Source organism: Corynebacterium provencense (assembly GCA_900049755.1).
Classification (GTDB): domain Bacteria; phylum Actinomycetota; class Actinomycetes; order Mycobacteriales; family Mycobacteriaceae; genus Corynebacterium; species Corynebacterium neomassiliense.
The window spans coordinates 578,279-689,225 of the sequence record LT160593.1 but is presented as its reverse complement, the minus strand read 5'-3'; the positions used below and the strand labels follow the sequence as shown (position 1 = coordinate 689,225).

At 66.2% G+C, this 110,947-nt stretch carries 98 protein-coding genes, 1 tRNA gene, 3 rRNA genes, 2 pseudogenes and 1 riboswitch (1 of these 105 only partly in view); of the genes and pseudogenes, 45 read left to right on the top strand and 59 right to left on the bottom strand.

The genetic code is table 11. The annotated features are described in order from the left end of the window. The first annotated feature begins 321 nt into the window (after positions 1-321). The 6 genes and pseudogenes from BN3906_RS09550 to BN3906_RS09525 all read left to right on the top strand — a co-directional run bounded on the left by BN3906_RS09550 (position 322) and on the right by BN3906_RS09525 (position 8,065). Positions 322-3,051: a DEAD/DEAH box helicase gene (locus BN3906_RS09550; RefSeq protein ID WP_261796949.1), complete on the top strand. Its 2,730-nt coding sequence runs from the start codon at positions 322-324 to the stop codon at positions 3,049-3,051. A gap of 17 nt (positions 3,052-3,068) precedes the next feature. Then, a pseudogene (locus BN3906_RS09545) lies at positions 3,069-4,315 on the top strand (M24 family metallopeptidase). Further along, positions 4,312-5,043, top strand: coding sequence for an SDR family NAD(P)-dependent oxidoreductase (locus BN3906_RS09540; RefSeq protein ID WP_066587658.1), 732 nt, complete (start codon positions 4,312-4,314; stop codon positions 5,041-5,043). The pseudogene BN3906_RS09545 and the gene BN3906_RS09540 overlap by 4 nt, the downstream one beginning before the upstream one ends. A 38-nt stretch (positions 5,044-5,081) precedes the next feature. After that, the gene (locus BN3906_RS09535) at positions 5,082-5,633 is read left to right on the top strand and encodes an FxsA family protein (protein ID WP_078057483.1); all 552 of its coding nucleotides are present in this window, start codon (positions 5,082-5,084) and stop codon (positions 5,631-5,633) included. Then, entirely contained in the window at positions 5,630-7,288 is a 1,659-nt protein-coding gene (gene lnt / locus BN3906_RS09530; protein WP_315969042.1) for an apolipoprotein N-acyltransferase, read from the top strand. Before BN3906_RS09535 ends, lnt begins: the two co-directional genes overlap by 4 nt. A gap of 3 nt (positions 7,289-7,291) precedes the next feature. After that, positions 7,292-8,065: a polyprenol monophosphomannose synthase gene (locus tag BN3906_RS09525; protein ID WP_066587655.1), complete on the top strand. Its 774-nt coding sequence runs from the start codon at positions 7,292-7,294 to the stop codon at positions 8,063-8,065. Positions 8,066-8,188: 123 nt separating this feature from the next. Here the strand turns inward: BN3906_RS09525 and BN3906_RS09520 are convergent, their stop codons facing one another. After that, positions 8,189-8,560, bottom strand: coding sequence for an RNA polymerase-binding protein RbpA (locus BN3906_RS09520; protein ID WP_066587654.1), 372 nt, complete (start codon positions 8,558-8,560; stop codon positions 8,189-8,191). 44 nt (positions 8,561-8,604) lie between these two features. Here BN3906_RS09520 and BN3906_RS09515 point away from each other — a divergent pair, with 44 nt between their 5' ends. Genes BN3906_RS09515 through BN3906_RS09505 form a run of 3 tightly spaced genes read left to right on the top strand, consistent with a single transcriptional unit; the run spans position 8,605 to position 9,929 of the window. Beyond that, positions 8,605-8,979, top strand: coding sequence for a hypothetical protein (locus tag BN3906_RS09515; RefSeq protein WP_066587639.1), 375 nt, complete (start codon positions 8,605-8,607; stop codon positions 8,977-8,979). A 56-nt stretch (positions 8,980-9,035) separates the two neighbouring features. Then, the gene (locus tag BN3906_RS09510) at positions 9,036-9,719 is read left to right on the top strand and encodes a YceI family protein (protein WP_066589689.1); all 684 of its coding nucleotides are present in this window, start codon (positions 9,036-9,038) and stop codon (positions 9,717-9,719) included. 24 nt (positions 9,720-9,743) lie between these two features. Continuing rightward, complete coding sequence (locus tag BN3906_RS09505; RefSeq protein WP_066587633.1) at positions 9,744-9,929, top strand: hypothetical protein; 186 nt, start codon at positions 9,744-9,746, stop codon at positions 9,927-9,929. 59 nt (positions 9,930-9,988) lie between these two features. Here the strand turns inward: BN3906_RS09505 and BN3906_RS09500 are convergent, their stop codons facing one another. Next, positions 9,989-10,846: a helix-turn-helix transcriptional regulator gene (locus tag BN3906_RS09500; RefSeq protein WP_066587630.1), complete on the bottom strand. Its 858-nt coding sequence runs from the start codon at positions 10,844-10,846 to the stop codon at positions 9,989-9,991. A gap of 99 nt (positions 10,847-10,945) precedes the next feature. On the opposite strand from BN3906_RS09500, the gene BN3906_RS09495 reads away from it, so the two are divergent. Both BN3906_RS09495 and BN3906_RS09490 read left to right on the top strand, forming a co-directional pair. After that, positions 10,946-13,357, top strand: a complete 2,412-nt coding sequence (locus BN3906_RS09495) for an excinuclease ABC subunit UvrA (RefSeq protein ID WP_261796948.1) — start codon at positions 10,946-10,948, stop codon at positions 13,355-13,357. 915 nt (positions 13,358-14,272) lie between these two features. After that, positions 14,273-14,599, top strand: a complete 327-nt coding sequence (locus BN3906_RS09490) for a hypothetical protein (RefSeq protein WP_147592901.1) — start codon at positions 14,273-14,275, stop codon at positions 14,597-14,599. Between the two features lie 90 nt (positions 14,600-14,689). Here BN3906_RS09490 and BN3906_RS09485 read toward each other — a convergent pair whose 3' ends face one another. Then, positions 14,690-15,574, bottom strand: coding sequence for a GDSL-type esterase/lipase family protein (locus BN3906_RS09485; protein WP_066587616.1), 885 nt, complete (start codon positions 15,572-15,574; stop codon positions 14,690-14,692). 122 nt (positions 15,575-15,696) lie between these two features. Between BN3906_RS09485 and BN3906_RS09480 the strand changes: the two genes are divergently transcribed. Together BN3906_RS09480 and BN3906_RS09475 are read left to right on the top strand one after the other, a co-directional pair. Next, positions 15,697-16,863, top strand: coding sequence for an aminotransferase class V-fold PLP-dependent enzyme (locus tag BN3906_RS09480; RefSeq protein ID WP_066589686.1), 1,167 nt, complete (start codon positions 15,697-15,699; stop codon positions 16,861-16,863). A 33-nt stretch (positions 16,864-16,896) separates the two neighbouring features. Continuing rightward, positions 16,897-17,235 (top strand): thiamine-binding protein, encoded by a 339-nt coding sequence (locus BN3906_RS09475; protein WP_066587614.1) that lies wholly within the window; start codon positions 16,897-16,899, stop codon positions 17,233-17,235. Between the two features lie 77 nt (positions 17,236-17,312). Here BN3906_RS09475 and BN3906_RS09470 read toward each other — a convergent pair whose 3' ends face one another. The 4 genes from BN3906_RS09470 to BN3906_RS09455 all read right to left on the bottom strand — a co-directional run bounded on the left by BN3906_RS09470 (position 17,313) and on the right by BN3906_RS09455 (position 21,211). Beyond that, positions 17,313-18,311 carry an isopenicillin N synthase family dioxygenase gene (locus BN3906_RS09470; protein ID WP_066587612.1) on the bottom strand — a complete coding sequence of 333 codons (999 nt, stop codon included), beginning with the start codon at positions 18,309-18,311 and terminating at the stop codon, positions 17,313-17,315. 179 nt (positions 18,312-18,490) lie between these two features. Then, positions 18,491-19,063 carry a hypothetical protein gene (locus BN3906_RS09465; RefSeq protein WP_066589685.1) on the bottom strand — a complete coding sequence of 191 codons (573 nt, stop codon included), beginning with the start codon at positions 19,061-19,063 and terminating at the stop codon, positions 18,491-18,493. A 174-nt stretch (positions 19,064-19,237) separates the two neighbouring features. After that, the gene (locus BN3906_RS09460) at positions 19,238-20,149 is read right to left on the bottom strand and encodes a class I SAM-dependent methyltransferase (RefSeq protein ID WP_261796947.1); all 912 of its coding nucleotides are present in this window, start codon (positions 20,147-20,149) and stop codon (positions 19,238-19,240) included. 6 nt (positions 20,150-20,155) lie between these two features. Continuing rightward, positions 20,156-21,211 carry an alpha/beta fold hydrolase gene (locus BN3906_RS09455; RefSeq protein WP_066587610.1) on the bottom strand — a complete coding sequence of 352 codons (1,056 nt, stop codon included), beginning with the start codon at positions 21,209-21,211 and terminating at the stop codon, positions 20,156-20,158. Between the two features lie 113 nt (positions 21,212-21,324). Between BN3906_RS09455 and BN3906_RS09450 the strand changes: the two genes are divergently transcribed. Then, on the top strand, positions 21,325-23,127 hold the full coding sequence (locus BN3906_RS09450) for a penicillin-binding transpeptidase domain-containing protein (RefSeq protein ID WP_078057338.1): 1,803 nt from the start codon (positions 21,325-21,327) through the stop codon (positions 23,125-23,127). A 19-nt stretch (positions 23,128-23,146) separates the two neighbouring features. Beyond that, positions 23,147-24,025: an HAD family hydrolase gene (locus BN3906_RS09445; protein ID WP_066587606.1), complete on the top strand. Its 879-nt coding sequence runs from the start codon at positions 23,147-23,149 to the stop codon at positions 24,023-24,025. Between the two features lie 7 nt (positions 24,026-24,032). Here BN3906_RS09445 and BN3906_RS09440 read toward each other — a convergent pair whose 3' ends face one another. Continuing rightward, the gene (locus tag BN3906_RS09440) at positions 24,033-25,457 is read right to left on the bottom strand and encodes an aminotransferase-like domain-containing protein (RefSeq protein WP_066587599.1); all 1,425 of its coding nucleotides are present in this window, start codon (positions 25,455-25,457) and stop codon (positions 24,033-24,035) included. Between BN3906_RS09440 and BN3906_RS09435 the strand changes: the two genes are divergently transcribed. The 4 genes from BN3906_RS09435 (at position 25,456) to BN3906_RS09420 (ending at position 29,703) form a co-directional block, all read left to right on the top strand. After that, the gene (locus BN3906_RS09435; protein WP_222705279.1) at positions 25,456-26,412 is read left to right on the top strand and encodes a DMT family transporter; all 957 of its coding nucleotides are present in this window, start codon (positions 25,456-25,458) and stop codon (positions 26,410-26,412) included. The genes BN3906_RS09440 and BN3906_RS09435 overlap by 2 nt on opposite strands. Before the next feature lie 255 nt (positions 26,413-26,667). Further along, positions 26,668-27,903 (top strand): pyridoxal phosphate-dependent aminotransferase, encoded by a 1,236-nt coding sequence (locus tag BN3906_RS09430; RefSeq protein ID WP_066589677.1) that lies wholly within the window; start codon positions 26,668-26,670, stop codon positions 27,901-27,903. Between the two features lie 214 nt (positions 27,904-28,117). Further along, positions 28,118-28,768 (top strand): DJ-1/PfpI family protein, encoded by a 651-nt coding sequence (locus tag BN3906_RS09425; protein ID WP_066587596.1) that lies wholly within the window; start codon positions 28,118-28,120, stop codon positions 28,766-28,768. Positions 28,769-28,869: 101 nt separating this feature from the next. After that, on the top strand, positions 28,870-29,703 hold the full coding sequence (locus tag BN3906_RS09420; RefSeq protein WP_066587593.1) for a hydroxymethylpyrimidine/phosphomethylpyrimidine kinase: 834 nt from the start codon (positions 28,870-28,872) through the stop codon (positions 29,701-29,703). 7 nt (positions 29,704-29,710) lie between these two features. Here BN3906_RS09420 and BN3906_RS09415 read toward each other — a convergent pair whose 3' ends face one another. The 4 genes from BN3906_RS09415 to BN3906_RS09400 all read right to left on the bottom strand — a co-directional run bounded on the left by BN3906_RS09415 (position 29,711) and on the right by BN3906_RS09400 (position 32,783). Further along, a complete protein-coding gene (locus BN3906_RS09415; RefSeq protein ID WP_261796945.1) occupies positions 29,711-30,700 on the bottom strand; it encodes a zinc-binding dehydrogenase in 990 nt (329 codons plus the stop codon). A gap of 99 nt (positions 30,701-30,799) precedes the next feature. Beyond that, positions 30,800-31,222: an organic hydroperoxide resistance protein gene (locus BN3906_RS09410; RefSeq protein WP_066587591.1), complete on the bottom strand. Its 423-nt coding sequence runs from the start codon at positions 31,220-31,222 to the stop codon at positions 30,800-30,802. Beyond that, positions 31,219-31,716 carry a MarR family winged helix-turn-helix transcriptional regulator gene (locus BN3906_RS09405; RefSeq protein WP_066587589.1) on the bottom strand — a complete coding sequence of 166 codons (498 nt, stop codon included), beginning with the start codon at positions 31,714-31,716 and terminating at the stop codon, positions 31,219-31,221. The genes BN3906_RS09410 and BN3906_RS09405 overlap by 4 nt, the downstream gene beginning before the upstream one ends. Before the next feature lie 122 nt (positions 31,717-31,838). After that, positions 31,839-32,783 carry a 2-dehydropantoate 2-reductase gene (locus tag BN3906_RS09400; protein ID WP_066587588.1) on the bottom strand — a complete coding sequence of 315 codons (945 nt, stop codon included), beginning with the start codon at positions 32,781-32,783 and terminating at the stop codon, positions 31,839-31,841. A gap of 45 nt (positions 32,784-32,828) precedes the next feature. On the opposite strand from BN3906_RS09400, the gene BN3906_RS09395 reads away from it, so the two are divergent. Continuing rightward, positions 32,829-33,329: a phosphoribosyltransferase gene (locus BN3906_RS09395; protein ID WP_066587586.1), complete on the top strand. Its 501-nt coding sequence runs from the start codon at positions 32,829-32,831 to the stop codon at positions 33,327-33,329. A gap of 20 nt (positions 33,330-33,349) precedes the next feature. On the opposite strand, the gene BN3906_RS09390 is transcribed toward BN3906_RS09395, so the two are convergent. Together BN3906_RS09390 and BN3906_RS09385 are read right to left on the bottom strand one after the other, a co-directional pair. Beyond that, positions 33,350-34,825 carry an amidase family protein gene (locus BN3906_RS09390; protein ID WP_066587585.1) on the bottom strand — a complete coding sequence of 492 codons (1,476 nt, stop codon included), beginning with the start codon at positions 34,823-34,825 and terminating at the stop codon, positions 33,350-33,352. Between the two features lie 37 nt (positions 34,826-34,862). After that, positions 34,863-36,578: an FAD-binding dehydrogenase gene (locus tag BN3906_RS09385; RefSeq protein WP_066587583.1), complete on the bottom strand. Its 1,716-nt coding sequence runs from the start codon at positions 36,576-36,578 to the stop codon at positions 34,863-34,865. Positions 36,579-36,777: 199 nt separating this feature from the next. On the opposite strand from BN3906_RS09385, the gene BN3906_RS09380 reads away from it, so the two are divergent. Next, a complete protein-coding gene (locus tag BN3906_RS09380) occupies positions 36,778-38,148 on the top strand; it encodes an MFS transporter (protein ID WP_066587580.1) in 1,371 nt (456 codons plus the stop codon). Positions 38,149-38,394: 246 nt separating this feature from the next. Beyond that, entirely contained in the window at positions 38,395-39,108 is a 714-nt protein-coding gene (locus tag BN3906_RS09375; protein WP_078057333.1) for a DedA family protein, read from the top strand. A gap of 12 nt (positions 39,109-39,120) precedes the next feature. Here BN3906_RS09375 and BN3906_RS09370 read toward each other — a convergent pair whose 3' ends face one another. Beyond that, on the bottom strand, positions 39,121-40,392 hold the full coding sequence (locus BN3906_RS09370; RefSeq protein WP_066587578.1) for a class I SAM-dependent methyltransferase: 1,272 nt from the start codon (positions 40,390-40,392) through the stop codon (positions 39,121-39,123). 344 nt (positions 40,393-40,736) lie between these two features. Between BN3906_RS09370 and BN3906_RS09365 the strand changes: the two genes are divergently transcribed. After that, positions 40,737-42,164: an NAD(P)/FAD-dependent oxidoreductase gene (locus tag BN3906_RS09365; protein WP_066587576.1), complete on the top strand. Its 1,428-nt coding sequence runs from the start codon at positions 40,737-40,739 to the stop codon at positions 42,162-42,164. A gap of 178 nt (positions 42,165-42,342) precedes the next feature. Continuing rightward, positions 42,343-42,439, top strand: a riboswitch (TPP riboswitch). Then, complete coding sequence (locus tag BN3906_RS09360; RefSeq protein ID WP_066587573.1) at positions 42,429-44,030, top strand: bifunctional hydroxymethylpyrimidine kinase/phosphomethylpyrimidine kinase; 1,602 nt, start codon at positions 42,429-42,431, stop codon at positions 44,028-44,030. It overlaps the preceding riboswitch by 11 nt. Positions 44,031-44,133: 103 nt before the next feature. Here BN3906_RS09360 and BN3906_RS09355 read toward each other — a convergent pair whose 3' ends face one another. Next, positions 44,134-44,703 (bottom strand): PaaI family thioesterase, encoded by a 570-nt coding sequence (locus tag BN3906_RS09355; protein ID WP_078057332.1) that lies wholly within the window; start codon positions 44,701-44,703, stop codon positions 44,134-44,136. 219 nt (positions 44,704-44,922) lie between these two features. Here BN3906_RS09355 and gnd point away from each other — a divergent pair, with 219 nt between their 5' ends. From gnd to BN3906_RS09325, 6 genes are all read left to right on the top strand, one after another. Continuing rightward, positions 44,923-46,371, top strand: a complete 1,449-nt coding sequence (gene gnd, locus BN3906_RS09350; RefSeq protein ID WP_066587571.1) for an NADP-dependent phosphogluconate dehydrogenase — start codon at positions 44,923-44,925, stop codon at positions 46,369-46,371. Positions 46,372-46,832: 461 nt separating this feature from the next. Then, positions 46,833-47,993 (top strand): DEAD/DEAH box helicase, encoded by a 1,161-nt coding sequence (locus BN3906_RS09345; RefSeq protein WP_078057330.1) that lies wholly within the window; start codon positions 46,833-46,835, stop codon positions 47,991-47,993. Positions 47,994-47,999: 6 nt separating this feature from the next. Then, positions 48,000-49,385 (top strand): hemolysin family protein, encoded by a 1,386-nt coding sequence (locus BN3906_RS09340; RefSeq protein ID WP_066587565.1) that lies wholly within the window; start codon positions 48,000-48,002, stop codon positions 49,383-49,385. Continuing rightward, on the top strand, positions 49,375-50,433 hold the full coding sequence (locus BN3906_RS09335) for a hemolysin family protein (RefSeq protein ID WP_066587557.1): 1,059 nt from the start codon (positions 49,375-49,377) through the stop codon (positions 50,431-50,433). The genes BN3906_RS09340 and BN3906_RS09335 overlap by 11 nt, the downstream gene beginning before the upstream one ends. After that, entirely contained in the window at positions 50,426-51,439 is a 1,014-nt protein-coding gene (locus tag BN3906_RS09330) for a 3-methyladenine DNA glycosylase (RefSeq protein ID WP_066587554.1), read from the top strand. The genes BN3906_RS09335 and BN3906_RS09330 overlap by 8 nt, the downstream gene beginning before the upstream one ends. A gap of 125 nt (positions 51,440-51,564) precedes the next feature. Next, positions 51,565-52,050 carry a hypothetical protein gene (locus tag BN3906_RS09325; RefSeq protein WP_066587552.1) on the top strand — a complete coding sequence of 162 codons (486 nt, stop codon included), beginning with the start codon at positions 51,565-51,567 and terminating at the stop codon, positions 52,048-52,050. On the opposite strand, the gene BN3906_RS09320 is transcribed toward BN3906_RS09325, so the two are convergent. The 4 genes from BN3906_RS09320 to secA2 form a co-directional block, all read right to left on the bottom strand. Further along, positions 52,047-52,607 (bottom strand): MerR family transcriptional regulator, encoded by a 561-nt coding sequence (locus BN3906_RS09320; RefSeq protein WP_066587550.1) that lies wholly within the window; start codon positions 52,605-52,607, stop codon positions 52,047-52,049. The genes BN3906_RS09325 and BN3906_RS09320 overlap by 4 nt on opposite strands. 262 nt (positions 52,608-52,869) lie before the next feature. After that, positions 52,870-53,637, bottom strand: a complete 768-nt coding sequence (gene ftsR / locus BN3906_RS09315; RefSeq protein WP_066587543.1) for a transcriptional regulator FtsR — start codon at positions 53,635-53,637, stop codon at positions 52,870-52,872. 113 nt (positions 53,638-53,750) lie between these two features. Then, the gene (gene odhI / locus BN3906_RS09310; protein WP_066589662.1) at positions 53,751-54,185 is read right to left on the bottom strand and encodes an oxoglutarate dehydrogenase inhibitor Odhl; all 435 of its coding nucleotides are present in this window, start codon (positions 54,183-54,185) and stop codon (positions 53,751-53,753) included. Between the two features lie 164 nt (positions 54,186-54,349). Continuing rightward, positions 54,350-56,665, bottom strand: a complete 2,316-nt coding sequence (gene secA2 / locus BN3906_RS09305; RefSeq protein ID WP_066587538.1) for an accessory Sec system translocase SecA2 — start codon at positions 56,663-56,665, stop codon at positions 54,350-54,352. Between the two features lie 206 nt (positions 56,666-56,871). Between secA2 and BN3906_RS09300 the strand changes: the two genes are divergently transcribed. From BN3906_RS09300 to BN3906_RS09285, 4 genes are all read left to right on the top strand, one after another. Next, positions 56,872-57,885, top strand: coding sequence for an alpha/beta hydrolase family protein (locus tag BN3906_RS09300; protein ID WP_261796944.1), 1,014 nt, complete (start codon positions 56,872-56,874; stop codon positions 57,883-57,885). Beyond that, entirely contained in the window at positions 57,878-58,378 is a 501-nt protein-coding gene (gene rraA / locus BN3906_RS09295; protein ID WP_066587531.1) for a ribonuclease E activity regulator RraA, read from the top strand. The genes BN3906_RS09300 and rraA overlap by 8 nt, the downstream gene beginning before the upstream one ends. A gap of 99 nt (positions 58,379-58,477) precedes the next feature. Beyond that, positions 58,478-58,551: transfer RNA gene (locus BN3906_RS09290), tRNA-Pro, on the top strand. Positions 58,552-58,630: 79 nt separating this feature from the next. Then, positions 58,631-59,575: a hypothetical protein gene (locus tag BN3906_RS09285; RefSeq protein WP_066587529.1), complete on the top strand. Its 945-nt coding sequence runs from the start codon at positions 58,631-58,633 to the stop codon at positions 59,573-59,575. Positions 59,576-59,590: 15 nt separating this feature from the next. Here BN3906_RS09285 and BN3906_RS09280 read toward each other — a convergent pair whose 3' ends face one another. From BN3906_RS09280 to BN3906_RS09265, 4 genes are all read right to left on the bottom strand, one after another. After that, a complete protein-coding gene (locus BN3906_RS09280) occupies positions 59,591-60,442 on the bottom strand; it encodes a transglutaminase family protein (RefSeq protein WP_066587527.1) in 852 nt (283 codons plus the stop codon). Positions 60,443-60,455: 13 nt separating this feature from the next. Beyond that, entirely contained in the window at positions 60,456-61,367 is a 912-nt protein-coding gene (locus BN3906_RS09275) for an alpha-E domain-containing protein (RefSeq protein ID WP_066587518.1), read from the bottom strand. Continuing rightward, a complete protein-coding gene (locus BN3906_RS09270; protein ID WP_066587516.1) occupies positions 61,361-63,007 on the bottom strand; it encodes a circularly permuted type 2 ATP-grasp protein in 1,647 nt (548 codons plus the stop codon). Before BN3906_RS09270 ends, BN3906_RS09275 begins: the two co-directional genes overlap by 7 nt. 128 nt (positions 63,008-63,135) lie before the next feature. Beyond that, complete coding sequence (locus BN3906_RS09265; RefSeq protein ID WP_066587514.1) at positions 63,136-64,584, bottom strand: amino acid permease; 1,449 nt, start codon at positions 64,582-64,584, stop codon at positions 63,136-63,138. A gap of 24 nt (positions 64,585-64,608) precedes the next feature. On the opposite strand from BN3906_RS09265, the gene mmuM reads away from it, so the two are divergent. Then, positions 64,609-65,619, top strand: a complete 1,011-nt coding sequence (mmuM, locus tag BN3906_RS09260) for a homocysteine S-methyltransferase (protein ID WP_066587512.1) — start codon at positions 64,609-64,611, stop codon at positions 65,617-65,619. A 103-nt stretch (positions 65,620-65,722) separates the two neighbouring features. On the opposite strand, the gene BN3906_RS09255 is transcribed toward mmuM, so the two are convergent. After that, on the bottom strand, positions 65,723-66,667 hold the full coding sequence (locus BN3906_RS09255) for an ABC transporter substrate-binding protein (RefSeq protein WP_066589657.1): 945 nt from the start codon (positions 66,665-66,667) through the stop codon (positions 65,723-65,725). A gap of 108 nt (positions 66,668-66,775) precedes the next feature. Between BN3906_RS09255 and BN3906_RS09250 the strand changes: the two genes are divergently transcribed. Together BN3906_RS09250 and BN3906_RS09245 are read left to right on the top strand one after the other, a co-directional pair. Next, complete coding sequence (locus BN3906_RS09250) at positions 66,776-68,329, top strand: helix-turn-helix domain-containing protein (protein ID WP_066587494.1); 1,554 nt, start codon at positions 66,776-66,778, stop codon at positions 68,327-68,329. 297 nt (positions 68,330-68,626) lie between these two features. Next, positions 68,627-68,839, top strand: a complete 213-nt coding sequence (locus tag BN3906_RS09245) for a hypothetical protein (RefSeq protein ID WP_066587491.1) — start codon at positions 68,627-68,629, stop codon at positions 68,837-68,839. 43 nt (positions 68,840-68,882) lie between these two features. On the opposite strand, the gene BN3906_RS09240 is transcribed toward BN3906_RS09245, so the two are convergent. From BN3906_RS09240 to BN3906_RS14145, 3 genes and pseudogenes are all read right to left on the bottom strand, one after another. Then, a complete protein-coding gene (locus tag BN3906_RS09240) occupies positions 68,883-69,188 on the bottom strand; it encodes a helix-turn-helix domain-containing protein (protein WP_066587488.1) in 306 nt (101 codons plus the stop codon). A gap of 5 nt (positions 69,189-69,193) precedes the next feature. Next, positions 69,194-69,535: pseudogene (locus BN3906_RS14150) on the bottom strand (type II toxin-antitoxin system RelE/ParE family toxin). A 134-nt stretch (positions 69,536-69,669) separates the two neighbouring features. Then, positions 69,670-69,909 carry a helix-turn-helix domain-containing protein gene (locus BN3906_RS14145; protein WP_261797031.1) on the bottom strand — a complete coding sequence of 80 codons (240 nt, stop codon included), beginning with the start codon at positions 69,907-69,909 and terminating at the stop codon, positions 69,670-69,672. 994 nt (positions 69,910-70,903) lie between these two features. On the opposite strand from BN3906_RS14145, the gene BN3906_RS09230 reads away from it, so the two are divergent. Beyond that, positions 70,904-71,212 (top strand): TroA family protein, encoded by a 309-nt coding sequence (locus BN3906_RS09230; RefSeq protein ID WP_066587484.1) that lies wholly within the window; start codon positions 70,904-70,906, stop codon positions 71,210-71,212. Between the two features lie 47 nt (positions 71,213-71,259). Here the strand turns inward: BN3906_RS09230 and BN3906_RS09225 are convergent, their stop codons facing one another. Next, positions 71,260-72,786: a helix-turn-helix transcriptional regulator gene (locus tag BN3906_RS09225; protein ID WP_066587482.1), complete on the bottom strand. Its 1,527-nt coding sequence runs from the start codon at positions 72,784-72,786 to the stop codon at positions 71,260-71,262. A 111-nt stretch (positions 72,787-72,897) separates the two neighbouring features. On the opposite strand from BN3906_RS09225, the gene BN3906_RS14140 reads away from it, so the two are divergent. Next, positions 72,898-73,899 carry an iron-siderophore ABC transporter substrate-binding protein gene (locus BN3906_RS14140; RefSeq protein ID WP_078057325.1) on the top strand — a complete coding sequence of 334 codons (1,002 nt, stop codon included), beginning with the start codon at positions 72,898-72,900 and terminating at the stop codon, positions 73,897-73,899. 104 nt (positions 73,900-74,003) lie between these two features. Next, positions 74,004-75,878 (top strand): siderophore-interacting protein, encoded by a 1,875-nt coding sequence (locus tag BN3906_RS09220; RefSeq protein ID WP_066587480.1) that lies wholly within the window; start codon positions 74,004-74,006, stop codon positions 75,876-75,878. Positions 75,879-75,928: 50 nt separating this feature from the next. Here BN3906_RS09220 and der read toward each other — a convergent pair whose 3' ends face one another. The 22 genes from der to BN3906_RS09115 all read right to left on the bottom strand — a co-directional run bounded on the left by der (position 75,929) and on the right by BN3906_RS09115 (position 100,147). Next, entirely contained in the window at positions 75,929-77,626 is a 1,698-nt protein-coding gene (gene der / locus BN3906_RS09215; protein ID WP_066587476.1) for a ribosome biogenesis GTPase Der, read from the bottom strand. Further along, the gene (gene cmk, locus BN3906_RS09210) at positions 77,623-78,357 is read right to left on the bottom strand and encodes a (d)CMP kinase (RefSeq protein WP_174217158.1); all 735 of its coding nucleotides are present in this window, start codon (positions 78,355-78,357) and stop codon (positions 77,623-77,625) included. Before cmk ends, der begins: the two co-directional genes overlap by 4 nt. Positions 78,358-78,383: 26 nt before the next feature. Further along, the gene (locus tag BN3906_RS09205) at positions 78,384-79,310 is read right to left on the bottom strand and encodes a pseudouridine synthase (protein ID WP_066589651.1); all 927 of its coding nucleotides are present in this window, start codon (positions 79,308-79,310) and stop codon (positions 78,384-78,386) included. 108 nt (positions 79,311-79,418) lie between these two features. Further along, positions 79,419-79,973 carry an SMC-Scp complex subunit ScpB gene (scpB, locus tag BN3906_RS09200; protein ID WP_066587470.1) on the bottom strand — a complete coding sequence of 185 codons (555 nt, stop codon included), beginning with the start codon at positions 79,971-79,973 and terminating at the stop codon, positions 79,419-79,421. A 136-nt stretch (positions 79,974-80,109) separates the two neighbouring features. Further along, complete coding sequence (locus BN3906_RS09195) at positions 80,110-80,919, bottom strand: segregation and condensation protein A (protein WP_066587467.1); 810 nt, start codon at positions 80,917-80,919, stop codon at positions 80,110-80,112. Continuing rightward, entirely contained in the window at positions 80,919-81,785 is an 867-nt protein-coding gene (locus tag BN3906_RS09190; RefSeq protein WP_066587465.1) for a ParA family protein, read from the bottom strand. The genes BN3906_RS09195 and BN3906_RS09190 overlap by 1 nt, the downstream gene beginning before the upstream one ends. A 209-nt stretch (positions 81,786-81,994) precedes the next feature. Then, entirely contained in the window at positions 81,995-82,933 is a 939-nt protein-coding gene (locus BN3906_RS09185; protein WP_066587460.1) for a tyrosine recombinase, read from the bottom strand. Further along, the gene (locus BN3906_RS09180) at positions 82,923-83,609 is read right to left on the bottom strand and encodes an NUDIX domain-containing protein (RefSeq protein ID WP_066587457.1); all 687 of its coding nucleotides are present in this window, start codon (positions 83,607-83,609) and stop codon (positions 82,923-82,925) included. Before BN3906_RS09180 ends, BN3906_RS09185 begins: the two co-directional genes overlap by 11 nt. Positions 83,610-83,614: 5 nt before the next feature. After that, on the bottom strand, positions 83,615-85,294 hold the full coding sequence (gene pyrG, locus BN3906_RS09175; RefSeq protein WP_066587454.1) for a CTP synthase: 1,680 nt from the start codon (positions 85,292-85,294) through the stop codon (positions 83,615-83,617). 47 nt (positions 85,295-85,341) lie between these two features. Next, positions 85,342-86,244: a copper transporter gene (locus BN3906_RS09170; protein WP_066587453.1), complete on the bottom strand. Its 903-nt coding sequence runs from the start codon at positions 86,242-86,244 to the stop codon at positions 85,342-85,344. Continuing rightward, positions 86,241-87,434 (bottom strand): putative cytokinetic ring protein SteA, encoded by a 1,194-nt coding sequence (steA, locus tag BN3906_RS09165; protein WP_066587452.1) that lies wholly within the window; start codon positions 87,432-87,434, stop codon positions 86,241-86,243. The genes BN3906_RS09170 and steA overlap by 4 nt, the downstream gene beginning before the upstream one ends. A 96-nt stretch (positions 87,435-87,530) precedes the next feature. After that, a complete protein-coding gene (gene recN / locus BN3906_RS09160; protein WP_066587450.1) occupies positions 87,531-89,261 on the bottom strand; it encodes a DNA repair protein RecN in 1,731 nt (576 codons plus the stop codon). Between the two features lie 54 nt (positions 89,262-89,315). Next, the gene (locus BN3906_RS09155) at positions 89,316-90,239 is read right to left on the bottom strand and encodes an NAD kinase (RefSeq protein ID WP_066587447.1); all 924 of its coding nucleotides are present in this window, start codon (positions 90,237-90,239) and stop codon (positions 89,316-89,318) included. Further along, positions 90,236-91,072 carry a TlyA family RNA methyltransferase gene (locus BN3906_RS09150; protein ID WP_066587444.1) on the bottom strand — a complete coding sequence of 279 codons (837 nt, stop codon included), beginning with the start codon at positions 91,070-91,072 and terminating at the stop codon, positions 90,236-90,238. The genes BN3906_RS09155 and BN3906_RS09150 overlap by 4 nt, the downstream gene beginning before the upstream one ends. After that, positions 91,072-91,257 carry a hypothetical protein gene (locus BN3906_RS09145; RefSeq protein WP_066587439.1) on the bottom strand — a complete coding sequence of 62 codons (186 nt, stop codon included), beginning with the start codon at positions 91,255-91,257 and terminating at the stop codon, positions 91,072-91,074. The genes BN3906_RS09150 and BN3906_RS09145 overlap by 1 nt, the downstream gene beginning before the upstream one ends. Further along, entirely contained in the window at positions 91,248-92,264 is a 1,017-nt protein-coding gene (locus tag BN3906_RS09140) for an HAD hydrolase-like protein (protein WP_066589648.1), read from the bottom strand. The genes BN3906_RS09145 and BN3906_RS09140 overlap by 10 nt, the downstream gene beginning before the upstream one ends. A gap of 7 nt (positions 92,265-92,271) precedes the next feature. Further along, positions 92,272-92,922, bottom strand: a complete 651-nt coding sequence (locus BN3906_RS15150) for a tetratricopeptide repeat protein (protein WP_237559580.1) — start codon at positions 92,920-92,922, stop codon at positions 92,272-92,274. Beyond that, complete coding sequence (locus tag BN3906_RS15145; protein ID WP_315969040.1) at positions 92,919-93,533, bottom strand: hypothetical protein; 615 nt, start codon at positions 93,531-93,533, stop codon at positions 92,919-92,921. Before BN3906_RS15145 ends, BN3906_RS15150 begins: the two co-directional genes overlap by 4 nt. A gap of 334 nt (positions 93,534-93,867) precedes the next feature. Beyond that, positions 93,868-93,984: ribosomal RNA gene (gene rrf, locus BN3906_RS09130) — 5S ribosomal RNA — on the bottom strand. A gap of 129 nt (positions 93,985-94,113) precedes the next feature. Further along, positions 94,114-97,188, bottom strand: a 23S ribosomal RNA gene (locus BN3906_RS09125). 325 nt (positions 97,189-97,513) lie between these two features. Then, a 16S ribosomal RNA gene (locus BN3906_RS09120) occupies positions 97,514-99,032 on the bottom strand. The 16S, 23S and 5S rRNA genes sit together here, the layout of an rRNA operon. A gap of 407 nt (positions 99,033-99,439) precedes the next feature. After that, the gene (locus BN3906_RS09115) at positions 99,440-100,147 is read right to left on the bottom strand and encodes an aminodeoxychorismate/anthranilate synthase component II (protein ID WP_066587433.1); all 708 of its coding nucleotides are present in this window, start codon (positions 100,145-100,147) and stop codon (positions 99,440-99,442) included. Positions 100,148-100,281: 134 nt separating this feature from the next. Between BN3906_RS09115 and crgA the strand changes: the two genes are divergently transcribed. Continuing rightward, positions 100,282-100,551, top strand: a complete 270-nt coding sequence (gene crgA, locus BN3906_RS09110) for a cell division protein CrgA (protein ID WP_066587431.1) — start codon at positions 100,282-100,284, stop codon at positions 100,549-100,551. Here crgA and BN3906_RS09105 read toward each other — a convergent pair. Both BN3906_RS09105 and BN3906_RS09100 read right to left on the bottom strand, forming a co-directional pair. After that, on the bottom strand, positions 100,514-101,173 hold the full coding sequence (locus tag BN3906_RS09105) for a rhomboid family intramembrane serine protease (protein WP_066587426.1): 660 nt from the start codon (positions 101,171-101,173) through the stop codon (positions 100,514-100,516). The genes crgA and BN3906_RS09105 overlap by 38 nt on opposite strands. A 105-nt stretch (positions 101,174-101,278) precedes the next feature. Then, entirely contained in the window at positions 101,279-101,815 is a 537-nt protein-coding gene (locus BN3906_RS09100) for a peptidylprolyl isomerase (protein ID WP_066587424.1), read from the bottom strand. A 157-nt stretch (positions 101,816-101,972) separates the two neighbouring features. Between BN3906_RS09100 and BN3906_RS09095 the strand changes: the two genes are divergently transcribed. Continuing rightward, the gene (locus tag BN3906_RS09095) at positions 101,973-103,292 is read left to right on the top strand and encodes a hypothetical protein (protein ID WP_066587421.1); all 1,320 of its coding nucleotides are present in this window, start codon (positions 101,973-101,975) and stop codon (positions 103,290-103,292) included. A 64-nt stretch (positions 103,293-103,356) separates the two neighbouring features. Here the strand turns inward: BN3906_RS09095 and BN3906_RS09090 are convergent, their stop codons facing one another. After that, the gene (locus BN3906_RS09090) at positions 103,357-104,343 is read right to left on the bottom strand and encodes an EamA family transporter (RefSeq protein WP_261796941.1); all 987 of its coding nucleotides are present in this window, start codon (positions 104,341-104,343) and stop codon (positions 103,357-103,359) included. 90 nt (positions 104,344-104,433) lie between these two features. On the opposite strand from BN3906_RS09090, the gene BN3906_RS09085 reads away from it, so the two are divergent. Continuing rightward, positions 104,434-105,333 (top strand): LysR family transcriptional regulator, encoded by a 900-nt coding sequence (locus BN3906_RS09085; protein ID WP_066587420.1) that lies wholly within the window; start codon positions 104,434-104,436, stop codon positions 105,331-105,333. 79 nt (positions 105,334-105,412) lie between these two features. On the opposite strand, the gene BN3906_RS09080 is transcribed toward BN3906_RS09085, so the two are convergent. Beyond that, entirely contained in the window at positions 105,413-106,474 is a 1,062-nt protein-coding gene (locus BN3906_RS09080; protein ID WP_066587418.1) for a helix-turn-helix domain-containing protein, read from the bottom strand. Next, positions 106,369-106,941, bottom strand: a complete 573-nt coding sequence (locus tag BN3906_RS14520) for a hypothetical protein (RefSeq protein WP_147592899.1) — start codon at positions 106,939-106,941, stop codon at positions 106,369-106,371. The genes BN3906_RS09080 and BN3906_RS14520 overlap by 106 nt, the downstream gene beginning before the upstream one ends. 72 nt (positions 106,942-107,013) lie before the next feature. Between BN3906_RS14520 and BN3906_RS09070 the strand changes: the two genes are divergently transcribed. Both BN3906_RS09070 and BN3906_RS09065 read left to right on the top strand, forming a co-directional pair. Continuing rightward, on the top strand, positions 107,014-108,027 hold the full coding sequence (locus BN3906_RS09070) for an ABC transporter substrate-binding protein (RefSeq protein ID WP_066587409.1): 1,014 nt from the start codon (positions 107,014-107,016) through the stop codon (positions 108,025-108,027). Continuing rightward, a complete protein-coding gene (locus BN3906_RS09065; protein ID WP_066587407.1) occupies positions 108,020-108,904 on the top strand; it encodes a siderophore-interacting protein in 885 nt (294 codons plus the stop codon). The genes BN3906_RS09070 and BN3906_RS09065 overlap by 8 nt, the downstream gene beginning before the upstream one ends. A 15-nt stretch (positions 108,905-108,919) precedes the next feature. On the opposite strand, the gene BN3906_RS09060 is transcribed toward BN3906_RS09065, so the two are convergent. The 3 genes from BN3906_RS09060 to BN3906_RS09050 form a co-directional block, all read right to left on the bottom strand. Further along, positions 108,920-109,891, bottom strand: coding sequence for an ABC transporter substrate-binding protein (locus BN3906_RS09060; RefSeq protein ID WP_066587405.1), 972 nt, complete (start codon positions 109,889-109,891; stop codon positions 108,920-108,922). Between the two features lie 30 nt (positions 109,892-109,921). Next, positions 109,922-110,713, bottom strand: a complete 792-nt coding sequence (locus tag BN3906_RS09055; protein ID WP_078057478.1) for an ABC transporter ATP-binding protein — start codon at positions 110,711-110,713, stop codon at positions 109,922-109,924. Between the two features lie 99 nt (positions 110,714-110,812). Further along, positions 110,813-110,947, bottom strand: the 3' portion of a protein-coding gene (locus BN3906_RS09050) for an ABC transporter permease (RefSeq protein ID WP_078057324.1). It continues 708 nt past the right edge of the window; 135 of the gene's 843 nt are visible here — the last part of the coding sequence; its start codon lies beyond the right edge, outside the window; it ends in the stop codon at positions 110,813-110,815.

Below are 110,947 nucleotides of genomic sequence, written 5' to 3'. Positions count from 1 at the left end.
CCCCCCGGCACAGAGAGCGGTGGCCCAGAGACCGGCAAAAGTGTGCCCCACCCGCCGTGCCCAGGTGAGCCTCAGGTACCCCGGGGCAATGTTGTTTGAGGGCGGTGGGGGCCTAACTCTAATCCCAGCCGAGGGATGTAAAAAAACCACCCGCCGCCCCGGGCGACGGGCCCGAACCCCCGGCCCCGCTCGAACCCCCCCGGCCTGTGCATGCCGCGCAGCACGAACGGTTCCGGGACACCCCGGGGACCGCGCCCGCCCGGTCCGGTCAGTCCGGCCCCCACGGCAACAGCGGGAACAGCTACACGTCCGGAAATCTCGATGACATCCTCTGACCCGGTGGACAACTCCACCGCAGCAGGGGTCCCGGCGGTACTTCCCGAAGCCGTGGCGTCCTTCATCACGCAGTATCCGTTCCCCCTCGACGACTTCCAGCTCCGTGGCGCCTGTGCGGTCGCCGCCGGACGAGGGGTCCTGGTGTGCGCCCCCACCGGGGCGGGGAAGACCGTGGTCGGGGAGTTCGCCGTCCACCTCGCCCTCCAACGTGGCGGGGTGTGCTTCTACACCACCCCGATCAAGGCACTGAGCAACCAGAAGTACCACGACCTTGTCGCGCGGTACGGACCGGAGAAGGTCGGCCTGCTCACAGGAGACACCAGCGTCAACGGTGACGCGCCCGTCATCGTCATGACCACCGAGGTGCTGCGCAACATGATCTACGCAGGCTCCGAACGGCTCGACAACCTCACCCACGTCGTGATGGACGAGGTCCACTTCCTCGCCGACCCTTCCCGCGGGCCGGTATGGGAGGAGGTCATCCTCAACCTCGACCCCTCCGTCGTCCTGGTGAGCCTGTCGGCGACGGTGAGCAATGCGGAGGAGTTCGGAGGCTGGCTGACCACGGTCCGCGGTGACACCGACATCATCATCACGACCCACCGTCCGGTCCCTCTCGACCAGTTCATGATGGTCGACCGGCAGATCCTTCCCCTCAACGACCCCGGTCACCCCGAGGAAGCCAACAGGGCCGTCCTCGCCGCAGCGGCGCGCGCGGAGGAGAAGGGCAGACGCACGGGACCGAAACGCACCGACGTCATCGCCCGGATGGGGGCCGCCGGAATGCTGCCGGCGATCTACTTCATCTTCTCCCGCGCCGGTTGTGACGGAGCGGTCCGTCAGCTCCTCGTCGACCGCGTACGCCTCACCACCGACGCCGACCGGGACGCCATCCTACGCACCGTCGACGACGGGGTCCGGGACATCCCCACCGGCGATCTCGGCGTCCTCGGCTTCCGCCAGTGGCGTCGGGCGCTGGGCAACGGCTACGCCGCCCACCATGCCGGCATGCTGCCCGCATTCCGCCACATTGTCGAGGACCTGTTCAGCAGGGGCCTGCTGAAAGCCTGTTTCGCCACGGAGACGCTCGCACTGGGCATCAACATGCCCGCCCGGTCAGTGGTGCTCGAGAAGCTCGTGAAGTACAACGGCGAATCGCACGTCGAGCTCACCCCGGGGCAGTACACGCAGCTCACCGGAAGGGCGGGACGCCGCGGCATCGACACCCGGGGCAATGCGGTCGTCCTGTGGTCCAGGGGACTGGACCCTCACGCCGTGGCACAGCTCGCCGGGACCCGGACCTACCCCCTGGACTCCACCTTCCGACCCGGCTACAACATGGCCGTCAACCTCATCGCCACCCGGGGATACGACGCAGCCCAGCAGCTTCTGGACCGCTCCTTCGCCCAGTACCAGGCTGCCGCACACGTGGTGGAACAGGCCTCCCGGATGACGCGCAGACGCCGTGACCTCGCCGGCCTGGAGAAGGACCTGGCAGGGCAGCTGCGGTCACAGCACACGGACCTGACGTCCCGGGACGTCATCGAGTACGCCGCCCTGCGCCGTGACCTGGCACTGGCGGAGCGGAAGTCGAAACTCGATTCCGGCAGCCAGCGGGAGAAGGAGATCTCCAACCTGCTGTCGTCGCTGAGTGTGGGCGACATCATCGCCCTGCCCACCGGCAACAACCCGGACGTCGCGGTGGTCGTACGGTCAGACTCCGACCACAGGCACCCACGGCCGTGGATCGTCGTGGAGGACGGCTGGTGCGGTCCGGTCGCCCCGGAGTCCTTCGGCAATGTGCCGGTGCCGGTCGGTCACATGAAGCTGCACAGGAACGCGGGACGCTCACCGAAGCGCAACGCCCGGGCGGTGGCGTCCAATCTGCGGCGTCAGCGGGTCGACAGGCCACGGAAGTTGAAGATGAAGGCCGGCGGCGGCTCATCACGCGAGGCGGCGGTTCTGCGGGAGAAGGTGCACATGCACCCGGTGCACTCGCTGCGTAACCGGGAGGATCTGGTGCGCCCGGCCGAGCGGGTCGTCGCCGCCCGCCGGACCCTGGACCGGGAGCTGGAGGCGGTGACCCCGGATTCAGAGACCCTGTCAGCGACCTTCGACCACATTCTCGACCTGTTGGTGGAACTGGACTACGTGGAGTACGCCGGTGATCCCTTGAGGGAGAACCTGCAGGTCACGACGGAGGGAGAGCGCCTGTCCCGGATCCACCACGAATCGGATCTGCTGGTCGCCCAGTGTCTGCGACGAGGAGTGTGGGACGATCTCGATCCGGCGGAACTCGCGGCAGTGGCCTCGACCGTCGTCTTCGAGAACCGTCGTGAGACCACCGGACGGCACATCACCGAGGTGCCGACAGAATCCCTGGCCACCGCGATATCCGCGGTGGGACGCATCCACGGTGAGCTGACCAGCGACGAGACCCGGCACGGACTGCCGTTGACCCGCGAACCGCAGACAGGTTTCGCCACCGCCGTACACCAGTGGACCTCAGGTGCCCCGCTGGACTACTGTCTGCGGGCGGCTGAGGCCGCCGGCTCACAGCTCACCCCGGGGGATTTCGTACGCTGGTGTACCCGGGTGATCGACCTGCTGGAGCAGGTGAAACGGACCGGCTACGCAGACTCCGTGAGAGCCGCCGCACGCAGAGCGGTTCCCGCGATCCGGCGTGGCGTGGTGGAGCTCGGAGCTACGTCGTAGTCGTAGAGTGGGGGACCATGACTGTCCCGTTCCCACTTTCCACCTACACCGCACGTCTCGACGCCGTCGCAGCGCTGCTCGGGCAGCAGCACATCGACGCCGCGGTACTCACCCCCGGTGCCGACCTACGGTTCCTGCTGGCCAGCGACATCGACACCCACGAGCGATTCTCAGCCCTCGTCATCACCCCGACCACCCGCCGCATCGTGGTGCCCGCCGTGGACGCCGGGGCACTGCGCGACGGGATCGCCGGACAGGCCGGGGTACAGGTCGTGCCGTGGACCGACGGTCAGGATGCACTCGAGCTCGCCGTCGGAGACCTTCACAGGCACGCCGCAGACGCCACAGTCGCGGTCTCCGGCGAGATGCCCGCCAATCACCTGCTGAACCTCCAGGCCCGCGGTCTGAGAACGGTCAACGCCACCGCGGTACTGCGGGACGTGTTCATGGTCAAGGACGCGTCCGAGATCGCGGAGCTGCGTCGGGCCGGGGCCGCCATCGATGAGGTGCACCGTCAGGTCCCCGGTCTGCTGCGCGCCGGCCGCACCGAGCGGGAGGTCGCCGGTGATCTGGAGAAGCTCATCCTGGCCGGACATGTGGCCGTGGACTTCATCATCGTCGGCTCTGGCCCGCACGGCGCAGACCCGCACCACGACTACTCCGACCGGATCCTGGAAGAAGGTGACATTGTCGTCATCGACATCGGAGGCACACTGGACTCCGGATACCACTCGGACTGCACCCGTACCTATATCGTCGGCCCGGTGGACGCCGCCCGCCCGGACCAGGCGGAGGCGTACCGCGTCCTGCGCCGGGCACAGCAGGCCGGGCTGTGTCTGGAGTTCAGCCGTGTTCTCTTCCGATCTGCTCTCTCTTATCCCCATCTAAATGTGTATAAGAGACGTACCGCGTCCTGCGCCGGGCACAGCAGGCCGGGCTGGACGCCGCGAAGCCCGGCATCACCGCCGGTGCACTGGACACGATCGTCCGCGACATCATCGTCGACGCCGGCTACGGCAGGTTCTACACCCACCGCACCGGCCACGGCATCGGCCTGTCAGGTCATGAGGAACCGTTCATCATCGCCGGCAATGAACTCACACTGGAGGAGGGCATGACCTTCTCTGTCGAGCCGGGGATCTACGTGCCGGGCGACTGGGGTGCCAGGATCGAGGACATCGTGGTGCTCACCGCTGACGGCTGCGAACCGTTGAATGTCACGACCCGCGACCTGGTCGCAGCAGGTGCAGGGGAGGGGTCATGAGCCGCATCGTCCTGTTCGGGGCGAGCAGCGAGATCGGCGGAGAGATCATCACCCGTCTCGCACCGGGCAATGAGATCGTGCTCGCCGCCCGGCGGCCTGAGTCGTTGACCGCTCTCGGGGACGCCTGCCGTACGGCAGGAGCTGCTGTCGTCGAATCTGTCTTCTTCGACGCCGACGATGTGGAGGCGCAGGCGTCCGTGATCGGGGACATCGAGTCCCGCGGCGCGATAGACACGGCAGTGGCCGCTTTCGGTGTCCTCGGGGACCAGGAGCTGGCTGAGCGCGACGGTCGCGAAGTGGCACGTGTGCTCCACACGGATTTCACGGCGCAGGCGGTGCTGCTCACCGAGCTGTCGGAACGGATGAGGGCCAGGGGGAGGGGCGACCTGGTGGCGTTCTCGTCGATTGCCGGGGCGCGGGTGAGGCGTCCGAACTATGTCTACGGTTCGGCGAAGGCCGGGCTGGACGGGTTCTGCCAGGGCATGCAGGACGCCCTGCGTGGCACCGGAGTGCGGTTGACGGTCATACGGCCGGGGTTCGTCATCGGCCGGATGACCGGGGGGATGGAGCCGGCACCGTTGTCGACGACACCGGACGTGGTGGCGGATGCCGTGGTCAGGGCGCTGCAGAAGGGGACTACCGATGTGTGGGTGCCCCGGTCGCTGGGACTGCTGGCCCGGGTCATGCGACTGGTGCCGCGTTTTCTGTGGCGGCTCGCACCACGGTGACACCGTACCTGTCCGGTGCGGCCGGTACAGTGGTCCGCATGCTCCGCCTCCTGTTCCTGGTCTATCCGGCCGTCGAAATCGTCACTCTCGTTCTCCTCGGACGATGGGTGGGGTTCGGCTGGGTCTTCCCGGCGCTCCTGCTCACACCGGTCATCGGGTTCCTCATCGCCAGGGCCCTGCTCCGCAGAATGCGGAGCCGTATCCCCTCCCAGCGCTCCGATCCGGCGAAGACCGACACTTTCACGGCAGAAGCCGCGGTGACGCTGCTCGCCTGCCTTCTTCTCGTCATTCCCGGGATAGCCACGTTCATCATCGGTCTCGTGGTGGCAGTGCCTCCGGTGAGAACGGTCATCGCTTCACGTCTCGGTCGTAGTCTGGGACTTCGCGTCATCTCCGTCGGTCAACGGTTCGCCGGTTCCGGGACCGGGATCTTCACAGGCAGGGGCCGAAATGACGGCGACGCCGGCTGGGGAGAGGTCATCGACCACCGCGCCGGGGAGGCCGGTGACGGCGGTACGGTACGTGACCGGGAGGATCCTCCGGGAGGTCACGGTTCCGGTACCACCGGGGACGCCGGTGACCCCCGGTGACCCGTTCCGGCCGAGGCGGATCGTCTGAGCCGGCAGGGGCGGCGAAGCCTGCCCTGAGATTCGCCGCACTGACTGCTGCAGCAGCCTTCGCCGGGGTCGCCCAGTTCGCCTCCTACCAGCCCACGGGGCTGTGGTGGGCGGCACCGCTCGGATTCGGCGTCCTCTTCCTCGCCGTCTACCGTGTCACCGACGGCGCCGGTCCTACCGGCTCCGCCACGCGGCACCCCACCCGGTGGATCCTGTGGTTGACCTGGGTCCAGGGACTGACCTGCTACCTGTTCCTGCTGCCGTGGGTGGGGGAGTACGTCGGCGCGATCGCCTGGATCGGTCTGTCACTGGTCGAATCCCTGTACTGCCTGCTCTTCGGCGCCGGACTGGCGTACCTCCTGCGCCACTGGCACCGTCATCCGCTGCTCCTGCTGGCCGTGCCCGCCTGGTATGTCGCAGTGGAGTGGCTGCGCGCCAACTGGCCGTTCGGCGGGTTCGGCTGGGCCCGTCTGGCCTGGGGTCAGCTGGGGGGACCGCTGGCACAGTGGATCAGTGTCGCGGGTCCCGCTCTGGTCGGGTTCGCAGTCGTGCTCACCGGTTTCGCACTGAGCCTGCTGGCGCACCGGCGGTGGGTCAGTGGCGCCGTCCCGGTCGCTCTGGCCCTCATCGGCGGTCTACTGATTCCTGTGGTCTCTCCGGTGTGGTCCTCCGGTGATGACAGTCCCACCCTCAACGTCGCCGCCGTGCAGGGCAATGTCCCCCGTCTGGGGCTGGACTTCAACGCCCAGCGCGAGGCCGTCCTGGACAATCACGTACGTGCGACCGAGCAGCTCGCCGCCGAGGTCAGGAACGGCCAACGGACACGCCCCGACCTGGTGGTCTGGCCGGAGAACGCCTCCGATGTCGACCCCTACCGTAACCCTGACGCCTACGTCCGCATCCAGGACGCGGCCGCTCAGATCGGTGCGCCGGTCCTCGTCGGGGCGGTGACCCGCGACGAGGAGGGGGACCGGAACGTGGTGATCGTGTGGGATCCGCAGAACGGCCCCGGCCAGCAGCACGTCAAGAAGTACCTCCAGCCGTTCGGCGAGTACATGCCGTTCCGCGACCTGCTGAGGCATGTCAGCCCCTATGTCGACATGGCGGGGAACTTCCTCCCGGGAACCGGCGACAACACGGTGGACGCCGCGGGGCAGACCCTGGCCGTGGCCACCTGCTACGAAGTGTCCTTCGACGGGGCCTACCGCGACGCCGTGCGCAACGGTGCGACGGTGTTCACCAGTCCCACCAACAATGCGACCTTCGGTTTCACGGACATGACCTACCAACAGTTGGCGATCAACCGTATGCGGGCGATCGAGTACGACCGTGCCGTGGTCGTCGCGGCGACCTCAGGGGTCTCCGCGATCGTCGAACCGGACGGTTCGGTCAGCCAACGTACGGAGATTTTCCGGCAAGGCATTTTGCAGGCGGATGTCCCCGTGCGGGATACTGTGACGTTGTCCGCACGTGTCGGGCCGGTGGCGGAGTGGGTGTTCGCCGCCCTCGGCTCCGCAGCAGTGGTGTACGCCTTCGTGGCTGCCCGCTCCGGCCGCTCCGGCCGCACTGTGGAAACCGCCCGTCCCGCACGACCGACCCGAACTGTCCGTCCGACCAAACAGAGGTAAGCAGTGGCACATCCCAGCGACAGAACCCTCGTCATCATCCCGACCTTCAACGAGAAGGAGAATCTGCCCCTGATCACGGGCAGGGTCCGGACCGCTGAACCGGAGAGGGTCGACATCCTCGTCGTCGACGACAACAGTCCCGACGGGACCGGGGACCTCGCCGACGAACTGGCTGCCGAGGACGGACACGTCCACGTGATCCACCGGGCCGGCAAGGGTGGTCTCTGCGGTGCCTATGTCGCGGGGTTCAGGTGGGGCCTGGAGAAGGGGTACGAGGTCATCTGCGAGATGGACGCCGACGGCTCCCACGCCCCCGAGCAGCTGCACCTCCTGCTCGACCAGATCGACAGGGGAGCGGACCTCGTCATCGGCGCCAGGTACGTCCGTGGTGGCCGCACCGTGAACTGGCCCTGGTACCGGTGGCTGCTGTCCAAGGGCGGCAACATGTACATCTCCCTGGCCCTGGGAGCCGGACTGTCGGACATGACCGCCGGCTACCGGGCGTACCGTCGGGAACTTCTGGAGCAGTTCGACCTGGACGAACTCTCGGGTGCGGGGTACATCTTCCAGGTTGATCTGGCATGGCGGGCCGTGCAGGCCGGGGCAGACATCCGCGAGGTACCGATCACTTTCACGGAGAGGGTGATCGGCGAATCGAAGCTTGACGGGAGCTTCGTCAAGGACAGTCTCCTCGAGGTCACCAGATGGGGTCTCCGGCACCGCCTCGAACAGCTCGGAAAGCTGACGGCGTCCCTGCGGCGCCGGTTCGGCCGGTAGAGCCGGCAGTTTCAGTTAGCAGCCGCCGGGGTCCCGCAGGGCGGTCCGGCCGGCCACCGGAACAGGCTGACGTTGCCGGCTCCGGCCCGCGGAGACCTCAGGAGCTCCGCTGACAGGGCCGGTCTACGACTGGGACTCCTGTTCCTTGAGAAGCTTCATCGCGTTTCGCCGGCGCTTGCGGAGAAGCTCGATGCGCTCCTCGAGGAGTACGTCGAGTTCCTCGATGGAACGGCGCTCGCGCAGCATGTCCCAGTGGGTACGCGGGGGCTTGACGGGCTTGGACTCCTGTCCTTCACCTTCAAGCAGTTTTCCCACCTGGCCGTTCTTGCACAGCCACTCGTTCGGGAGTTCGGCGTCATCGGCGAAGGGGACCTCGAAGATCTCCCCCGATTCGGTCCGGTACTTCGCCACGTTTCGGGGTGCCAGGTCATGGTCACGGTCCGTCTCATAGGAGACGGCGCCCATCCTGCTTCCGCGGAGAACGCGATCTGCCATCGCTGCATCATCCTTCCGGTCTCTCGCGTATTGTCAACCCCATAATGTTACCCCACATTCCCGATCCTTCCCACCGCAGCTCAGAACAGGTCACCCACTGTGCATGGTGCGGCAGGGAAGTCACCCAGTCCGGCAGCGGCCGCCGCCGCCGCTACTGCGGTCACTCCTGCCGGCAGCGGGCGTATGAGCAGCGACGGGACCTGGCAGGAACTTCTGTCCCCGCCGACGCTCTCATTCTGCCGCGCGCGGCGGCCGAGGAGCTCACCGACAGACTGTTCGAGCTGCGCTGCAGTGCCGAGGATGTCGCGGAGGCCGTCGCGGCGGGGGAGGACGCCGAATCCGTCGGTGCGCTGTGCCGTGAGCTGGTCGACCTCGCCCGGGCAGCGGAGAAGATCCGGGGCCGGGTCGATGAGCGATAACCGGTCTTTATGGACCGATGCGGGTCCGGGGGCCGGTGCCGGATAACATGGTCGGCATGCGTAAGGGACTTGTCACGCTGTTCGTCGTCGCAGTCATCGCCATGGCTGTCGGGTTGGTCGCACCCCCGGTGTACCGGCTCATCACCAGTCACGGACTGCAGACTGCGTCCATCGCCGACGGATCAGGGGAGCCCGCGAGCGTGGGAGTCGACGGTCACTGGTCGGTGATCCCCGGGGTGGGTGCGAACCGGTCCCAGGCCGGCTACACCTTCGATGAGGTTCTGCCGGGTCAGGCCAAGACCACTTCCGGACGCGGGGAGGGCGTCACCGGCGACCTCATCGTCAACGACGGCACCCTCACCGAGGGCACCGTCACCGTCGACGTCAACTCCATCGGCTCCGACATCGAGAAGCGCGACATCAACGTCCGGCGGCACATCCTCCAGACCGACCTGTACCCGGACGCCGTGTTCGAGGTCACGAAACCGGCAGACCTTTCCGCACTGCCGGACGACGGGACCGCGGCCACGGTGAAGCTCACCGGTGACCTCACCCTCCACGGTGAGACGAGACAGGTGTCGGCCGACCTCAAGGTTCTGAGGACCGGGGAGAACGTCATCGTCGAGGGTAAACTCCCGGTCGTGCGCAAGGATTTCGGGCTCCAGTCGCCGCAGTTCGTCGCCTCCCAGATCGCCGACGACGGTACCATCGACCTGCTGCTCGTCCTCGCCCTCAGCTAGCCGTACCGGAAACAGGAGTTACCCGTGGACCGCACTGTCATGGTCACCACCCGTTGGATACGGCTGGTGACACTTCTCGCTTTCATCGTCGTACTGCTCTTCCTCGACGGCTGGGTGCCGCTGGTGTGCGTCGCCGTGTGTGTCCTGTTCCTCGGGTTCACCGGCTGGCAGCTGTGGAAGCTGTACCACGACGAGAAGTACCTGAAATAGGAGGAGGGCCGGGGAGCGGCAGGAGGGTGCCCGGGCCTCCGGAACTTCGCCGCCACAGTTCACAGGGCACGTCCGAACCGTTCCGCGACTGCCGCCACAGCGCTCCTGAAGCCTGCCGGTCCGACCACGGTGAAATCGACGTCGCTGAGAAGGAGGACCGTCAGGAGCCACTCGTAGGAGTCCACGAGCGCGGTGTAGCGGGTGCCCCGTCCACCCTCGAGTGCCTCCAGGGTGCCGTCGACCCGGTGGAGCCGCGCTGCGGCGGTGACCGGGTCCGCGGACAGGTCCAGGACCACCTCTACCGTGCGCCGGCCCCTGAATCTCTCACGCAGCAGGCCGGTGGCGTCCTTCCCGGGCAGCGGGGCAGGGATGAAGCGGTTGCCGGTGACGGTGACGTCGTCGATCCGGTCGATGCGGAATGTCCGCCAGTCCCTGCGGTCGCGGTCCCATCCGTGCAGGTACCACCGGCCGTCGAGGAGCACGAGCCGGACGGGTTCCACAGTTCTGGCGGAGGTGGCGTCCCTGCCCCTGTGGGTGAAGGTCACCTCATGGTGTTCCTCGGCTGCTGCGGTGAGGACGGCGAGCCGGCTGTCGGGCACTCCGGGGACCCTGGTGTCGACCTCCACGGCGTCGGAGGTGGCGGGAGAGCCTGCCCACGTGGCGTCGGTTGCCGTGCCGTGCCGGGTCGGACGGACGGGGGGAGGAGCGCCGTGGAGTCGGCTGTCCGCGGAAAGCCGGTAGTGTCCGCCGGGTCCGGGTACTCCGACGATGTCGTACCCGACCTCCCTGAGCTCGGCGATGTCGCGCCGCAGCGTCCGGGCAGGGACGTCGAGCAGTGTGCACAACCGGTCCGTCGACCAGGGGGTCCCACCGGCCAGAAGGTCGAGCAGTCTGAAAAGTCGTGTTGTCCGGGTCACCGGTGAGCGTCCTTCACGGGGTGGGTGGGGTGGTGGCGGTTCGACCTGCCAGGAGACGAGGCCACTTTCCTGCCGCATTTCACCGTACCGTGTCTGACCATGAGAACCGGCACCTCTTCTGCGTCCTCCATGTCTCCTGCGTCTCCTGCGTCTTCGGCGTCTCCCGGCTCGCACTCTTCCCGCTCAGCCCTGCAACCTTCACCCCCTCCGGGGATCACCGTCTCGGGGGCACGGACCCGGAACCTCCGCGACATCGACGTCCATTTCCCTGCGCACGCGGTCACGGTGGTCACCGGAGTCTCCGGATCGGGGAAAACCTCCCTGGTGATCGACACTGTCGCCGCGGAAGCGCAACGGGCCACCGCCGCCGACTTCCCCAGTTTCGTGCGTACTCGAATGGCCCGGTTCCCACCGGCGGACGTCGACCGGATCGACGGTCTGACCTTCACCAGTGTCGTCGACCAGAGAAGACTCACCGGTAACGCCCGTTCCACGGTGGCGACCGCCGTTGACCTGGCCGTGCCACTGCGCATGCTCTTCTCCCGCTTCGCCTCACCTTCCGCAGGATTCTCGCCCGCGTACTCGCGCAATGATCCGTCCGGCATGTGCCCGCGTTGTGAGGGACTGGCGACCGTGACCGTCATCGACGAGGACGCCCTGGTCGACCCCTCAAGGTCACTGGACGCAGGAGCGGTACAGTTCCCCACCTTCGCGCCCGGGACGTACCGGTGGAGAAGACTGGTCACCTCCGGACTCTGCGATCCCGGCGTCCCCTGGGGTGAACTACCCTCCCACACCCGTGACCTGCTGCTCCACGCCCGCGACCTGCAGCTGGAGAGTCCTTTGCCGGGCTATCCCGCCCACGGGCGGTTCGACGGTGTCGTCCCCAGGATCCGTGACAGCTACCTGCGGCGGACGCCCACCCGGCTCAGCGCCGCCGAGCGGGCGGGACTGGACGCGGTGGTGAGCCGGACGACATGTCCGGAGTGCTCCGGGGCCGGCCTCAACGCCGCAGCAAGAGCCAGTCTCCTGTGTGGTGAGTCCATCGCACAGTGGTGTGCGATCCCGGTCGACCGGCTCCACGGACTTCTCGACCGCGCGGACGAGGAACTCGGCGAGGCGGCTGCACCCCTGACCGCGGAGATCTCACGCCGTGTGGACGCCCTGCTCACCGTGGGTCTTGGCTATCTCACCCTCGACCGTCCGACTCCGACACTGTCCGGCGGTGAAGCCCGGCGGATCAGGACGGTCCGGCATCTCGGCAGCCCGCTGACGGAGGTGACCTACATCTTCGACGAACCCTCCGCAGGCCTGCACCCTCATGACGTCCGCCGTCTGACGGGGCTGCTGGGCGAACTGAGGGACCGTGGGAACACGGTCCTGGTCATCGACCACAGTCCGGATGTCATTGCCGCAGCCGACCATGTCGTGGTCACCGGTCCGGGCGCGGGGAGCTCCGGTGGCCGCGTGACCTACTGCGGGCCGGCTGCATCGATGCCGTCACCGGACCCGGCTGTGGTGCGGTCCCGGGTGCGGACCCCCTCAGGTGCGCTGCCACTGGCCCATGCCCGGAGCAACAACCTCCGCGATGTTTCGGTCACGGTGCCCGAGGGTGTTCTGACTGTGGTGACGGGGGTTGCGGGCAGCGGGAAATCCAGCCTGTTCACAGTGGATTTTCCCGCCGCGTTCCCGGATTTCACGGTCGTGGGCCAGGAACCTCTGCGCGGTGGGCGGCGTTCGGATCTGCTGACGGTGACGGGCGTGGCGGACGCCGTGAGATCACTGTTCGCGGCGTCCTCGGGTGGGCCTGCGGCGTGGTTCTCCCGGAATTCGCAGGGGGCGTGCCCGGACTGCCACGGCAGCGGTGAGGTGCGTACGGATCTGGCGTTCATGGATGACCTGCGGGTCCGGTGCGAGGCGTGCGGCGGTACCGGTTTCAACGACCGGGCGCTGGCGACGACGGTGGAGGGACTGACCGTGGCTGATGTGGGTGGAATGAGCGCAGCAGCTGTCGCTGACCTGCTGGGGGAGAAGGACGCCGCGCGTCTGCGGTGGGTGTGCCGGGTCGGACTCGGTTACCTGGCCGTGGGCCGGACCGTCGACGGACTGTCCGGTGGAGAGCGGCAGCGACTGTTGTTGGCGCGGCATCTGGCGGAGGCTGTCGTCGACGGTGGTAGTGGCGGAAGTAGCGGAAGTGGCGGAAGTGGCGGAAGCGGTGCCACGAAGCCGGTGAAGATCATCCTCGACGAACCCATGACAGGACTGAACGCCAGCGACGTCGATCTGTTGCTCACCGTCTTCGACGACCTCGTGGAGGCAGGCGGAACAGTCATCGTCATCGAGCACAGTCTCCGGGCGGTCGCACGTGCCGACCATGTCATCGACATCGGCCCGGGGGCGGGGACGGAAGGTGGACGTGTAGTCTTCGAAGGGACTCCGGCCGATCTGTCGATATCCGGTACGTTGACCGGGCTCTGTTTGTCGGAGTACTTGAATGGCATGGGTGGCTGACATCATCATTTTCGTCACTGTGACGTAAGTGGGTTGTGGGTTCTCACCTGGACCGGGCATGGCTCAGAGCTTCCGGAGAGGGTTTTCCCCGTACCAGGGGTATCCGGAGCAGATGCCCCGGCCACTGTGAGTTTGACGCCACACCAGACTCAGCGGCACCCTCAGCGACACCCTCAGCCACCGGGACCTCATGAGGGCCGCAGTCTCGTGGCCGGGCACCGGACGCAGGACCGCCGAATCTGGCGTATCAGGCAGGGTGAGGTCCGCATCATGAGGTCCGCATCCGAGAAGCCCCACGAAACATATGCCAACCGGAGCGTCCGCGGGTTGTGACAGATGACCGCGGGTTATGTCGACAAAGACTCCGATGTCGACATAGCCCGCGGACGCCCGACACAAGCCGCGGACAGAATCCCACCACAAGTGGTGCTGTCGTGACGCAGGCACAACTGACACCGGTCAGCGGAACACCGGGGGTGCGGCACCGGCTCCGTCACAGTGTCGCAACCTGAGGTCACAGCCTGGGGTCACAGCCAGGCAAGGACGTCCACCACCCCACATCCCCGGTTAGCCGATAATATACATTATGACATTTCGACGTGTAGTAGTAGCCCGCAGCGACCATCGCTCCCACACCGCCTGTGGCAACATGCTCATCGCCGATCAGCGTCAGACACTCCCCGACCTCGCCGGTCAGGTGACAGCTCAGGTAACAGAAGACGGATCGCGACGACCAGTGACGGCAACCGGAGCGGCCCGGTGAGAACCGGCAGCCACCGATCTGCCGGCCGGACACGTGCCGGCCCCGGTTGCACCGCCGGAACACATGCACGTAGCGTGGCGGCAGACGGACAGCATCGCAGGAAAAGGACCTGCAGTGTTCTGAACCCGAGGACGTATCCCCAGGACGGCACCGTGACTGATGAACCGATCACCGGACCGAAGACTGAACCGATCACCGGACCGGCCGATGTACCCACCACTGACGTCGACATGATCACGATTCCACGTGTCAGGAAGTTCACGGGAGGTATGGGAGCCTGCGCACTACTGACGGTGTTCGCCACCGTGATGGTCCTGTACACCGTGACCGCGGATGAATCCGAGTGGGTTCAGGCAGCGGCACTGCTGGTCTCAGCGACCGTTGTGGTCCTGTTCCTACGGATCACCGGGGCTGGCGGATCCGGGCGCAGGAGCCCACAGCGTCGCCGGGAGGCGGGTTCCTCCGGCCCCGGTCACTGACCCCCCCGAAGCCCCCTCTGCCCCTGACCCCCGAAAAACATCCGTGCACCACCCGGCTCAACTCTGAAGCCTGCCGGGCACTACCCTGTGTCAGACCACTGAGCTGAGGACGTCAGCCATGTGCTGGGAACCCTTCAGTGACGGGTGGAAGATCATGTGGTAGTTCGGGGTTGTCGTGTCTACAACTCCGGCCACATATCTTTCCTGGTCAGGGGCGCAAGTGTCATGGCCACGGGAGGTGTCGATCATTTCGACGTAGGTCCCTTTGGCAGCCTGTGCGGCCGCGATCTGGTTCTCGCGGTTCCAGTTCTCGATGTCCCGCAGCAGCGGCACGGGGATTCCGGCCGGGTGGTCCGGGACAACGTTGACCGGGCAGAAGACCATGGTGTCCCGGTCGACTGTGGGCAGTGCACCGGAGATCACGATCTTGGCGTCAGGCGCCTTGGTACGGATTCTGTCAGCTGCAGTCCTGATGTCGGCGATGTAGTTGTCGCGGATGTTCGCGGGGTCGAGGATGTTCACCCCGTCGAGAACACCGAAGCCACCGAAGTTGTTCATCCCGATGGCCATGACGACTGTGGAGTCGTTGCGGATCACGCCGGCGGCGAGTGCTCCGTCGACTCTCCCCAGCATGCTGCGTGACGTCTGCGCGGTGCAGGACCAGTCGTCGACAGTTTTTCTGGTCTTCTCCCCCAGCAGGTGCGGCCAGTTGTCCGGAGCCTGCAGGCACCCGGCCGTACTCGGGTAGGGCCCGAGCACCTCGGAAACGCCGGGCACACCGCGGAGGGTGTTCTGGACCTGGTCCGGGTTGGCGGAGAAGGAATCCCCGAAAGTGACGATGTTGCCCGGCTGAGCGGTGGCGCTGGGAGCCACTGCGGCGGCGGCACCGCCGGCAATTCCCGCGATCGCGGCGAGTGAGAGAAGGGCACGCGTTCCGCGGCGACGACGGCTGTGGCGGGGAGCTTCAGATCGCAAAGTTCGGGCACTTTCTGTACGGATGAGTAGTGAACCTGAAGAATGGTAGCACAGTGAAACTTCATGTCACCAAGCTCCGGCTGGCCGGGTGGCACAGGCGGGGCTGTGCCAGAATAGTGGTCATGACACTTCCCCACGACGATATCGACCCTGACGGACTTCTGGAGTACTCGGTGGTGTTCACCGACAGGTCCCTCAACCACATGTCGGAACGGTTCGTCGGCGTCATGCAGGACATCATCTCGGTTCTGCGCGAGGCGTACGACGCCTCCGCCGTCGCTGTTGTCCCGGGTGGGGGCTCGTACGGAATGGAGGCCGTCGCCCGTCAGCTGGTGACCGGGCGTAAGACCCTCATAGTACGCAACGGCCTGTTCTCCTACCGGTGGTCCCAGATCATCGACGCCGGCCGCGTCACCGACGATGTCACGGTGCTCACGGCCCGTCAGACCGCTGACGCCACGACGGCTCCCTGGGTACCTGCCCCGCTCGACGAGGTGACTGCGACGATCCGGTCGCAGCGGCCCGGGGTTGTCATTGCCCCGCACGTGGAGACTGCCGCAGGTCTGCAGCTTCCCGAGGAGTATCTGCGTGGACTGGGGGACGCCGCGCACGAGGTCGGCGCCCTGTTCGTCCTCGACTGCGTGGCCTCGGGGTGCTCGTGGGTCTCCATGGACCGGACCGGCGTGGACGTCCTGGTCAGTGCGCCGCAGAAGGGGTGGAGCGGCACACCGTGCGCAGGGTACGTCATGCTCAGCGAGGCCGGGCGTAAGGCTGTGGAGTCCACCACGTCCACCAGCTTCGCCATGGACCTGAAAAAGTGGTTGAGCATCGCCGACGCCTATGTCGACGGTTCGACCCCCTACCATGCCACGATGCCGACTGACAGCCTCGCACACAATGCTGCCCTCATGACCGAGGCGCGGGACTTCGGTCTGGACAGGTTGAAGGACGCCCAGACTGAACTCGGTGGCAGAGTTCGCTCGCTGCTCGCAGACCGGGGTTTCATCTCCATCGTCGCCGACGCGTATGCCGCCCCCAGTGTCGTGGTGTCCTACACCGGGGACCCTGACATCGCGTCCGGTGCCGCTTTCAGGAGAGTCGGGATTCAGGTGGCGTCCGGCGTTCCGCTGCAGTGCGGTGAGCGCCCGGACTTCCGCACTTTCCGTCTCGGCCTGTTCGGTATCGACAAGCTCCGAGACATCGACGGTACGGTCGAGCGCCTCCGCAAGGGTCTGGACAAGCTCACACCCGCCACCGCCGCAGCTGACCGCTCCGGTACCGCCGGCTGAACACGTGTAACCGACTGCCGGAAAGGAACTGCCGTGCTGTTCTCGTTCTCCATCTCCCCTGCCACCACCCCTGACCCCGACGGATCAATGTCGGAGGTGGTTGCCCGTGCCGTCAAGGTTGTCCGGGAGTCCGGTCTGCCCCAGGAAACTTCGTCGATGTTCACCACGGTCGAGGGTGACTGGGACGAGGTGATGCCGGTGATCAGACGGGCGTGCGAGGCTGTCGCGGAGGTTTCTCCCCGGGTGTCCCTGGTACTGAAGGCAGATCTGAGGCCCGGCAGGTCCGGTGAGATCACCGGCAAGGTCGAACGACTCAACCGTGCGATCCGGGACAGCGACCGGGACGCCGGATCCGGCGATCACGCATCCTGACAGGGTCTCAAGAGCCCCGGTAGTGGCGGCCTGACCCGGTCGTGGCGTCCCGGACCCCGTGTCACACGGCTCTCCGGTCACTTCGTCACGAGGCCGTCCCCGTTGACGGAAGCTGCACTGTTCCGCTCGGTGAAGTAGTCGGCGGCCCGGACGGGCTCGTAGTGGACTCCCCCGCCGACCGGCGGCGCGAAAGGCTCGACGATCTGGTCCATGTCCGGTTCACAGAACAGGATGATGCTGTAGAGCTCCTCCTGCGGGGCCTCCTCCGGCGGGGCCAGCACCCGGTGCCTGGTGGACCTCCACCTGTCCCCCGTCCACCGGGCCAGCAGGTCTGCGATGTTGATGGTCATCGCGCCTTCAACGTACGGCGCCGGTGCCCATTCCCCGTCGAGAGTCTGAACCTCCAGTCCTCCGTACCCCGGCTGCCTGTCGAGAATGGTCACCAGCCCCCAGTCGGTGTGTGGGGCGATGCGGTACTGTCCCTGCTTCGCCCTGCCGACCACGGACAGTGCCGGATACCTGTTGATGTTGAAGGTGTTGGGGGAATCGGACGCCCTGTCGACAAAGTAGTTCTCGTCGAGCCCGAGGGCGGCCGCCAACATCTCCAACAGGTCGGTGTACAGGGCCCTTCCCTGCCCGATCCATGTCAGGACGAGGTCACGGAGCTCGGGGACCTCCTGCGGGTAGACGTTGGGACGGAAGAATTCCGCGTCCACCGCAGGATCTCCGGTGAGATGGTCACGTCCGAAGGTGAGGGTCTCCTTGAGGTCGGCCTTGTCCGGATCCACGGCCTCCCCGTAGTAGGAGTTCGCCTCGTCACCGTTACGGATCCAGCCACGACCGCCGACCCCGGTCCGGTACTGTTCCTTGACCTCGTCGGGCAGGTGGAAGAACGTCCGCGCCGCGGCGCGGAGCCGTGTCGACAGCTCCGGATCGATGCCGTGACCGGTGACGAGAAAGAACCCCGAGTCTTTCATGGCACGGTCAAGGCGTTCGGCCAGCTCCGCCTTCTGCCCGGCGTCCCCGGAACGCCATACTGAAACGTCGATGAGTGGGATATCAGGTGTGACGGGCATTCAGAACTACCTTTCTGAGGTGCAATATTTGCCGGTCATACTACTCAGATCATCCTCAATGGACAGTGGTGCCCCTCACACCCACCCCTGCTCCCGGGCAAATTGAGCTCCCCTCCCGACCGTCCGCTCAGCGGACCCTGCCGGACCGTCCGCTCAGCGGACCCTGCCGGACCGTCCGCTCAGCGGACCCTGGCGTTCTCGATCCTGCTGGGAGCGGTGTACGCGGTGATCCCGGCGCACAGGATGGCCGCCAGTGACAGCAGTGTCTGCCAGTCACCGTCGAGCAGTCCGCCGAAAATGACGTAGAACACGGCCGCAGCCACCGTCAGTGCGATGATCGCCGCATTGAACAGTCCCTCATTGCCCGTGCCGGAGACCGGGATGTACAGGAGACCGGCAAGGACGCCGACGATCCCGGACACCACACCGTGCAGGACCGCCGCCCCCGGCCCCTGGGCCACGTCATCGGTGACCACTGAAATCAACTGGTCGGCAACCAGAACGACTGCGAAGGTCACAATGGCGGCGAGAATGCCCAGCAGCACCAGGTTCACCGTCACCTTCTTCGCCTCGAACTTGCCGGCGATGAGGGTGGGCCCCTGCGCCTCATAGCCGTCGGAGTACCCGGGGTCGCCGTATCCTCCCTGCCGGTAGCCGGGATCCCGGTAACCGGACTGCGGGTAGTCCTCGCGGCGGTACTGCCGGGTCCGGTCGTCGTAACCGTCATTGCCGTAGGGGTACTGGTTACTCATCGGGACGTCGCTCTCCATCGGATCGGGGTCGGAACGGTTCGGACACTGCAGGCCCGTACACCCACAGGATACCGGGCACACTACCGCAGCAACATCACCGCAACCTGGAAGGACGCCGCGGACTACCGCAGCTGACCGCCCGTGACCTGCACCCGGGACAGCTGCGCGCGAGTGTCAGCGACGGACCAGGAGCTCTCCGTGGGGCATGACGAACACGGCGGAGGGGTCGTCCGCCCACAGTCTCCACCCCTCACAGATTCTCTCCACTGCGGCATCCACGTCCCCGTCACAGTCCCCGCCACAGTCCCCGTCACCGGAGTGCTGCACCCGCGCGAGCTGTCGACGGAAACGGTCCTCCCTGACCCGGTCGGACCAGTCGGCGGCGAACTCTTCGGCGGAGCTGCCGCCCGGGGCATGCGAATAGACCCAGGTCGACACGGTGTAGGTGAGTTCACGTAGATCGCAGCCGGTCTCCAGCGCCCACCGCAGAAGGTGGCGTCCCCCGTCCGGTTCTGCTCCGTCGGCCCGTGCGGCCGCACGGTATCCGCGTGACCATTCCGACATCCCCGGGAGCTCCGGGTACCAGGACATCGCCGAATAGTCGGCGTCCCGCACCGCGACAACACCGCCGGGGGCAGTGACGCGGAGACACTCCCTCATCGCGGCCACGGGGTCGGTGAGATGCTGGAACACCTGGTGCGCCACGACGACGTCGAAACTCCCCGCAGCAAAGGGCAGGTGGTAGACGTCACCCTGCATGAACCGGGCCCCGAGCCCCCGGGCCGCGGCGGCCGCGACTGCTGCCCTCAGCGGTACCGGAGTGTTCTCCACCCCCGTGACCTGGGACGCGGCACCACCGAGCCCGGCGACCACCCCAGCAAGGTCGAGGGTGACCGAGCCTGGCCCGCACCCGACATCGAGAACGCTGGAGCCGGCGGTGAGATACGGCAGCACATAAGCCAGGGAACCGGCCGCCGTGCGCCGGGAGTGACTGCGCAGCACCGCCTCTCCGTGGCCGTGCGTGTAGCCGTACGGGCCGCCCCGGAAGCCACGGTCGGACTTGCCGTCAAGCGGGATGTACGTCAACGGGGGCTACACTTCCGCGTCGAAGAGCTCACGGAGGTTGGCGTCGATCTGCGGGATGTACCCGGGGCTGAGGTTGAACAGGCCGAGGTGTCCGGCGATGTCGTCGATGACCCGCAGCTCACTTCCGGGGATCAGCTTCTGCTCCTCGGCGCAGTCGCGTACCGGGAAGAACATGTCCTCGCTGATGGGCATTACGAAAGTTTTCGCGGTCACTCTCCCCAGAGCAGCGGCGAGGTCACCTCCGGTGTGCCGCGAAACATCCCCGCGCTGCCACTTCCAGGCGTTGTTCAGCAGTGTCCCCGGGTCCATCGAGGCGAACAGCGGATCGAGGAAGTCGTCGATGACGGCGTCCACGGAGTCCAGCCCGAGGCCCCTCCACGCCTCCTGCTTCCACCATTCCGTGGACAGGCCCATCACCGCCCAGAGGTGTGACTGCCTGCGCAGACCGTCGGCGACGTCGGTGTGTGAGGTGTATTCGCCGCCGTTGTACCCCGGATCGGAGAGGATCGCCTCGTTGAGTGTGCGGGTGAACAGGAAGTCATGCGGCGTGTTCCTGGCCGTACCGGCAACCGGGGCGGCCCGCCGGACCTTGTCCGGGAATCGGACGATCCACTCGTAGGTCTGCTGTGCGCCCATGGACCCTCCGACAACGGCGAAGAGCTCCTCGATGCCGAACTTCTCCCGAAGCAGCCGTTCCTGTGCGACCACGTCGTCCCCGATACGTACGTGGGGGAACTTCGACATGGCGATGGACGGGTCGTCGGTGTTGGCCGGTGAGACCGACAGTCCGTTTCCGATCTGGTTGACGCAGATGATGAAGTAGCGGGAGGGGTCGAGGGCGTGGTCCTCCCCGATGTAGTTCTCGAACCATGCGGAGTGGGTGCCGGAGTACCAGGTGGGGATGAGGATCGCGTTTGAACGGTCGGCGTTGAGTTCCCCGGCTGTGGCGTAGGCGAGCCAGCAGTCTTCGATGACTCCGCCTTCCTCCAGTTCGAGGCGTCCGACGGACGCGGTCTCGTAGGGTCCCTGCTTGTCGGGTGTGTAGAAGTCGTTGTGCAGCATCGCCCGGTCCTTTCGGAGGTAATGTCAGTGTCGTCGACGAAAGTACACGAACTCGCGTTGTCCCGGCGGCAGGCCGCCTTGCAACTGTCGGCCGGGCACGGTCTACTGGTCCGATGAAGACAACCACGGTCCTGGCCACCGCCTCCGCTGTCGCTGTCCCTGTTCTCGTGCTTTCCGGGTGCGCGATGCCGTGGTCGGACTCCCCCTCCGACAAGTTCATCTCGGCGGTCAACGACGGTAACTGGGAGGACGCCGCGGCGCAGACCTCGGATCCCGCTGCGGCGCAGGCCTGGCTCAGCGACCTTGACGACAACATCGGTGACACCGGCCTGCACCTGGAGTCCGAGGATGACACCTCCACGGTGACCTGGACCGTCCCGGACGGCGACGAGACCACGTCCACGGGCACGCTGACCACCGGTGGTGAAGGCACAGTGACCTGGAGTCCGGCGATATTCGCCGACGGCCTCTCCCCCGACGCCACCGTCAGTTACTCCGACGACCGGAACTACGGTCTTCAGATCCTCGACCGGAGGAACACCGTCCAGATGACCTGGACACCGGTGACCGTCGTCACCGCGACGAGGGAGGCGGACATCACCCGCGTCGCCGAGGCGGTCCGCCCCGTGATCCCCGACTTCGACGTCGCCGACGCCGAGGCCCGGATCGCCGACGCCGGAGATTCACCGGTCGCACTGTTCTCCCTGCGGGCCGAGGATCTCGACCGGGTCGGAGCAGCGCTCACCGACCTGCCCGGTACCGCGACCCGGGAGGAGGGACGGCTTCTCGCGGACAGGGCGTCCTCCTCGGCGCTCGACGGAGGGCTCACCGACTACTGGACCCGGAAGCTCGACGAGTCCGCGGGGTGGACGCTGGCGGTCACGCACACCGACGGCTCACCCGGCCCGGTGATCGGCAGCAGGGCCGCCAGGCAGGTCGAACCGGTGCACACGACCGTGGACCTCGGAGTGCAGGCCGCGGCGAACCGGGCCGTGAATTCTGTGGAACTCCCGGCGTCCGTCGTCGCACTGTCAGTGTCCACGGGCGGGGTTCTCGCCGCCGCCCAGAACGGCGCCGCGGACGCCACGGGCACGCCCGCCCTCACCGGCCTCTTCCCTCCGGGGTCGACGTTCAAGACGGTGACGACGGCGGCAGCCCTGTCGAAAGGAACCGTCGGCCCTGACGACATCGTCGACTGTCCTGCGAGCGTGGACGTCGACGGGCGCACCATCCCCAACGACCACGACTTCTCCCTGGGGCAGGTGCCGCTGCACACCGCCTTCGCCCAGTCCTGCAACACCACCCAGGCCCTGATCTCCCGTGATCTCGGCCCGGAGGATCTGAGGGACACGGCCGCGCAGCTTGGACTCGGAGTCGACTTCACCGCGCCGGGTATGACCACGGTCACCGGTTCAGTACCGGTCACCGGTCAGGGTGCGGCCCGGGTGGAGTCGGCGATCGGGCAGGGCGAGGTTCTGGCGTCCCCCTTCGGTATGGCGCTGACCGGGGCGTCCGTCGCCGCGGGCGGGACAATGGTGACCCCTTCTCTTGTCCAGGGGGAGAGCACGGCGTCGGACCGGAACCCTGGTCCGGTCGACCCTGCTGTCGTGGACGAACTGAAGACGATGATGCGGGAGACGGTGGAGTCCGGGACCGCGGCGTCGCTCCGGGACATCCCGGGGCTGGGAGGCAAGACGGGTACCGCCGAGGTGGACGGGCAGGCGGCCCACGGATGGTTCGTGGGCATTGTCGGTGACGTCGCATTCTGCACCTTCATCGCCGGCGCGGACTCCTCTCTTCCTGCGGTGGAGCTCTCCGGCCGCCTGCTGCGCGACGGGGCCCTCGACGTCGCTCTCGACGGGGCCCTCGACGATTCTTCCGCCGGTTCCCCCGGTGAACCGGCCGTGGCACAGTAGGACCATGCACAGCAGGACCATGGACACAGGCACCGGAGGAAGTCTGACGGTCACCCCTCCTGCGGTCCCGTGGCGTCCCCGCCTGATCGCCACGGACCTCGACCGCACACTGCTGACCAGCGGGGGCGGGATCAGTGCCCGGACCCGCGCCGCCCTGGACGCTGCGGCGGACGCCGGTATCCGGGTGGTTCCGGCGACCGCCCGCAATCCGGTGGGACTGCGCCACCTGCAGCCGGTACTCGGCTTCGACGGGTGGGCATTGTGCAGCAACGGTGCTTTCGGGGTGCACCTGACCACCCGGCAGCTGCTCTTCGCCGACGAGATCCCGGCCGCGGTGCTCACGCAGATCATCTCTGCGGTGGACCGGCATGTCGACGGGGTGCGCTACGCGGTCGTCAGGGACGCCGGGGAGACCTTCGTCCCGTCGGAGGGCTACGCCGACCTGGCGTCCTTCGTGGACCACCGGCGGGATCCTGCGACGATGACCGGTGTCCCCCACCGGGAGCTGGCAGCGTCACCGGCGGTGAAGCTGGTTCTCCGGCATGCCACGCTCAGCGCGGCTGAACTCTACGGGACTGTCAGGCAGCTCAGTGACGCGGGTGAACTCGACGGTTCAGGTTTCGTGGTGACACTCTCAGGTGCCCCGTTCGTGGAGGTCATGGCCACGGGGGTGTCGAAGGCCGGAGGTCTGTCGAGGCTGTGCCGTCATTTCGGTGTGGACCGCACGGAGGTCCTGGCCTTCGGTGACGGACTCAACGACATCGAGATGCTGTCCTGGGCGGGCCGTGGAGTGGCGGTGGCCAATGCACTGGACCCGGTGAAGGACGCCGCGGACGGGATCACCGCCTCCAACGACGACGACGGGGTCGCACGGGTCATCGAATCGGTACTCGGCTGAACTTCCGTCACCGGAGGCAGTCCGCGATGACCCCTACCGCCTCGTCGTAGCGTCCGGGTTCGGGGCCGGCGAAGTTGAGCCGCAGGTACCTGCCTGTGGGCTCTGCGGGGAAGAGGTCGTCACCGCTGGCGACCATCACCCCCCGGGCCTCACAGTCTGCGACGAGCCTGCCGAGGTCGGTGGTGTCGGGCAGTCTGACCCACAGGTTCAGTCCTCCGGACGGCACCCGGTCGAGTACGGCCCCGGGCAGCCGGGAGCGTACGGCGGTCACCAGCAGGTCGCGCCGGTAGGCCAGTCGTTCGGGCAGGGACCTGCGGTGACTGCGCCAGGCAGGGGTACCGAGGACGTCGAGGGCCGCGGCCTGCAGGACAGGTGAGACGTACATGGCCGATGCTCCGACGTTGCCGAGTATGCGTTCGCGGACGGGGCCGCGGGCGATGACAGCTCCCACCCGCAGTGCCGGTGACAGGGACTTGGTGAGGGACCGGAGGTAGATCACCCGTCCGGAGTCGTCGGTGGAGGCCAGCGGGGGCCGGGGGTCGTTGCTCTCGGCGGCATCGACCGGGAAGTCCCTGGCCCAGTCGTCTTCGACGAGGAAGGCGGAGTGCCGTGCCAGGGTTTCGAGGACGCCCTGACGCACTCCGGGGCTCCAGACCACTCCCGTAGGGTTGGCGAACCGGGGCTGGGCGTAGAAGAGCCTGGCACCGGTCCGGGTGAGGATGCGGTCAAGTTCGGTGGGGTCGGGCCCGTCCGCTCCTCCGGGCAGGGGGACGCACCGCACCCCTGCCTGTCCTGCCGCGAGGACGGCACCCCAGTAGGTGGGTGATTCGAAGACGACCGGTTCCCCGGCCCCGGCGACGGCACGGAAGATCGCGGAGAGGCCGGCCTGGGTGCCGGGCAGCACGGTGACGTCGGTGGCGGTGACCGGGGTGACGCCCGGCGGTGTGCTGTCGGCGAGTTCCTGGGCGAACCAGCCGCGCAGCTCCTGGAGACCTGCCCGGGGCGCGGTGCCGACCGCCGCCTGGGAGCGGGCCGCTCTCACCAGTGCCTGCCTGACCGCTGTGACGGGCAGCAGGTCGGGGTCTGGGAATCCGTTGTGCAGTGCCACGGCGTCCACCGGGGTGGGCCGCAGGACACCGGCGGTTGCGGCGGAGCGGCCGGTGACCTCTCCCAGTGCTCCGACCTGCCAGGAGTAGTCGGTGGGCCGGACCCTGCGTGCCCTGTGTGCGTTGGCGACGAAGGTGCCGGACCCGGGGCGGGTCTCGATGAGGCCTTCGGCGCCGAGGGTTCTGAGCGCCTCCTGGACGGTGACGGGTCCGACCCGGTGGTCCCGGGCGAGGGTTCGGGTGGACGGCAGCCGGGTTCCCGGCGCGCGGTCCGCCACCCAGGTTCGGAGTTCCGCTGCCAGCCTCGAACTGCTACTGTCAGACATGAAGAATGATAATAGCGCTATTGCGCGTGTTCCGAAACTGCTATCGACTGAGTCGCCGGGGGTCGACGGTGCAGCTCCGCCGGGACAGCTGTCCCCCGGTGTGCTGTGGGGCTTACTGGGAGTCGTCGCCTTCTCGTTCACGGTTCCTTTCACCCGCATCGCCGTGACAGGCGGGCTCTCCCCTGTCTTCGTCGGGACGGGGAGGGCGGTGGTCGCCGGAGTTCTCGCCGTTCTCGTGCTCGGCGCGGCCGGGCAGCTGCGTGGCAGGCTGACCGGATCCCAGTGGCGTCGTCTGTTCCTGGTCGCCGGCGGCGTCGTGGTCGGATTCCCTGTCTGCACCTCCTTCGCTCTTCAGGATCTGCCGGCCTCGCACGGTGCAGTGACTGTCGCGTTGCTTCCCGCGGCGACGGCGGTGATCACCGTCCTGAGGACCGGTGAACGGCCGGGCCTCCGGTTCTGGGCCGCCGCACTGTGCGGTGCCGTGGTCGCGGTGACGGCCGGGGTCCTGCACGGCGGGACCGGTGGTGTCGCCACAGGGGATCTTCTGCTGCTTCTCGCCGTGGTGGCAGGCGGGATCGGGTACGCCGAAGGCGGTCTGCTGTCCCGGGAGATCGGCTCCTGGCAGACGATCTGCCGGGCCCTGGTCCTGGCCCTGCCGTTGACGACCCTGTGTGCCGTGCTGTCCCGGCCCGCCGACTGGTCCGTGGTGGACGGCCCGGCCTGGGCGTCCCTCGCCTATCTCAGTGTGGTGAGCATGTTCCTCGGTTTCTTCGCCTGGTACCGGGGGCTCGCGTACGGGCCGATGGTGCAGGTGAGCCAGATCCAGCTGGTCCAGCCGGTGCTCAGTATCGCCTGGGCCGTCCTGATGCTCGGGGAGCCGGTGTCGGCGGCCACCGTCCTCGCCGGTGCCGGTGTCATCGTCTGCGCCGCCACGGCCGTTCGCTCCCGCTCCTGAGATGCTCCCGGAAACAGATGTCCGGAAGCAGATGAGCGCTGAAATGCTCCTCCCCCTATCTCCCCTTATCTCCCCCTGTCTCCCCCCCCTGTCTCCACCGAAAGGTTCCCCGTGCATTCCCCCCGGAAAGTCCACCCGGTCCACCCAGTCCCCGCAGGTTCCGCACCCTCCGGCGTCCGTACCTCCCGTACCTCCCGTGCCTCCCGTACCGGCCGGACCGTCAGAACCGTCAGACAGTCGTCGAAGCTCCGCAACGTGCTCTACGAGATCCGGGGGCCGGTCGCCGACCGGGCCGCCGAACTGGAGCGTGACGGTGTCGAGATCCTCAGACTCAACATCGGCAATCCGCAGCCCTTCGGCTTCGCGGCACCACCCGGCATCGTGGCCGGCATGGCGCGGACCCTCGACATCTCACACGGCTACTCCGCCTCCCACGGTCTGCCTGAGGCGCTCGACGCCGTCATAGGCCGGTACTCCGCTGTTCCCGGTTTCCCCTCGCTGACCCGTGACAGGGTCTTCCTCGGAAACGGTGTGTCCGAGCTGATCACCATGACCTGTCAGGCACTGGTCGACGACGGCGACGAGGTGCTCGTCCCGTCCCCGGACTATCCGCTGTGGACGGCGATGGTCACCCTCGCCGGGGGAACTCCTGTGCACTACCGGTGCGACGAACAGGACGCCTGGAATCCGGACCTCTCCGACATGGAGGCCCGGGTCACCGAACGGACCACCGCAGTGGTGGTGATCAACCCGAACAATCCGACCGGGGCGGTCTACCCGCCGCACATCCTGCGCGGAATCGCCGACATCGCGCGCCGCCACGGACTCACCCTCCTCGTCGACGAGATCTACGACGCGATCATCTACGGGGACGCCACCGGAACAGCCACCGTCGCAGGACCGTCGTCGGGCCACACCAGCCTTGCCGCGGTCGCCCCGGATCTTCTGACCCTGAGCTACTCCGGTCTGTCGAAGTCCAGCAGACTGGCAGGGTACCGCGCCGGCTGGCTGGTGGTCACCGGTCCGACAGACCACGCCTCCGATTTCCTCCACGGTCTGAATCTCATGGCGTCGACCCGTCTGTGCCCCAACGTCCCCGGGCAGCAGGCCGTCATCGCGGCACTGGGCGGTGCCGGCACCGGGCAGGACGCCGACATGTCCGTGACCGCACTGACCGCACCGGGAGGACGCCTGCGTCGGCAACGTGACACCGTGACTGCGGCACTGGACGGCATGGACGGGGTGAGCTGTGTGACACCGGGCGGTGCGTTGTACGCCTTCCCCCGGCTCGACCCGGAGGTCCACGAGATCCGGGACGACGAGCGTCTGGTGCTGGACCTTCTGGAGCAGGAGCACATCCTGCTGGTCCACGGAACGGGCTTCAACTGGCCTGCCCCGGACCATCTCCGGATAGTCCTGTTGCCGGAGGAACAGGTCCTCGCCACGGCGATGGAACGCTTCGGCAACTTCCTGGCGTCCTACCGGCAGTAGCGGGAGGCGAGTTTAGCGGTGCCGGTGCCCTGCACCGGCGCCGGAATGTTCCGGACGGTCGTATGGTGGGCCCCATGATGTCCGGAAGAGCATGTCCCCCCTCCACGACCGGCTGTCCGTGTGCCGGCGGTGTGGGCACGACGACTGTGCCTGTCCCTGTCCCTGTTTCCGCCGCTGTCCGCGCCTCTGCCTCCGGGTGTGCGGTGGTTCGGCGGTGACGGCGCAGACGGTGTCCGTCGTCCTGTTCGACGGCTTCGAGGTCCTCGATGTCTTCGGGCCGGTCGAACTGTTCTCGCACGTTCCGGGGTGGACGGTCCGTTTCCTCGGACCTGTCGCCGGAGTTCCCGTGCGAGCGGCCCAGGGTGTCACGGTGACCACGGAGTCGGGGTTGTCCGATCTCACCGCCGACGGGGAGACGACCGACATTCTTCTTGTGCCGGGCGGGCCGGGGACCCGGCGACTGGTCGGGGACGCCGGTTTCCTCGACCTGCTGCGTACGACGGCGTCCCGGGCGGGGACGGTCGCGTCGGTGTGCACCGGTTCCGCCCTTCTCGCCGCCGCAGGTCTTCTGGAGGGCCGCCGCGCGACCTCGAACAAGCGCGCATGGGACTGGGTGACGTCCCAGGGCATCAGACAGGGTGGGGAGCTGACCGGTCGGGTCGACTGGGTCGCGCGGGCGCGGTGGGTGGCCGACGGGAACCTGTGGACGTCCTCCGGTGTCGCCGCCGGAACGGATATGGCGCACGCCCTCATCGCAGACCGGGAGGGACTGCAGGTGGCCGACAGCGTGGCCGCGGACATTGAACTGGAGGTCCACCGGGACCCGGGAGATGATCCTTTCGCGGTCCTGCACGGGCTGGTCTGAGCGGTGTCACACTCCGCCCACGCGCTGCCGTTGTCGAGTGGGCTCCCGGACAGTCCGGGGGGACCTCCGGATGCGTCGAGGAACTGCTCTAGAATTGCCCTATGACAAATTCCGTGACCGGCACCGGGTCAGGTGCCACTCCCCCGATCGCTTTCGTCGTCGCCGGGTCCGAGGCCACCGGCGGCGCCGGTTTCCAGGTGGACCTGAAGACTTTCCAGCAGCTGGGGGTGTACGGTGTCGGAGCCCTGTCCTGCATCGTCGCCTTCAACCCCGCCGACGGCTGGGCGCACCGGTTCCATCCGGTCGACCCCGTGATCATCGCCGAGCAGTTCGAGGCCGCTCTGGCAGCACACTCCCCCGAGCGGATGAACACCGCCAAGGTCGGCATGCTGGGCACTCCGGCGACGATCGACGTCGTCGCCGAGAAGCTCGCCGGGAGGGACTGGAAGAACCTGGTGCTCGACCCGGTGCTGATCTGCAAGGGACAGGAGCCCGGTGCCGCGCTGGACACCGACAATGCGCTCAAGGAGAAGATCCTCCCGCTGGCCACCGTGGTCACCCCCAACGTCTTCGAGGCGACGAGTCTGTCCGGCATGGACCACATCGACACGGTCGACGAGCTCGCCGAAGCAGCGAAACGTATCGGCGAGAAGGTTCCGTACGTCCTGGCCAAAGGTGGGGTCGAGCTTCCCGGCGAGGACGCCGTGGACGTGCTGTGGGACGGTCACGAGATCACCCGTTTCACCGCCCCGAAGATCGGTGAACAGCGTGTCTCCGGCGCCGGCTGCACGGTGGCCGCCGCGCTGACCGCGGAACTCGCCAAGGGCAGTGACATCCTCACGGCGGTCGACACCGCGAAGAAGATGGTGACCCGGGGTATCGAGCACCGGGTCAGTGCCAACACGCCCTTCGACACGGTGTGGCAGGGTGCGTGACTGAGGCTCAGAACCTCAGCAGTGTCTTACCGGTGCGGCCGGGCCGCATGCTCTCCTTCACCGCGTCGGCGACCCGTGCGGCGTCGAAGATGTCGGCCACCGGCAGTGCCAGCTGACCGTCGAGGACCCGCCGGATCAGCTCACCGAACAGGGACGCCTTCTTCGCGGGATCCATCTCGCGGCTGACACGGCTGCCCCAGAAGCCCCTGACGGTGATGCCGCGGAAGATGACGTCACTGTTGGGGACATCCATGACCGGTGACCCCATCGCCCCGAAGGAGACGAGATCCCCGCCGTCGGCGAGCAGTGACACAAGGTCCGCCGTGGCAGGTCCTCCGACAGAATCCAGTGCGGCGACGACCGGGGCACCACCGGTCACCTCAGCAGCCCGGTCCCGCCAGTTCTCCCCGTCGGTGGCGACGACGCCGTCGATGCCGAGTTCGGCCAGCTGGTCGACGGCGGACTGCCGTCGGACGAGGCCGAGGAGGTGGACGCCACGGGCTGCGGCGAGCTGTGCGAGATTCCGTCCGACCGCACCGTTGGCGGAGTTCTGCACCAGCCAGTCACCGGGCTCCAGCTCCAGGTGGTCCAGCAGACTCAGTGCACTGAACGGCATCGAGACCAGCTGGGCCGCCGACTCGTCGGAGAGTCCTTCCGGCACCGGGACGACCGCTGCCGCGTCAATGACGGCGTACCGGGCCCAGATTCCGAAACTGCTGCCGGTGGCCACCCGCTGGCCGGTGACCAGGCCCTCGACTCCGGGGCCGAGTGCGTCGACGACACCGAGTGCCTCAGTTCCCGCCCCGGAGGGCAGGTCCGGGATGAACCCGTAGGTACCGCGCACGGTCCACAGGTCGTGATTGTGGACAGGTGACAGGATGACCCGCACCCTCACCTGCCCGGGCCCTGGTTCGGGGACAGGACGGTTCTCGAGGTGCAGTACCTCTTCCGGTGCGCCGAACGTGTCGTGGACCACTGCTTCCATGGTGTCTGTCATCTTTTCCTCCGGTCTGCCGGTCCGGGCACTCTGAAAGCCCCGCCAGCGGTGATGTGTCTGAGAATGTGCGTTGAAGTCTGCCCGGCGGTCCGTACCGGACTAGTCGTCGGTGACGGTGACCGTGACCTCGATGTTGCCCCGGGTGGCGTTGGAGTACGGGCACACCTGGTGGGCGGCGTCGGCAAGTTCCTGGGCCTGCGCATGGGGCATGTCCGGGACCGTGACCTCGAGATGGACGGCGAGTTGGAATCCTCCGTTGTCGTCGGGACCGATGCTGACCCGGGCACCGACGGAGGTGTCGGTCAGTGTGACCTTGCGGGTTCTGGCGACCATCTGGAGCGCGGAGTGGAAGCAGGCCGAGTATCCGGCGGCGAAAAGCTGCTCCGGGTTGGCTCCGTCACCGCTGCCCCCCATCTCCCTGGGGACGGCCAGGTCCAGGTCGAGCCTCCCGTCTGTGGTGGTGACGTGTCCGTCGCGTCCTGCGCCGACGGCAAGTGCTTCGGCAGTGTAGAGAGTTTTCACGGTTGAGTTCCTTTCACGGAGGTGGGGGTGGTGTTTCCGTCGGCGTTTCCGTCGGCGGAGGACCGACGGGACATCTGCTCCGTCGAGTCGCACACCTCATGGAGGGAGCGGATCAGACCGGCGGCCTGTTCTGCGTCGGTGACGCCCATGGCTTCGCTGATCTTCCCGGGGATGTGGGCCAGTTCCTGTCGGAGGGCCGCACCCCGGTCGGTCAGCGCAACGGTGACGACGCGTTCATCGTCACTGTCGCGCCGGCGTTCCACGAGGCCGCCCTGTTCCAGTCGGCGCACCAGCGGGGACAGGGTTCCGGAATCAAGCTGCATCATCTGCCCGAGGGACCGGACCGACTGCTCACCGTGGCTCCACAGGATCACCAGCAGCAGGTACTGCGGGTAGGTCAGGCCCCACGGGGCGAGCAGTGTGCGGTAGGCGCGGGCCGTCGACCTCGCCGCCGAGTACAGCGCGAAACACACCATCTGATCTGTCACTCCCATGCCAGACATGATTGCACACAATTCGATTGTGCACAACCCTTTAGGGACAGTCGGCCGGAACACAGGTCAGTGACCGTACCCCGCCCGCCGTGCCCGTCAGCAGGGCCCGTCAGCAGGGCCCGTCAGTTCAGCCGCAGCCTGAGCAGACCGTCGACCAGGTCATGCACCGGAGTCTCCACACCGCAGGCGTCGCCGGCACGGATCACCGCCCCCACCTGGGAATCGAGCTCACCGGACAGACCGGCTGCAATGTCGCGCTGCATGGAGCTCGTGGCGTCCTCCGGCTGGGCGTCGCAGGACGCCATCGTCCTGTCCACCGCATCGCCGGCCAGCGGAACACCACCGGCATGTGCCACGGCATCCACCTCCTCCATCAGGGCGCGGAGACTACTCCGCAACGTCGTACGCAGCACACCCATCGGACGGTCCGCGACCGCCCCCAGAGCCCCGAAACAGGTGACGAACATGGCCTTCTCCCAGATGTCGCACCAGATGTCGTCACGGACGATCCCCTCGACACCGGCCCCGGTCAGCGCCCCGGCAAACGCGGTGAGCAGACTGTCACCGGAACTGCCCTCCCCCTTCCACAGTCCGACGGTGTAACTGGCCACCGGAGGGATGAAACGCACCTCCGCCGGGCCGGTGTGGATGAAGTATCCGCGGACCACCCCCGGCCAGGTCCGTTCCTCCCCGACCACATCGGCGACCAGCCTGTGGACCTCCACCGAATTCTGTGTCGTCGCGATCACCGGAGCGCCCGGAATACCCTCCACCATGGAGGAGATCTGGGAGCGCCGTTCATCCACGGTCGCCCCCGTCGCCTTCACCGCCAGCAGGACGACATCGAGCGGGCGGCCGTCCGCACCGACAAGCTGAGAGGCATTCTCCGCCGGCCGGGCCCGGGTGAACTCTGCCTCAGCCTCCCCCACCGTCACGCTGAGCCCCCGCGAACGCAGGCGGTCGAGCGCCTCGCCACGTGCCAGGACAGTGACCTCGTGACCAGCCTTCACCAGGGACGCGCCGAAGTAGGTGCCGACCGCTCCGGCACCGATGATTCCGATTCTCATGGCGCCCATCCTAGGCCCGGCGGGCACACGCTACGATGAGACCCCATGAGCGACGAACGCGAGATTCTCACCTACGCACTCTTCGGTGACGCCATCAAGGAACTTGCCCAGGAAATAGTGGACGACTACCGGCCCGATCTCATCCTCTCCATCGCACGCGGAGGCCTCCTCATCGGAGGGGCACTCGGCTACGCGATGGGCGTGAAGAACGTCTCGGTGATCAACGTGGAGTTCTACACCGGAATCGGTGAGACCCTCGACCAGCCCGTCATGCTTCCCCCGACCCCGGAGGCGGTGGACCTTTCGGGGATGAAGGTCCTCATCGCCGACGATGTCGCGGACTCCGGCAAGACCCTGGAGCTCGTCCAGCAGTTCTGCGCCGAGACCGTCACCGAATCCCGCACCGCGGTGATCTACGAGAAGTCCCGGTCGATCATCAAACCCGACTACGTGTGGAAGAAGACCGACCGGTGGATCGACTTCCCCTGGTCCTCTTTCCCCGTCATCACTCCGTCCGGCCTCCCCGCCGGTGGAGAGGCCAGCTGACAGTCCGGCTGACACGCCGGTCAGGCTGCCGCGGACTCGATCTCCGCAGCCAGGGCGACGATCAGCTCCTCGCCGGACACCCCGCCCGCCCCCGTCACCGGCGCCACCAGCTGCACAGACAGGGGAAGTCCGTCAGTTCCGGTCCCCAGCGGGACCGCCGCAGCCGGAAGCCCGGTGACATTCCACATCGCGGTGTAGGCCACCGGGCCTGACGCCGCGAGCAGGGTACGCACCGCCCCTCTGCCGACGATGGCGTCGGCGGCACCCGGCCGGTCGGGGACGGTGGGGGTCAACAGGACGTCAACCTCCCTCCACACCCGGTCGAGTTCGGCGGCGATTCGCGAACCGGCCCGCTCGGCGCGACGGTGCACCGGCCCGCGCACCCAGCTGCCCAGACGCACCAGACTGCGCGACCTGGCCTCCAGCAGTTCCGGGTGCTCCACGTCGGCGGCCTCAGTCCGGATCCCCGCGAAGAACTGGGGGATGAATGACGCCGTAGGGTCCGGGTACCGGGGATCGAAGAGGTCGACACTGTGACCCGCCTGCCTCAGGATGCCAGCTGCCCGGTGCACCGCAGCGGCATGCTCCGGGTGGAGCCTGCCCGTCGCCGCCGGTGCGCCGAGCGCCATGCCGATCCTCAGTCGGTCACGGTTGGCGGCACCCGTGTACGCGTCGAGGAAGCTCCCCGACGGTGGTGCCGTGTAGGCGTCACCGTCGACGTTCCCCTTGACGATGTCGTAGACCAGTGCACTGTCACGGACCGAACGTGCCAGCGGGCCCGTCGTACCCAGGGCGTGCCAGAGGTGCGGGTGAGGCGAGGCGGACACCCTCCCCCGGACCGGTTTGAGTCCGAAAAGTCCGCAGTTCGCCGCCGGGATCCTGATCGACCCGCCCCCGTCACCGCCCAGTGCGAGGGGGACCAGGCCGGCGGCCACCGCGGCGGCGGATCCGCCGCTGGAACCGCCCGGGGTCCTCGACTGGTCGTGGGGGTTGCGGGTCACCCCGTACCCCGAGGACTGGGTGTAGGGCCAGGCCCCGAACTCCGGCATCCGGGTCACCCCGATGATCACTGCCCCGGCGTCACGTAACCGGCGCACGACCAGGGCGTCCTCCCCGGCCGGGGTCGAGTTCGCCCTGGTGCCGAACGTCGTCACGACGCCCTTGACGTCGATCTCCGACTTGACCGCCACCGGTACCCCGTGCAGCGGACCCCGACGCTGCGGGGGAAGCTCGTCGAGAGTGCGGGCGGTCTCCAGGGCCTCATCGGCGAGGACGGTGGAGAAGGCGTTGAGGTCGCGGTCCAGTCGGGCGATGCGGGCCAGGGCCGACTGAATCCCCGCCACCGCGCCTCCGCCCGGCGCGCTGCCGGCGGAAGGGCCGGTGCCGCTGGTGCTGTCGCTGAGCGCGATGACCTGTTCGCGCCAGTCGTGGGCGTCGAGGGTGTGCCAGTCCACCGGTGCGGTGGCGGATGTCTGGGGTGTCCGGGAGTTCTCCATCCTCCGACCCTAGCCGCAGCGGGCACACCGCGCCGGGTCAGCGGCGCAGGACCCGGACCTGGACGGCCAGTGCCTCCCCGACTCTCTTCCCCGAGTGGATGCAACCGCCGAGGAACGTCCCCTCCAGGGCGTTTTTCCCGTGCATGCCGCCGCCGCCGAATCCGGCGACCTCCCCGGCAGCGTAGAGGCCGGGCAGTACTGAGCCGTCCGGGCGCAGGCACCGTCCCGACAGGTCGGTTTCCAGGCCGCCGAGGGTCTTGCGGGTGAGGATGCGCAGCCGCACGGCGATGAGGGGCCCGTGCCTGTTGTCGAGGATGCGGTGGGGTGCCGCGGCACGGACGATCTTGTCCCCGAGGAACTTGCGCGCGGTGTGGATGTAGTTGACCTGGGCGTCCTTGCTGAACTTGTTCTCGATCTGACTGTCACGGTCCTCGACCTGACGGCGCAGCCGGTCGACGTCGATGGTGGGCGCGCCGGGTTTCTCGGCGTGAGCGAGCTCGTTCATCCCGGTGACCAGGGCGTCAAGGTCGTTGGCGATGACCCAGTCCTCGCCGTGGTCCATGAAGTTCTGGACTGCGACGTGCATTCCCGGGCCGATCTTGCCGAGCAGTTTGCGGAACTCCTTGTCGGTGAGGTCCGGGTTCTGCTCGGACCCGGAGAAGATGAACTCCTTGGCGGCGATGGTCTTGTCGAGGACGAACCAGCTGTAACCGTGGCCGGTGCGTCCGATGTGGGACAGTGCCGCGAGATTGTCCGATCCGGGGAAGAGGTTGGTGGGCAGTCGTTGACCGGTGGCGTCGAACCACATCGAACTGGGGCCGGGAATGATGCGGATGCCGTGGTCGGGCCAGATGGGGTCCCAGTTCTTCATGCCTTCGGCGTAGGCCCACATGCGGTCGGTGTTGACGGTGGCGGCGCCGGCGTCCTCGGTGATGGCGAGCATGCGTCCGTCGACGTGGGCGGGAACTCCGCTGACCAGGTCGTCGGGGCACTGCCCCCACTGCTCGGTGGGCCAGGACCGGCGTACCAGGTCAAGGTTTCCCCCGATTCCTCCGGAGGTCACGACCACTGCCGCGGCCCGCAGGTCGAAGGTGTCCACGACCTCCCGTGGTGAGGCGACCCCGCGGGGCAGGTCGTCGCAGGGGCAGAGCACGCTGCCCCGGACACCGACGACTCTGCGGGTGCCGTTCCTGTCGGCTTCGACGGTCAGGCTGTCGACACGGTGGCGGAACGCGAACCTGACCCTGCCCGCCTTCTCCGCCTCGAGCAGTGGTTCACGGAACACGCGGACCACCTCGGGGCCGGTACCCCAGGTGAGGTGGAACCGGGGTACCGAGTTGCCGTGTCCGGAGGCGTCCCCGCTTCCGCGCTCGGCCCAGCCGACGGTGGGCAGCACGCTGAGGCCGAGTCCTTTGAGGTAGTCACGTTTCTGCGTCGCGGCGAAGTGCACGTAGGCGCGACCCCATTCCCGTGCCCAGTGGTCGTTTCCGCCCGGGCGGGTGTCGTCGTAGTTCGCGGAGTTCTCCCAGTCACGCCAGGCGAGTTCCTCGGAGTCTTTCACACCCATGAGCCGTTGTTCGGGGCTGCCGACGTAGAACAGTCCGCCCAGTGACCAGTAGGCCTGGCCGCCGAGGTTCGCCCGGTTCTCCTGGTCGAGGATCAGGACCGACAGCCCGGCGCGCTGGGCCTCGTAGGCTGCGACCATTCCGGCGAGTCCGCAGCCGACCACGATCACATCAGTTTTCGCTCCCATACACAGTCATCCTAAGGGGTGGCGGGACGCCGCGGAGCGGACGGTTCACATTTCCACGGGACTTCCTCCATCCCAACTTCTGGGAGATTGACGTCCACGATGTGAGAGTGTATCTTCCCGTCCATTGACTCTGTCGTTCCATGATGTGGGAATCCGACGGAGAGACACCTGACAACCGACAGAATTGCCCGAGCAGACAATGACCGACACCCTCCAGCAGAAACCGCCGTCTCCACAGACCCCTCCCCGGGTCAACGGCAACAGCCGCGGCCGCGTGATCATCGCGTCCACCATCGGCACCACCATCGAGTTCTACGACTTCTACGCCTACGCCACCGCGGCCGTCGTGGTTTTCCCGCACCTGTTCTTCCCCAAGACCGACAACGCCACCGTGGGCCTCCTAGCGTCACTGGCGACCTTCGGACTCGCCTTCGTCGCCCGTCCCCTCGGATCCATACTCTTCGGACACTTCGGCGACCGGATCGGCCGCAAGGCCACCCTCATCGGTGCCCTGCTGACCATGGGCATAGCCACGTTCATCATCGGATGCCTGCCCACCTACGACCAGGTCGGCCTGTGGGCACCCGCCATGCTGGCGCTCCTGCGTTTCTGTCAGGGCATCGGCCTCGGAGGAGAGTGGTCGGGGGCCGCCCTGCTGGCCACCGAGAACGCCGAGGAAGGTAAGCGTGCCCGGGCCGCCATGTGGCCCCAGCTCGGCGCCCCGTTCGGCTTCCTGCTCGCCAACGGTCTCTTCCTGCTGCTGGTGACCATCATGAACCACACCGACGGTGACGTCGAAGGTGACTTCCTGGCATGGGGATGGCGCGTGCCCTTCCTCTGCTCCGCTGTCATGGTCGCCATCGGCCTGTGGGTCCGTTTCAAGCTCGACGAGACCCCGGTCTTCCAGGAGACCCTCGACAAGGGCGAGGACGTCAAGGTCCCCACCGCAGAGGTCTTCCGGGTCGCCTGGAAAGAGGTCATCCTCGGCACCTTCGTGATGGTCTCCACCTACACGCTGTTCTACATCGTGACGACGTGGTTCCTCTCCTTCGGCATCGGTGACCGTGACAAGGGCGCCGGACTGGGCATCGAGTACGAGCACTTCCTCGTCATCCAGCTGATCTCCGCCTGCTTCTTCGTCGTCGGGATCCCGATCGCCGGGCACCTGGCCGATACCGTCGGTCGTCGTAAGTTCCTCACTGTGGCTTCCGTCATCATCCTGGTCTACAGCTGCGCCTTCCAGCTCTTCCTCGACCCGGACACCGCCACCGAGCTCACCGCGGGCGTCTTCCTGTCCATCGGCATGTTCCTCATGGGACTGATCTTCGGTCCCATGTCAGCGGTCCTGCCGGAAATGTTCCCCACCAATGTCCGCTACACGGGCTCGGGCATCGCCTACAACCTCTCCTCCATCCTCGGCGCCGCAGTCGCACCGTTCATCGCCGTGGCACTGGCCACCAACTACGGTCCCTGGGCCGTCGGCATGTACCTGGCGATCGTTACCCTCATCTCGCTGGTGGCGATCCGAATCATGCGGGAGACACGCGACATCGACCTCTACAGCATCTGACCCTCACCGTCCGGTCTCTCACCGTCCGGGCCTACTGACCGCTATAACACATCGGCGGTCCTCAACTCCCCCGGCAGACTCCAGAGGCAGACTCAACGGCCCCGGGGCAGCAGCCCCGGGGCCGTTGGCCTATTCTGGGTCACGTTTAGCTGACGGAAGGTGCCGGACAACAGGTCCCGGATCACGCTGCCGCCCACGGCGTCCGTCACCCTCCCGAACCCGCCTACCGAGTGAGGTCACCGCCGCATGTTCGATGTCGACAGCCTGTTGACCACGTTCGGACTCGCAGGGGTCCTGCTCGTGATCTTCATGGAGACCGGCGTCCTCATCGGTTTCATCTTCCCCGGCGACACCCTCCTGTTCACCGCCGGGATCATGGCCGCCTCCGACAACGCCTTCGCCCCGCTGTGGGCCCTGTGCACCGGAATTCCGCTGGCCGCGGCACTCGGCGACCAGCTCGGGTACTCCCTGGGACGCCGCTACGGGCCAGCGGCACTGCAGTCCCGGGTGCTCAACTGGATAGGCCCGGAGGCCGTCGCCAGGACTGAGGGGTTCTTCGACAGGTACGGGGCGGTGACCGTCCTGTTCGCCAGGTTCATCGCCGTTGTCCGGACCCTCAACCCCCTGGTCGCGGGAATCGCTGGGATGCCCCGCCTGGCCTTCACCTTCTGGTCCGTCCTCGGCTGTGTGATCTGGGGAGCGGGTATCACCTGTCTCGGCTACCTGCTCGGCGGCGTCCCGTTCATCCGGGACTACCTCGACCTCATCATCATCGCGGGAGTGTGTGTGGTGCTCGTCCCGGTGGTCGTCAAAGTTGTCCGGCTCCGGACACACTCCCGCCGGGAGCAGGACCGGATACGGGAGACCCTCGCAGCGCAGGACGGTACAGAAACCGACACGGCGACCGGCACGGACGCCGGGGACTCCACAGACGACATCACCGGCAGAAACGCGGTCTGACCCTCTGTCATGTCACGCCCCGGCGCGGCGCAGAACGTACTGGACACAGTCCAGGGCACCGGAACCGATCAGAGCCTCGTGAAGGGCCAGCTGGTAGTTCCACAGCCGCCGGTAGACCGGATCGAACCCGGCCGCGGCAGCCTGACGCTCCCGCGAAGCGAAAGCCTCCCGCCACAGTCCCAGGGTCAGCGCCGCATGGGAGCCGAGATGGATCTCCCGCACCAGCTCCAGGCCGACACGGTTGGCCTGCTCAATGACCCGCTCCACCCGGGGATACTGCAGCGCCGGCCACACGTAGGCCCTCATCACGTCGAGGCTCCTGTCCACGACGTCTCCGGGAATCACCTGGTCCGCCGCGGTCGTCAACGACTGGACCACCGCCGTGCCCTGCGGCGTGAGCATCCGGTGCACGGCGGCGAGGAAAGCCTCTGACCCCCTGTCCCCCAGGGTCTCCATCCGTTCCACGCTGAACACGGCGTCATAGCTGCCCGACCACTGCCGCGGAGACGGCACCGTCCCCCTCACCGTCTCCACACGCACGGCACCGCCGACTCCCGCGGCGTGGGCACGTGACCTGACGACTTCGGCATGGTCGGCGTCCGAGGTCAGCACGTCGGCACTGGCTCCGCGCCGGGCTGCCAGCACCGGCAGGGCGCCCCCGCTGCCGGGGAGCTCGAGAACCCGGTCCCCGGCCCCTACCCGGGCGATGTCCAGCATCAGGTTGATCCGGTTGACCTGGGCCGGATCGAGGTCTGCGCGGTCCACCTCCTCGGGGGCGTCCATCCAGGTCACCACCACCGGGGTCTGCCTGCCGTGCTGGGAGACCAGCCGTGTCGCGGAGGTCCTGGTGCCGGAGGCGAACAGCGCCGACCCCGTCGCCCGGGTGCCGCCCGCGTAGAGCTCGACGAGGGCGTCCGGGATCTCACCGTTGACGACGTGCCCGAAGTCACGTCTGCTCCTGCGTGACAGGAAACCCCCCAGACCGGTTTCGAGAGGGCGTGACATCAGTACCTGCAGTACCTCGGGGAGTGGTTCGGCGTCCCATTCCTCCGCCATGTACCCCTCAGCCAGTCCGAGCCACCCGTCGGCGACCATCCGGTCGAGCACGAGCCCGTCATGTACGAGGAACCTGGGGTGCCCGTCGCCGGCCAGGGACACACCGTGTTCACGGGTGAGCTCTTCGAGATGTTCCCTGATACGGGCGGCCCGTGAGCCGAGCAACGGTGCCTCCGGCCGGCGCACGAGATCCGGCCACCGCTCGGGGTCGATGAAACCCTCGGACACCGGCAACTCCTTTCAGTGTCGGCACCACCGGGGGCACTGACGGGGTGATCTCTCGCACAACAGGGGTGGTTTCCCCCACCCCTTGACAGGGCGGGAGGCACCAAACGGACATCAGCGGACGTGGCCGGCTCCGGAGACGTACCCACGCCCTGAACACCTCAGAACAAACCACTACACTAGTCGCATAACAACCGAGGTTGCCGTCAGACCGGCCGGCAGGGGACGTGTACCGCGTCATCGGACCGCCCGGACAAGGTGTGCAACCGACCAAGAATTCCGGGGACGTCCGGCCGCACCCCACACCGGCGCGGTCACCGTCCCCGAAAAGCGAGGAGACTGATTCCATGGCATCCACCCCGACCCGCCCCGCCGGCGGTCGCCACCACGTCGTCATCGTCGGAGCCGGTTTCGGCGGACTGTTCGCCGCCAAGAGGCTCGCGGACGCCGATGTCGACGTGACCATCATCGACCGCACCAACCACCACCTTTTCCAGCCGCTGCTCTACCAGGTGGCCACCGGCGTGCTGTCCTCGGGTGAGATCGCCCCGACCATCCGCCAGATCCTGCGGAAGCAGAAGAACACCCGGGTCGTCAAGGCCGAGGTCCGTGAGATCGACGTCGACGCACGGACCGTCACCGGTGACCTGGGCGGCCGTGAGGTCGTCCTCCAGTACGATTCGCTCATCCTCGCCGCCGGTGCCGGACAGTCCTACTTCGGCAACGACCACTTCGCGGAGTTCGCCCCGGGCATGAAGAGCATCGACGACGCACTCGAGATCCGGGCGCGGATCACCGGCGCCTTCGAGCGCGCGGAGATCACCACCGATCCCGAGGAGAAGCGTCGCCTGCTGACCTTCGTCATCGTCGGCGCCGGTCCGACCGGCGTGGAGCTCGCCGGCCAGGTCGCGGAAATGGCCCACCGGACCCTCCGCAACGAGTTCCGGGACATCGACACCGACTCTGCACGTATCCTCCTCGTCGACGGTTCGCCCCAGGTTCTGCCCCCCTTCGGCAAGAATCTCGGCAAGAAGGCCCAGAAGAAGCTGGAGAAGCTCGGTGTCGAGGTCGTCACCGACTCCCTGGTCACCAACGTCGACGCCGAGGGCGTGACGTGGAAGAGCATGAAGACCGAGAAGGAGACCACTGTCGGCTCCTACTGCAAGATCTGGTCCGCAGGTGTCGCCGCCAGCCCGCTGGGCAGGATGGTCACCGAGCAGATCGACGGGGTGGACGCCGACCGTGCAGGCCGCGTCCCCGTCGGTGACGACCTCTCCATCGAAGGTCACAAGGAGATCTTCGTCGTCGGTGACATGATGAGCCACGACCGTCTGCCCGGTCTGGCCCAGGTCGCCATCCAGGGTGGCCAGTTCGTCGCTGACGTCATCCGCGGTGAGGTCGAGGAAGGCCGCACCTCCCGTCCCGCGTTCAGCTACCACGACAAGGGCACCATGGCCATCGTCTCGCGGTTCTACGCCGTGGTGAAGATCGGTGACCGGGAGATCACCGGCTTCCCGGGCTGGCTCATGTGGCTCGCCGTCCACATGATGTTCCTGGTCGGTTTCCGTAACCGTTTCGTCGCCGCCTACAGCTGGGGGCTGAACTCGCTGTCGCCCAACCGGTGGAACCTGGTGGCGACCCGCCAGCAGCTTCACGGCCGCAACATCCTGCGTCGGCTGCGCGAACTCGAGGACGAGCAGGGTATCCGTTCCGTCATGGTCCGCGACAACCTCAAGGTCGGGGAGGGCCGCGACATCCGGCCCACCACCGACTGACATTCCCTGCCCGGCGGTGCCCGTGACCGTCTGAGCTGCCCCGGTGCCGTGGTCGTCCCCCGACGACCACGGCACCGGTTTTTCTGCCGTGCCGGGAACGCGACCGTCCGGTGGGGGGAGCCGGTCCGGACGGCGTGAGTGTCCGCCGCCGGTGGAGGCCCTGCAGGGTAGGATGGTCCACCGTGACACGGGGTGCGTCGCCCATGACGCTGAGATCACACCCGTCGAACCTGCTCTAGTTCGTACTAGCGAAGGGAATGTCAGATGACATCTTCACGCCCGGTCCTCCCCCTGCAGGGTTCCGTCCCCAGGGTCCTGTCTGTCGCAGGCACCGACCCCACCGGCGGTGCGGGTGTACAGGCGGACATCAAGGCCATCTGCGAAGCGGGTGGCTTCGCGATGACGGTGGTCACCGCCCTGGTGGCGCAGAACACCCACGGGGTACGCAGCATCCACACCCCCGACACCGGCTTCCTCACCGACCAGCTGGACGCCGTCTTCGACGACGTCCGTGTGGACGCGGTGAAGGTGGGGATGCTCGGCACCGCGGAGATCACCCGTACGGTCACCGACTACCTGCGTGCCCACCCCGTCCCGGTGCTCGTCGTCGATCCTGTGATGGTGGCCACCAGTGGTGACCGTCTGCTCACCCCGGACGGGGAGAAGGCTCTTGTCGGACTGTGCCGCCTCGCGGACGTGATCACACCGAATCTCGCCGAGCTCGCGGTGCTGTCAGGGACCGGGCAGGCCACGACGCTTCCGGAGGCCGTGGACCAGGGACGCCACCTCGCCGCTGAACTCGGTACCACCGTGATAGTCAAGGGCGGACATCTGACAGGCGGTGGAGCGGACAACGCCGTCGTCTTCCCTGACGGTGAAGTCCACACTGTCCCGGTGGCACGCATCGCCACCCACAACACCCACGGCACCGGATGTTCCCTGTCCTCCGCCCTGACCACCCGCCTCGCCGCCGGAGAGTCCGTGGCAGCCGCACTGTCCTGGGCGACCCGGTGGCTGACCGAGGCGATCCGCTACGCCGACGACCTGCATGTCGGCACCGGAAACGGCCCTGTCGACCACACCCACCGGTCGCGCCGGCTCGCCGCCGCCGCAGACACCACCCCCTGGCACCATGTCCCGGATATGCCGGCAGCCCTGGAAAAGCCCGGGGATCTGTTGTCCGGCCAGTTCGACGGTGCAGGCACCACCCGGAAACCCCCGCGTATTCCGGCTGCAGGTCCGTGGACGGCGGCCCTGTGGGACGCGTCGGCGCACATCCACAGGTCCGTCACGGACCTTCCCTTCATCACCGATCTCGGCAGCGGGACGCTGGACCGGGACGACTTCTCCTTCTACCTGGCGCAGGACGCCGTCTACCTGTCCCTGTACTCCCCCGCCCTGGCTTCATTGGCGGCGTCCGCCCCGGACCAGGAGTCCGCACTGTTCTGGGTGAAGGGCGCGGCGGAGTGTCTCGAGGAAGAGGCCGAACTGCACCGCAACTGGAACGGGGACAGCGCCCCCGCCCTGCCCTCTCCCGTGACCGGGGCGTACACCTCGCATCTCATGCGGTGTGTCAGGACCCGTGACCATGTCGTCGGCGCCGCCGCAGTGCTGCCCTGCTACTGGTTGTACGCCGAGGTCGGGCTGGAACTCGCGGCCAACTCACCTGCGGACAACCCTTATTCGGCATGGCTGGAGACCTACTCCGGCAGCGACTTCACCGACAGCGTCCGACAGGCTGTGGCACTGGTGGAGAAGGCGTTCGAGGACGCCGGTCCCGCAGCGCGGGCCGAGGCTGCCGTCGCCTACCTCGACGCCTCCAGGTGGGAACTGGAGTTCTTCGACCAGGCTTCCCGCCGACACTGAACGTCGCAGCAGTCCCCCCCCCGGGGGGCTGTCAGCCACCCCCGGACACGGTTCACCCCCGCATCTGACTCACCCGGGCTCGGTGTTCTCCCACCACCCGGTCTCACCTGCGCGGTGCGACGACAGTCCGCAGCTCCGTGGTCGCCAGCAGTTTCCCGCTCGTGGCGTTGACATGGTCGATCCTCCACAACTGGCTCGTCCGGCCGGTGTGCACCGCGTGCGCGGTCGAACGGATGACGTCTCCGGGGACAGAGGGCCGCAGGAAATTCGTGGAGTTGGTCACACCCATGACGGAGGAGTGTCCCCCCGCAGCGATGAATCCGGCGAAAGACCCCGCTGATTCCCCGAGACTGGCGTAGACCCCTCCGTTGGTGATCCCCCAGGGCTGGACGTGGTCCCGGGTGACCGTGAGCTCGAGCACCATCTCCGGCAGGAAGGAGATGTAGCGGACGCCGAGGGTGGAGTCCAGTCCCCCGACCCTGCCACCGAGAATCACGGCCAGCTCGGCGGTCTCCGCCTCCGTGAGCCCACCGGACTTCACCTTCGCCAGCAGTCCGGTCATTCTGGTCAGGGCGTCCTTCGTACCGTCCTGCACTGCGGCGTCCTGCACTGTGGCGCCCTGTGCCTGCCCGGTCTGTCCCGGCTGTGCGGCGTCCCCGTTGAATCCTGTCATGGTCGACTACTCCCTGCTCCTCTGGCCATCTGTCTGTCGCGGTCTGCCTGTCGCCGCCGGAAACCTCGCCGGCTGACCTGTGCACCGTCCTTCATGCACCGTGCAGCGCCGGTGACTGCCGGTGACTGCGGATGGTCGACGGTGCAGTCCCTGGTGAGTCTAGACACCCCGGCGCCGTGGCGGGCGGGTTCGCGGGTGCGGGCGCTACTATGGGTCACCATGACAGTTTCCTCCGCACAGATCGGTGTCGTGGGCCTGGCAGTGATGGGCTCGAACATCGCCCGGAACTTCGCCAACCACGGGTACACCGTCGCCGTCTACAACCGCACCACCGCAAAGACGGACGCCTTCATGGCCGAGTTCGGGTCCACCGGTTCCTTCCTTCCCGCGGCGACGGTCGAGGAGTTCGTCGCCTCCCTGGAGCGTCCCCGCCGCGCCCTGATCATGGTGCAGGCGGGTGCCGCCACGGACGCTGTGATCAACCAGTTCGCCGACGCCATGGAGCCCGGCGACATCATCATCGACGGCGGTAACGCCCTGTACACGGACACCATCCGGCGCGAGGCGGAGATGGCCGCACGCAACCTCCACTTCGTCGGCGCAGGTATCTCCGGCGGGGAGGAGGGTGCTCTCAACGGACCCGCCATCATGCCCGGTGGCCCCGAGGAATCCTACCGTTCCCTCGGCCCGCTGCTGGAGGACATCTCCGCCAAGGTCGACGGGACCCCCTGCTGCACCCACATCGGTCCGGACGGTGCGGGCCATTTCGTGAAGATGGTCCACAACGGTATCGAGTACGCCGACATGCAGGTCATCGGTGAGGCCTACCACCTGCTCCGCTACGCCGCAGGTATCGAACCCGCCGAGATTGCAGCGATCTTCCGCACCTGGAACGCCGGTGACCTCGACTCCTACCTCATCGAGATCACCGCGGAGGTCCTCTCCCAGGTGGACGCCGTGACCGGGAAGCCGCTCATCGACGTCATCGTCGACTCCGCCGGCCAGAAGGGTACCGGACGGTGGACGGTCAAGGCCGCCCTCGATCTCGGCATCCCCACCACCGGAATCGGTGAGGCGGTCTTCGCACGTGCCCTCTCCGGTGCCCGTGACCAGCGTGAGGCCACGACCGGCAACCTGCCGTCGGGTCAGTTGAGCACCCTCGCCGAGCTCGGCGTGTCCAGGGACGATTTCGTCGAAGATGTCCGCCGGGCCCTCTACGCCTCGAAACTGGTGGCCTACGCCCAGGGGTTCGACGAGATCCGTGCCGGATCCGACGAACACAACTGGAACGTCGATCCCCGCGATCTCGCCACCATCTGGCGCGGTGGATGCATCATCCGGGCCAAGTTCCTCAACAGGATCGTCGACGCATACAACGCCGATCCCGATGTCCGTTCCCTGCTCCTCGACCCCTACTTCAAGGGCGAGGTCTCGGGGCTCGTGGACTCGTGGCGACGCGTCATTGTCGTGGCCACCCGGCTCGGACTTCCGGTGCCCGTGTTCGCCTCGTCCCTGTCCTACTATGATTCGCTGCGTGCCGAGCGTCTGCCCGCCGCACTGATCCAGGGCCAGCGGGACTTCTTCGGAGCCCACACCTACCGCCGCACCGACCGCGCCGGGCAGTTCCACACCCTGTGGTCCGGCGACCGTAGCGAGGTTGAAGCGTAAGTGGAATCCTCCTCCGACAGACGTTCCTCCTCCAGCCACCGGCGTCGCCGAGTGGTCAGGGGAAGCCGCGCCACCGGCAGCGGTGCCGGTTCCGACTCCGGTGACAGACGTACCCGTAGCCAGGGCGGCAACTCATCCCGGGCAGGTCAGGGTTCCCGACAGGACTCCCCGACCGGACAGTCCGGCACCACAGGTCAGGGCGGTCACGCCGGGCGACGCCCCGGGCGTGACAGGCGCCCGGACAAGGTCGACCTTCAGGGCAGGCCGGTACGCGACGGCGCAGGACGCAGGTCCCGAAGCTCAGGCGGCCTAGAGTTGTATAGGAGACGGCACGCGAGACGCCCCGGGCAACCCCCCGGGCCACGACTCCCCGCGCCAGCGCCCGGACCACGGCGTCCTCCCCCCTCAACCTGCCTTCCTCCCCCGCCTCCGGGGTGGACACCTCGGTCCGTTTCGCTGACATGGCTCTCCCCGAACCCGTCGTCAGGGAACTGGGGGCACAGGGGCTCGTCCATCCTTTCCCGATCCAGGCTGCGGCAATCCCCGACGGACTGGCGGGACGGGACGTCCTGGGCCGTGGGCCCACCGGTTCCGGCAAGACCTTCACTTTCGGTCTGCCTGTGGTCACGCGTCTCGTCGGGGGGTCCTCCCGGCCCGGACACCCGCGTGCCGTGGTACTGGTCCCGACCCGTGAGCTCGCCCAGCAGGTCGCAGAGCGTCTGCGTCCCCTGGCAGAGTCCGTGGGCCAGAGGGTGATCGAGGTCGTCGGAGGGGTGAACATCAAACGCAACTTCACGGCCCTGGCCCGCCCCGTCGATATTCTCGTGGCGACCCCCGGCCGGGCCGAGGATCTCATCGGCCAGAAGGCCCTCGACTTCGGTGACGTCCGGATCGTCGCCCTGGATGAGGCCGACCAGATGGCCGACATGGGGTTCCTCCCCCAGGTCAGGAGACTGATCGACCGTATGCCGCAGGACGCCCAGCACCTGTTCTTCTCAGCCACCCTCGACGGTGACATCAAGGTGCTCATCGAGCGGTACATGAACGATCCCGTCACCCACTCCACAGGAGAGGTCGCCGCGAAGGTCGACTCCATGGAGCACTACCTCGGCGTGGTGCGGGACAAGCCCGCGCGCAACGAAGTGGTCCTGGAGCTCGGACGGGCGTCCACGAAGACGATCATGTTCATGCGGACCAAACACACCGTCGACCGTCAGGTCAAGAAGCTTGTCCGGGACGGGACGCCGGCAGTGGGACTCCACGGTGACAAGAGCCAGGGCGCGCGCACCCGCGCCGTCCGTGAGTTCACCGACGGCACGGCCACCGTCCTGGTCGCCACCGACATCGCCGCCCGGGGCATCGACATCAAGGGAGTGGACCTGGTCGTCCACATCGATCCTCCGGCCGAGCACAAGGCTTACGTCCACAGGGCAGGCAGGACGGCCCGCGCCGGCGAGAAGGGTGTCGTCCTCACACTGACGCTGGCCGACCAGGAGAAGGACACTCTCTCGATGATGCGCAAGGCCGGGGTCAGTCCGACCGAGTGGGCGCTCGACGGCCCCGGGAAGGCACCCGGGATCACGTCCCATCTCGGCGAGCTGGGGCTCGTGGAGGGTCGGTAGCCCGCCATGGACATCCTGCTCAGCATCCTCGGGCTCCTGGGCTTCATCCTGCTCACCGCGGGAACAGGGGTTTTCGTGGCAGTGGAGTTCTCGACCACGAGTCTGGAGCGCTCCACCATCGACAACGATGTCGCGACCCGTGGTGACGCGGCGTCGCGGATGGTGCAGAAGGCCCACTCGAACCTGAGCTTCATGCTCTCGGGCATGCAGCTCGGCATCACCCTGACCACACTGGCGACCGGTTACCTTGCCGAACCGATTCTCGCGAAATTCTTCACGCCCGCCCTCGAACTCGTCGGGCTCAGCGAGTCCGCCTCGCAACCGCTCGCCCTGGTCCTCAGTCTTGTCATCGCCACCGTGCTGTCGATGGTCTTCGGTGAACTGGTGCCGAAGAACCTGGCGATAGCCAATCCGCTGGGCACCGCACGGGTGCTCACCGCACCGGTCTGGCACTTCAACCGGATCTTCCGCGGGTTCATCCGGGCGCTGAACTGGGTGGCCAACCACATCGTCCGCCGGTTCGGTATCGAACCGGCCGACGAGCTGGCGTCCGCCCGGTCCCCGCAGGAGCTCAGTGCGCTGGTGCGCCACTCCTCCGGGTCCGAGGGTTTCGACCAGTCCAAGGTACGGATCCTGGACCGTTCCCTGCGGTTCGGGGACGCCACGGCCGAGGACATCATGACCCCCCGCGCCAAGGTCGACACCCTGGACACCGACGACACCGCCATGCAGCTGATCCGGGTGGCCCACGACTCGGGTCATTCCAGGTTCCCGGTGGTCCGCGGTGACCTCGACGAAACTGTCGGGGTGGTGCATGTCAAGGACGCCCTGACCATTCCCGCCGGGCAGCGCTCGACCACCACGGTCGGCTCGCTCGCCCGTCCGGTCCCCACGGTGCCGGAGAGCCTCGGCGGGGACGCCGTACTCCGTCAGGTCAGACTGGCCGGTTCCCAGCTCATCCTCGTCGCCGACGAGTACGGCGGAACGGCCGGGATCGTGACCATCGAGGATGTCGTCGAGGAGATCCTCGGCGAGGTCTGGGACGAGCACGACAACCGCGAGGAGGAGCGTGAGGTCCGGCAGGTCGGCAGGAGCTGGGAACTGTCCGGACTGCTGCGGTGCGACGAGCTGGGTGACATCTGCGGGTACATCGCCCCCGACGGTCCCTACGAGACTCTCGGCGGACTGATCATGGCGACCCTGGGACGTATCCCGGCAGTCGGAGACAGGGTGCTGCTTCCCGTCGACGACAGGGGTGCCCTCGACTCTTTCGCCGAGGGACCCGAGGTCCGTTGGGAGGCCCAGGTCGAGTCCATGGACATCCGTCGGGTGGACAAGGTGATGCTGCGTCCCGTGGCCGCCACGAAGAAGGAGGACGACAGTGAGCGGTGACATCTGGGCGGTTGTCTTCACCGTCGTTCTGCTGGGCGTGAACGCCTACTTCGTCGGTGTCGAGTTCGCGCTGATCTCGTCCCGGCGGGACCGGCTCGAGAATATGGCGGCCGCCGGCAACAGGCGTGCCGGGCAGGTGATCAAGGCCACCGAGGATCTCACGATCATGCTCGCGGGGGCCCAGTTCGGCATCACCATCGCCTCCCTGCTGCTCGGCAAGGTCGGCGAGCCGGCCATCGCGCACCTCATCGAGGAACCGTTCCATGCTCTCGGGCTGCCCGACGACCTGCTCCATCCGGTCGGCTTCGCCATCTCCCTGCTGCTGGTCACGGTGCTGCACATCATCCTCGGCGAAATGGTGCCGAAGAACATCGCCCTGGCCGGCCCGGAGTCGGTCGCGACGGTGCTGGTCGGTCCCCACATGCTGTTCTGCAGGATCGCCCACCCGATCATGGTGATGCTGAACTGGATCGCCAGGGTGACCCTGCACCTGGTGGGGGTCGAGCAGCGCGACGAACTGGACTCCACGGTGTCCCCGTCAGAGTTGGCGGAGATGATCTCGGAGTCCAGGTCAGAGGGCCTGATCGCCCCTGCGGAGGCCAGACGGCTGTCCAATGCCCTGAACTCCTCGAAACGTACCCTCCACGAGGTCCTGATCCCCCGCGACCGGGTCCGTGCACTGAGCTACGGCCCCCGTGGGCTGACGGTGGGGCAGATCGAGGAGGCCGTCTCCGAGACGGGGTTCTCCCGCTTCCCGGTGACGGACCCCGCCGGCAGTTACATGGGGTATGTCCACGTCAAAGATGTGCTGGACAATGTTCTCGACCCTGCCACCGGCCCGGACCAGCTGCTGGATGTGAAGGACCTCCGTCCTCTGATCACCGTCGAGGGCGGGGCCAACTTCGACGTGGCGATGAAGGAACTGCGTCAGACCAGTTCCCACATGGCACAGGTGTCGGAGAACGGCGTCATCGTCGGCATCGTCACTCTCGAGGACGTCATCGAGGAGCTTGTCGGTACCGTCAGGGACTGGACCCACGATGACTGACACGCTGACCCGGGAACTGCGTGTCCTGACCCCCGCGGACTGGACGAGGCTGAGGGACAGGCACGCCGCGGACGCCGACAGGCTCACGGCAGCGCACCGGGAACGCCGTTCACGCGGTGAGAGGCATCCGGTGTGGGACTTCATGTTCCACTACTACCCGGTGAAGCCCTCACAGCTGCGGCGGTGGAATCCGGGTGCCGGGGCGGGCCTCCTGCTCAACGGCATGCCGGAGGCCGCGGCCCGGGACACCGCGCTTCCGGGACCGTCGAAATTCCACCACCGTGTCATGACCGGTGCCGGTGAGGTGTGGACCGTGGACACCGACGCTTTCTTCACCGCCCGGGCGGACAGCGTGACGTTCATCCACCGTCTCCTGCGGGCGACAGCCGGCCGCTCCCCCAGGTTCAGCTGCTTCGGCATGCACGAGTGGGCGATGGTGTACCACGGATCTCCACGGCATCCGGAACCGTTGCGGCTCGGCAGGGAGGCTACCGACCGGCTGGTCGAGGAAAGACCGGTCAACTGCACCCACTTCGATGCCTTCCGTTTCTTCACCCCGGACGCTGTGCCGATGAACTCCTGCATTCTGACGCGGGAGTCCCAGGTCGACTCCGAACAGCCCGGTTGTCTCCACGCGACCATGGACCTGTACAAGTGGGCGACGAAACTGGGTCCTCTTGTTCCCGGTGATCTCTGGCTCGACACGTTCAGGCTGGCCTGCGAGATCCGCGCCACCGACATGGAGGCGGGGCCCTATGATCTCAGCGCCTGGGGCCATGACCCGGTACCGGTCGAAACGGCCGGAGGACGCGCAGAGTTCGCCAGGAGGCAGAGAAGTTTCGCGGACCGCGGTCAGCGACTGCGCAGGAGGTTGACCGAACTCCTCGAGACCACGTACCCGCAGTTGTGCGATACACCGGTACCGGAGTCGCGCAGGTTGTCCGACGCGACGGTGGAGAACCCCGCGACTGCGGGCGGTCCCGGTGAAGGAGGTCGGTCCCGGTGAGCGGTCCTGTGACGTCTTCCGGGAACTCTCCCGGGAATTCTTCCGGGAACTCTTCCGGGGGTTCGTCGGGCGACAGCCGGGATGTTTCCCGGGCCCGTCACCGCAGCGGGCGTCGTGGACGCGGTGTGGCGGGATGGGTCTGGGTGGTGCCTGTGGTTGTTGTCCTGCTCGCCGCTCTGGTGGCAGGGTGGTTCACCCTGATCCGGGATGACCCGGAGGATGAGACTCCACAGTGCATCAACGGGGATCTGTCGCTGACGGCGTGGGTCGATCCGGCGGCGGAGGTGGCCGCACGGGACCTGCTGGAAAAGTACTCTGCGACGTCGCCGGTGGTGAGGGACTACTGCGTGCACCCTGTCGTGGAGATCAGGCCCACGGCTGAGGCTGCGGCGGCGTACAACGCCCGAACTCCCGGTTCAGCCGCGGTGTGGTTCCCGGTGGGTGACTCTGCGTGGTCCGGTGTCGCGGGTGCGCCCCCTGATCCCCCTGTTGTGGCGACGACTGCGGACGGAGCCCCGGTGTCCCTGGTCGTCTTCGGTTCCTCCGGTGCTGTGGCGGAGGATTCTGCGCGTGCGGGCGCCGATCTGCTGCGTACCGTGGACGCAGGCTAGGAGCTGCGGAGTCGTCGCCGCGCGGCGAGTTCGTCGACTCCTGCACCGGCCGCCTGTCCGTCGGCGCCGGTGGAGTCACCGTCGGAGGTGGCGTCGCGGGGTTCGGCGGGGAACTCGGTGATGGTACCGGACAGCTCCTTCAGCAGGCCGGGGACGGCGATGCCGAAGACTCCCTGCCCACCGTTGAGGAGGTCGATGACTTCCTCGGGGGAGCTGCAGGCGTACACGGTTCTGCCGTCGGAGACGAGGGTGAGCCCGGCGAGGTCGTCGATGCCGAAGTGTTCGAGTTTCGCCACGGCACGCCGTATGTTCTGCAGGGAAATGCCGGTGTCGAGGAGACCTTTGACGATTTTGAGAACGAGGATGTCGCGGAAGGAGTACAGGCGCTGGGTGCCGGAGCCCTTCGCGGTGCGGATGGAGGGCTGGACGAGCTTTGTCCTGGCCCAGTAGTCCAGCTGCCGGTATGTGATGCCTGCAACCTGGCAGGCGGTGGTCACACGGTAACCGACCTCACGGTCGTCATGATGGACTTCGAACAGCGCATCCTGCTGATCCATACGTTCCTCCTCCTGGTCGGACGTGCCGGTCGCGGGCGCGCCACATGATCTCCGCCCGGGGACCGGTCCGCGTTCCGGCCGCACTGTGGCGGAGGTTCCGGCCGTGGACTGACCCGGTGCCCCGGGACCGAACTGACGTTGAGGATGATGCTAGCAGAGCAGGACAAGGACACGCATGTAACAACACGCGTGTCTTCCTGCACAGGAGTGACGTCACTCACCACCGGTGGGGGTCGGACGCCGATCGTCGGCGACTGCGCCGTCAGCGGCCGAGGTTTCCCTTGACCAGGGTCGCATGCAGTGAGACGACCAGGGCTCCAACCTCGCGACCGATCTCAGCCGCCCGTTCCTTCGCATTGTCGTCACGACTGTGGGCGACGGGCTCGGCGACCCTGTTGATCAGGTCCGCCTGCCTGCGTGCCATGGTCACCAGTGTGCGCAGGTGGCGAGAGTCGATTCCGAATTCACGCAGTTTGGAGGCGATACGGACGATGTCGACATCGTCGGCGGAGAAGAAACCCGCGGCATCGGGGACGACCATGTCCATGCGGACCAGGGCCCCGAGGAACTCGTCGTCGGCACCGGAGCGGAGACAGACGTCGGCCCGCGTCAGCCTGCTGATCTGCGGGGCACGGAGCTGGTCAGGGGTGACTGCACCTGCAACCGAGTCACTGTGGATCCGGATCGCGGTGACATTCCCCGCGTCCATGGCCTCAAGCCGCTCCCTGATGACCTTGAGGGGGAGGAATTCGTCGCGCTGGAGCCCGAGAATGTAACGGATCCGGGAGATGTCCTCCGGGGAGAACCGACGGTACCCGGACTTGCTGCGGCGGGGGCTGATCAGACCTTCGGACTCGAGGAACCTGATCTTGGAGACGCGCACCTCGGGAAAATCGACCTGGAGCTGCTTGATGACGTCCCCGATGGAGGCGGTGGGGAGGATACCGGGTGCACGGTCGGCGACAGACGGATTCCTGGGCGCGTAACCGCCGTCGTCTGGCCGGCGGGCGGTTCCGGACTGCGAACCCATGATTCTCCTCACACGCTAGCGGTTGAACTTCTCCCGGCGACAGTGACCGCGCAGGGCGGTCCTGCTGACCGGGTCACTCATGTCCGCGGCACCGGGTCGCCACGGAACGAGGGTCAGGATTCCTTGGCCCCGTTGAGGAAGACCAGGCGGAACTTGCCGATCTGGATCTCGTCACCGTTGCTGAGCACTGCGGAGTTCTTCGGTTCACGGTTGACGTAGGTGCCGTTGAGGGATCCGACGTCGACGACCTCGTAGTCGTCACCGCTGCGGCGGAACTCCGCGTGCCTGCGGGAAACGGTCACGTCATCGAGGAAGATGTCGCTGTCGGGGTGACGTCCCGCAGTGGTCGTGTCCTGGTCGAGCAGGAAACGAGAGCCGGCGTTCGGTCCGCGCTTCACGACAAGGAGCGCGGAACCGGAGGGCAGTCCCTCCACACCAGCGGGCGTGGATTCGGACTGCACACCGGTTTCCATCTCCTTGAGGAGGTCAGCGCGGAAGACCGAGGTGGTTTCGACCGAGGCCTCCGGGATCCCGGTGTTGTCGCTCATGTTCAGTTCCTCCTGGAATCTGGTACTGGTGACCGTTGCCGCCCCGTCGCGGGTGCGACAGGACTCGAAGCACATCAGGCGGTCCGCCTGTGAGTCGATGTCATCATACTACCCGTCCTTTTCCGCGTCGGCGGCGCGTCACCCGATTACATCCGTGAAGTTTCTCACCGGAATATCGAGGCGATGGACCCCATCACAGACCCTCCGGTCGAGTTCAGAGGGTTGTCGTTGACCATGTATGTCCAGGTGGCACTGGGCTTGTGCAGTCCGAGTCCGTCAAGGTCCACACCCTCCTCGGTGATGGTGGCGTCGCTGAAGGTCTCCCTGGCCAGTGCCACGGCACGCTCAGCGAGCTCACCGAAGGCGGCGATGGACAACCGGTGGAACTCGTCGATCGGGCTTTCCCTGGCGATGGCCCTCAGGTGGATCGATTCGCGGACGTCGTCGAGGTAGGCCAGGTGGTCGCTCCACTCGTGGTCAAGATGGTAGAGCATGATCTCCCGTGCAGCCTGGACCAGTACCGCATGGTCGATGCCCTGCGCCTGGAGCGCACCGGCTTTCTCGACGTCGTGGTAGCTGAGGTCCTCCCAGGCCGCCTCCGTGTCGAGGACCCTGTCACGCCGGGCGTTGACGATCGCCCTCTGGTCGGCGATGAGCTTGTTGTACTTCCATGTGGTGGCGTGGATGTCGAGCATCTGGCCCTCCGTGACCCGTTGACAGTGGTCGATGAACTGGAGCACCTTCTTCTGCCCGAGGCGTCCGTCCTGCTCTGGTTCGGCGGTGAGTTCCTCACCCACTCCTCCGACGGAGACCATGTCGTCCTCCAGCGACACGAAGAAGACTGTCGACCCCGGGTCGCCCTGGCGTCCCGCCCGACCCCGCAGCTGGTTGTCCAGGCGTGCCGAACGGAACCGTCCGACGCCCACGACATGCAGACCTCCGAGCTCCACGACCTTGTCGTGCTCCGGCTGCCCGGGTTCACCGTCCGGGCCGCCGAGGCGGATGTCGGTACCGCGGCCAGCCATCTGGGTCGAGACTGTCACCCGGCCGGGGCGTCCGGCCTCTGCGATGACCGCGGCCTCGACCTCATGGTTCTTCGCGTTGAGGACATTGCACTCGACCCCACGCAGCACCAGGGCGTCGGCGAGCTCCTCCGAGGCCGCGACATCCTGGGTGCCCACCAGAACCGGCTGACCGGTGGCCTGGACTTCGACGATGTGGTCGATGACCGCGGCGTCCCTCTCCTCCGCAGTGACGTAGACATGGTCGGCCTCGTCGAAACGTCGGGTGGGGACGTTGGGGTCGATGACGCTCACCGAGAGGTCGTAGAACTGGCGGAGCTGGTCGGATGCGGCGACCGCCGTCCCTGTCATCCCGCATTTGCGCGGGTAGAGGCCGAGGAGCGCCTGGATGGTGATCTGGTCGAGGATACGGCCGCCGTCGGTCACCGTCAGCCCCTCCTTCGCCTCCACGGCCGCCTGCAGTCCGTCCGGCCAACGCTGGAGTTCGGCGACCCGGCCGCGGGAGTTGTCGATCAGCGCCACCGCGCCGTCACGGACGAGGTAGTGCACGTCCCTGACCAGGAGATGCTGGGCGTGCAGGGCGACGTTGACCTGGGAGAGCACGTCTCCGGCGTCCTCGGCGTAGAGCGAGTCGATTCCCAGGGCCCGTTCGACGAATTCCGCACCGGCCTCGGTCAGGAAGACGTTCCGACGGTCCCCGGACACCGTGAAGTCCCTGTCCTCCTCCATCCTGCGGACGAGGTCGGTGATCCGGCCGGAGGGGCCGGCACCCGGCTCTGAACCTGCCAGGACAAGGGGGACCAGTGCCTCGTCGACCATGACCGAGTCAGCCTCGTCGATGACCGCCACATCGGCGGGGGTGCGGACCGCATCCCGGCGACGGGTGATGAGCTGGTCCCGGAGCACGTCGAAGCCGATCTCGTTGACCGCGCCGAAGACCACGTCCCTGCGGTAGACCTCACGGCGTTCGTCCGGACCCGCCTCCTCTGCCACCGCTCCGTGGGTGAGACCGAAGAAGTCCAGCAACGGCCCCATCCATGACTCGTCACGGCCGGCGAGGAAGGAGTTGACGGTGATGACGTGCACCCGCCGGCCCTGGAGCCCGTAGCCCACGGCCGTCATCGCACCGACCAGGGTCTTACCTTCGCCGGTGGCCATCTCCACGACGTCGCCGACGAGCATGCGCAGGGCGCCCTGGAGCTGCACGTCGAACGGACGCATCCCCAGTGTGCGGGACGCCGCCTCGCGGACCGCTGCAAGGAGCAGCGGGGCGTCCTCGATGGTCCGTTCCTCGTCGTCACCGATACACGACCGGGCGATGTCGACGATGTCGGCGTCCGTCGCGGCGGCCAGCCGTTCAGCGGCCTTGTCCGCCTCTCCGACAATGGTCTTCGACTTCTTCTGGTTCGCCGTCGCCGACGACCCCATGGCCTTCCAGAACCAGCCGAATCCGGCCATGTCACGCCTTCCCTGGGACCAGGTCCCGTTTGTCCTGCAGTCTTGTGTTCCAGCGTAGCCGATCCACCGGACACGGTCCCGGCGCGGGGGACGCCCGCGGCCGGGCACCCGGACGGCACCGGAAAGGCACCGGAAAGGCACCGGAAAGGCACCCGAAGGACGCCGGGACGGACGCCGGGAGCGGCGCTGACCGTAGTCTCGGTACCGTGAACTCAGATGGCAGGATTTCAGGTGTCAGGACGTCTCACTCCCCGACCTCCCGGGCGGTGTCCACGGTGGACCTCGAGCTTCCGGGTACCCTCCCCCGTCCCGACGGCTCCCCCTCCACACTGCGCGGGTCACTGGACCTGCCCCCGGGGTCCGGGGAACTGACCCTGCCGGAACTGCGGGCCGCCCGGGTGTCCGTGGCAGTCGTCGCGCACTGTTTCACCTGCAGTCGACGCGCACCCGGTGTGTTCAGGATCTCCCGGGCACTGGCACGGGCGGGTATCGCCTGCATGCGGTTCGACTTCCCCGGGCTCGGGGATTCCGTACCCGCCAACGGTGGTGTCGCCTTCGAGGACACCACCTTCAGCTCCAACGTGGCCGATCTGCTGTCGGTGTCCGGATGGTTGGACAGTCACCTCAGCTCGCCCTCCCTGCTGGTCGGGCACTCACTGGGAGGTGCCGCGGTACTGCGGGCGGCCCACCGCATTCCCTCGTTGAAGGCCGTCGTCACGGTCGGAGCCCCTTTCCTGCCGGGCCGGGCGGCGGCGAGCCTGCTCGACGCATTCACCGGTGAGCAGGCACCGCCGGCAGAGACGGCCGGACCGGCAGAAACGGCTGACCCGGCTGGCCGGCAGGTTCCTCTGCCGGGTACCGGGGACGACACCCTGCGCACCGTCCACCTCGCCGGACGGGACCTGACCTTCCGGAGACGTTTCCTCACCGATCTGGCGGAGAATTCCGTGACCACCGACGTCCGGGAGGACATTGCAGCGGTCGGACGCCGTGGCGTCCCCCTGCTCGTCATGCACTCGCCGACCGATCAGACCGTGCCGGTGACGGACGCCACGGAGATTTTCTCCGCGGCGTCCTGGCCGAAGTCGCTGCTGAGCATCCCCGACGCCGACCACCTGCTGACCCGGCGCGGTTCGGCACAGTGGGTCGGGGAGACGGTGGCGAGGTGGGCCGGGTCTGTCGGTGTCGGCGGGCACACTACAGTTGGAAGACATGACTGAGATCACCTTCATCCCCACTGCAGACCTGGTAGACATCATCGGTGCCGGCGTCCGCAGCTGTGACACCCAGTTCCGCAACTTCGGCGGACACACCGACTTCTGCGGTCCGGTCACCACGGTCCGCTGCTTCCAGGACAACGGTCTCGTGAAGAAGATCCTCCAGGAGGACAATCCCGGTGGAGTGCTCGTCGTCGACGGCGACGCCTCGGTCCACACCGCCCTGATGGGTGACATGATCGCGGAGTTCGGTGTGGAACACGGGTGGGCAGGTGTGATCATCAACGGCGCGATCAGGGACTCCGCCGCCGTCGGTGGCATGGATTTCGGATGCAAGGCGCTGGGGACCAACCCCCGTAAATCGGCCAAGGACGGCGCCGGCGAGCGTGACGTGGTCGTCCACTTCGGTGGCGTGGACTTCGTCCCGGGGCACATCGTCTACGCGGACGCCGACGGTGTGGTCGTCACCGAGGCCCCGGTGACCCCCACCCGGTAACCGACCGACACCGGGACCCGTGGTTTGGCCTCCCTCACCTGCGGATTAGCGCACTGAATCCGGCTGTTGTAAGCTTTTCCCCGTTCAGAGATGAACGGACGGACTGTGGCGCAGTTTGGCAGCGCACCACACTGGGGGTGTGGGGGTCGCAGGTTCAAATCCTGTCAGTCCGACAGACATCCCGCTCCGGGGCCCGCGAGGGCAGTCCGGGGCGGGATTCCTGTATGCCGGCCAGGTACCGTGGAGCCCACCATGGAACAGGACACCCACGCAGAGCACTGGATTCTCCGGCACCCGGACCTCGGTGTCATCGAGGTGTTCACCGGGACCGTGGACGCTCTCGGCGCAGTCGACCCGGACTTCCCCGGCACCGGCTCCCGGGATACCACACGCCGCCGCACCGGTCCCCTGTCATCCTCTCCCCGACTGCTCATCAGGTTCGACGGGGTGGTCATCGCCAGATGCAGGTCCCTCGACGACGTGAAGATCGACCTCACACCATCAGGTCTCGCCGATCCCCGTCAGCACCCCGGCCCCGGGCAGTACGGGCACAGCGTGACGTTCGCCCCTCCGATGCTGCAGATCGACAGTTCCCTGACCCGCCGGTGGGTCACGGCGGTGACCCTCAGGTCCGCCGGCGAGGTGGTCGAGTTCGACGCCCCCTCGGGCTCACGGGCGGAGAGACGGCAGCAGGCGATGGAGCGCTCAGCGGTGAAACGCTGGCTGTACCCGGTTCTCGGGGGTATCGGAAAAGGCGGGTGGGCACTGGCGGTGCTGGTTCTCGGGCCCGTGCTGTCGAGAATTCTCGATCCCCTGTGGCGGTGGCTGGCGTCCCTGCTCCCCGACTGGCACATCACCTGGCCGTCGGTGCCGTGGCCGGACATCAACTTGCCCGAGATCAGTCTGCCGTCGGTGCCGTGGCCGGACATCGACGTGCCCGAGATCCGTCTGCCCGACTGGCACCTTCCGTGGATCGTGGACATGGCCCTCGACTACACCAAAGTATGGGTTCCGGTGCTGATCGGCATCGGTTTCGGCGTCACAGCGGTCCGCAACGGGCGGAAGTCGCGTGAGAAGAAGGAGGAGTGGCGGAGACAGGAGGAGCAGCGCTCGCTGCAGCGGCTGCACGAGGCACGGGCGGACCTGGCCCGGGCGATGCGCGGCGTCCTCCAGAAAGAGAACCGGGAGAAGAGCTGACAGAGCTCCCCGGCATCAGCCCAGGCGGGTCATCCGGACGGTGACGAAGAGCTCCGAGGTCGCCTGTCCGGAGAACATTCCCTTCAGCGGAGGGACATCCGAGTACTCGCGGGCGGTGCCCACGATGACGTGCAGCTCACCGGGGACGAGATCATTGGTCGGGTCGAAGCTGTACCAGCCGTTGTTGTCGCCGCCGTTGAACCACTGGACCCAGGCGTGCGACTCGGCGTCGACGGTCTCCCCGATCCCGGCGTCCTTCTTCGGCAGGACGTACCCGGAGACGTACCTCGCCGGGATACCCACGGCACGCAGGGCGCCGATCATGATGTGGGAGAAGTCCTGGCACACTCCCTTGCGTGCGTCCCACGCCTGGGCGGCGGTGCCGGTGACGTCACTCGCCCCCGTCTCATAGGTCATCTCGTCGAAGACGAGCTGGCCGACGGCCAGGGCGGTTTCGTCGACGGTGGCGCAGCTGTCGGCGATCTCCCGGGCACGCCGGAGAAGATCCTGCGACGGCGCGACCATCGGGGACAGGCAGAGGTACTCGTTGAGCGCGTCGGCGTGGTCGCGCAGACCCCCGAGCGTCATCCCGGTGCGGGTCGCCGGAACAGCGTCGACGTCGAGGGTGGTCGTGACCCCCACGATCATCTGGTCGTGGGGTTCGTGGATCTCGAAGGAGGTGACATGGGTCCCCCAGTAGTCGATGAAGGAGTAGGACCACGGCTTCGGGGTGATGGTCACCGACTGCTCCCGGATGAGCTGCTGGGGAGTGTAGAGGGGGGTCATCCGGATCTCGTTGAAGGAGTCGGTCACCCGGTCGGAGTAGTTGTAGCCGGTGGTGTGGACGATACGCAGTGTGGTTGTCATGGTCTCGCTCTCCCTACTTCTCGTGCCAGGTGGACGACAGTGCACCCTCGAAGTACCGCTGGCTGAGCGCCTGCGTCGCGGACGCACCGGTCTCCTGGGTGAGCTGGGTGAGCTCGCCGAGCTGTTCGAGGGCCTCATTGGGCTGCATGTACTCGATCCTTGCACTCATCTGTCCGAGAAGTCGCTGGGCCTCGTCCTCGAATCCGGAACGCAGGGTTGTCGGGTCCAGGGCGCTGAGGCAGTCGCGGGCGGCGTCGAGACAGAAGATGATCGACCTCGGACACAACCGGTCCCGCAGGAGAAAGTCGACCGAGGCGGTGAGGGTGTCCTCCTGCCCCCTGGACATCACGAAGGACTGCTGTGCCCCGCAGGCCTGGAGCAGCAGGTGTCGGTGGGCGGGCAGGGAGGGTGCGACAACTGTGGCGTAGATGATCCTGGCGGTCATGTCGAGCCGCTCGATGTAGCGGCCGGCCATGAGGAAGTGCCATGCCTCGTCCCGTGGCATGGTCCCCACGAGGTCACCGACGATCATGGAGCAGTGGTCGTGGACTTCCCGGCACGCCAGGGGCGGCCGCATCAGCTGGAGGCGTCCGGACGCCACCTTGCGGTACGCCCGGTTGATCGCCTCCCACGAGGAGGTGGAGAGGATCTCACGGGCTCGTCTCGCGCTCTCACGGCAGTTGGACAGGGCGGTGACCATCGACTGGGGGGAATCCGGGTCGGTGCCCAGCCGTGACCAGGCGTCCCGGGCCCCCGCATCGGGTGACAGGGGTGCGCCCATGGCACGGCAGAGCTCCACCCCGAACGAGGAACTGTCCGCCTCCGTGCTCAGTTCCAGGTTGACGGTCAACACTCTGGCCTGGTCGTCGGCTCTTTCGATGTACCGGCCGATCCAGAACAGTGATTCGGCGATGCGGCTCAGCACTGGTCCGCCTCCTGTGTCGTGAGTGGTGCCTGCGACGGGTCGGTGCCCGGGGCGTCCTGCCTCTGCTGCTGTTGCTGCTGTTGCTGCTGGGCCTCTTCTTCGTCGTCTCTGATGTCGAGGACGGAGGTCTCCAACCTGTCGAGCGTCTCGGCGTCCGGGTCCGGGGCGGCGATGACACGGCCGTGCTCCGACTCCGGCCCGGTCACCCCCGCGGAGATCACCCACGTGTCCTTGGACCCTCCCCCCTGGGAGGAGTTCACGATCATCTGTCCCTCCTTCAACGCCACCCTCGTCAGGCCGCCGGGGACGACCCACATGTCTTCGCCGTCGTTGACGACGAAAGGCCGCAGGTCCACGTGCCTGGGCTGCAGTCCCTTGTCCGGGGTCATCGTCGGCACGGTGGACAGCTGGATCAGGGGTTGTGCGATCCACCCGCGGGGATCGTCGCGGAGTCTCTTCCTCGTCTCGTCGAGTTCCGCTTTCGTGCACTTCGGGCCCATGACGATCCCCTTGCCGCCGGAGCCGTCGACCGGTTTGACCACGAGTTCGTCGATCCTGTCCAGTACCTCCTCCAGTGCCTCGGGTTCCTCCAGCCTCCAGGTGTGCACGTTCGGGATCAGCGGCTCCTCGTCGAGGTAGTAGCGGATGAGGTCGGGGACGTAGGTGTAGACCAGCTTGTCGTCGGCGACACCGTTGCCCACGGCGTTGGCGATGGTGACCGTGCCGTTGGCCTGGGCGGACAGCAGGCCGGCGACCCCGAGCAGGGAATCCGGCCGGAAGTTCACCGGGTCGATGAAGTCGTCGTCGACGCGGCGGTAGATCACGTGGACCTGCTCCAGTCCCCTGGTGGTCCTGAGGAACACCACGCCGTGACGGACGACCAGGTCCCTTCCCTCCACCAGGGGGACGCCCATCGTCCGGGCAAGCATCGAGTGTTCGAAGTAGGCCGAGTTGTACACACCGGGGGTGAGGACCACGATCTGCGGGTCCGGGACCCCGGGGGGTGCCGCTTTCGCCAGGGCCGAGCGTAGCCGTGCAGGGTAGTCGTCGACTCTGGCGATGTTGTACTGTGCCACGGCCTCAGGGAGCGCGGACACCGTCGCCTGCCGGTTGGTCAGCACGTAGGAGACTCCCGAGGGGATCCTGGCGTTGTCCTCGAGGACCCGCAGTTCACCGTCCCCGTCCCGGATGAGGTCGATCCCGGCGACGTGGATCCTCACCCCGTTGGGCGGGGTGTATCCGGCCACCGCCCGGCAGAAATTGTCGGATGTGGTGACAACCGACCTGGGGATGACGCCGTCGGCGAAGGCGCGTCCCGGGCCGTACACGTCGGCGAGGAACGCCTCCAGCGCTCTCACCCGCTGCTTCAGACCCCGTTCGGTGCGCTCGAACTCGGCCCGCTGTATCAGGCGGGGCACGATGTCCAGGGGAAACGGTTCCTCCTGCCCGGCGAAGTCGAAGGTCACTCCCGTGTCGAGGTACCGGGTGCTCAGGTAGGAGACTCTCGAGGCGAGATCTTCGGGTCTGATGTCCCGGAACACCTGGTGAAGTTTGCGGTACACCGACCGCACACCCTCCGGTGACATCAGTTCGTCGTAGGTACCCGGGGTGACCGGGTACGTCGCAGGTGAATCGGTCATTTCCTGAGAGTATCGCCGACCGGCTGAACCTTCATCCGGAGAGTTAACCTGCCTGAAACATTCGGTGTCCGGGGCCGGTGCTCCAGGTACGCCCGAACCCGGGTGAGGCGGGACCGGGCCGGGCCGGTTCAGCTTCGGGACGCCGTGACCGCGGCGTCCAGCTCGGCGTCCTTCCCCTGCGGGGTGAAGCAGCCGGCCCCGTGGCGGGTCCGGTAGTACACCAGGCAGATCACCGTGAAGGGGACGCCGACGGTGAGGGCCTCGCGTTGGTCGGCGTCGAACCCGACCCCGACCAGGGACGCCACCAGCGCTGCAACGGACCCCCACGCCAGCAGCCGGGATGCCGGGGCCCGGTAGTGCAGGCCACGGACATTCCCACCGGCGGCGACGAACCGGCGACGGAAGGACAGCTGGGACGCCGCAATCGCGATCCACACCGCCACCACCGCGAAACCTGCGACGGAGACGAGAATCATGTAAAGGCTGTCCGGCGCGATCTGACCGGACAGGAGGGACGCCACTCCCCCCACCATTGAGACGCAGAGCGCGAGCATCGGAATGCCTCTCTTCGTCGTCCGGGTGAAAGCTTCCGGCGCCTGGCCTTCCGAGGCCATGGAGTAGAGCATGCGGGTGCAGGAGTAGAGCCCGGAGTTTCCTGCCGACAGCAGTGCCGCGATGATGACGAAGTTCATCACGTCACCCATCCCCGGGATTCCGGCGATGTCGAAGACCGTGACGAACGGCGATTCGTCGATGCCCGCGTTCTCGTAGGGCACCAGCGCAGCGATGACGAAGATTGCCCCGACGAAGAAGACGGTGAGCCTGACAACAGCGGTACGGATTGCCGCCGGCACGGACTTCTCCGGGTTCCTTGCCTCACCTGCGGCGACACCGATGAGTTCTGTTCCGGAGAATGCGTAGAAGACACCGAGGGTCACCACCAGCATCCCGCTGAACCCTGTCGGGAAGTACCCGGTGTCGGTGTCGAAGTTCGTCAGCCACGGTGCGGGACCGTCCGTGGCAGGGTTGATCCCGATGACGGTCGCGGCGCCGACAACTATGAGGGCGAGCACGGCGACAACCTTCACCAGTGACAGCCAGAACTCCGTCTCACCGAAGACGCGGGCAGAGACGGCGTTGAGGGTGAACAGCACAACCCCGAACGCGAGGCACCACACCCAGACGTCCACCCCGGGAAACCACCGTTGCATGAGGATCCCGGATGCTGTGAACTCACTGCCCAGGGCGACGGCCCAGCACAGCCAGTACAGCCAGGCGGTGGCGAAACCCCAGGCGGGGCCCAGGTTCCGGGTTGCATAGATGTGAAACCCCCCGGACACCGGATACACCACGGCAAGTTCGCCGAGACAGCACATCACCATCCATGCGACGAGGGCGCCGAGAAGATATGCGAGCACCGCTCCGAGGGGACCTGCTTCACCGATGGTGTATCCGGAGGAGACGAACAGGCCGGAACCTATCACTCCCCCCAGCGCGATCATCACCAGGTGTCGGGGCTCCATGCTGCGCTGCAGGCCTGTTGTCTCCCCGGCTGCTGCCCCTGCGGTTTCAGACATGGGGGTCAGCCTATACTCGCGAGGATGACCGACCTGAAAGCACCTTCACTGTTCGACGTCGTCTCTGAGCGGCCTGTCATCCTCGACGGTGGACTCGGCACCCGCCTGGAGGACCGGGGCTGTGACATCACCGGGACACTGTGGTCCGCGCAGATTCTGAGGGACGATCCGGGTGAGGTGCAGGCGGCCCACGGCGATTTCTTCACCGCCGGCGCCGAGATCGCGACAGCCTGCTCCTATGAGGTGACCGTCGACGGTCTCGTCGCCACCGGACTGTCACGGCAGGACGCCACCGACCAGGCGGAGCTGCTGCTCCGCCGGGCGGTGGAGGTTGCACGGGACGCGGCGTCCGCTGCTGCCGGTGTCACGGGAGTTCCGAGGTGGGTGGCGGCCTCGGTCGGCCCCTACGGTGCGGGCCCGGGTGAGGGCACCGAGTACGACGGCGCCTACGGGCTGACCGTCGACGAGCTGGCGGACTGGCACCGCGACCGGATCCGGATTCTCGCGGATTCGGGCGCCGATGTTCTTCTCGCTGAGACGGTGCCCTCGGTCCGTGAAATTGAGGCCCTGGCCCGCGAGTTCACTGCGGCAGGGGTGGACGCCATGCTCAGCGTGACTGTCCTGCCACGGACCCCGGGGAGGCCGGCCGACGGTGTGGTCCTAAGTGACGGCACCGAACTGTCGGAGGTCGTCCGGATTGTGACGGAAACTCCCGCTTTCCGCACGGTGGGTGTGAACTGTGTGAGTGCGGATGCGGCGTTGGCCGGTGTACGGGAGCTGGGTGCGGGACTGGCTGACGCCGGGCGTCCCCTCCCCCTGTCCGTGTACCCGAACAGCGGCGAGATCTGGGACCACGTGCACCGCCGCTGGCTGCCGCGGACGGCGGAGACTGCGGGCGGGGCGACGACGAGCCTGTTGGATTCCGTGCCTGACTTTCTTGATGCGGGGGTTCGACTCATCGGCGGCTGCTGCCGCGTCACCCCGCGGGAGATCACCGCGATCGCCGAGGCCGTGCAAGGGAGAGTGCGGGACTGATACGCGCGGGCGGATGCCACGTAGGTTGAGAGTCCTGTCCGTTGCTACGGAGGCGACTACCCGGATTCCAACGACAGTGGTATCTGGCACTGACCGGGCGACGCTACTCGTGGGCGACTATTGCGGACTGCACCTGCGGCGCAATCTTGTCTGTGAGCCACTTCAGACTCAGGGGTCCGGGAGCGGTAGACAGCGCGAAGCCCATAGGTTTGTCCTGCCAGATCACCGAATCATTCTTCACCGCGGGCAGTGCTTTGAACGCCGGCTTCCCCTCTAGTTCTGACCTTTTTCCTAGCGGATCAAAGATCACCAGAATGTCTCCCTGTAGAAGGCTGATATTCTCGTCCGAGATCGAGTCTCCGTTCTCCTTAGACTTCTGACCGCTCTCCATCTCGATACCTATATCCTGGAAGACATTATTTCCTGCATAGATAAATCCTCTGGTCATCGCCCCACTGTTATAGGTCAGTTCATTAACTCCCACATGCTCTTCCTGAAAACTCCTCACCTGATCGTTGTAGGATTTTTCAATAGCCTCGACCTTGTCTTTGTTTCCGGTAGCAGCAGCAACCACAGGAAGGAAAGTATGCCAGGTAGACTTGTCATCTTCAGTTCTAATCACCAGTGTTGGAGCAATATTCTCCAATTTCTCCCAGTCCGCCTTGTCGATATCATTGACGATGATCAGATCCGGATCAAGACTGGCGACCTTTTCCGTATCCTCCCTCAGCCCCTCCTCCATCGGCCAGCTGACCCGATTTCCCAACCAGGGAAGATTCGACAGGTCACCGATACTGTTTGCCGCCACCGGAGCCTCACCTAATGCTATAAATGGCTCCAGTGCTGAACCATAGGTCAGGTCGACAATTCTCTCGGGCTTTTCATCGATCCTTTCAGTGCCGTACGCATGATCCAACGTGACCGGGAAAGCAGCACCATCACTCACTTCCGCAATATCGTCTGCCCCTTCGGAGCCGCAGGCGGCGAGGGAGACGGCGACGGCCGTCCCCAGGATCAGCGCCGACAGACGGCGCAACGGGTTTCTCATCATCATCCTCATGTGAAGTGGTCAGGTCGGAGACAACAGTAGGGAGTGCTAACCTTCGTTCTTGTCCTGAACGGACCCCGGTTGACCATTTCTGACGAGCCGAGGATCATGTCTTCACCCGCCCACCGTCGCACCACCCCCGTGATGACTGACCGCCCGCAACAGCTTCGGCACAGAGACACCCTCCCGCCCTGCTGGCTCGGCGAGATCACCGTCCACAGCAGGCACCACGTGTTCTGGGTGGATCACGGTGAGGCACAGGTCAGTGTCAACGAGGACCACTTCACCGTCGGCACAGGTCAGGCAATCTGGTTCCCGGCAGGAACCACCGTCACCTCGATCGAGACCGCACCCGGCACCGTCGCGACCTCCGCCCTCGTCCCACCGGACCGGCTGATCCGCCAACCGACCTGGCTGACGGTCACCGACCTTGACGCCGGGGACGCTGCCGTACTGACCCGACAGTTCGCCCGCTGGGCCATGCCCTACATGATCGATACCACCCCATCCTCCCCGGCAGCAGACTCCGGTTCACCGGTCCCGGACAGTCCACCGGTCCCCCGTTCCCAGGTTCTCCGGACGATGGCCGAAGCTATACTGCAGAACCCGGCCGACACCACCAGTCTGGAGACCTGGGCGGAACGTCTCGGGCTGAGCAGCCGCCAGCTCACCCGCAAATTCCAGGCTGAGACCGGAATGAGCTACCGCACCTGGCACACCCGCGTCCGGGTGGACCGGGCGAGCCATCTGCTCCGCCGGGGCGACAGCGTCTCACAGAGCGCCACCGCCGTCGGATTCGCCACCGCCCCCGCATTCGTCCGAGCATTCAGCCGGCAGTTCGGCGTCACTCCGGGCGCCTGGGCAGCCCGCGTCAGTCGTCCGGTCCCCGCAGCAGCGGCCACCACCGATCACCACACGGCCGCGGACTGTCTCGGCGGGCTGCCCGCGATCAGCACAATGCCCCGGATCAACCGGTTCCACATCCTGATCTGGATCACCTCCGGTACCGGACATCTTGACCTCGGTGACAGGAAGATCCCCCTGGCCGCCGGCGATACTGTGTGGATCCCCTCCGGGGTGTGGCACGTCATCCACCTTGACGAGGGCGGCGTCCTCGTACCGGTCGGTGATCTACCCGCAACAGTGCCGATGCGGCGGCACCATATGGCGGTGACGCATGTCACCCCTGGCCGGGAGACGGAGCTGATGTACCGCGCGGGTCTCAGTTACACCCATCTGCGCCCCTGGCCCTACGACCGGAATGACCCGGCGACCATGACCGACCTGCTCCCGCCGACGGTCACCCCGTTCGCCCGCCCGGACGCCGCGGTCAGCGCGATCCTCAACGCCGACCTCGCGTCCGGCCCCCGCACGCTGACACAGTGGAGCGAAAAACTCGGGATCCCGCTGAGCAGGCTGTCCGAACGGTTCCGGCGGGAGACCGGACAGACCTTCGCCCTGTGGCACACCGACCTGCGGTTGAACTCGGCGCGCTACCGGTTGTCGAAGCCCGGGGTACCGATCTCACAGATCGCCGCCGAGGTCGGCTACCCGCATGTCTCCGGCTTCACCCGGGCGTTCACCGCGCGCCACGGGATGACGCCCACCGAGTTCCGGAAGCGGTACGCGCATCCGATCATCTACGACGAGGTGACCGGCTGAATTCCCACCGCAACGCCCGCTAACCGTGCGACCGCTGCGGACAACCGTCTGACCGGGGCGCCCCCTAGGATCACTCGCGACAACCGCCACCGATCTCCTAGGACCGCATGCACCCCGACCCAGCCACCGACCCGGACGGCGCACTGTGCAGCAGGTTCCTCGGCATCCGCTGGCCCCTGTTCTTCCAGGCCGCACCCGAACCCCTGCCCCGTCACCAGTGACGCGCGATCCCGGCACCACCCCGACCTGGCGATCCTCGATGAGGCGACGGCGGAGGCCGGCTCCGCCCATGCCCGGGTGCTCGACCACGCTGCGGAGGTTGCCCTGGCCGGACGCACCGGGCTGGTCATCGCCGGGCTGGTCATCGCCCACCGGCGCAGCCAGGCCGCGGCCTGCGACCGGATCGTGGTGATGGAGGCCGGCCGGGTGGTGGAGCTCGGTAGTCACAAGGAACTGCTCGCCGCGCGGGGACGCTACGCGGAGCTGTGGGCGGCGTGGAGCGTCAGCTGACTGTCTCCATGATCGCGCGGCGGCGGTAGCGGCGCTGGCTCATTCAGGCAACCTGTATACGGTGATCTCCAGACACGAAATCCAGCGACAGTGCTCCGCCGACAGCTTCCAGATAACTTCGGATGGTCGACACCTTGGCATTGTCAATGTCTCCCCGCTCAATCTTGGAGACCTGCCGCTGCCCGACCCCGATTCGTTCCGCAAGTTCAGCCTGTGTGAGCCCGGCCTGTTCCCGGAGCTCACGTAGCCGGTATGCACGGACCTCGGACAGCATCCGCTCTTTATGCTCCTCGACCCTCGCCTGATCAACAGGGTGATCAGCGAGATAGTCCTTCAGATTCATAGCCATTGGATTTACTGTCCTTTCAGTCGTCGCAGGTGTTCATCAAAGATCTTGTCGGCCATCGGAATGTTCTGCCGATACCAGCGGGACCAATTCCCTGCCTTGCCTCCGGCAAGCAGCAGGATCGCTGATCGTTCCGGATCGAAAGCGAACAGGATCCGCAGTTCCGACCGACCCGAAGAACCCGGTCACAGCTCTTTCATGTTGCGGTGTCGCGAGGCCACCACAGTATCCACCAGTGGCCTCCCGAGCTGAGGCCCCTGGCCTTCAAGAATCTGTATGGCTGCCACAACCTGCTCACGAGAGTCTTCGTCGAGCGCGGTGAGCCAGTCGGCGACCAGCTCAATATCCACGTTCCACACGGTCATAGTGTAGACCCTGCGTGGTCTACAGGACAACAACCGTACACGGTCGAATGTTCGGACAATCCCCGTGGTCCGCGCGGCCAGCAAACGGCACCCAAGAGCATCGTCGGCAGACGTCGAGATCACGCATTGTCCGGCCACCCGTACGCCTGGAACCGCCGGACGTTCGCACCCAGGGCGTCGAATGCCCGGGGAACCCGCCCGTCTCCGAGACGGGCATCCCCGGATTCCACGGCATCCACCCAGGTCTTCGGAACACCGAGGCCCCGTGCGAGGTCCTGTTTGGTCATCGACTGCCGCAGGCGCAGTTCACGGAGCCAACGCCCCTGCTGGTAGGTGTCGGAGAAATCGAGCTCGGGCAGCTCCTCCTGTCGCGCATTGCGGACACTGCATCGAGGTCCGGCCCGGCGGTGTGGGGCGCGGTCGCAGTGTTCATGTGTTCACACTATCCCTGGGAATACGGATTCTGCTCGCTTCACAGGGACGCTACGCGGAGCTGTGGACGGCGTGGAGCAGTGAGGACCAGGACGCGACCGGGTTCACCGCCGATTCACCGCCATCGTCTGAATCCTTCTGGTCGGAAGCCCCGTCCGTGAGGGCGGGAAGAAATCAAACGTTGACTTCCCTGGTACCCGGCCCACTTTACCTGGGACAGACCTACAGCCGTACCATCAACGACCCGTCTCATGAGAACGTTGCCTTCGCATACTGATCCGTAGTGTTTCTCGGCAAGACGTTCCATTCCCGTTTGTCCCTGACCATCCGTACCAGCGTCGCAGCAGCGGCCGCACTGGCGCTCGGTATCGGCCTCACCGCCTGTAGTTCCGGTGATTCCAGTACCGCCGCAACAACCGCCGGAACCACAGCAGATACCGGGTCCGCCACCACCGACCTCCTGCCCGCAGGAGAAGGCACCACCTCTTACTCGGTGAGCGTCGAGACCCCGCTGGGCACCGCCGAACTCTCCGAACGGCCCGACAAGATCGTCACCTACGGCGGAGTCACCACTAAACTCGCCCTGTCCCTGGGGATCATTCCGGCGACGGCCAATGACTGGGGTCCAGTATCCGCAGCATCCTGGCCAACTACGGTGCCGACAGGATCGGCGACATCGTTGAACCGGCCGACGGACAGGTCCCGGTCGAGGCCATCGCCGCACTGGCCCCTGATCTCATCATCTATTCCGGCGACTGGACGCCGACAAGACCTATGCCCAACTGTCCGCCATTGCCCCGACCATGGGTTACGGGGCAGCCTCCACCGACAGCGGACGCCATCGGTCGGGCCAGCTCGCCGATCTGGGTACCGCCATGGACCTGCAGGACGCCGCAGACACCGTCCAGCAGGACCGGGACGATGCTCTCGCCGCAGTCCGGGGAGAGTTTCTTCACTGCACTCGGGTTCAGCACCCTCGCCACCGCCGGAAAGTACAGCGAGAACACGAAACTCAGCGAAGAGAACATCGCTGATGTGGAGGCGGATGTCGTCTTCGTCTACGACCCGTCTAACGGGTCCCCTACGCTGAAGGCGAACCCGACCTTCACCGCCTTCCCGGCGTACCAGGAGGACGGTGAAGAGCAGTCGGACGCAGAGAAGCTCGGGACGACCATGGCGGTCGGACTGTCTGTCCTCCCCCGCGCCTCTCACCGAACAGTGGATCGCTGAGCAGGTCGTGGACCAGATCGGGGATTCACTGAAGTAACGTCACCTGGTCACTCCACCACCTCGAAGATCTCCCGCTTCCGGTACCGGCGTTGGTAACTGCCGGGCGTCATCCCGACCCGGTCCTTGAAGGCCCGCACGAACGCCGCCGAGGACCCGTACCCCACGGCGGACGCCACTTCGGCGACCTGCCGGTCGGGGTTCTCCAGCAGCCGGCGGGCCACGGTCATCCGCCTATCGACGATCCAGTCCCGGTACGGCTGCCCGGTGGCTGCCTCGAAGAGTCGAGACAGGACCTCGGTCCGCATCCCGAACTGTTCCGCCCAGTCGCGCAGAGTCCGTTGGACACTGAGGTCACCGGTGATGATCTCGGTCACCGGGTTCCGTCGTTTCCCTGCATGCGCCGCCCGCAACCGCACCACCTGAGGGATCAGATCATCCATGACGCCCTCGATCATCGGGTAGGGCTTGAGCCTGGTGTAGTTCACACACGCCCGGTAGAGCAGGGACGGGTAGTCAGTCTCGGCTACCGGGATCGGCTCCATGTTCCTGCGGTCCATCGGAAAAGTCACCGACAACGCACCGACTGGCAGAAGAACTGTTCCCGGAGCAGCTTCCAGTTGATGCCAGACCCCTGCGGGAAGCCACAGCAGATTCCCGGCGGGAAGATCGATCTGCCGACCACGTAGAACCGCTCGGCAGGATCCCCGGAGTACCCCAATACATACGTGGGATTCGTTAATATTCGGCCGCAGACGGTCCGCCGGGATCAGAAGATCCAGATCCAGAGAGTTCAGCTTTTCCTGCAGCACAGCGGTTCTTTCTCCTACCCTGCAGACTTCGCTCAGAGTGGTGCCGGTCTGTCTCCGGAAGGCGTGCGACAGGGCTGCCGTTCCCGAGTATCCGAGGTCGTGGGCGATCTGCCCGATGGGTTTCCCGGAGGCCACCTGCTCCGCTGCGGCAGCGACCCTCAATGCCGACCGCCAGGAACTCAGCGACAGACCGGTCTCGGTACGGAACAACCTGGTCAGATGTCGTTCACTGAGACCGACATCGACAGCCCACTGTTCCCTGCTCCGGGGATCCCCGGGATCAGAAAAGAGTTTCCGCGCAACCATCACTGCGGCAGTGCTCACCGGCATCCGGGGTTGGTCGACGATCCCAGCACGACCACCGAAGAAGGCCTCCCGGAGCACCGTCGCCATACCGTCAGTCAGTTTCTCCCCGTCCCAGGCGGGCATCAGCCACCTCCCGAAGAGGTGGACCAGCAGTATGGACAGTTCCGGGGAAATCTTCCGGTGGACCACACCATCGACGGTATCTGGGAAGTCAGCGGCAGGAAGAAGCACCGTGAGCGCCACCGTCCCAGGATCGGTACTGACGTGATCGACGGCTGCCCCGCCCGGCAGCCAGAGCGCGTCAAGGGCGCCCAGGTGAAAGACCCTGCCGTCCGCCAGCACTGTCGCCGCTCCCTGAACAACCCAGAACACGTGGTGCTCACTGTGCACGGTGACGGTTCCCAGGCAACACCCAGGCATTGCAGTCGCGACGACCGACGTCTCGCTCGCCTGTGCCACTACACACCCTCCGGTCAATCCCATGTCCCCAGTGGACAACTGTTTAGCTGAGCCGACCCTACCTTCATGCTGTTCCCTGTACGAACACGACCCCGAAGGACCTGACGTTCCATGACCCCCACTCCCACGGAGCAGGTGCGTTCACCGCATCTGCTCCGCCGACTCCTCGCCGTGATCTTCGGCCTGGCACTCGTCGGCGGACTGACCACCGCCTGCAGCTCGGATGATTCCGGCAGTAACACTGGCGAGACGTCCTCCGACAACGCTTACCCTGTCACAATCGACACCACGCAGGGGCAGGTGACTATCGACAAGAAGCCCGAACGTGTCATCGTCGCCAACGGAGCTAACGCGGGTAACCTTCTAGAGCTCGGCACTGTCCCCATTGCCGTTTGGAGCCAGTTGGATGCCATAAAGCGAGACAATCCCGACGTTCTCGAAGAAATAGGAGAAGACAAGGTATTTCCCGACCTCTGGGGGTCTGATGGGTACAACTTTGAAGCCATCGCCAATCTCAATCCAGATCTCATTTACGTGACAAACTCGATGCTGAAGAGCAAAGATGACTTTGATCGCCTAAACGCAATCGCACCCACAGTATCCCAGTCAGGCGATGGAAAACTCGCCAACTGGAAAGATTCATTTCTTTCACTTGCGGCCGCCATGGGAGAAGAAGAAAAAGCAAACACTTTGATTTCCAATACCGAGAAACGGTTTAGTGAAGTCGGAGCGAAGATACCGAACATCGAATCAAAGACATATAATTACGTCGCATATACAAATTTCTCCAAACCCCTTCAGTACGGAAACGGAGAAGTTCTAAAATTGCTCGGAATGACACCTGGACCAAAACAGGATGACGCAAATCAAGGAGGGATATCACTTGAAAATGTCAGCACCCTTAATGCAGATTTGCTGATCGTGTGGCCCTACCCTGACGAACTGCAAGAAAAGTTCAAGGCATTGCCACAATACTCAAGCCTTCCGGCAGTGAAGAATGAATCAGTGTTCTTCGTCGACCAGAAGACGGCGAGTCTGCTCATTGGATCAGGAGTCCGCGACATGAACAAATTGCTCGATACCCTTGCTCCGATGCTAGACAGCCTGAAGTAGCATCCACACCAGCTAACCCGGCGTCCTCTGCGGACAACTCCCCCGGCGCGCGGCGGTTACGGTCACACCGACCGTAACCGCCGTACCGTTTTGAGGAGACCCGCGTGCCCCGTCGCGTCCGCCCGATCACCGTCCACCCCATGGCCCTGCGCAACCTGGAGGTGACCGCCGTCGCTGACATCACCCCTGCGCTGCGCCGCGTCACCCTCACCGGCCCTGACCTCGCCGACTTCGATTCCGCCGGCTTCGACGATGACGTGAAGCTCTTCTTCGCCTACCCCGGGCAGACCGAACCTGTCCTGCCCACCATCGTCGACGGCGGCATCCGGTTCCCCAAGGAACCCGCACCCCTGGTCCGTACTTACACCATCCGCGCATGGCGCCCTGAGGCCGGCGAGCACGGCGAGGTGGACATCGACTTCGTCAAGCACGGCGTCGGCGTGGCCACCACCTGGGCCTACCGGACAAAACCGGGGGAGCAGGTCCACATGGTCGGCCCCACCCTCACCAAAGGCCTGCCGGCCGGCGCTGACCGAGCTCTCATCGCCGGAGACGACACCGCCGTCCCGGCCATCGCACGCTACCTCGACGAACTTCCCGACAACGCCGAAGCCACCGTCCTCATCGAAGTGGCCGAGGACGCCCACCGCTACGACATCCTCCGAGGACGAAACCTCCCCGGCGTCACCGTCACCTGGCTGGTCCGACACGGCGCCCCCGGACACTCCGCACCGCTCCTCCTCGACGCGGTCAGAGCACTGCCCCCGACCATCTGGGAGGACGGCCAGTGCTTCGCCTGGATCGCCGGAGAACAGTCCGTCGTCCGCGACATCCGCCGCCACCTCGTCGGCGACCGCGGAATGGACAAAGCCTGGATCGACTTCACAGGCTACTGGCGAAAAGAAACCGTCGTCGCCCTCGACGACGACTCCGCCGTACCCGACCCCGAACGCAACGAAACCGCATTCTCCAGGTTCCACGAAATGGCCGAGATCCTCCCACCGCTGGCCATCCGCGCAGCCGCAGACCTCAACCTCGGGAACCTCATCTCCGAGGGCACCACAACAGTCACCGGACTCATCGACGCCACCGGAGCCGACCCCACCGGGCTGCGCAAATTCCTCCGCTACCTCGAAAGCATCGAACTTCTCGACCCTGTCGAAGGTCCCGCAGAGAACCGCACCTCCTACCGGCTGTCCGAAATCGGTGAATTCCTCACCAACGAGGCCGTCCTCGACCACATCCACCACGACGGCGTCGTGTCGAAAACCGAACAGGCATTCCTCGGCATCAGAGAAGCAGTCATGACCGGACGGCCCGTGTACAGGAAGATCACCGGGAAAACATGGACCCAGCAACGTCTCGAACCCGCATTCGAGAATGAACGCCTCGAACAGACATCAACCAGGGCGTCCTACGTCGCCGCTCCACTGGCGCACTCCCACTCCGTCACCGGCGCCCGGGACATGGTCATCCACTCCGACGGCGCCGGAGCACTCGCAGCAGCCCTCGTCGCAGCAGACCCGGACCTCAGGATCACCATCCCCGCCCTACCCACCCAGGCGAACTGGCTGCGGTCCGACCTCCCGCAGAGCATCCCCGACCCCGCCGCACGCGAACGGATCACAGTCACCGAACAGTCCGTGTTCGAGAAAACGACCCCCGCAGACACCGTTCTCGTAGTCTTCGAACTCCAGAACCACCCGGACGCGGACGCCGTGCTCGTTCTCCGCAAAGCCGCCGAATCCCTCACCAGAGACGGCAGGATCCTCCTCATCGAACCCACATTCACAATCATCGAGTCCGACGGCCCCGACGAACACGCCGCAGAAGCCGACCTTCTCAACCTCGCCCTCGTCGGCGGCGGCCACCGAACCCCGTCCGAACTCGAAAACCTCGTCAACACCGCGGGGCTGAAAGTCACCTCCGCCGAATCCGTAGGCTGGGGAACCGTGGTCCGCACCCTCGGCAGGGCGTAACAGGAGTCAGCAGGGAGCAACAGGGAACCGCAGGGCGGTAACCCACCCTGCTACTTCCTCCTCCGCTCCCGCTTCTCCCGGACCCGCACCGCAATCCGCACCGGCGACCCCTCGAAACCGAAGGACTCACGCAGCCGACGTTCCAGGAAACGCCGGTACCCGTGCTCCAGGAACCCCGTCGTGAACAGGACAATCACCGGCGGTTTCGAGGACGCCTGCGTCGCAAACAGCACCCTCGGCAGACGCCCACCACGCATCGGAGGCGGAGTCTGCGCAATCACCGCCCTCAACCAGGTGTTCAACTGGCCTGTGGGAATCCTCTGGTCCCAACTCTCCAGCGCCTCCGTCAACGCCGGCTCAAGACGCTGCAACGCCCGACCCGTCTTCGCCGAAATATTCACCCGCCGGGCCCACGGCACATGCGCCAGCTGCTGGTCGATCTCCCGCTCAAGCTCCGCCCGACGGTCCTCGTCGACAAGATCCCACTTGTTGTAGGCCACGACCAGGGCCCGCCCGGCGTCAAGAATCATCCTCAGCACCCGCTGGTCCTGCTCCGCGATCGGCTCCGACGCGTCAACCAGGAAGATCACGACCTCCGCCGAATCAATGGCCGCACGGGTACGCAACGACGCATAGAACTCGTGCCCGCGCGCCGTCTTCGACTTCTTCCGGATCCCGGCCGTGTCAACGAAACGCCAGGTCTTCCCGCCCAGCTCCACCACCGAATCAACCGGGTCCACCGTCGTCCCCGCGACATTGTCGACAACCGACCTGTCCTCACCGGTGATCTTGTTCAGAAGGGACGACTTCCCCACATTCGGACGCCCCACCAGAGCCACCCGACGGGGACCCGAGACCACGGACGTCTCCCGGGGAGTCTCCGGGAAGGACGCCAACACCTTGTCAAGCACATCCGCTGCACCGCGACCATGCTGCGCTGACACCGGATAAGGGTCACCCAGACCCAGCGACCAGAACTCCGCCATGTCACCGTACTGCGAATCCGAGTCAAACTTGTTCGCCACCAGGACCACAGGGATCTCCGAACGCTGGAGCCTCCGGGCGATGATCTCGTCCGTCGCAGTGACACCCACCTTCGTGTCCACCACGAAAACGATGACGTCGGCGGTGGCCATGGCAGTCTCCGCCTGCCGGGCGATAGCCCCGTGGATGCCCTTGGCGTCCGGGTCCCACCCACCGGTGTCCTGCACCCAGAACCTCCGGCCGTTCCAGTCCCCGATGTAGGAGATCCGGTCACGGGTCACGCCCGGGAAATCCTCGACAACCGCCTCACGACGGCCGATGAACCTGTTGACCAGCGTCGACTTACCCACATTGGGCCGGCCGACGATAGCGACCGTGCACAGGGCCTCACGCTCCGCCTCATCGTCACCGAGGACGCCGAAAGCCGCCTCCACGGCGTCCCAGTCAGTGTCCTCGTCCACCCCGGTGAGAAGGTCGAAACTCGCGGCCACATCGTCGGCACCGTCAAAGCTACCGGCACCGTCAACGTCGGTCTCATCCTCGTCCACGAAATCTTCGGCGTCGTACTCGTCGAAGAAGTCCTCTTCATCGTCGAAACTGTCGGTGCCACCGTCAGATCCGCTGGCAGAGCCGGTGTCACTGTCGGCGTCCGACGCAGCCTGTCCGTCATCCACCACAGCACCGTCGGCGGTGCGGAACACCAGCTGCTCCTCATCCGGGTCCGGTCCTGTGCCGGTTCCCGGGTTCCTGTTCTCGTCGCTCATCGGTTGCTCCCTGAGATCGTGAAGTCGGCGGGGTGGGCGGAGGACGCCACAACCAGGTCAGCGAGGGCGTGAAGCACCCCGTCGATGTCGAGGTCCCCGGTATCGAGAATTGTCGCGTCGGCGGCTGGCCGCAACGGGGACACGGCACGGGACGAATCCGCGGCGTCCCTGCGTTCCACATCGGCGAGCACGGCGTCGAAGTCGACCCGACGCCCTGCGGCACGGTCCTGGTCGAAACGCCGGCGCGCCCGGATACGGGCACTCGCCGTCATGAAAACCTTGCAGGCCGCATCGGGCAGCACAGCAGTACCGATGTCGCGCCCCTCCACCACGCACCGTCCCGTGCCGAGCGCCAGTGAACGCTGCAGTGCCACGAGATTCTCCCGGACCTCCGGGACCGCGGCAACCGCCGAGACCGCCGCCGTGACCTGCGGGCCCCGGATCTCCGAGGAGACATCCTCACCGTCGAGCAGGACCTCCGTGGACGCCGGGTCCTCGTTGACACGGATCGGCAGGTCGGCAGTGGCGGCGACCACCGCGGCAGTGTCGGCGGGATCAGTCCCCTGGCGGAGAACGTGCAGGGTGGCGACCCTGTACATTGCACCGGTGTCAAGGTAACGGGCGTCCGCGGCACCGGCCAGCAACCTGCACACGGTGGACTTCCCGGTACCTGACGGCCCGTCCACTGCCACGATGAGTCCACCGCCGACAACATTGTCGAGGTTCTTCAGCTGCCCGAGTGAGTTCACGTTCGTCATCACAGGCCCACCGCATTGTAGAGGCTCGTCAGTTCAGCCCTGTTGAGCGCACGCATCGTCCCGGGCTTCTGCTCACCCAGCTGCACGGTGTGCACCTTCGTCCGGACCAGGGCCTGGACCGGGAAGCCGGCCTCCTTCAGCATGCGCCGGACGATGTGCTTACGTCCCTCATGCAGGACGACCTTCACCAGCGACTTCCCCTGCCACACGTCGATGATCTGCACCTCGTCCGCCTTCGCGATCCCGTCGTCCAGCTCGATACCGTCCCGGAGCTGTCGGACCAGGTTACGGTCCACCTCCCCCAGAACGGTGGCGAGATAGGTCTTCCTGATCCCGTAGCTGGGGTGCATCAGACGGTTCGCCAGCTCACCGTCATTGGTCAGCAGCAGCAGCCCTTCGGTCTGGGCGTCCAACCGCCCCACATGGAAAAGTCGCTGTCCTGCGGCGATACGGTCCCCCACCAGATCGTTGAGGCACGGGCGCCCCATTTCGTCGTGCATGGTGGAGTGGACGCCTCGCGGCTTGTTCAGCGCGAAAGTCACCAGATCCTCGTCGGCGATGACACGGACCCCGTCGACACGGATCACATCGTTCTCCGGGTCGACCCTCATCCCCTGCTCGGTGACGATGCTGCCGTTGACCTCCACACGCCCGGCGTCGATCAACTTCTCGCTCATCCGGCGGGAGGCCACGCCTGCGGCCGCGAGTACCTTCTGCAGGCGGACCTTCTCGGAGTCCGCCTTCTGCGTCCTGTTCTTCCGGCCGTCCCCACCGGACGCCCCGGCCTTCTTCGGTGGTTTACGGTCGGCCACATGCTGGTGCCTTGCAGGACGCGCATTGGAGATGTAGCTGTCCACATCCCGGTTGTGGTCCCTGTTGCTGTCGTCGCGTTCCGGTGTGCCGTCTCGGCGAGCGGGCTTGCTCACGGTATCCTCAGTGTCTTTCTGCGGCACGTCCGCCGCATGGTCGAGGTGGTCTTCAGTTGTCCGGTTGACCAGTGTAGCCCATCCACGACCTGCCGACTCAGCCCGTGGTCATGACAGGTCGATCTGGTCCACCTCCGGCAGCAGCGGCGCCAGATCAGGCAGGGCGTCAAGGGACCCGATGCCCAGCTGCTCGAGGAAAAGCTCCGTGGTCGCGTACAGGTGGGCGCCGCCGACCTCCCCGGTCACACCCACCTCCTTGACCAGGCCCCGCAACGTCAGTGTCCGCATCACCCCGTCACAGTTCACGCCCCTCACCGCCGCAACCTGGGAACGGGTCACGGGCTGCCGGTAGGCGACCACCGCGAGCGTCTCCAACGCCGCCCGCGACAGGCGGGTTTGCGCCCCGTCGAGGATCTTCGCCTCCACGGTCGCGGAATTCTCCCGTCGCGTGTAGAGACGCCAGGCCCCCTCCCGTTCCCGCAGGTCGAATCCCATTCCCCTGTCGGAGAACTCGGTGGAGATCTCGGTGAGCGCCGCAGTGACCGCCTCCTCCGGCTCTCCGAGCAGCCGGGCGAAGTCAGCCGCCGTCGTCGGCTCATCGGCGACGAGAAGCAGTGACTCCAGCCTGCTGCGAAGCAGCGACACCGGTCCCGCAGACGGCATTGTCGACCTCCTGGATCCTGTTCACCTGTGGCGGGCCCGTCGGCCCGACGTGTCCCGCACCTTACCGGAACCCTGTCGGCGCCCCACCACAGGCGACCGGCAGACCTCCTGCACCGTCCCCCCGGTCAGGCCCCGGTCAGTCCCAGTTGCTCGCGGCGACCACCGAAGGATCCACCTCCAGGCCGGTCCACGCCACATTCATCTCACCGAGCGGTTCCTCCTGCTCGATACCCACAGCCCGCGCCTTGTACAGTTCCAGCAGCGCCAGGAAGCGTCCCACCACCTTCATCGAGACGTCACAGTCCGAGATGAGGGTGGCGAAACTGACCCAGTGGTCGGGCCCCGCGATCTTCAGCGTCGACAGGATATGACCGGCCTGCTCCAGCACGGACACCGCCTGCACATGGATGTGGCCTGTGCCGACCTCATGCGGTCTGGGCCTGAACGCGACAGCAGCGATCTCGGCGAAGCGCTCCGGCGTCAGCCCCAGCTCCACCGGCGGCATGAGATCGACGAACCGCGGCTCCGGGGACAGCTGCACCGGATAGCTGCGGGCGGCGTCCCTCTGCCACTGGCTGAACAGTTCGGCGACAGACTTGTACGCCCGGTACTGCAGCAGGCGGGCGAAAAGGAGGTCCCGGGACTCCAGCAGCGCCAGGTCTTCCTCGCTCTCCACCTCCCCGCGGGGCACCAGACGCGCGGCCTTGAGGTCCAGCAGTGTGGCCGCCACCACCAGGAACTCGGTGACCTCGTCCAGGTCGTCGGCGGAACCGGACAGTGATCTCGTGTACGCGATGAACTCGTCGGTGACGGTGGCCAACGCCACCTCGGTCACATCCAGCTTGCGGGAGTTGATCAGCTGCAGCAGCAGGTCGAACGGGCCGTCGAAGTTGGCCAGGGCCACCCTGAAACCGGTGAGCTCCGGCTGCACCGCTGGAACGTCCACTACGTCCGCTCGATGACCTCGGCCGCGAGATCGCGGTACTGCCTCGCCCCGTCAGAGGACGGCGCCCAGGTGGTGATCGGTTCACCGGCGACCGTGGTCTCCGGGAAGCGGACGGTCCTGGTGATGACGGTGTCGAAGACCCGGTCACCGAAGACCTCCACGACCCGGTTCATCACCTGCCGGGAATGGTTGGTACGACGGTCGAAAAGGGTCACCACGATGCCCAGGACCTCCAGCCGGAAGTTCAGACGGTCGCGGACCTTGTCCACGGTGTCGTTCAACAGAGCCAGACCGCGCAGGGAGAAGTAGGTGCACTCCATGGGAATGATGACGCCGTCGGCACAGCACAGGGCATTGACCGTCAGCAGCCCCAGCGAGGGCTGGCAGTCGACGATGATGTAGTCGTAGTCCGCCATCACCGGTCGCAGCGCACGGGCGAGCGCCTGCTCCCTGCCCACCTCGTTGACCAGCTGGATCTCCGCGGCTGACAGGTCGATGTTGGCGGGCACGAGGTCGAGGTTCTCCACCCCGGTGTGCAGCAGGGCGTCCTCGATCGTGGCGTCCGGGTCCACCAGCAGGTTGTACACGGTGACATCGAGACTCTCGTGCTTGATGCCCAGGCCCGCGGACAGGGCACCCTGCGGATCAAGGTCGACGAGAAGCACCCGCCGGCCGAACTCCGCCAGTGCGGCACCCATGTTGATCGTCGAGGTCGTCTTCCCTACCCCGCCCTTCTGGTTGCACATCGCAATGACAGTCGCGGGCCCGTGGGATTCGACCGGCTGCGGTTCCGGGATCGGACGCAAAGGTCGCCCGGTCAGTCCGATCTGCGGTGCATCCTCCGGACCGTCGGTGGTTTCAGCCATCCCGTCAAGCTCCTTCCCTGGACTTTCGTCCGGGTCTCTACCGGTGTCCGACCGGGTCCCGCCGCCGGTTCTCCTGCCCGTCACCGGGCTGGCCCGGCAACGTGAATCACACCAGTAAGACTATCACGCACCTGCATCACCGGACTGCGTCAAGTCCCGGGTCAAGTCCTGAGCCGAGTCCTGCATCGGATCCTGCGTCGAACCCACGGTCAAGTCCGGGGGTGTGACAGTGCCCAACTTTCACGGAGAAGATCCGGGGTCACCTTCGCATAGATCTGCGTCGTCACCACATTGGAATGCCCCAGCAGTTCCTGGACCACCCTGATGTCCGCCCCACCCGCCAGCAGATGGGTCGCGAAACTGTGCCGCAACGCATGCGGACTCACCCTCCCCAGCCCCGCACGCTCACCCGCGGCAGACACGACATTGAATCCCGACTGTCTGCGCATCCGTCGTCCCGACACCGTCAGGAACAGCGCCGCGGCGTCCTCCCCCGGCCGGGACGGCCCCCCTGCGGACAAGGACGGCCTGGCACGGACAAGATAGGCGTCCACGGCGTCGAGAGCCGGAGTGCCCACCGGGACCACACGTTCGCGGTCCCCCTTCCCCCTCAGCAGCACCGTGGCCCTCGACCTGTCGATGTCACCCAGGTCAAGGGCGAGCGCCTCACTGATCCGGGCACCGGTCGAGTACAGCAGCTCCACCAGGGCACGGTCCCTCAGCTGAAGCGGACCCGCACCCTCACCGCAGGGCACCGCCTCAATCAGCCTGGTCACCTGGTCCACTGTCAGCGCCTTGGGTAGATCTGCCCGCTGCTGCGCCGCGGGAACCGCGGACGCCACGTCAGGGATCCCCCTCTCCCCCGCAACGAACCCGTGGAAACCACGGACCGTACTCAGGCACCGCGCTGCCGACGTCTGCGCCAGAGCCCTGCCACCGGTCACCGGGTGCCCCCGACGCAGATCCGAGATGAACCTCTCGATGTCCACGGTCCCCACCGTGTCCACCGTCAACCCCTCACCCTCCAACCAGTCGAGGTAGCGTCGGGCGTCCCGCCCGTAGTTCTCGAGGGTGTTCGCGCTCAACCCGCGCTCCGTTCTCAGGTGCCTCACCCAGTCGCGGAGAAGATCCCGGTCGTCAGCGGACATACTTCATGTCGGTGCCCGGTTCCCGGCCCGCCGAACGCCGGTCGGTGATACCGGAGACCCGGTCAAACGTGGCATCCACCGGACGCCTCGTTCCCACGGCCACATGGAGGATCCCGGCGACAGCGATGGAATTCACCACCTCACCGCGACGGACCATGTCCACAGCCTCGGAAACCGGAACCCACCTCCGGGTCATGTCAGCCTCCTCACCCCCGGCCTCAGGTAGCTCACCGGCTTCAGCGCCGGTGAGTTCGCGGACCCCCTCCGCGAGGTAGATCCGGCACATCTCCTCACTGGTACCCGGTGAGGTCACCACGTCACCGAGAAGATGCCACGTGGAGGCCGCGAGACCCGCCTCCTCGGCCAGTTCACGCCGGGCGGCGTCCAGCGGCTCCTCACCGACGAGATCCAGGATCCCCGCCGGCAGTTCCCACAGGTACTTTCCGACAGGACGCCGGTACTGACGGATGAGCAGCAGCTCCCGCTCCCCGGCGTCAGCGCCGGGAGTGTCCCGGACAACCACGACCGCCGCCGCCCCGAAATGCTCGACGATCTCACGGGTGACCTCCCCGGTCACGGTCGTCATCCGGTCCCGGCGGACCGCGATGACAGCGGCGTCGACGAGAAGCTCACTGGACAGTGTCCGGTAGAGATCTGCGGCGGAACTGTCGGACATGCCACTCATCTCCGCTTCGCCTCGTGCCGCACCACAGCAGCCCTGATGAGCCCGGCGAAAAGAGGGTGCGGGCGGGTCGGACGGGACTTGTACTCCGGGTGCGCCTGGGTGGCGACGAGGTAGGGGTGGACGTCCTTCGGGTACTCCACGAACTCCACGAGCCGGCCGTCGGGTGACGTCCCGGAGAACTGGAGGCCCGATCCCTCGGTGATCTGCTCCCGGTAGGCGTTGTTCACCTCGAACCGGTGACGGTGTCGCTCGGACACCTCGGTGGTGCCGTACACCCCGGAGACCACCGACCCTTCGGCGAGGACCGCGGGGTAGGCGCCCAGGCGCATCGTCCCGCCGAGATCAGCGTCACCGTGGACCGCCGCCTCCTGCTCAGCCATCGTGGAGATCACCGGGGTACAGGTCCCGCCTGTCTCCTCGGAGAACTCCGTGGAAGAGGCGTCCTCGATCCCCGCGACCTTCGCCGCCTCGATCACGGTGCACTGCAGGCCGAGACAGATACCCAGCATCGGGATGAGATTCTCCCGGCAGAAGGTCACCGCGGCGATCTTGCCCTCAATACCGCGGATACCGAACCCGCCGGGGACGACGACAGCATCGACATCGCCGAGCTGACGGGCGGCACCTTCCGGTGTCGCACAGTCGTCGGCGGCGACCCACCGGATGTTCGCCTTCCGGTTCTCACCGAACGCACCGGCCCGGATGGCTTCGGCCACGGAAAGGTACGCGTCCGGAAGGTCGATGTACTTCCCCACGAGGGCGACGGTGATCTCCCCCTGCGGATTGTGGACCCGGTCCAGCAGACCGCCCCACACCGTCCAGTCGACGTCGCGGAACGGGAGGTTCAGCTTCCGGATGAGGAAGGAGTCGAGATGCTCGTTGTACAGCACCTTCGGAATGTTGTAGATCGACGAGGAGTCTGCGCAGGAGATCACGCCCTCCTCATCGACGTCGGTCATCAGGGCGATCTTCTTCTTCAGGGACTGCGGGACCTCACGGTCACAGCGCAGGACGATGGCGTCCGGGACGATACCGATGCTGCGCAGCTCCGCGACCGAATGCTGGGTCGGCTTGGTCTTCAGTTCCCCGGACGGGGCAAGGTAGGGGACCAGTGAGACATGGATGAAGAAGATGTTCTCCCTGCCCACCTCGTGACGGACCTGGCGGGCAGCCTCCAGGAAAGGCTGCGACTCGATGTCACCGACCGTTCCCCCGACCTCGGAGATGACCACGTCCGGTACGACACCGTCGGCGTCCGGGGCCGCCTGTGCCAGGATCCGTGCCTTGATTTCGTCGGTGATGTGGGGAATGACCTGGACGGTCTTGCCGAGGAACTCGCCGCGACGCTCCTTCGCGATGACGGTGGAGTACACCTTGCCTGTGGTGACGTTGGCGTTCTTCGTGAGGTTACGGTCCAGGAAGCGCTCGTAGTGCCCGAGGTCGAGATCTGTCTCTGCACCGTCGTCAGTGACGAAGACCTCCCCGTGCTCGAACGGGTTCATCGTCCCCGGGTCCACATTGAGGTACGGATCGAGCTTCTGCATGGTCACGGTCAGCCCCCGTGAGACGAGCAGCTGCCCCAGGCTGGCCGCGGTCAGTCCCTTGCCCAGAGAGGACACGACACCCCCCGTGACGAAAATGAATTTGGTGTGCTGCTCGTTGCGCCCCTGAGACAAGTGAACTCCCGTGGTGGTAACCGTTAAACCTACGGGATTTCAGCCTATCACAGGGCCGGGGCAGCGGCACTTTCCGCAGTTCCGTACGACCCCGCCCGACCGTCGAGCTGTGCCGCCAGGGCCCGCACCACAGTGATCCTGCCGGCCACGCGGTCCGCATTGTCCACCGAGCTCACAGCCTCCGTGTCCCCACGGTTGCCGCGGAGGACCGACAGGGCACCGCCCTCGGCCGCCGCACCCCGGTCACCGGCGAGAACCGTTCCGCCGGTGGTGGCGTCGAAACCTGCCGCGAGATCAGCTGCGAACGTGCCCGCGTAGCCCGTGTCATCGCCGGCGATCACGAGCACGGCGTCCGCCGGCCCGGTACCGGAGAGCTCACCGTCGAGGTATCCGCCGTCCGACATCGCGCCGAGGAACAGGTCCCTGTCGGACGGGGACGCCTGGCTTTCCCCGTCAGCCGAGGAACCCAGTGCCTGACCGGCGACCTGGCCGAGGTGGTACCCGGGGTCACGGCGGTCCTCGGACAACCTGGCACCGGCGGGAAGAGTGCTCGTCGCCAGGGTCTTCACCGCGTCCGCACTGTCCTGTGAGACCGCCGCCCGGGTCAGGCGCAGCGTGCCCCCATCTGCCGCCCCCGCCGCCCGGAGCAGCTTCTCCTGGGCGTCCACGACGGCCGGATCCGCGTCCGGGAGAGTGACCACGAGAACACTCCGGTCCTTCAGGACGTCACGGACCATGCCGGCTGCCGCGGAATCAAGGACAGCGTCATCGGCCTCGAGGCCCGCATTCGCGGCATCCAGCTCATCCCGGACAGTGTCCAGCTCGCTGGTGGTGGACTGGTCGGTACCCGCGGGGCCGCCCTCGACGTTGGGGGCGAGGACGTAGAAACCGAGGACGGTCCCCACCGCCACTCCTGCGGCGACACCACCGACGATCTTCCCCCCGCTCACGAGAACAGGTCCTGGAACTTGAGGGCGATGTTGTTCCAGCTGTCGATCAGGTTGTCGACGAAGCCTTCACTCCCGGACAGTCCGGCGATGAGGATGATGACCGCCACAGCCACGATGACGCCGAGGACAGCCCAGATCCATCCTCCGCCCGATCGGGAGACCCGGTAGAGCTCGGCCACCGCGGAAGAGTCGACGAAGCGGGAACCCACCTTCAGCCGCGAGAGCATCGCCGACGGAGTTCCCTCAGCCTCGCCGGTGTCGAAGACACGGTCCAGGTCCACCGAGGGCCCGAGGTTCACCACCATGGAGGCACCGTGGTAGTCGGCGAGGAGGAGAGCAAGGTCCGTCGAGTTTCCCGTCGCGGCCGGGAAGGTCATCGCCCCGACCCCCAGGTCCTGGATCCGCTCCAGGCCGACGGCATGCCCGTCCGGGTCGGCCGGCAGGACCACACTCGCCCCGGACCTCAGATTCTCCGAGGTGACGAGCTCGGGGTCTCCGATGATCACGGCCGGGCGGTACCCGTGCCGGAACATGACGTCCACTGCCTCGTCGACGCCGATGAGGACGGGGTCGTACTCGCGGATGAAGTAGCGCAGCGCCTTGAGCTTGTCCTCGAGTTCCGGGTCCGGACTGACGACGAGGACTTTCCGGTCGTCCATGTCGACGTCGACGTCAGGCACCCCGAGACCGTCGACGAGCAACGGCGCCTCGGTGCTCACGAACTCGGCCGTGTTGCCGGCCAGAGCCTCCATGTGGTCGACAAGGGCCTCCCGGGCGTCGAGGAAGCGGGACTGCGCCGTCTCCTCGTCGAGGATCTCCCCGCGACCGACCACCCGGTCACCGTAGTACACCTTCCCCTCGTCGAGCCGGCCTTTCTTCCCGTTCTTCATCTTCGCGGGAAGATCGGCGTCCGCGTTCTCCACCAGGACTATTCCGGCGTCGAGGAGCATCTGGGGGCCGAAGTTCGGGACGTTGCCCGTGGAGAACGCAGCCGTGTTGACCACCGCCGCCACCCGCGTGTCGATGAGCTTCTGCGCGAGGGCCCGGGAGATGTCCGGGGCGTCGAGGACGACGATGTCGCCCTCACCGAGCTTGTTCAGGGTGGAACTGCCCTTCGCGCCGGTGCAGTCCCGGGTGTGGCCGTGGATGCCGGGGGTGTCGTCGGTACGGGAGAAGATCATGGTGACCATTGTGACCGCAGGGGCACGGCGACCGGCGGAGGCGCGCCGGTGACGGTGCCGGAGACAGCACACGGTCACCCTCCGACGCCGACCGGCCCCCTGCCGTCACCCTGCGGTGCCCATCAATTCCTTGGCTTCCCTCGCAGTGGCCAGAAGCTCCTCTGCGTGGGCCCGGCCCGTCTCCGAATCCAGGCCGGCCAGCATCCGCGCCAGCTCCTCGACCCGCTCGACTTCGCTGAGAGTGTGCACACTAGATCTCACCGAACTGTCCGTGGCAGCCTTCGCGACATGGATGTGCACGTCAGCGAATGCGGCGACCTGCGGCAGGTGGGTGACCACGATGACCTGGTTGTGGACGGCGAGTCGGGCCAACCTGCGGCCGATCTCCACCGCGGCCCTGCCGCCGACCCCGGAATCCACCTCGTCAAAGACCATCGTGCGTCCCCGCCCCGCGAGGATGACCTCCAGGGCGAGCATCACCCGGGACAGTTCGCCACCGGATGCAGTGGCCCCCAGGGGATGTGCGTCACCCCCCTGGACCAGCTGGAACTCAATGTCGGTGATGCCGTCGGGACCGCAGTCAGTGGTCGTGGCGTCCTCCCCTGCCCCGTCACCGTCGCCGCCCCTGGTCCGGACCTGCACCCTGAACTGCGCCGACATGTGGAGACCACGGATCTCCGCGGTCACCGCGTCCGCGAACCTGTCGGAGGCTGACCGCCTGGCCGAATCCAGCGACCGGGCGGCGTCGAGCATCTTCTCGGCCGCGTCGGCCACCCTGGTGCGCAGGTCCTCGATGACGTCGTCGGAGACGTCGATGGACTCCAGCCGCTGCCGCGCCTCGTCCCGCCAGGCGAGGGCACCGTCGACGTCGACGGCGAAGGTCCTCAACTCCCGCAGATCCTGCTGTCGCTGGAGCAGTTCCTCCAGCTCGGCCGGGTCCGGAGATTCCGAGAGCACCGCGCCGAGCTCACCGGAGATGTCCGTGAGCTCACCGACCAGCGCGGACAACCGGGCCGCAAGGCCTGCGACCCGCCTGTCCGACCCGGACACCGCGGCAAGGGCCGCAGACGCGCCACCGATGACATCGGTGACGGACTCCCCGCCTGACTCCGGGTCCGCGCCGTCGAGGGCGGAGGCCGCGGAGGCGACCGCTGTACGGATGTCGTCGACATCCTGCAGCCGGCTGATCCGTGACTTCAGTTCCTCGTCTTCACCGGGACGGGGGTCGAGAGCGTCGATCTGCTCGAGGGCGTGCCGCAGCATCTCCGCCTCAAGGGCGAGTTCCCGACGCTTCACGGTGCGTTCGTTGAGGTCCCGGGCCAGAGACGCCCACCGCCTCCGAAGCTTCCGGTACTCACGGCGGTCCCCGTCAAGTCCCGCGAAACTGTCCAGGCTCCGCAGTTGACGGGCAGGGTCGGTCAACTGGAGCTGGTCCGACTGCCCGTGGATCGTCAACAGACGTGAGGTGAAGTCCGCGAGGACCCCGGCGGCGACCGTCCGCCCGGCAAGATGCGCCCGCGACCGTCCCGATGCACTCACCGACCGGGAGACGACGGCCTCCCCGTCCTCGAGGTACCCACCGACGTCATCGATCAGGCGTTCGATCTTGTCCCTGTCCACGTCCCCCACCCTGAACACCCCCTCCACAGTGGCCTTGTCGGTCCCTCCCCTGACCCGCTGGGCTTCCGCACGGGCGCCAGACAACAGCTTCAGCCCCGTGACCACCATGGTCTTACCTGCCCCGGTTTCACCGGTCACCACGGTGAAGCCCTCGGCGAACTCGGCCGTGGCCTCCTCGATGACGCCGAGGTTCCTGATCTGCAGTTCCGTCAACATGATGGACAGGATTCTACCGAACGGATGAGCGATACGCCAGAGTGTTCCCCGTGGTCATCTCCGTGGACCCCGCCAGCCGGTGATCGGCAGGCGAAACTTCTTCACCATCCGGTCGGCGAAAGGCTCGGAGTCGAGACGGACCCAACGCACGTCCTGCGGACCACGACGGACCTCCACCCGGGAACCGGGCGGCATGTGGATCTGACGGAAACCGTCCATCACCGCGGTCGCCGGTGACGTCATCGGGTTCGTCTCCACCGCGACCATCGAATCGGGGGAGACGACCAGCGGCCGTGAGAACAGGGTGTGCGCATTGGACGGCACCACGAGGATCGACTCGAGCTCGGGCCAGAGAACCGGCCCTCCGGCGGAGAAGGCGTAGGCGGTCGAGCCCGTCGGGGTGGACACCAGGACCCCGTCGCACCCGAAGGACCCGACCGGTCTCTGGTCCACCTCCAGCACCGCGTCCAGCACGCCCTGACGGTTGAGGTTCTCCACGGAACACTCGTTGAGCGCCCAGCCGGTCCCCAGGACCCTGCCCTGGGCGTCCCGCACTGTCACGGACAGTGTCATCCGGTTCTCCACACGGTAGTCGCCGGTGATGACACGGTCGATCGCCGCCTGCAGGTCCTCCCCCTCCCATTCGGCGAGAAACCCGATGTGCCCCATGTTCACCCCGAGGACAGGGACGTCCTGGGCATGCGCAATGTCCGCGGCACGGAGGAAAGTGCCGTCGCCGCCGAGAACCAGTACCAGGTCGACGCCCCTGGCGGCGTCGGGGGTGTGCCCGTAGCGGGGAAATCTGCCGAGGATCTCGTGCCTGGCCACCGGTGCCGGATCCCCGGTGGACATGACCCTGACCGTCAGGCCTCCGTCCGCGAGCTGCTGGGCCGCCGCCGCTGCGGAGCTGAGCTTGTCGTCACCGCCGGTGTGGGCGACCAGCAGCACCTCCCGGGGGGCGGGGATCTCCTCGGTCACTGTGGTCCCTCCTTGACGGCCGTCTCCACCATGGTCTGCAGCTGGTCATCGGTCGGGGATGTCTCGCCGCCGTCTCTGATCAACCACAGAAAGTATTCCACGTTTCCGCTCGGGCCGGGCAACGGGGACGCCGTGACCGCCCGTGTCGACAGGCCCAGACCTGCCGCCCGCCGTGCGACGTCCAGGGTGACTTCGGCCCGGAGTTCCGGCGAGCGCACGACCCCGCCGTGACCGAGACGGTCCTTGCCGACCTCGAACTGGGGTTTGACCATTGGCAGCAGACTGCCACCTTCGCGGACGCATCCGGCCAACGCCGGCAGGACCAGCTCCAGCGATATGAACGACAGGTCACCGACCATGGCGTCCACCTGTCCTCCCAGCTGGTCGGGGGTAAGTGTCCGCACATTGGTCCGGTCGAGGACGGTGACCCTCGGGTCGTTGCGGAGTCTCCAGACGAGCTGCCCGTAGCCGACGTCGACCGCCAGCACCTCGGTGACGCCACGGTCAAGGCAGACATCGGTGAAACCGCCTGTGGACGCCCCCGCGTCCAGGACCCGGGTGCCCGCCAGGTCAAGGCCGAGGGGTTCGAACACTGCCAGTGCGCCGAGAAGTTTGTGCGCCCCCCTGGACGCCCACCGGTCGTCGTCGGTCACGGTGACTCGGATGGACACTTCACCGTCGACGCCGGTGGCAGGCTTGGAAGCCACGATCCCGTTCACCGAGACCCGCCCCCCGAGGATCATCTCCCTGGCCTGCTCGCGGGACTTCGCCATCTGTCGTTTCACCAGTTCGGCGTCCAGTCGCCGCAGCCGGTTTCCTCCTGCTCTGGCCATCAGGGGTTCCTCACTGTCCTTCCAGACTGCCCTTCCAGTGCGTCCGCGATGATTCGGTGGGCCTTCTCCAGCAGCTCCGCCTCCTGTGCACCGGTGGCGTCCGAGGCGAGCAGGGCGTCCACCTCGGCGGTCAGTGCCTCCGCGTCGAACTGCCCCTCACCGGGCAGCGGGCCCGTCACCGCCATGCCCCCAGTGCTGCCGCCGCTGCGGCACTGCCGTCGTCGACGACGGTCACGTCGTCGCCGGAATCCTGCGCAGCCCAGACCAGGGGCGCGGCGGCGGCGAGAGCCTCAGCCGCCATGACCTCGACGTCGCCCTGCCGACCTGCCGTCACGGTGACCGTGTCTCCGGTGCGGTGGGCGCCCCAGCCGTCCAGGTGGTCCCGCAGGTTGGCGGCGATCCAGGTCGGACGGTACCGGGTGTGCAGAATGTCGGTGTGCCCGGAGACGCCGGTGAGTACGCAGAGGGTGTCCGTCCCGGCGGCGATGCCTCCGGCAATGTCGGTGTCGAGCCGGTCACCGACAGCCAGAGGACGCCGTGCGCCGAGACGTTCCGCCGCGACGTGGAACATCGCCGGCTCGGGTTTGCCGGCACTCTGCGGATGTACACCGGTTGCACTGACGACCGCGGCGACCAGCGACCCGTTGCCGATGAGCAGGCCACGCTCCGACGGCAGGGTGGTGTCCATGTTGGACGCCACATAGACAGCACCCGCCCGTACCGCGAGTGCCGCTTCGGAGAGGACCGCCCAGTCGTTGTCCGGTGAGTGGCCGTGCAGCACGACATCCGGCCGGTCGTCGGCGCTGCGGACGACGCGGAACCCTGCCTCGGCAGCGAGCTCGCGGAAGGATTCGGCCCCCACCACAAGCGCGGAGGGAACCGCGGCGGCGTCCCCGCCGTCTCCGGCACCACCTGCCAGCTCCACCGCGAGGGTGCAGGCGACCTGTGCCGAGGTCAGCACGCGGGAGGGCTCCGTATGTACACCAAGGCCGGCGAGATGGTCGGACACGGCACGTGGTGACCGTGAGGCGTTGTTGGTCACGTACACGGCCGGCCGGCCGGCAAGGCCGGCAAGCGCCCCGTCGATGAGGACGCCACCACGGAAAACTGTTCCGTCGAGGTCGACGAGCAGTGAATCGTAACGGTCCAGGATGTGGTGAGGACGCCGCTCCTGCTGTTCAAGCAATGTCATCGGCACGTCACTCGTCGAGATCCCGCTCGAGTTCCTGCAACCGGTCCGCACTGTCCAGGACGCCGTGGGTGTCCATCTTCTCAGCCTTCCTGAACCACTCGCGGGCGTCCCCGGTCTCCCCGGCGAAGGCCAGCGCGTCAGCGTAGGCGTAGGTCACGCGCAGCGCAGTGACCTCGGGCAGATCCCGGGCACGGGTCTCCGGCTCCAGAACGTCGACGGCGTCGGTGGCATGACCGAGATCATGATGTGCACCGGCGACCACGATCGCCAGTTCCGCGCGCTGTTCCGGATCAAGTTCAGCCGCTTCCTCGGAGAAACCGAGTTCGACAGCCTTGTCTGGATGCCCCAGGCCGCGTTCGCAGTCCGCCATCACCGCCAGCAGTCCCGGGCCACCGGCCATCCTGCGGGCAGCGCGGAGCTCGGTGAGGGCTTCCTTCCACTCACCTGCATGGTAGGCGGCGATGCCCAGGGTTTCGCGGGTGATAGGTACCCGACCGCCACGTTCTTTCGCGGCACGCGCGTGAGCGAGTGCCCGGTCACTGTCGGAGTCCATGAGCGCGGCGGCCATGATCAGGTGGCCTGCCACCTTGTCAGCGTTGTCCTTCGACAGGCTGCGGAGTTCCTGCCTGATGGCCGGGTCGAGTTCCTTCGGACTCACATCGGACGGGATCTCCGGTTCACTGACGCGGTCGTTGACCCGGTTCTCCCGGTAGCCCGACCGCTGCGGTCCATTGTGATGGTCGCGCCGCCGCCCGTCCGGGCGCCCGCCGTTGCGGTCATGACCCCGACGGTCGCCTCGGTCGGCCGAACCACCCCGGTAACCACCACGACGGTCATCATCACGGCCGTTCCTGCCGCCTGAACCACCCCGGTAACCACCACGACGGTCATCGTCACGACCGTTCCTGCCGGCAGAGCCACCACGGTAACCACCACGACGGTCATCGCCACGACCGTTCCTGCCGGCTGAACCACCACGGTAACCACCACGACGATCATCATCACGACCACTGCCACCGGCAGAGCCACCACGGTAACCACCACGACGATCATCATCACGACGACTGCCACCGGCAGAGCCACCCCGGTAACCACCACGACGATCATCATCACGACCGCTGCCACCGGCAGAGCCACCTCGGTAACCACCGCGACGATCATCATCACGACCCCTGCCACCGGCAGGACCACCCCGGTAACCACCGCGGCCGTGGTCGTTCTGTGGGCGACGAGCACCTCCACGGTCACGCCGGGGACCGCCTCCAGCACCGTTGCGTGCTCCGTAAGTGCCGGACGATTCGCTCATCAAAAACCTCTCTGGATACAACTCGAAAACCTCGCATACCGAGGCTTCTGGCATAGTCGACTACCAGCGTACAGGGACGGTGCTCTGGCGTTTGACCGCACCACCGTAGCCTCGCACACACAGCCGTCGACAGGCCCGCCGGAGGCCGTGGGCAGAGACGGAGCGACGCGAATGTCCCCCGCTGCAGTCCCCGGACGCTCCGATGTACTGTTCGGACACAAAAAAAGCGTGCCGGGAAGGTACCGCACATTACACAGTGCAGTACCGACCCAACACACTCTCAACAACAAAGAATGATGCCGGCAGTGACCTACTCTCCCACACCCTCCCAGGTGCAGTACCATCGGCGCAGGCAGGCTTAGCTTCCGGGTTCGGAAAGGGACCGGGCGTGACCCCACCGCTGAAACCACCGACAAACACAACGAAACAACACACGCCACACACCCCCCACAACACCAAGGGGGCCGGGCACACGGTGCCGTTCCAGACACTGCACAGTGGACGCAAAAACCCTCACAACAACACAACACACGCACACAATCAGAAGTGAAGCACTCGGTCAATTAGTACCGGTCACCTCCAGCGCTCACACACTGTCCAGATCCGGCCTATCAACCCCGTCGTCTACAGGGAACCTCACACGAAACCTCATCTCGAAACAGGCTTCCCGCTTAGATGCTTTCAGCGGTTATCCCTCCCATACGTAGCCAACCAGCCATGCCACGGGCGTGACAACTGGCCCACCAGAGGTATGTCCAACCCGGTCCTCTCGTACTAGGGTCAGCCTTTCTCAAGTTTCAACGCGCGCGGCGGATAGAGACCGAACTGTCTCACGACGTTCTAAACCCAGCTCGCGTGCCGCTTTAATGGGCGAACAGCCCAACCCTTGGGACCAACTCCAGCCCCAGGATGCGACGAGCCGACATCGAGGTGCCAAACCATCCCGTCGATATGGACTCTTGGGGAAGATCAGCCTGTTATCCCCGGGGTACCTTTTATCCGTTGAGCGACACCGCTTCCACAAGCCGGTGCCGGATCACTAGTCCCGACTTTCGTCCCTGCTCGACCTGTCAGTCTCACAGTCAAGCTCCCTTGTGCACTTACACTCAACACCTGATTGCCAACCAGGCTGAGGGAACCTTTGGGCGCCTCCGTTACACTTTGGGAGGCAACCGCCCCAGTTAAACTACCCACCAGGCACTGTCCCTAACCCAGATCATGGGCCGAGGTTCAGACATCCAATACGATCAGAGTGGTATTTCAACAACGACTCCACAACCACTGGCGTGGCCACTTCACAGTCTCCCACCTATCCTACACAAACCGAACCGAACACCAATACCAAGCTATAGTGAAGGTCCCGGGGTCTTTTCGTCCTGCCGCGCGTAACGAGCATCTTTACTCGTACTGCAATTTCGCCGGGCCTGTGGTTGAGACAGCAGGGAAGTCGTTACGCCATTCGTGCAGGTCGGAACTTACCCGACAAGGAATTTCGCTACCTTAGGATGGTTATAGTTACCACCGCCGTTTACTGGGGCTTAAATTCTCCGCTTCGGACAAAAGCCCTAACAGGTCCTCTTAACCTTCCAGCACCGGGCAGGCGTCAGTCCGTATACATCGACTTACCGTCTTCGCACGGACCTGTGTTTTTAGTAAACAGTCGCTTCCCTCTATTCTCTGCGACCCACACCAGCTCCAGAACGCTAGGTCCTGCCACCAGCACGGGCCCCCCTTCTCCCGAAGTTACGGGGGCATTTTGCCGAGTTCCTTAACCACAGTTCACCCGATCGCCTTAGTATTCTCTACCTGACCACCTGTGTCGGTTTGGGGTACGGGCCGTACATGCACTCGCTAGAGGCTTTTCTCGACAGCATAGGATCACCGACATCCCCGCAAACGGGTACGCATCACGCCTCACCCACACAAGCCCCGGATTTACCTGGGACTCGGGCCACACGCTTACACCACAATCCACTAAGTGGCTCGGCTACCTTCCTGCGTCACCCCATCACTTGACTACTACCGGCTCAGGTCCCACGCATCCACCACCACACCACGCCAAAGACGTGACCTGACAGCTTCAGGGCAGTTAGTATCACCGATTCACCATGATCGCACACACACGGGTACGGGAATATCAACCCGTTATCCATCGACTACGCCTGTCGGCCTCGCCTTAGGCCCCGACTCACCCTGGGAAGATCAACTTGACCCAGGAACCCTTGGTCATCCGGCGGATGAGTTTCCCACTCATCATTCGCTACTCATGCCTGCATTCTCACTCGCATAGCCTCCAGCACTGGGTCACCCCGCACCTTCACCGGCCACACGACGCTCCCCTACCAACCCCGCACACACGTGCAGAGTTCCGCGGCTTCGGCGGTGTACTTGAGCCCCACTACATTGTCGGCGCAGGACCACTCGACCAGTGAGCTATTACGCACTCTTTCAAGGATGGCTGCTTCTAAGCCAACCTCCTGGCTGTCTTCGCGATCCCACATCCTTTTCCACTTAGTACACCCTTAGGGGCCTTAGCCGGCGATCTGGGCTGTTTCCCTCTCGACCACGAAGCTTATCCCCCGCAGTCTCACTGCCGCGCTCTCACTTACCGGCATTCGGAGTTTGGCTGATGTCGCTAAGATGATAGTCCCGCTAAACCAACCAGTAGCTCTACCTCCGGCAAGAAACACACGACGCTGCACCTAAATGCATTTCGGGGAGAACCAGCTATCACGGAGTTTGATTGGCCTTTCACCCCTACCCACAACTCATCCCCTCAGTTTTCAACCTAAGTGGGTTCGCGCCTCCACGACGTCTTACCGTCGCTTCACACTGGCCATGGGTAGATCACCCCGCTTCGGGTCCAGGACACGCCACTACAACACACTCGTTAGTATTCGCTTTCGCTACGACTACCCCACACGGGTTAACCTCGCGACGTGCCGCTGACTCGCAGGCTCATTCTTCAAAAGGCACGCCATCACCCCGAAAGGCTCTGACGGATTGTAGGCGCACGGTTTCAGGTACTATTTCACTCCCCTCCCGGGGTACTTTTCACCATTCCCTCACGGTACTATCCGCTATCGGTCACAACGGGTATTCAGGCTTACCGGGTGGTCCCGGCAGATTCACAGCAGATTCCACGAGCCCGCTGCTACTCGGGGACACTCGCAACCCGACCACACATGCTTTCACGTACCGGACTCTCACCGTCTACGGCAGGCCATTCCAAACCACTTCCGCTAGCACACGCAACCCGGGCGACCAGCTGTCAGACCAGTCACACAAGACCCCACAACCCCAGCACACGCAACCCCTGACAGGTATCACACGCACACCGGTTTAGCCACCATCCGCTTTCGCTCGCCACTACTCACGGAATCACTATTGTTTTCTTCTCCTACGGGTACTGAGATGTTTCACTTCCCCGCGTAACCTCCACACCGGCTATACATTCACCGGCAGGTGACCGCACACAACCACGGCCGGGTTTCCCCATTCGGACACCCTCGGATCAACGCTTGGTTGACAACTCCCCGAGGCATATCGCAGTCTCCCACGTCCTTCATCGGCCCACTGTACCAAGGCATCCACCGTACGCCCTTCACACACTTCACACACAACTGCGCCGCACAAAACGACACACGCAAAATTGCATCAAAAGAAGATACTCGCGTCCACTATACAGTTCTCAAACAACACCAGGCACCCCACACACCACCCGCAGCACAACACCACGACCAGCACACAAGACACCCGCACCAAGAACACACGACAACGTCGCTGTCCCAGACACCCAACACCATGACAAACCAAACCCGGCCACCACCAACGGCAACCCACAAGCCACACACGACACACACCGGACAATCATCCACCCGGAAAAAACACTCACACGCACCCGACAACCGGACACGCGGAAACAAACCAAAAAACTCCTTAGAAAGGAGGTGATCCAGCCGCACCTTCCGGTACGGCTACCTTGTTACGACTTCGTCCCAATCGCCGATCCCACCTTCGACGGCTCCCTAACGAGTTTGGGCCACCGGCTTCGGGTGTTACCAACTTTCATGACGTGACGGGCGGTGTGTACAAGGCCCGGGAACGTATTCACCGCAGCGTTGCTGATCTGCGATTACTAGCGACTCCGACTTCATGGAGTCGAGTTGCAGACTCCAATCCGAACTGAGACCGGCTTTAAGGGATTAGCTCCACCTCACGGCATCGCAACCCACTGTACCGACCATTGTAGCATGTGTGAAGCCCTGGACATAAGGGGCATGATGATTTGACGTCATCCCCACCTTCCTCCGAGTTAACCCCGGCAGTCTCTCGCGAGTCCCCACCATAACGTGCTGGCAACACAAGACAAGGGTTGCGCTCGTTGCGGGACTTAACCCAACATCTCACGACACGAGCTGACGACAACCATGCACCACCTGTACACCGGCCACAAGGGAAACCACATCTCTGCGGCGATCCGGCGTATGTCAAGCCCAGGTAAGGTTCTTCGCGTTGCATCGAATTAATCCACATGCTCCGCCGCTTGTGCGGGCCCCCGTCAATTCCTTTGAGTTTTAGCCTTGCGGCCGTACTCCCCAGGCGGGGCGCTTAATGCGTTAGCTACGGCACAGAAGTCGTGGAAGACCCCCACACCTAGCGCCCACCGTTTACGGCATGGACTACCAGGGTATCTAATCCTGTTCGCTACCCATGCTTTCGCTCCTCAGCGTCAGTTACTGCCCAGAGACCTGCCTTCGCCATCGGTGTTCCTCCTGATATCTGCGCATTTCACCGCTACACCAGGAATTCCAGTCTCCCCTACAGCACTCAAGTTATGCCCGTATCGCCTGCACGCCCGGAGTTAAGCCCCGGAATTTCACAGACGACGCGACAAACCACCTACGAGCTCTTTACGCCCAGTAATTCCGGACAACGCTCGCACCCTACGTATTACCGCGGCTGCTGGCACGTAGTTAGCCGGTGCTTCTTCTACCACTACCGTCACCCGAAAGCTTCGTCATGGTTGAAAGGAGTTTACAACCCGAAGGCCGTCATCCCCCACGCGGCGTCGCTGCATCAGGCTTGCGCCCATTGTGCAATATTCCCCACTGCTGCCTCCCGTAGGAGTCTGGGCCGTGTCTCAGTCCCAATGTGGCCGTCCACCCTCTCAGGCCGGCTACCCGTCGACGCCTTGGTAGGCCATTACCCCACCAACAAGCTGATAGGCCGCGAGCTCATCCCACACCGAAAAAACTTTCCACCACCGACACTAAACGATGGTCCTATCCGGTATTAGACCCAGTTTCCCAGGCTTATCCCGAAGTGCAGGGCAGATCACCCACGTGTTACTCACCCGTTCGCCACTCGAGTACCCTGCAAGCAGGGCCTTTCCGTTCGACTTGCATGTGTTAAGCACGCCGCCAGCGTTCGTCCTGAGCCAGGATCAAACTCTCCATAAAAGCAACAAACCCTACAAAGAGCCGTCACCGGCACAACAAAAAACTGAACTGCTGACATCCGGCACAAAAACCGGACATCCACGCACAACCCCGGTCGGGGGACCGGGACCGCACGCAGGTCACAAAAACCAACAGACAGAAAACAAAAGATCCATATTTAACAAGCAGTCACCCACTTGCCGGGACCATCCGAACCGTCTGCATCATCTGCGACTTGTAAAAACTTGGTTCATCACACTATTGAGTTCTCAAACAACAACCGCACACCACGAACCACAACCCAGGAAAACAACCCCCAGCCGGCCGCAGCGACCCGACATAATCTACACACCCCACCACACCACCACAAACCCGCAGGTCAGATACCATGGACCGCGCCCTGACAACGCGGCCGGAGACACCCTGGCTCACGCCAGTACGGTGCCGCTGGCCCCCGCAATCACCGCGGCCGATGCCTCCTGCGCTGCCGCATGCCTCTGCTCCAGGCGCCTCAGCTCCCCGTCATCCACCGGGCGTCCCGCCTCCGCCAGCCAGTTGGAGAGGATCCGGTGACCGTGCTCCGTCATGACGGACTCCGGGTGGAACTGCACGGAATGGACCGGCAGGCTCCGGTGCCTCATCGCCATGATCATCCCCGATTCAACCGTCGCGGTGACCTCGAGACAGTCCGGCAAGGTCTCCGGGTCCACGGTCAGCGAGTGGTACCGGGCCACCGTGAACGGTGAAGGTACCCCGGCGAGGACCCCTTCACCGTTGTGGATCACCGGGCTGGTCTTCCCGTGGAACAGTTCATCGGCGCGGACGACCTTTCCCCCGAAGTGCAGTGCGATCGCCTGGTGTCCCAGGCACACTCCGAACAGCGGCGTCCTGTGCTCTTCCGCCCATGCGATGACGTCCAGCATCCTTCCCGCCGCAGCCGGCTCCCCCGGTCCCGGAGAGAGCAGGATCGCGTCGAACCGGTCAAGTGCGGCGTCCAGTCCCGCCACCCCGTTGTCCGGGTCACCGAGCTCTACGGCGTCATTCCGCCAGACCGTGCACTGTTCACCGAGTTCACCGATGTACTGCACCAGGTTGTAGACGAAGCTGTCGTAGTTGTCGATGACGAGGATGTGCATGCGTTCATTCTATCTTCACCGGGGTCGCGGGGCCTTCCGGGCACGGGGACGGGACCTGTGTCCTGGTCGTCGCTCCGGCTGCTACCCTGGGGGCGTCCCAGAAGCAGTACCCGTGAAGACAGCGAGAGTGTCCCATGCCCAAGTCCAGGATCTCCACCACCCCTGAAGGTTCCGGTGCACCGTCAGCCGACCACCGGACCCCGGTAAAGCTCAACGCCACCGGTACTTCGCGTCTCTACATCGTCGTCATGCTCGGGCTCATGGTCCTCGGGCTGCTGTGGATCGTCGTCAACTACATCGCCGGCAGTGAGATCCCGCTGATGCGTGACCTCAACGCCTGGAACTACCTGATCGGCTTCGGACTTCTCATCGTCGGTCTTCTGATGACCATGGGGTGGAAGTAGTACCCCGCTTTCTCCGTGCCGTGTTCCGTGCCTTCTTCCGGGCCAGGAGTACCAGGGCGATGACGCCACCGGCAGCCAGTCCGCCCAGATGACCGGCGAGGGAGACCCCCGGAGAAGTCACCGTGTACGCGAGATTCACCGCAATGAGCACCAACGGGGCCCGCACATCCTGGCCACGCGACACTGCCAGGCCCACCAGCATCGCGAACATCCCGTAGCCGACGGTGGATGCCCCTCCCACTGCCTGATCCGGGCTGAACCACAGCGCGGCCAGACTCCCCCCGACGGCGCACAGCAGGACGGACACCGCCGTCACCGCAGCCCCGTAGGCTTTCTCGAGCTCCCTGCCGACAAGAGCCACGAGCAGCATGTTGAGCAGGAGGTGCGTGATGCTCATGTGGACCAGCGCACTGGTCGCCAGCCTCCACCACTGGTGCTCCCCGGTGATCTCGGGAGCGACAACCATGAGCGCCCAGGCGGCACCACTGCCTGCACCGGGGACTCCGACCGGATCGCCGAGGCTGCGTGACTGCAGGACCTCAACGCAGAAAACCGCCGCACAGGCGAGCACGAACGTGGCGCACACCGGGGCGTCCCGGAGGTATCTGCGCAGGTGGTCCATGTCGTCGTGGGGCGGTGGTCGTGAGGTCGACGGGCGCGGTAGGCCCCGGCGGCAGATGTCCCTGACCGCCGGTGGAGCCCTGTTCCGTCGCTCCGCCGGACCTGTCTACTCGGTGATCTCGACGGACTCGATGACGACGTCATCGACCGGGCGGTCCGTACGGTCCGTCGCAACCCGTCCCAGGGAGGCGACGACCTTCTGGGAATCCTTGTCCGTGACCTCACCGAAGATGGTGTGGTGGTTGTTGAGGTGCGGGGTGGGGGTCACCGTGATGAAGAACTGGGAACCGTTGGTTCCGGGGCCGGCGTTCGCCATGGCGAGCAGGAACGGCCTGTCGAACTGGAGCTCGGGGTGGAACTCGTCCTCGAAGCGGTATCCGGGGCCACCTCGGCCGGTGCCTGTGGGGTCGCCGCCCTGGATCATGAAACCGTCGATGATCCGGTGGAACACGGCACCGTCGTAGAACGGACCTTCGGTGGTCCCGGAGGCGTTGGGCTGGTTGTAGGGGGCCTTTTCCTTGTCACCGGTGGCCAGGCCGATGAAGTTCTCCACGGTCTTCGGTGCGTGGTTGCCGAAAAGGTCGATGCTGATGTCGCCGAGGTTCGTGTGCAGAACCGCGGTCGCAGTCTTCTGGGCGCTCATGGGTCCAAGGGTACAGAAACGCGCGCGGTGCGTGTCATCCGGGCGACAGGTGCACCACTGTGACCGTATCCCGCCACCCTGGACCGCTGAAGTGTTTATGATCGGAGGTTAAACGCCCAATACAGACTGCACGCCAGATGCGAAGGAGTACCGGGCCATGGCCCTCAACACCGCACGAATCGCCCTGCTCGCCGCCCAGCGCGGCCGGGCATGGAACAAGGCCAGGAAACAACGCGATGAATCTGCACGGCACCAGGAGCTCGAAGTTCTGCGCCGTCAGCTGACATCCCCGGAGGAGCGCGAGAAGTTCTTCGCCGACGCCCCCGGTCACACGCGTGCCGTCGTCCGTCAGATTCTCTCCGAGGAGGAGGCTGCGGCCACCGACGAGAAGATCGCGGAGGACGCCAAGGTGGCGAAACTCACCGCCCGTGCCGAAAAGGCCCGGAAGAAGGCGGAGAAACTGGCCGCAAAGGCGGAGAAAAAGTCGAACAAGGCCGGGAAGGCCCAGGCGAAAGCCGAGAAGAAGGAGAAGAAAGTGGCCAAGAAAGCTGCAAAGATCGCTGTAGGGTCCGCACTGGCGCTCAAGGCCGACGAGGCCCGTAAGGCTGGTAAGGACGAAGCCGGAAAGCTCTCCCGCCGGGCCAAGAAGCAGGCGTCCTCGGCTGCGGATACTCTGCGGTCCACCGCCTCGGATCTCCGCGAGGCCGGATCGAACATCATCGACACCGTGGTCGAGGAGGCTCCCAAGGTCGCCGCAACCGCCGAGAAGCAGACGAGACGGGCCCGGAAGGCTGCGGAGAAGACCGCACGGAACCTCGCCAAGCAGTCGAAGAAGAATGCCGCGACAGCCGAGAAGCAGCTGAAGAAGTCCACCTCGGAGATCGAGAAGTCCGCGAAGAAGAAGGCGGACAAGGTCAAAGCGAAGACCCTGAAGAAGGCGGACAAGTCCGGTGGCAGGAAGCGCGGACTGCTCCGGTCTGTGGTGGTCGTCGCAGCGGTCGCGGCGGCCGTGGCAGTTGTCGCGGCGAAGTTCCGCAGGCAGGAGTCCCCTGCGCCCACGTCCACTCCCCGCAACAACCCCGCCCCCACCCCTGCAGCAGGGACGTCCGGCACCAGTGAGCAGGATGCCGCCAAGGACGTCACCGAGGGTGTCAAGGACGCCGCCAAGGACGCCGGAGACACCGTCAAGGACGCCGCGGCTGAGGTGAAGGACACCGTCAAGGACGCCGCCAAGGACGCCGGAGACACCGTCAAGGATGCAGCCGAGGACGTCAGGGACGCCGCGGCGGATGCGAAGGAGACGGCAGAGGACACCGTGAAGGACACGGCGCAGAAGCAGGACGCCTCTGCCCCGAAGGCACCTGCGGCACCTGCTGCTCCCAAGGCCCCCACCGCCCCCAAGGCCCCGGGAGCTCCTGAGGCGTCAGACAGCGACAGCGCAGACGGCGACGACGACAGCGGTAAGCACCGGCTCTGACAGCCGGAAACGGACGACACCGGAGGCAGCTGTCAGACCAGCTGCCGGTCCGGAGGTCCTCCGGTCAGGGGGCCGGGTGTGAGGCCGCGGTCGGGGCGTGCACGGCACCCGCGGCGTCCTGACTGTCCCCGTCCTGCCCCACCTTTCCGCCCGTCTCCCCCGCCGTCACCCGCTGGTGGTGCTGGGACCAGGTCACTCCTGCCGACGCACAGATCACGAGCACTATGGTGACCACCCTGTACCCGGTGAGCTCCTGCCCCAGAAGCAGCATTCCCGCCGCCGCGGCGAACGCCGGCTCCAGACTGACGAGGATGCTGAACACCGCACCGGAGATGCGCCGCAGCGCGACGAGTTCCAGGGTGTAGGGCAGGACCGAGGCAAGCAGTGACGTGACAGCCGCGAACCAGAGAAGTCCCGGCTGCTGCACCAGCCCGCCGTCGCCTCCGGAGACGCCGACGAAGGCCCCTGCGGCACCCACCGGGGCGAGCATGACCGCGCCGAGGAACATGGCCACCGCCAGTCCCCCGGTGCCGGGGATGGACTGGCCGACCCGTGCCGAGTAGATGATGTAGCCGACCCAGAACACTCCCGCGACCAGGGCGTAGACCACCCCCACCGGGTCGAGGTCGGCGCCCCCGGCGAAGGACTCGGCACCGAGCACGGCCATACCGACGGCCGCGAGTCCGACCCACACCAGATCCCCACGGTTCCGTGATGTCACCGCGGAGTAGACCAACGGGCCGGTGAACTCCAGTGCAACCGCCGCGGACAGGGGGATCAGGCCGATGGCCGCATAGTAGAAGCCGTTCATGAGCGCCATGGTGGCCGCGAAGAGGACGACCGACCTCCACTGGCCCGCCTTCCAGGCCCGCACGGCCGGCCGCGAGACGACGAGCAGGACCAGTCCGCCGATACCGAGGCGGAGCAGGGTGACCCCCCAGGTCCCGAGGTCGTCGAAGAGGTGCACCGCTGTGGCCGCCCCGAACTGGAGTGAGGCACAGGATCCCAGGATGCACAGCACGGGGAAGGCGGTGGATGAGGAAGATGTCACGGAGACAGTGGAGCGGTTCGACACCCAGGTATTGTGCACCGCCGACGAACGGGTGGTCCAGCTCAGGTATTCGGCCGATAATGGTGAATTATGTTGAACGTTCACCGTCTGACGATCCTCCGTGAGCTTGCCCGGCGCGGCACCCTCGCCGAAGTGGCACGGGTGCTCAACTACTCCCCCTCCGCGGTGTCCCACCAGCTGGCCCGGCTGGAGAAAGAGGCGGGCGTCCCCCTGCTTGAACCGGTGGGCCGCGGGGTGAAACTGACTGACGCCGCCCGTCTGCTCGTGGCACGTACCGACGAGGTGCTCACGGTGCTGGACCGGGCGGAGGCGGAACTGGCGGCGTCCTCCCCCCGGGTGTCGGGGACCCTGCGGGTCACGGCGTTCCACTCGGCGTTGGCGTCGATCCTGCCCACGGCACTCACCCTGGTCAGGGCCAGACACCCTGAACTGCAGGTGGAGGTGTTCCACCGCGAGATCGGCCCCGCATTCGACGGACTGGCCGCACACCTCTACGACCTGGTCATCGGTGACCAGTGGCCGGACGAACCCGACCCGGTACGCCCCGGGATGGAACGTCAGGAACTGTTCACCGACCCGCTGCTCCTGGTCACCCCGTCAGACTGGCCCGGTCCCGAACCGCTCTCCACCCTGGCGGAGGCACCCTGGGCGATCGACCCGGAGTACCTTCCCGGGGGTCGGTGGGTGCGGCGGATGCTGGGGGACGCCGGTATCGTGCCGAAGGTCCTCTGTGACACCGACGATCCGCTTCTCCAGGCCCACCTGGTGCGCACCGGACACGCGGTGGCGGTCATCCCCTCACTCCTGGTCGGGACATTCCTCGACCAGACCCGTGCCCAGGCGCTGCCGGGATCCCCGGCGCGACTGCTCTACACTGCGGTGCGCGAGGGACAGACAGGGCACCCGGCGGTGCGGGCGTTCAGGGCGGCGCTGGCGTCAGCGGCACGGAGGGAATCCCCGGAGATCTGAGCAGGATCTGATCAGGATCTGTACACCGTACAGGGCCGGCCTCCCGCAGCGGCCCGTGGACGCCCCGCGCCGGAGAAGTTCAGGCGTACCCGAGGAAGTCCCGTGGGCCGACACCGTGCGCCCGGCGGAAGACATGGCTGAAAGACGCGCTCCCCGAGTACCCCAGATGGTGCGCCACCGCAGCGACCGGTACCCCGGACAACAGGAGTCGCCGTGCCGCGACCATGCGGAGATGCCCGGCCCACCGCCTCACCCGGGGGATGCCGAAGACGTCGAGTGCCTCGCGCAGTTCCGCCACGGAGCATCCGGCGATCTCCGCCCATTCCTGTGCGGTGAGATTGCGGGTCGGGTCACGGCGGAAGTCGTCGAGAAGTCGCTCCAGCACCCGCGACTCCCGGAGTCCGGAATCATCGCCCCCCGCTGCGCTTCCCTGCCTGCCCTGCTCCCCGCCCTGCTCGGAGGGACCGGGTTCCTCCGAGAGAAAGGCGTAGAACCAGCCGTCGACCGTGTCGGTCCTCTCCGCCGCGAGAGGATCGTACTCCCTGCCGATGACGCCCAGCAGCCGGTCCCTGTCCGGCCTGCCCGGGACGGGCACCGGTCGGCGGATCCCGTGGACTCTCCCGGCACGTGCCCCGACAGGCAGCACCATCCCACCGGGATCGGTGGTGAGGTGGTTCGGGACACCCGCAGGCAACCAGACCAGTCGCCCCTCCTCCACGTCCACGGTGGTCTCACCGACAGTGGCCCGGCAGTTTCCGCGGAACGCCCACACGAGCACGTGCAGTCTGTTCGTGCGTGGCCAGGTCGATCTCACGGTCGCACGGGTCTCCCCCGGTGGCCGTGGACCGTCTTCCGGTGGATCCGCACGACAGGAGCGGGCAGGGGTTGTCCCGGCCACTGTGCGGAAGAGCCTGCACAGGGAGGACGCCGAGGACAGCCCCACCTGGTGGGCGGCGGACTCCAGGGTGCTCCCCGGTTCCCGGAGGTACTCTGCGGCGACAGAGATCCGCAGCCTGGATCGCCAGGCGCCGACGGTCAGTGACGTGTCCTCCCGGAATCGACGGTTGAGCGTCGACGGTGACAGGAAGACCGCGGAGGCGAGTTCCGCGACTCCGGCAGGCGCAGCGGGATCCTCCACCATGATCCGGGCGGCCGCCCGGGCGGCGGGGTCCAGCGGCAGTGGCGGCCCCGGTGCAGAACGGGCACGGCCGCCGGCCGGGGTGTTCTCCCGGCGCGAAGGTAGCTGAGGCTTTCGGCGAACTGTCCGATCAGGGCGCCCTCCCAGTCCGCGGGAACCGTCCCGGTGGAGACCGGGGCCTCCCTGTCGAAGGGCAGGGGGTCCTCCGTCCGCGAACGGTAGCCGAGGGCGACAGTGCCCTGCTGTCTACGGACACTGACCCGGACGCCCTTGTCCAGGACGGTCGCCCGGCCGGCCCCGAGCTGGATGGTGCGGAGCTGACCCGAACTGGGCTGACCCGAACTGGGCTGGTCCGGCCGTCCGGGACCGTCGCTCACCCGGCAGCTGATGTGGAGGGTACCGCTGAGGACCCACCACACCTGGCAGTGGCGAAGTTCAACTTCCTGACGAATACCGTCAACATCTGTCACGGTCAACACCGTACACTCAGCGCGGTGAAGTGAGCTGAGGCTCAGCTGTCTGAGGTTCCCCTGGAGGATGCAATGAAACTATCCGGCGGCATCGCCCGCACCATGTCCGCAGTCACCGCACTGGCCTGCGCAGTGACCCTCGCGGCCTGCTCCGGCGACACGGACAACCCCGACAGCTCCGGCAGTTCCGGGGACAACGGTGGCGGGGACAACGGCACCGTCGCAGTCGCCCACGCCTACGGCACCACCGACGTCCCCACCAACCCGGACCGGGTGCTGAGCTTCAGCCAGAACTGGACGGACGCCTTCGCCGAACTCGGCTCCCCCGTCGACGTCCAGGTGGTCAACAGCACCGCGAAAGAAGGGGCCCCCTGGTCCCCGGACGCCGCGGGCGAGACAGTTGACGTCACCGCCACCTCCGCCGACCTGATCACCACAATGGGCATGGAGGCCATCGCGCAGAAAGACCCCGACGTGATCTTCGCCGGCTACGTGCCCGACCGGGAAACCTATGACGCACTCAACGCCGTAGCGCCCACCGTAGCCACCGTCGGGGACGGGAAGATCGACGACTGGCGGAAAGTCACCACCACAGCCGGAGACATCCTCGGTGAGAAAGACAAGGCGTCCGAACTGGTCTCCTCCGTCGACGCCGACATGGACGCCACAAAGAACAGCTACCCCGCACTGCAGGGTTCGACCTTCGCCTACGCCGCCTACCGGGCCCAGGCCTTCTCGGTCATCACCTCCCCACAGGACGCCGCCAACGTCTTCTTCACCGACCTCGGAATGGTCTCCACCGCCGACCAGCTGTCCGGCACAGAGACAGCCCGGGGAGTGTCCGTGTCCGCGGAGAACCTCGACACCCTCGACGTTGACCTGCTGGCACTGTGGCTCACCGGCGACAAGCCCGAGACTCTCGCCGGCTGGGCCGATCTCAGGGCCGTGAAGCGCGGATCCGTCGCAGAACTCGACACCGCCGCGGCCACTGCACTGGCCGGACCGACGGTCCGCAGCATCCCCTGGATCCTCGACCAGCTCGACCCGTACTTCGCCGCACTGCAGAACGGAGCCGGAAATGAATGACACCCCCGACGCCACGACAGTGAACGCACTGCTCAACAGTGACCGGCACCGGGCCGGGCTCAACGACCTCACCTTCGAGGTCACCTCCGTGACCCGGCGGTACCCGTGGCTCGCACGGGTCAGCGGCAGGATCCCGGGCATGGCGGACACCGACCCGGCCGACTGGTCCCACCCCAATCTCGCGGTACGCCTCGCCGTCCCCGACGCCGACGACGCCCTCGGCCCCCTCATCGGACAGGCCGGGATATGCCGCCGGGTTTACACCCTGGCCAACGTGGACACGGCGTCCTCCACGGCCGACATCGACATCGTGGTCCACGGCTCGACCTCCCCGATGATGCGGTGGCTGACCGGACTGACCCCCGGGGACACGGTGGACTTCTCCGGCCCCCGGCCACACCCCGCCCCCACAGGACAGGACGCCGTGGACCCGGCCGGCCGGATCCACCTCCTCGCCGACGGCTCCGCCTACCCCGCAGCCTCAGCCATCGCACGGTCCGTACCCGGGATCGCCACAGTGGTTCTCGCACTGCCGGACCGGGACCCGCAGACCGCGACCTACTCCGCGGACTTCCCGGGGGCACAGATCATCTTCGCCGGAGAATCCGACACCCCCCTGGCAGATGCCCTGGCGGACCTCGACACCCCCGCCACGGACACCGTGTGGGCTGCCGGTGAGCGCGAGGACATCCGTGCCGTCCGCGCCCTCAGTCTGAAAGAGCGGAAACTTCCCAGGTCACAGGTGCAGGTCTTCGGGTACTGGCGTCGCGGGAAAACCGGGACGGACACCGACCTCGCACGGCTGCAGGGTGTCGCCCGGATGCAGGCCGAAGGCCGGGAACTCACCGCCGACGACGACTTCGAGATCGAGATCTGACCGGATCCGTCCGGCTCACCGGAAGTACTGCCGGACGTCATCGGTGAACCTGGTGTCGACCTTGTCACCGAAGTCGAATCCCTCGGGCAGTACGCCGGCGGTCACGAACGCGTCAATGAGACTGTTCTGTGACTCATTCACCTTGTCGTCGAGAGGAATCGCCAACCTGGTGCTCCGCGTGTTGAGCTTCGCGGCCTCCAGTTCCGTTCCGGTCTCCTCGGCGTAGATGGCCGCCCACTCGTCCGGATGCTCGTCCGCCCAGATATAGGCTCTGGCCACGCGCTGAACAAGATCCCGGAGCGCGGCGGTACGCGCCTCGTCTCCGAGAGCACTGTCGCTGGTGATGCCGAATCCGTACCCGTTGGCCACTCCGGTGGCGCGGACCAGTGCCTTCGCCCCGGAGAGCTCCGCGATGGCGGTGTAGGGGTCCCACACCGCCCAGGCATCCACCTGTCCGGCCTCGAAAGCCGACTTGGAGTCCGCAGGCTGCAGATAGTTGATCTCCACGTCGTCGACAGACAGGCCCGCCTTTTCGAGCTGGAGGACCAGGTGACCGTGTGCACTGGATCCGCGGGCGACGGCAATCTTGCGCCCCTTCAACTGCTCCACGGTAGAGATGCCGGAATCATCTCTCACCAGGACTGCATCCCCTACCGCGTCGTTTCCGTAGGCCTGAACCACCTTGGTGGAGGTGTCACCGCCGAGTACGGGCGGAGTATTCCCCGTCACGGCGAAATCGATCTGTCCGGCGTTGAGTGCCTCAATCTGCGGAGGTCCCGAGGTGAATGACGACCATTCGATCGTGTACGGGACATCGTCGAGCTCTCCGGCCGCCTGCAGTACCTTCTCTGTTCCTGCCACCTGGTCACCGACCTTCAACGTGGTGCCGGACAGGTCACCGGTGAAAGGTTCGGAGCCGGAGGAGCACGCCGTAGTCCCGGCGGCGCCGAGGACAACGGCTGCAAGCAAGGAAAGCAGTTTCTTCATTGTGTGACTTTCTGTTGTTGTTGGTGACGGTCAGGCCGGTGTCGTGACATGCAGCAGGTCAAGCAGGCGGGCGGTCAGGGCTGAGAACGCGGGTGCATCCCTCCGCCGGGGGCGGGGAAGACCGACGGTGACCCTGTCGGTGATCCGCCCACCGTCCAGGAGGATCACCCTGTCCGCCAGCGAGACAGCCTCGGTGACGTCGTGGGTGACCAGGAGGACGCCGAGGTCCCGCTCGGTCGCGGTGTCGAGAAGGAGCTGCTGGGCGGTCAGCCGGGTCAGCGCATCCAGGGCTCCGAACGGTTCGTCGAGCAGCAGCAGGTCCGGGTTGCTGATGAGAGCCCGGGCAAGTGAGACCCGTTGCGCCTGACCTCCGCTGAGCGTCAGCGGCCAGGCGTCGTCGAGTCCGTGGAGGTGTACTTCCCCGATCAGCGATGACGCCCTCGTCCTCGCCTCATCGTGTGACACACCGTCCCTGGTGAGCCCCAGTGCGACGTTGTCCACGACACTGAGCCACGGGAAGAGACGGGGTTCCTGGAAAGCTACTGCAGGGTGTCCGGACACCTTCACCTCTCCGGAGTGGGAGTCAGACAGCCCGGCGAGAATCTTGAGGATCGTCGACTTCCCGGATCCGGAGCGGCCGATGAGGGCCACGATCTCCCCCCGACGGATGTCCAGGTCGATCCCGCCGAGAACTTCCCGTTCTCCGTAGGACTTCCGGAGGTTCCGGACGACTGCCACTGACCCATCGGATGTTCTTTCATCTCGGACGGCAGTTGGTGGGTGTTCGCGTGTGAGGGTGTCGGATGCACTGTACTCGGACATGGTGGGGTCACTCTTTTCTGTTTCGGTGGAGGTTCGGGTCGCCGCGTTCTTTCGTGGCTCAGTCAGGGCGGTGCCGCAGCGGTGCCGGAACACCGGAATTCATCTGCCGGCGACCACCCGGTACCGGAACACGTGGCGCTCCCAGCGCCGTATGAGCGCGTCGGTGACCAGTCCAAGGACCGCATAGACCAGCAGGCCGAATATCACAATGTCGGTCCGGTAGAAGTCTCGGGC

Bases quoted from the DNA above. Each gene is read 5' to 3' on its own strand.
- BN3906_RS09550 (WP_261796949.1), top strand. From the start codon at position 322: ATGACATCCTCTGACCCGGTGGACAACTCCACCGCAGCAGGGGTCCCG.
- BN3906_RS09540 (WP_066587658.1), top strand. From the start codon at position 4,312: ATGAGCCGCATCGTCCTGTTCGGGGCGAGCAGCGAGATCGGCGGAGAG.
- BN3906_RS09535 (WP_078057483.1), top strand. From the start codon at position 5,082: ATGCTCCGCCTCCTGTTCCTGGTCTATCCGGCCGTCGAAATCGTCACT.
- BN3906_RS09520 (WP_066587654.1), bottom strand. From the start codon at position 8,560: ATGGCAGATCGCGTTCTCCGCGGAAGCAGGATGGGCGCCGTCTCCTAT.
- BN3906_RS09515 (WP_066587639.1), top strand. From the start codon at position 8,605: ATGTTACCCCACATTCCCGATCCTTCCCACCGCAGCTCAGAACAGGTC.
- BN3906_RS09510 (WP_066589689.1), top strand. From the start codon at position 9,036: ATGCGTAAGGGACTTGTCACGCTGTTCGTCGTCGCAGTCATCGCCATG.
- BN3906_RS09495 (WP_261796948.1), top strand. From the start codon at position 10,946: ATGAGAACCGGCACCTCTTCTGCGTCCTCCATGTCTCCTGCGTCTCCT.
- BN3906_RS09480 (WP_066589686.1), top strand. From the start codon at position 15,697: ATGACACTTCCCCACGACGATATCGACCCTGACGGACTTCTGGAGTAC.
- BN3906_RS09470 (WP_066587612.1), bottom strand. From the start codon at position 18,311: ATGCCCGTCACACCTGATATCCCACTCATCGACGTTTCAGTATGGCGT.
- BN3906_RS09465 (WP_066589685.1), bottom strand. From the start codon at position 19,063: ATGAGTAACCAGTACCCCTACGGCAATGACGGTTACGACGACCGGACC.
- BN3906_RS09455 (WP_066587610.1), bottom strand. From the start codon at position 21,211: ATGCTGCACAACGACTTCTACACACCCGACAAGCAGGGACCCTACGAG.
- BN3906_RS09450 (WP_078057338.1), top strand. From the start codon at position 21,325: ATGAAGACAACCACGGTCCTGGCCACCGCCTCCGCTGTCGCTGTCCCT.
- BN3906_RS09445 (WP_066587606.1), top strand. From the start codon at position 23,147: ATGGACACAGGCACCGGAGGAAGTCTGACGGTCACCCCTCCTGCGGTC.
- BN3906_RS09435 (WP_222705279.1), top strand. From the start codon at position 25,456: ATGAAGAATGATAATAGCGCTATTGCGCGTGTTCCGAAACTGCTATCG.
- BN3906_RS09440 (WP_066587599.1), bottom strand. From the start codon at position 25,457: ATGTCTGACAGTAGCAGTTCGAGGCTGGCAGCGGAACTCCGAACCTGG.
- BN3906_RS09420 (WP_066587593.1), top strand. From the start codon at position 28,870: ATGACAAATTCCGTGACCGGCACCGGGTCAGGTGCCACTCCCCCGATC.
- BN3906_RS09415 (WP_261796945.1), bottom strand. From the start codon at position 30,700: ATGACAGACACCATGGAAGCAGTGGTCCACGACACGTTCGGCGCACCG.
- BN3906_RS09405 (WP_066587589.1), bottom strand. From the start codon at position 31,716: ATGGGAGTGACAGATCAGATGGTGTGTTTCGCGCTGTACTCGGCGGCG.
- BN3906_RS09400 (WP_066587588.1), bottom strand. From the start codon at position 32,783: ATGAGAATCGGAATCATCGGTGCCGGAGCGGTCGGCACCTACTTCGGC.
- BN3906_RS09395 (WP_066587586.1), top strand. From the start codon at position 32,829: ATGAGCGACGAACGCGAGATTCTCACCTACGCACTCTTCGGTGACGCC.
- BN3906_RS09390 (WP_066587585.1), bottom strand. From the start codon at position 34,825: ATGGAGAACTCCCGGACACCCCAGACATCCGCCACCGCACCGGTGGAC.
- BN3906_RS09385 (WP_066587583.1), bottom strand. From the start codon at position 36,578: ATGGGAGCGAAAACTGATGTGATCGTGGTCGGCTGCGGACTCGCCGGA.
- BN3906_RS09380 (WP_066587580.1), top strand. From the start codon at position 36,778: ATGACCGACACCCTCCAGCAGAAACCGCCGTCTCCACAGACCCCTCCC.
- BN3906_RS09375 (WP_078057333.1), top strand. From the start codon at position 38,395: ATGTTCGATGTCGACAGCCTGTTGACCACGTTCGGACTCGCAGGGGTC.
- BN3906_RS09365 (WP_066587576.1), top strand. From the start codon at position 40,737: ATGGCATCCACCCCGACCCGCCCCGCCGGCGGTCGCCACCACGTCGTC.
- BN3906_RS09360 (WP_066587573.1), top strand. From the start codon at position 42,429: ATGACATCTTCACGCCCGGTCCTCCCCCTGCAGGGTTCCGTCCCCAGG.
- BN3906_RS09355 (WP_078057332.1), bottom strand. From the start codon at position 44,703: ATGACAGGATTCAACGGGGACGCCGCACAGCCGGGACAGACCGGGCAG.
- gnd (WP_066587571.1), top strand. From the start codon at position 44,923: ATGACAGTTTCCTCCGCACAGATCGGTGTCGTGGGCCTGGCAGTGATG.
- BN3906_RS09345 (WP_078057330.1), top strand. From the start codon at position 46,833: ATGGCTCTCCCCGAACCCGTCGTCAGGGAACTGGGGGCACAGGGGCTC.
- BN3906_RS09340 (WP_066587565.1), top strand. From the start codon at position 48,000: ATGGACATCCTGCTCAGCATCCTCGGGCTCCTGGGCTTCATCCTGCTC.
- BN3906_RS09330 (WP_066587554.1), top strand. From the start codon at position 50,426: ATGACTGACACGCTGACCCGGGAACTGCGTGTCCTGACCCCCGCGGAC.
- BN3906_RS09320 (WP_066587550.1), bottom strand. From the start codon at position 52,607: ATGGATCAGCAGGATGCGCTGTTCGAAGTCCATCATGACGACCGTGAG.
- ftsR (WP_066587543.1), bottom strand. From the start codon at position 53,637: ATGGGTTCGCAGTCCGGAACCGCCCGCCGGCCAGACGACGGCGGTTAC.
- odhI (WP_066589662.1), bottom strand. From the start codon at position 54,185: ATGAGCGACAACACCGGGATCCCGGAGGCCTCGGTCGAAACCACCTCG.
- secA2 (WP_066587538.1), bottom strand. From the start codon at position 56,665: ATGGCCGGATTCGGCTGGTTCTGGAAGGCCATGGGGTCGTCGGCGACG.
- rraA (WP_066587531.1), top strand. From the start codon at position 57,878: ATGACTGAGATCACCTTCATCCCCACTGCAGACCTGGTAGACATCATC.
- BN3906_RS09285 (WP_066587529.1), top strand. From the start codon at position 58,631: ATGGAACAGGACACCCACGCAGAGCACTGGATTCTCCGGCACCCGGAC.
- BN3906_RS09280 (WP_066587527.1), bottom strand. From the start codon at position 60,442: ATGACAACCACACTGCGTATCGTCCACACCACCGGCTACAACTACTCC.
- BN3906_RS09270 (WP_066587516.1), bottom strand. From the start codon at position 63,007: ATGACCGATTCACCTGCGACGTACCCGGTCACCCCGGGTACCTACGAC.
- BN3906_RS09265 (WP_066587514.1), bottom strand. From the start codon at position 64,584: ATGTCTGAAACCGCAGGGGCAGCAGCCGGGGAGACAACAGGCCTGCAG.
- mmuM (WP_066587512.1), top strand. From the start codon at position 64,609: ATGACCGACCTGAAAGCACCTTCACTGTTCGACGTCGTCTCTGAGCGG.
- BN3906_RS09255 (WP_066589657.1), bottom strand. From the start codon at position 66,667: ATGAGAAACCCGTTGCGCCGTCTGTCGGCGCTGATCCTGGGGACGGCC.
- BN3906_RS09250 (WP_066587494.1), top strand. From the start codon at position 66,776: ATGTCTTCACCCGCCCACCGTCGCACCACCCCCGTGATGACTGACCGC.
- BN3906_RS09240 (WP_066587488.1), bottom strand. From the start codon at position 69,188: ATGGCTATGAATCTGAAGGACTATCTCGCTGATCACCCTGTTGATCAG.
- BN3906_RS09230 (WP_066587484.1), top strand. From the start codon at position 70,904: ATGCTCTCGCCGCAGTCCGGGGAGAGTTTCTTCACTGCACTCGGGTTC.
- BN3906_RS14140 (WP_078057325.1), top strand. From the start codon at position 72,898: ATGACCCCCACTCCCACGGAGCAGGTGCGTTCACCGCATCTGCTCCGC.
- der (WP_066587476.1), bottom strand. From the start codon at position 77,626: ATGAGCGACGAGAACAGGAACCCGGGAACCGGCACAGGACCGGACCCG.
- scpB (WP_066587470.1), bottom strand. From the start codon at position 79,973: ATGCCGTCTGCGGGACCGGTGTCGCTGCTTCGCAGCAGGCTGGAGTCA.
- BN3906_RS09190 (WP_066587465.1), bottom strand. From the start codon at position 81,785: ATGGCTGAAACCACCGACGGTCCGGAGGATGCACCGCAGATCGGACTG.
- BN3906_RS09185 (WP_066587460.1), bottom strand. From the start codon at position 82,933: ATGTCCGCTGACGACCGGGATCTTCTCCGCGACTGGGTGAGGCACCTG.
- BN3906_RS09180 (WP_066587457.1), bottom strand. From the start codon at position 83,609: ATGTCCGACAGTTCCGCCGCAGATCTCTACCGGACACTGTCCAGTGAG.
- steA (WP_066587452.1), bottom strand. From the start codon at position 87,434: ATGGTCACCATGATCTTCTCCCGTACCGACGACACCCCCGGCATCCAC.
- recN (WP_066587450.1), bottom strand. From the start codon at position 89,261: ATGTTGACGGAACTGCAGATCAGGAACCTCGGCGTCATCGAGGAGGCC.
- BN3906_RS09150 (WP_066587444.1), bottom strand. From the start codon at position 91,072: ATGGCCAGAGCAGGAGGAAACCGGCTGCGGCGACTGGACGCCGAACTG.
- BN3906_RS09145 (WP_066587439.1), bottom strand. From the start codon at position 91,257: ATGGCGGTGACGGGCCCGCTGCCCGGTGAGGGGCAGTTCGACGCGGAG.
- BN3906_RS09140 (WP_066589648.1), bottom strand. From the start codon at position 92,264: ATGACATTGCTTGAACAGCAGGAGCGGCGTCCTCACCACATCCTGGAC.
- BN3906_RS09115 (WP_066587433.1), bottom strand. From the start codon at position 100,147: ATGCACATCCTCGTCATCGACAACTACGACAGCTTCGTCTACAACCTG.
- crgA (WP_066587431.1), top strand. From the start codon at position 100,282: ATGCCCAAGTCCAGGATCTCCACCACCCCTGAAGGTTCCGGTGCACCG.
- BN3906_RS09105 (WP_066587426.1), bottom strand. From the start codon at position 101,173: ATGGACCACCTGCGCAGATACCTCCGGGACGCCCCGGTGTGCGCCACG.
- BN3906_RS09100 (WP_066587424.1), bottom strand. From the start codon at position 101,815: ATGAGCGCCCAGAAGACTGCGACCGCGGTTCTGCACACGAACCTCGGC.
- BN3906_RS09095 (WP_066587421.1), top strand. From the start codon at position 101,973: ATGGCCCTCAACACCGCACGAATCGCCCTGCTCGCCGCCCAGCGCGGC.
- BN3906_RS09085 (WP_066587420.1), top strand. From the start codon at position 104,434: ATGTTGAACGTTCACCGTCTGACGATCCTCCGTGAGCTTGCCCGGCGC.
- BN3906_RS09080 (WP_066587418.1), bottom strand. From the start codon at position 106,474: ATGGTGGAGGATCCCGCTGCGCCTGCCGGAGTCGCGGAACTCGCCTCC.
- BN3906_RS09070 (WP_066587409.1), top strand. From the start codon at position 107,014: ATGAAACTATCCGGCGGCATCGCCCGCACCATGTCCGCAGTCACCGCA.
- BN3906_RS09065 (WP_066587407.1), top strand. From the start codon at position 108,020: ATGAATGACACCCCCGACGCCACGACAGTGAACGCACTGCTCAACAGT.
- BN3906_RS09060 (WP_066587405.1), bottom strand. From the start codon at position 109,891: ATGAAGAAACTGCTTTCCTTGCTTGCAGCCGTTGTCCTCGGCGCCGCC.
- BN3906_RS09055 (WP_078057478.1), bottom strand. From the start codon at position 110,713: ATGTCCGAGTACAGTGCATCCGACACCCTCACACGCGAACACCCACCA.